Origin of the sequence: Streptomyces sp. NPDC049813 (assembly GCF_044465085.1) — a bacterium.
In the GTDB taxonomy this organism is placed as follows: domain Bacteria; phylum Actinomycetota; class Actinomycetes; order Streptomycetales; family Streptomycetaceae; genus Streptomyces.
In genome coordinates this window covers 57,429-171,030 of sequence record NZ_JBITLI010000011.1, presented here as the reverse complement: position 1 = coordinate 171,030, position 113,602 = coordinate 57,429, and the positions used below count along the sequence as shown (strand labels likewise).

The window sequence follows — 113,602 nt, the reverse complement described above, 5'->3', positions numbered from 1 at the left end:
CTCCTTGCGGGTCGCGTCGATCAGCGCGCGGCCCACCCCCGAGCGCTGCTCGGTGCGGACGACGGCGATGTCCGACAGGTAGGTGACGTAGGAGAAGTCCGAGATGCTGCGGGCGATGCCGATGAGCGCGCCGTCCGCGTCGCGGGCGACCAGTACGAGGTTGGCGCGGCGGACCATCTCCGCCATGCGCGCGGTGTCCTCGACCGGACGGCGCTCGCCGAGGCCCGAGGCGTGGTAGACCCCGAGCACCTCGTCCAGATCGAGGCTGCTGCCCTCGACACGCTCAACTGTCCAGCTCACGGAGGGACTCCAATCGGTTCCGGATGACGTCGTGGTTGACGAGGAAGCGCTCGGGCGTCAGGGGCGGCAGGCTCAGCCCCTGCGCGGCGAGCGAGCCGGCGAAGTGCTCGCCGGTGGCGATCGTACGGTCGGCGGCGGCCTGCACCGACCGGTAGGCGTGCTCGCGTTCGACGCCCTCGGCGAGCAGGTCGGCGAGGACGGCGGAGCTGTGCACGAGGCCGTCGGTGGTGTCGATGTGGGCGCGCATCCGCTCGCCGTGCACGGTGAGCGTCTCCAGGAGCCGGGTCGCGGCCACCGCCTGGAAGTGGCCCACGGAGAGGCTGTCGGGCAGGATCACCCGCTCGACGGACTGGTGGGCGAGGTCGCGCTCGTGCCACATCGCGACGTTCTCCAGCGCCGTGTCCGCGTAGGACCGCAGCAGGCGAGCGAGGCCCACGAGGCGTTCGCTGGTCGTGGGGTTGCGCTTGTGCGGCATGGCGCTGGAGCCCTGGTAGGCGCTGCTGCGTGCCTCCTCGACCTCGCGCACCTCGGTGCGCTGCAACAGCCGCAGCTCCAGGGCGATCTGCTCGACGCAGGCCCCCGAGGTGGCGACGGCCTGGAGCAGCTGGGCGTGCCGGTCGCGGGCGACGACCTGGCTGGGCGCCGGCTCGATGCCCAGGCCGAGGCGGTCGCAGACGTGCCGCTCGACGAACGGGTCGATCAGCGCGTAGGTGCCGACGGAGCCGGAGACGGTGCCGACGGCGACCGCCGCGCGGGCCGCGGTCAGGCGGGCCAGGGAGCGGTCGACGGCGAAGGCGTAGCCGGCGAGCTTGTGCCCGAACGTGGTGGGTTCGGCGTGTACGCCGTGGGTGCGGCCCACCATCGCCGTGTCCCAGTGCTCGACGGCCTTGTCGACCAGGACGCCGCGCAGCCGCTGGGTGGCGGCGATGAGCAGGTCGCTCGCGCGGGCCAGGGTGTGGCCGAGCGCGGTGTCGACGAGGTCGTAGCTGGTCATGCCGAGGTGGACCCAGCGGGCCGAGTCCTCGGGGATGTTCTCGCAGTACGCGGCGAGGAAGGAGAGCACCTCGTGGTCGCGTTCCTTCTCGAACTCGGCGACCCGGGCGGCGAGCGGCACCGGTGCGGCGCGCATGTCCTCGACCGCCTCGCGCGGCACCCGGCCCAGCTGCGCCTGGGCCTCGGAGGCGAGGATCTCGACCCGCACCCAGGTGGCGTAGCGGCTCTGGTCGGCGAAGAGGTCCGCCATCTCGGGCAGTGTGTAGCGAGCAATCATGGAGCAGGCCTTCGTCCGTGGGCGGGTGGGGGCGGGGCGCGGATCGCGGGGGCGCTCAGAACACGCCGAAGTACTCGCGCTGCTCCCACTCCGTGACCCGGCCGGGGGCCGGGGCGGCCTGCACGCACCAGGCCTCGTAGCGGCGCAGTTCGCTCTCCTTGAGCTTGATGAGCGTCGCGGTGAGGGGCTCGCCGAGCAGCTGTGCGGCGCGGCCCGCGCGGAACGCGTCGAGGGAGGCGCGCAGCGACTGCGGCACCGTGTCGTCGCCCGCGTCGGGAGCGGCGGGTCCGGCGGCCCCGGTGAGGCCGTCGAGGCCGGCGAAGAGCTGGCCGGCGATGTTGAGGTAGGGGTTGGCGCAGGGTTCGCCGATGCGGTTCTCGATGTGGGCGCCCGCGCCGCTGCCGACGACGCGGAGCATCGCGGTGCGGTCCTCCACGCTCCAGCCGAGCCGGGTGGGGGCGAGCCCGTGCTCGGCGCCCAGGCGCCGGTAGCCGTTGACGGTGGGCACGGAGAGCAGGCACAGCTCCCGCGCCCAGCCGAGCAGCCCTTCCGCGTACGCCTTGCCGCTGGGCGAGACACCGCCGCTCAGTCCCTCGGCGGCGAACAGGGGGCGGCCGGTGGCGGTCTCCAGGAGCGACTGGTTGAGGTGCCAGCCGCTGGGGTCGGCGGCGTCCAGGCCCGGCTGCGACATGAAGGAGGCGTGGTGGCCCCGCGCGGCGCACCAGCGCTTGGTGACGGTGCGGAACAGCAGCATCGCGTCGGCGGTGTCCAGCGCGGACATCGGGCTGAACGTGGTCTCGATCTGCCCGGGTCCCGACTCGTGCTCCATCGACCGCACGGGCAGCCCGAGCCGGATCAGGTGCAGGGCGAGCGGGTCGGTGACGGGGGCCGCGGTGTCGTAGGCGGCGTCCAGGTTGAACTGGTAGCCGGCGTTGAGGGCGGCGACCCGCGGGGCCTGGCCCTGGAGGCCGAAGCCGTTGCCGGTGTTGCCCGGCGCGTCGTCGAGGCGCCGGGTCAGGTACCACTCGACCTCCAGGCCGAGGACCGGGGTGAGGCCGCGCCGCGCGTAGCGGGCCTCGGTGCGGCGCAGCAGGGCCCGCGCGGAGAGCGGGTGGGGGGTGCCGTCGCGCAGGTACTCGTCGCCGATGACCCAGGCGGTACGGGGTCCCTCGCCGGGCAGCCGCTGGAAGGTGAGCGGGTCGGGGACGAGCACGAAGTTGCCGGCGCCGGCGATCTCGTCGACGCCGATGCCGTGGTCGCCGGTGAAGTCGACGGCGACGGCGTGCCCGGTGTCGAAGACGAAGGGGCCGGGGCTGAAGTTCATCCCGTCGCGCAGCACGGAGCGGAAGGCGCGGCTGGTCAGCGTCTTGGAGCGGGCCAGTCCGTGCGGGTCGGCGAAGACCAGGCGGACGAGGTCGAGCTGGTCGAGGCCGGCCTCGATCTCCTCGGCGGCGCTGGTGCGGGCGTCGTCCCACAGCTGGTGGCGGGCGACGAAGGACGGAGCGCCGGCGCCGCTCTCGGCGACGGGGGACGACCATGACCGGGTGTACATGGCTCAGCTGGTCCTTTCGGCGAGGGAGAGCGCGGCGAGGGAGCGCAGTGCGGTGTCGGGGCGGGGGGCGGCGGCGAGGTCGGCCTCCAGGCGCCGGCCCACCGTGAGGACCAGGTCGTCCGCGCCGACCGGGCCGACGAGCTGGACGCCGGCCGGCAGTCCGGCGCGGGTCAGCCCGGCCGGCAGCGACAGGGCGGGCTGGCCCGTCATGTTGAACGGGTAGGAGGCGGGCGCCCAGTCGAGCCAGAGCAGATCGCGCGGGTCGGCGGCCCAGGACGGGCCGATGGCCGACGCCTCGAACGGCTCGATCGGCACGGTGGCCATGGCGAGCAGGTCGTAGCGGTCCATGACCGAGCGCAGGATGTTGCGCAGGTTCTGGCGCACCTCCTGGGCCCGCATCACGGTGGCGCCGCTGACGGTGCGCCCGTGCCGGACGATCTCCAGGCGGCCGGTGTCGATCCACTCCTCGTCCTCGGGCGCGGTGCCGGCCGCCTCGGTGGCGGCGACGATGTCGACCAGGGCGGGGTAGATGTCGTGGCAGCGCACCTCGATGTCCTCGACGAGGTGCCCCTGGGCGCTCAGGGCGGACCGGGCGCGGTCGGTGGTGCGGCGGATCTCGTCGTCGGTGCCCTCGTACTCGATCCAGCCGATCCGCAGCACCTCGTGGTCGCGCGGCGAGTCCAGGGAGCCGAGGGCGGAGTCCGCGTCGCTGCGGTGCGGGCCGACGATGGCGCGGGCCAGCAGGGCGGCGTCGTCGACGGTGCGGGCGATCGGCCCCTGGTGGGCGAGGCGTTCGGCGCCGTTGGGGAAGTAGGGCACCCGGCCGTACGACGGTTTGTAGCCGACGACGCCGCAGAACGCGGCCGGGATGCGGATCGAGCCGGCCCCGTCGGTGCCGAGCGAGCCGTCGCACAGCCCGGCCGCGACCGCCGCGGCGGCGCCGCCGCTGGAGCCGCCCGCGGTCAGCGCCGGGTCGTAGGGGTTGCGGGTGGGCGGGGCGACACGGCCGACGGTGGAGGCGCTCCAGCCGTACTCGGAGGTGGTGGTCTTGCCGACGACGACGGCGCCCGCGGCCCGCAGCCGGGCCACCGCGGGCGCGTCCTCGTCGGGCCGGTCGTTGGGCAGCAGCGAACCGCGGGTGGTCGGCAGGTCCCGGGTCTGGAGCAGGTCCTTGACGGAGACGGTGACGCCGAGGAGCGGGGTGTTGCGCCAGGCGTCGGCGCCCAGTTCGCGGATGCGCCGGTCGGCCTCCTCGGCGGCGCGCAGCGCCTCGTCACCGGCGACGGCGACGAACGCGCCGAGCACGTCGCGCTGTTCGATGTCCGCGAGGACGGACCGGACGTGCGCCACGACGGAGGTCTCGCCCCGCCGCAGCAGTTCCAGGGTGTGGTGGACGCCGCGGCTGGTCATCGCCGGTTCCCTGCCTTTCTTCTACGGGTCGCTGCGGGCGCCGGACTCAGGCCGCGAAGGGGGTCTCGCCGAGCCGGGCGCCGTCCGCCTGCGCGGGGGTGCCGGTGATGGACTCCCAGTGCCAGCCGGCGTCGAAGGCGGTCACCTCGACGCTCCGGCCGGCCGCGACCATGGCGGCGACCAGGCCGGTGGCGCCCGCGACGAACGCGGAGACCCGGTGCGCGGCGAGCAGGTCCTGCTCGTCGAAGGGGGTGCCCGCGCAGCGCAGCAGCCTGAGGTCCATGAAGCCGTTGAAGCGGCGTCCGTCGACCTCCACGGCCTGCGGGGAGCGGATGGAGAACCGCACCTTGTTGTTGACGTGGCCGTGGTGGTGCTGGTCCGAGTAGAACGCCACGTCGGGGATGGTCGGCGGCACGAAGTGGTCGCGGGCGATCACCTCGGGGACCTTCGGCACGTTCCCGGCGACGAAGTGCCAGGAGTTGTACTGCATCCGCGAGGACATCGCCCAGGCGGTGTCGGCGACGGCGGCGGCCGAGTCCGCGAAGTGCCGGCCGGCCGTGGGCCCGGGCACGACGCAGCAGAAGAAGCGGGTGATGTCCCAGTCGACCAGCTCCGCCCAGCGCTCCTCGCGCAGCGCGGCGATCAGCTCGGGCAGCGACCGCATGCCGCGGCTCATCGCGAAGTCCGCCTCGAAGGCGTGCGCGCAGGCGGCGACGGTCTCGTGGACGAGCGACTCCAGGCCGGTGCCGAACCGCCCGTGCGGCCGGGCGAGCCACTCCGGCGCGGCGGCGGCCGATCGGCCGAGCTCGGCCAGCGTGCTCCCGGTCAGCGGCAGCCGCTCGCGCAGCCGCCCGACCATCGCGTCCTCGCGGGCCCGCGCCCCGTCGCCGGGGGCCTGCGCCACCCGCTCGATCTTGTGCATCAGGGCGCCGTGGATCTCGCGGTACAGCTGGGCGTGCGCACCGGCCCGGGGGCGTACGTCACCGAGTGCGTCGGCCAGTTCGACCAGCGAGGCCAGCGACGGCGAGGCGGCGGCCGGCACGGTCCCGGCGCCGAGCACCCCGTCGTAGAGGCGGCGGACCCGCTCCAGCAGGTACGCGACGTGGTCCAGGGTCAGCTGGGTGCCGTTGGCCTCCTCGATCCGGCCGAACCCCGCGGAGCGGATCAGCAGGGTCAGGCAGACGAGCAGGTGCACGTCGTGGTCCGACCACAGGTCCAGCGGGAGCGACTCCAAGGTACTCAGGGCGCAGTCCGGGTGCCCGGGCCACAGCGTCTTGCCGGTGAGCGTGTTCTGGCCGCGGAAGTTCGTGTACAGCTTCTGGTCCTGGTAGAGCACGAACGGCGCGGTGCGCAGGGCGGCCTCCTTCGCCTGCGCCAGGAGCGCGGCGCGCCCCTCGGGGCCCTGGTCGGCGAGCCAGGCGCGGCAGTCGGCGGCGCTCTCGGCGAACCGGGCGGTGGCCGCGGCCAGTTCGCGCCGGTAGGTGTCGAGCACGGCCTGTGACCACGGCACGCGCAGCACGCCGCTGACCACCGCGCTGTCGGCGAGCGGCCCCTGGGAGGGGACGCGCAGCAGGATGCGACCGCTGTCGGACAGGGCGATCTCGCCGTGGAAGGCGGCCGGCGCACCGTCCTGGGCCGGGTCCTGCGCCGGGGCCTGCGCGGCCGGGGACAGGGTGTCGTCGGTGGGGCCGGTGCGCCAGGTCAGTCCGGCCAGCGCCTTGAGCGCGGCCTCCTCGCGCAGCCCGAGGGCGCGCAGCTGGATGTCGGCGGGCACGTGGCCGTCGAGGGTCAGCAGGGTGTGCAGCGTGGTGGGGAGGTCGTCGGCGGCGACGGCGCTCAGCCAGACCCGCTTGAGCAGGCCGGGGAAGCCGGCGTCCGGTTCGGCGGTGCGGTCCGGCTTGGCGGTGGTGCCGGCCCGGGTGCCGAGCCGGCTGGGCCGGCGGCTCTCGCGTTTGCGCGCGTTGGCGGCGCGGCGGGACTCGCGCCCGGCGGAGCTGGTCACGAGGGGCCTCCAGCGGTCAGTTCGACGTGGTTCCACAGGGCGGGGTCGGTGGGCGTCCAGTCCTCGTCGACGTAGATGCAGTCGACCGGGCACTCCAGGACACAGACGGGGCAGCCGGAGCAGAGTTCCGGGACGATCACGACGTCGAGACCGCGGTCGAAGATGGCGCCGAACTCGGCGGGGCAGCCGCGCAGACACGAGTCGCAGGTGATGCACTCGGACTTCTCGATGCGGCGCGGCGGCTTCTTCCAGGTGTCGGGGCGGCTGCGCTCGGCGATCCGCTGGGCCCGTGCGGACAGCACAGCCGGCGTAGCTTTGATTTCCACGGGCGTGACCTCTTTTGAGTCTGTGACGACCACAACCGGACCTGTCCCGTCGATGCTCGCGGGCGCGTCTCAATCGGCTGCGGAGCGCGGGTTCAGAACCGGTGGAGCCCCCGCGGCGACGGCGGTCCCGCGGCCGCTTTCGGCCAGGTCGAGCAGGAGGGGTTTGACGTCGGTGGCGGCGAGCGGCCCGGTGACGGCGCCGGGGCGCGAGCACAGCAGCAGGGGTCCGTCGTCGGGGCGGGCGGGCAGCAGGCCGTGACTGCCGCGCACCGGGGCCGGGTCGAGCGGCACGACGGCCATCCGGTAGCGCAGGCCGAGCTTCTTGCGGGCCACCGCCGTGGCGGCCCGCACCCGCACGTAGGGGTCCTCGGGGTCGAGGAAGAGCTCCGCCGGGTCGTAGCCGGGCTTGCGGTGGATCTCCACGTGCCGGGCGAAGTCGGGGGCGTCGGCGTCGTCGAGCCAGTAGTAGTACGTGAACCAGGCGTCGGGGTCGGCGAGCGCCACCAGGTCCCCGGCGCGCGGGTGGTCGAGCCCGTGGGCCCGCTTGCCGTCGGCGCCGAGCAGCGAGCCGAGCCCGGGCAGTCCGGCGAGGGCGGCGCGGGTGGCGTCGAGGTCGGCCGGGTCGTGCACGTAGACGTGGGCGATCTGGTGGTCGGCGACGGCGAAGGCGCGGGAGGTCAGCGGGTCGAGGTACTCCATGCCGTCCTGGGTGTGGACCTCCAGGAGTCCGGCGCGGCGCAGCGCCCGGTTGATGTCGACGGGCCGGTCGGCGCGGGTGATGCCGTACTCGGACAGCGCCACGACGGTGCGCCCCTGGGCCCGCGCCTCGTCGAGGAGCGGGGCGAGGGCCGCGTCGAGTGCGGTGGCGGCCCGGTGGGCGCGGGGGTCGTCGGGCCCGAAGCGCTGGAGGTCGTAGTCGAGGTGCGGCAGGTAGGCCAGGGTCAGGTCGGGGGCGCGGGTCGCCATGACGTGGCGGGTCGCGTCGATGATCCAGCGGGAGGAGGCGAGGCCGGCGCCGGGCCCCCAGTAGGAGAACAGCGGGAACGTGCCGAGTTTCTCGGTGAGTTCGTCGTGCAGGGCCGGGGGCCGGGTGTAGCAGTCGGGTTCCTTGCGGCCGTCGGCGTGGTAGACGGGGCGCGGGGTGACGGTCCACTGGACGTCGGCGCCCATCGCGTACCACCAGCAGATGTTGGCGACGGTGTAACCGGGGTGGGTGCGCCGGGCGGCGTCCCAGAGGCGTTCGCCGTCGATCAGCCGGTGGCTCTGGCGCCACAGCAGGACCTCGCCGAGGTCGCGGAAGTACCAGCCGTTGCCGACGACGCCGTGCTCGGCGGGGAGCGTGCCGGTCAGGAAGGTGGCCTGCGCGGAGCAGGTCACGGCGGGCAGTACGGGGGTGAGCGGGGCGCGGCTGCCCGTGCGGCCGAGAGCGGCCAGGTGCGGCATGTGGGCGAGGAGACGGGGGGTGAGGCCGACGACGTCCAGGACGAGGAGCGGGGTGGGGCGGGTGTCGTTCACGGCAGCTCCTTGAGCCCGTGGGCGGTCAACAGGGCGCGGGCGGTGGTGAGTTCGGCGGCGATGCCGTCGGCGAGCTGACCGGCGTCGCGGGGGCGCAGGGCGGGCGGCAGCGCCTGCCAGGTGTACGTCTCCACTTCCAGGTGCCGGGTCAGCGGCCGGGCACCGCCGACGAGGGCGCCGAGGGCCTCGTCGAGCACGGGCAGGGTGGCGGTCAGCGGCGGGCGGGGCGTGGTGTGCAGGGGGACGTGGAAGTGGGCGCGCCAGGGGGTGGTGTCGGGCAGGGGGGTGTCTCGCGGGGTGGCGTCCGGGAGAGCGGTGTCCCGCAGGGTGGCGTTCCGCAGGGCGGGGCCTAGGTCGTCGGTGCCGTGCAGGCCTTCGGCGGTGCGGGCGCGGGTCTGGTGGAGGAAGCGGGGTTCGTCGAAGGCGGCGAGCGCCTCGCGGACCTCGGGCAGGTGCGGGTGTTCGGCGTGCAGAGCCGCGGAGAGCTGCGCCTTGACGACACGCACCCCGGCGGCGTCGAGGGCGGTGAGCGCGGGCCCGGGCCGTTCGAAGGAGGTCGCCATGTGGCAGGTGTCGGCGCAGACGCCGATCCGCGGCTGCCCGAGCGCGGTGAGCGGGGCGAGGGCGTCGGCGGTGGTCTCGATCGTGCAGCCGGGTTCGGGTTCGAGACCGACACGGACGGACCGGCCGGTCAGCTCCTCCAGGGCGTCGAGACGTTCGGCGAGGGTGACGAGGGCGGCGCGGGCGGTGTCGGCGCGCTGCTCGTCGTAGGCGGTGCGCCAGGCGAGCGGCAGGGTCGAGATCGTGCCCTCGGTGACGTCGGCGGGCAGCAGCCGGGTCAGCACGCGGGCGAGGGCGAGGGTGTACGTGAGGCGTTCGGGGTCGGCCCAGTCGGGGCGGTAGACGCGGTACTTGACCTCGGTGGCGCCGAACCCTTCGTAGGGGAAGCCGTTGAGGGTGACGACTTCCAGGCCGCGCCGGTCCAGTACCGCGCGCAAGGACCGCAGTGCTTCTGGGTCGCGGTCCAGGGCGTACGCGACCGGCGCGGCGAGCCACAGCCCGACCCCGAGGCGGTCGACGCCGAGCCGGTGACGGACGGGTTCGCAGTGGTCGCGGAGTTGGGCGAGGACCCCGTCGAGGGTCTCGGCGGGATGCACGTTTGTGCAGTACACGAGGTGGACGGTGGACCCGTCCGGATGCCGGAACCGCACGCCTCACGCTCCCCCACGCAGGATGGAGTTGCCCTCGTGCGTCGCCTCCGGCGGGGCCACCGCGTCGAGCTGGAGACGGCCGCTCAGCCCGTAGAACGCCACCGGATTACGCCACAGCACCCCCTCGACGTCATCCTCCGAGAAACCGGCCGCCAGCATCGCGTCGGCGACCTTACGGGTCTTCAGCGGATCACTCTTGCCCCAGTCCGCGGCCGAGTTGACCAGCACCTTCTCCGGACCGTAGAGGCGAAGGATCTCCACCATCCGGTCCTCGTCCATCTTGGTGTCGGGATAGACGGAGAACCCCAGCCACGCCCCGGCGTCCTTGGCGTCCTTCACCGTCGTCTCGTTCAGGTGGTCGATCAGGACGTGCTCGACGGGCAGCGCCGACTCACGGACGACGTCCAGGGTGCGGCGCAGCCCGGCGAGCTTGTCGCGGTGCGGGGTGTGTACCAGCGCGGGCAGGCCGTGCTCGGCGGCCAGCTGCAGTTGTGTGGCCAGCGCGCTGTCCTCGGCCGGGGTCATCGAGTCGTAGCCGATCTCCCCCACCGCGACCACGTTGTCCTTGGCCAGGTAGCGGGGCAGGGCCTCCAGGACCGGGGTGCAGCGCGGATCGTTGGCCTCCTTCGGGTTCAGCGCGATCGTGCAGTGATGCGCGATGCCGTACTGCGCGGCACGGAACGGCTCCCAGCCCAGCAGCGCATCGAAATAGTCGAAGAAGGACGCGGGCGAGGTACGGGGCTGGCCCAGCCAGAACGCGGGCTCGACCAGGGCACGCACCCCGGCCGCGTACATCGCCTCGTAGTCATCGGTGGTACGCGACGTCATATGGATGTGCGGGTCGAAGATGCGCATCAGGCCTCCTTCTTCGCGGGTGCCGTCCGGGTCAGCACACGGTGCAGGTCCTCGGGGACGGGGCGGCCCGCGGCGGTACGTTCCTGGGCGAAGTCGCGCAACATGCGCGCGAGTTCGGCGTCCGCGTGCGCTCGGTGCTCCAGGTCGGCCACCGCACTTACGGGTACCCCGGTGAACAGGCACTTCAAGACCGCGTGCCGCCAGTCATGCGCCGGCAGATGCGCGGCCGCGTACGGGCCGACGGCCGCCGCCACCAGCGTCGTGTCGTTCGTACGCAGCGCGTCCTCGACCAGCGGCAGGCACTCCGCACCGGTGACCAGGTGCGGCAGCGCGGTCAGAACGGCCCGGCGCTCAGCGGCCGTGCCCTGCGCGTACAGGCGGGACAGGGTCGCCGGCTCGGCGCGAGCCGCGTGCAGCAGCACGACCCGGGTGGTGTCGGCGTGCTCCAGGCCCGCCCTGCGGCCCGCCTCCGCGAACCGCACCTCCCACATCTGCGCGCCCGCGGCCGCCTCGGCCAAGGCCTGGTCCAGCCAGGCGCGGGCGGCCGGGGTGAGCGTGGCGTCGAGGTGGGCGCGGAGTCCGGCGACGGTGGTGGGCCTGGTCATGCGCGCTCTCCTTCGCGTAGCGCCGCCCGCAGGAACTCCAGGGAACGAGCGGCCAGTTCGGGCCCGGCGTGGGAGTGCCGGGGCAGTTCCACCACGGTCAGCCCCCGGTAACCGGTGGCGGCCAGGGCGTCGAGCACCGGCGGGAAGTCGATCTCCCCCTCCCCGAACGGAAGGTGCTCGTGCACGCCCCGGCGCATGTCCTCGATCTGCACGTGCCGCAGCCAGGGCGCCGCCGCCCGCACACAGTCGGCCGGCGACTGCGGCTCCAGGCACTGGCAGTGCCCGATGTCGAGGGTCAGCCCGAGGACGCCGGGGTCGCCGCACAGGTCGCGCAGCCGGTGGAAGTCGGCGAGGCTGCCCACGAGGTGACCGGGCTCGGGTTCGATGGCGAGCGGTACGCCGAGGACGTCGGCGGCGTCCAGGACCGGCAGCAGCGAGACGGCCAGGCGCTTCCAGCCGGTCTCCGCGTCGACGCCGGGCGGCAGGACGCCGCTGAAACAGTGCACGGCGTGCGCGCCCAGGTCGGCGGCGACGCGGACCGCACGCACCAGCAGCCCGACGCGGGCCAGGCGGGCTTCCTCGTCGTCGTCGAGCAGCGTCGGGCCGTGTTTGCGGCGCGGGTCGAGGACGTAGCGGGCGCCGGTCTCCACGGTGGCCGTGAGGTGGTACCGGTCCAGGAGGTGGGCGACGTGCCGGGTGCGTTCCGCGAGGTCCGGGGCGAGGGGGTCGAGATGCATGTGGTCGAGGGTGAGACCGACGCCGTCGTAGCCGAGGTCGGCGAGGAGGGCGAGGGCGTCGTCGAGGCGGAGGTCGGTGAGGCCGTTGGTGCCGTAGCCCCAGCGGGGGGCGGTGGGCGCCGGTGCCGCGCTCATGTCGGGCTCACCTTCCGTTGCCGCGCCCACGTCGGGCTCACCTTCCGTTGCCGCGCCCACGTCGGGCTCACCTTCCGTTGCCGCGCCCACGTCGGGCTCCCCTCGCGGTGCCGCGCTCATGTCGTGCTCACCTTGCGCGCGAGGCGTCCGGCGAGCGGGGCGAGTACGGCGGTCAGCAGCGCGGCGCCCGGCGCACCTGCTCTGGCCAGCAGTGCGCCCTGGAGCGGCAGTACGGCCCGGATGCCGCCGCCGACCGCCCGCTGGGTGAGCGGGGGTGAGGGGTTGAGGGCGGCGTGCGCGAGAGGGCGGGCGAAGGTCGCCGCGTAGGTGGCGGCGAGGGTGGCCGTGAGTACGGGGGCGGGGCCGGTCGTGGCGGGGCCGGGGCGTGCAGCGAGGCCGGTGGTTGCGGGGCCGGTCGCGGCGGGGCCCGGCGTGGCGGAGTCGGCCGTGGTGGGCCGGGCCGGGGTGCGGGTCACGGCCGCCGTCACCGCGCCCGTCACCGCGAGGGCGAGCAGCGGGGCCGCGGTGGCGCCGCCCTCGGCCTCGCGGCGCGAGACCAGGGTGACGGCACAGGTGTGGCAGCCGAGCACGGCCGCCGGGAGCGCCGCGCCGCGCACCGGACCGGCGACGGCGGCGCCGAGCAGCAGGTCGAGGGCGCGGGCGCCCGCCATCGCGGCGGGGCCCGCCGCCGTGTGCTTCGCCTTGAGGTCGTAGGCCCACACCAGGGCGGCCAGCGGGGTGGCGACGGCGAGGGGGCGGCGGCCCGCGCGGGCGGCGAGGGCGAGGCCCGCCGCGGTCAGCGCGCCGGCCGCGGCGAGCGCCGCCCCGGGGCGGATGCGGCCGGAGGGGATCGGGCGGTGCGGGCGGGCCACGGCGTCCTCGTCGCGGTCCGCCCAGTCGTTGAGCGCCATGCCCGCCTCGTACAGGCACAGGGAGGCGCCGACGGCGAGCGCGGTGCGTGCCGTGGGGCGGCCGCCTGCGGCGGCGGCGCCCGCGAGGACGTCGCCGGGCACGGTCAACAGGGCGGGCAGGCGCAGCAGTTCGGCCCAGGCCGCCGCTGTGCCGCGGGGTCGGGCAGCGTTCACCGGTGCGCTCCGAGCCGGGCGCCGAAGGCGAGGAGCGCCTCGTACTGGGCGGCCAGGGCGGGGCTGCCGCCGTCCGGGTCCTTGAAGAAGAAGCCGAGTTCGGGGCGGGGTCCGGTCAGGCCGCGCTCCTGGGCCCGGCTCATCAGCCGCACCAGGTCCAGGACGAGCGGGGCGGCGAGCGCCGAGTCGCACCCCTGCCAGGTGGTCTGCAACGTCATCCGCGTCCCGAGGAACCCGTCGAAGACGATGTGGTCCCAGGCCGTCTTCCAGTCGCCGAGCGCCGGTACGTCGTCGATGTGCACCGTGCCCTCGGGCACCGCGCCCAGGCTGTCGGCGAGGACGCGTTCCTTGCCCGCGTTCTTCGCGGCGGCCGCGGCCGGGTCGGCGAGGGCGGCGCCGTCGCCGCCGCCGAGCAGGTTCGTCCCCGACCAGGCCCGCACCCGCAGCTCCCGCTGGGCGAACATCGGCGCCAGCACGGAACGCAGCAGCGTCTGCCCGGTCTTGCCGTCGCGGCCCGCGTACGGCACACCCGCGGCGCGGGCCTCCGCGGCGAGGCGCGGGTGGTGCAGGCCCGCCGACGGGGTGAAGTTGACGTACGCGCAGCCGGCGCGCAGGGCTGCCGCCGCGTACAGGGAGCTGGGCGGCAGCGTCTCCTCGGCGGGGGCGGGTTCGGTGGAGGCGACGTTGACGACGACGGTGCGGGCGGCGCCGGTGGCGCGGGCGAAGTCCGTGAGGTCCGCGGCGAGCGCGGCGATCGTCTCGTCGGGGGCGCGGTCGTCGTCCCGGGTGATACCGCCGGGCCTGATCCGCTCGTCGGCGGCGGCGAGTTCGGCGTGCGCGGCGGCGGGCAGCCAGTGCGGCAGGACGCCTTGCGCGACGAGTTCCTCGGCCCGCTTGGGCAGCGGGGTGGCGGCGGTGTCGTGGCCGCCGAAGACCAGGGAACCGAGCGGTGGCAGGGCGCCGCCGGCGAACGCGGGGGCCGACGTGACCAGCGCGGTCGGCGGGTGCAGGCCCGCGGCGAGCGCGGCACACCCCGCGACCGTCGTCGTGGCGACCGATCCTCGCGCCCCGATCAGCCACACCCCGGTCGGGGGGTGGGCGGCTGGCGGCTCGGTGGGGTGCGGCACGGGGGCCTCCATCGGTCGGGCGGATTGACGTCCGTCAGGATGCCGATGCGGGGGGCGGGGGCGGGGGGTTCTCCGGCCGGGCTCGATCGGGGGGCGAGCGGGCTCTGACCGGAAGCCCAGCGTCGCCCCTCCGGGGGGGGTGCGGGGCTGACTCGTCCGGCGACCTCACCGGTGACCCCGCCAGGGGCGCGGGGAACTGCGCGCCCAGCCCCCACGGCGCCGCACCCGCCCCCAGGGCCACGGGGCTCCGCCCCGGACCCCGCTCCTCAATCGCCGGAGGGGCTTGATTTGGCCCGAGCACCGGCAAGGCCCGCTTTTCAGGGGCGCGGGGAACTGCGCGACCAGCCACAACGGACCCGCACCCGACACCAATCGCCGGAAGGGCTTGATTTGGCCCGAGCGGTGGCACGCCGACGGCCCCACCGTCGGGGGAAGTCCGGTGGGGCCGCGGGTCAGGGGTGCCCCGGGTGACGCAGGGGCGCGGGGGTCAGGGGCGGACGCGGACCAGTTGGCCGTTGGAGCCCAGGGTGTTGTTGGTGACGTAGATCTGCCCGTGCGGGCCGACCGCGAGGCCCGTGGGGGCGTTCAGCAGCGTGCCGGTGGGGATCTCGGTGGTCTGGCCGGTCGTGACGTCGATCTTCGTCAGGGCGCCGGGCTGCAGCGGCGGCGCGGGCGTGCCCTTGGTGTAGGACAGGGCGAGGAGGTTGCCGTCCGGGGTGACGGCGAGGTCGGCGACGCCGTTCAGGCCGGTCGCCAGGACCTGCGGCGTGCCGCCCGGCGCCACCTTCCAGACGCGGGACAGACCGGGGACGATGGCGCCCAGGTCGCTGAAGTACACCGTGCCGTCGTGGGCCTTGACGATGCCGCTGGGCACGGCCTGGCGGACGACGCCGTTCGGCAGGGTGTTGGTGGGCAGCACGAACGCGGTGGACGTGGTGCCCGAGCCGGACACCCGCAGGACGGAGTTGCCGCCCGCGTCGGTGGCCAGGTAGCCGGAGCCGCTGCGCACGACGCCCCACGGGTTGGAGTTGACGTCGGCGCCGTCCGGGTTCTGGGTGGTCTCGTGGTCGGTGAGGTCGGCGAGGACCTTGCGGTCGCGGGTGCGCAGCAGCGTGCCGAGGTCCCGCGCGTCGGCGCCGAGCGAGGCGCGCAGCGTGTTGGTGCCGTCGCTGCCGAAGGCGTTGAGGACGACGTAGCCGCCGCGCGGGTCCGGCAGGACGTCGTTGGGGCCGGCGGCGACGGACGTCGGGCCCGCGGGGCCGACGGCGACGGACGGCAGGTCGGTGACGACGCGGCCCTTGAAACCGCCGCGGACCTTGTAGACGGACCCCGAGCGGCCGGCGCACAGGGTGCCCGCGGCGCAGGTCGCCGAGCCGTCGCCGGCCTCGGCGACCAGCAGGGTGCCGTCGCCGAGCGCGGTGACGCCGCGCGGGTTCTTCAGACCCGACGCGAGGACCTCCACGGTCGCCTCCGCGGCGGCGTGGGTCCGGGCCGGCGCGGCCTGGGCGGGCACGGCCGCCAGCGGCGCGGCGGCTATCGCGGCCAGACCAGCCGCGAGCGCGGCCTTCGTCCAGGCCTTACGCGAATTCGGCATCTCTCTCCTCCGTCGATCATTACCCCCGTGGTCCGGGGAGCAGATGTGAAATCTGGGTCACCATAAACGAGGAACCGAATGCCTCACGACCTGAGAATTCCGCAGTTGAACGCCTGTGAAAGACAATTGACGGAGCGTCGAGTTCGCCCCCAGGCGCCCTCCAGGGGGCGTCGAGCATTTTCTCTATCGTGGAAGCAATGGTCCCTTCCGGCGGTTGGGACGACCACGCACGCGCTACTGCCCTGGAGGAATCGCATGCCCGAAATGCCGCCCCCGCATGTCGTGAGGGCCCTGGAGAAGGAGCGGGCCGGGCTGCAGCAGAAGGCCCGCGAGCTCGCGCCGCCCCCGTTCGCGCTGCTGGAGCTCGCGATGGGCTCGATGGTGACGCAGGCGATCTACGTCGCCGCCGAACTCAAGTTCGCCGAGGCCCTGGTGGACGGCCCACTGACCCCCGCCGAGCTGGCCGGGAAGGTCGGCGCGCACGAGGAGGCCATCGCCCGCGTGCTGCGGCTCCTGGCGAGCCAGGGGGTGTTCGCGGGCCAGGAGGACGGCACGTACACGCTGACGCCGATGGCCGACGCGCTGCGCGCCGACCACCCGATGTCGATGCGGGACATCGCGGTCCTCATGGGCCACCCCATCCACTGGGAGGACTGGGGTCATTTCCTGGAGTCGGTCCGCACCGGAGAGCCCAGCCTGCCGAAACTGCGCGGCATGGGCGCCTTCGAATACCTGGAGCACAATCCGGAGTACGGCGCGGTGTTCATCAACGGCATGGGCAGCATGTCGAACACCGAGACCTATCCCGTGGCCGGCGCCTATGATTTCTCGCAGTTCGGCACCGTGGTCGACTTCTGCGGCGGCCAGGGCGCCCTGCTCGCCGGAATTCTGCAGAGCGCGCCGGACAGCAAGGGCATCCTCGCCGACCCCCGGGTCGCGAACAACGGCGCCGCCGACTTCCTCGCCGGGCAGGGCGTCGCCGACCGCGTCACCACGCACGACGGCGGCCTCTTCGACCCGGTGGTCACCGGCGGCGACGCGTACGTCCTCAAGCACATCGTGCACGACTGGCCCGAGGACAAGGCGCTGGAGATCCTGCGCAACGTCCGCGCGGCCATGCCGCCGCACGGCAAGCTGCTGCTCGTCGAGATGGTGCCGACCGAGGACAACGAACCGCACTCCGCCAAGCTGGTCGACCTGTGGCTGATGCTGCTCGTCGGCGGCAAGGAGCGCACCGAGTCCCAGTACGCCGACCTGCTCGCGCGGGCCGGCTTCAAGCTGGAGCGCGTCGTGCAGACGGCCGCGGCGGTCTCCGTCATCGAGGCCCTGCCCGTCTGACCCGTCCGCCGCCCCACTCCCCCCCCACTCCCCCCGTTCCCCTACTCCCCCGGCCCCGGCCGCACCCACCAGGTGCGACCGGGGCCCCGGCCTGCGCGCGGCACCATCGGCACGCGACAACCCCGGCCACGGGAAAGCCCCGCGCGGCACGAGCCCGGCACGAAAGACGCCACGGCACCGCGAGGAGCCCCGGGGCAGGCCGTGCCCCGGGGCTCCTTCGGTGGGCGGCGAGTTCAGTCCGCCGGGCCGAACCAGCGCTCCAGCGCCGCCGGCAGGTCCCCCGGCGCCGTACCGGCCGAGGCCGCCCAGGCCACGTGCCCGTCGGGGCGCACCAGCAGCGCCGCGGTGCCGGACAGCGGGTCGGGCTCGTCCCCGTCGGCCGGCTTGACCTGCGCGCTCACCACGTCGACCCGGCCCGCCCAGCCCGCCGCCGCGGACCGCAGCCCCGCGTCGTCGGCCAGGTCGAGCAGGACGCCGCGCCCGGCGTGCAGCAGTTCGGGGGTGCCGCGCTCGCCGGTCGCCTCCGCGAGGAGCCGCGGCGGCAGGCGCAGGCCGAGCAGCGGGTGCCCGGCGTCGCCGACCGCGCCCTCGAAGTCGTAGTGCACGTCGAGGTGGCTGACGATGCCCGCGAGGTGGCGGCGGACCACGTCGTGCTCGATCAGCTCGGTGAACAGCTCGCGCAGCGGCTCGGAGGCCTCCCCGCCGAGGAAGACCAGGCCCTGCGCGCGGGTGTTCATCAGCAGGCGGCGGCCGACCGGGTGGCGCTCGGCGTGGTAGCTGTCGAGGAGTTCGGGGCGGGCCGTGCCGCGGACCACGGAGGCCAGCTTCCAGCCGAGGTTGACCGCGTCCTGGACACCGGTGCTCAGGCCCTGGCCGCCCGCCGGGAGGTGGATGTGCGCGGCGTCGCCGGCCACGAAGACCCGGCCGCGCCGGTACTCGGCGGCCTGGCGGGTGGCGTCGGTGAAGGAGCTGACCCAGGTCGCGCCGCCGCCGTGGATGTCCTCGCCGGTGATGGCCTGCCAGGCGTCGGCGACCTCCGCGTAGTCGACGGTGGCGTCCCGGTCGCTGGCGGGGGTGCCGTGCGGGCAGGCGATGATGCGGCTCACGCCGTCGCCCAGCGGGCCCACCATCACCATGCCGCCCGGCAGCCGCTCCCCGAGGTAGCGCGGGCGCAGCTCGGCGCCGTACACGTCGGCCAGGTACATCTTGCGGGTGGCGGGGGTGCCGGGGAAGTCGAAGCCGGCCGCCTTGCGCACGGTGCTGCGGGAGCCGTCGCAGGCCACCAGGTAGGAGGCGCGCAGGCGTCGCGGCCCGTCGGCGGTGGCGAGCGTCACCTCGACGGCGTCGCCGTCGAGGAAGCCGTCGTCGATGCTCTCGAAGGCCCAGCCGCGCCGGATGTCCGCGCCGAGTTCGCCCGCCCACTCCTCCAGCACTTCCTCGGTACGCCACTGGAGCACGCCCCGGGCGCCGAAGTGGCCGTCGGGCAGCGCCGTGAAGTCGAACTGCACGCCGCCGAAGTGGCCGACCGGCATCGTCTCCAGGGAGCCCCACCGGGGCAGCAGCCCGCGCTGGTCGAAGACCTCCATGGTGCGGGCGGTGAAGCCCAGGCCGCGTGACTGGTGGGTGGGTTCGGTCAGCTTCTCGACGACCACGACGCGGGCGCCGCCCAGGCGCAGCTCGCCGGCGAGCATCAGGCCCGTCGGACCGGCGCCGACGACGATGACGTCGGTGTCCACCGCTGTGTCGGTCCCTTGCATGGGTTCACCTCTCTGAGAAATGGCTCGTCATGTTCCGCGGTGGGGGGCGGCGCGCCGGAGCGGGTCCGGCGATCAGTGGGAGGGGCCGAACCAGCGCTCCAGCGCGGCGTCGAGCCCGGTGTCGTCGGTGCCCGCCCAGGCCACGTGGCCGTCGGGGCGGACCAGCACGCGTCCCACGCCGTGCAGGGCGCTGTCCTCGTGCGGGGTCGCGGCGACGGTGGTCACCCGGTCCGCCCAGCCCTCGGCGCCGCCGGGGCGCGCGGCGCCCGCCCGCAGGTCGAGCAGCAGCCCGCGCCCGCCGCGCAGCAGCTGGGTGGTGGTGACGGTGCGGTCGTCGCCGAGCAGCACGGTGTCCGGCAGCCGCGGCCCCACCAGCGGGTGGACCGCCGCCTTGGCGCCGTCGCCGTCGCCGGTCATGGGGTAGCGCACGTCCAGGCCGCTGATCATGCCGGCGAGCCGGGCCCGCACGTCGTCCAGGGCGATCAGTTCGGCCAGCGCGGTGCGCAGAGGCTCCACGTCGGGGGCGCCGAGCAGCATCAGCGCCTGGGCCCGGATGTTGCCGAGCACCCGGCGGCCGACCGCGTGCCGCTCGTCGTGGTAGGTGTCCACCAGCGCGCGCGGGGCGGCGCCGCGGACGTGCAGGGCGAGCTTCCAGCCGAGGTTGAAGGCGTCCTGGAGCCCGAGGTTGAGGGCCTGGCCGCCGATCGGCATCTGCCGGTGCGCGGCGTCCCCGGCGAACAGGATGCGGCCGTGCCGGTACTGGGTCAGCTGCCGGGAGGCGTCCCCGAAGGAGTTGACCCACAGCGGGGTGCCGCCGCTGATGTCCTCGCCGGTCACCCGCTTCCAGACGGTCGCGATCTCCTCGAACTGCGCGCTGCCGCGGCGCGGTCCGGCCTGCGAGCCGAACTCGTGGACCATCACCCGGGTGACCCCGTCGGGGCGGCGCGCGGCGATCGCCAGACCGTGCTCCAGGCGCTGGAAACGGCGGTCGGGGATGTCGATGCCGTCCACGTCGGCCCGCAGCAGCTCGCGGCCGGCGTCCGTGCCGGGGAAGCGGGCCTCGGTCAGGGACCGTACGGTGCTGTCCTCGCCGTCGCACGCGACCAGGTAGCGGCTGCGCAGCCGCAGGACGCCGTCGCGGCCCAGGGCCACGACGTCGACGCCCTGGCCGGTGTCGGCGACCGCCGACACCTCGTGGCCGCACCGGATGTCGGTGCCCATGGCGATGGCCCACTCCTCCAGCACCGCCTCCGTCTTGACCTGCGGCACCTTCCACTGGCCCGGGTAGGGCCCCGGCAGGGTGAGGTCGAGGGGGATGCCGCCGAAATGGCCGCGCGGTTCGTTCGGCGGCGTGCCGAGGTCGGGCAGCAGCCCGCGGCTGTCCAGGATCTCCATGGTGCGGGCGTGCAGGGTGGAGGCCCGGGACTCGTTGGTGGGCGCCCGGCGCTTTTCCAGGACGACCACGTCGGCGCCGCCGAGGGCCAGTTCACCGGCGAGCATCAGCCCGACGGGACCGGCCCCGACGACGACGACGTCGGCCTCCACGCGGTCCGCTGTCATCGCCTCAGACCTTCAGCTGCTCGGCGTGGGCCTTGGCGTACGACAGGGTGGCGCTGCTGTTGGTGGACAGCGCGGTGTGCACGTAGGCGCGGGCGTCCGCCACGGTGGCGTCCTCGCCCAGGATGCGGGCGATGTTGGCGGTGTTGAGGGTGACGGTGTGCTGCGAGGAGGCGACGGTGGCGCCGTCGGTCTCCTCGAAGGTCCACTCGCCGGTGTGCAGCGTCATCAGCGCGGGCAGCGTGACCTGCTTGTAGGCGATCTTGTGGTCGGGGAAGACGACCCGGTAGGACTTGGTGGTGTGGGTGGAGCCGTCCTTGGCGCGGGTGTCCATCTCCAGTTCCTGGAGCCCGGGGGTGTCCTCGGTGAGGCGGACGGTCGCCACGTGCGGCAGCCGCTCGGCCCACAGGTCCGCCTGGTTGACGAAGTCGAAGGCGTCCTTGGCGCTGCCGGCGATGGTCACGCTGTCGACGAAGGAGAAGGTCAGCTCCTCGGCGTCGGAGGCGTGCACCCGCTCGACGTTCTCCTTGAGCGCGGCCAGCTCCGAGGTGCTGTTCTTGTCCACGGCCCGCTCGATCCACAGCAGGTCGTGCGGGTCGTCGCCGATGGCGCTGTAGTCGTGCAGCAGCCGGACCCGGGACTCGTCCGCGCCGAGCGGCTCGATGATCCAGGTGCCGCCCATGTGCTGCACGGGCGGCGCCGAGACCTCCTGGCGGAAGGTGATGCGCAGGCCCTCCTTGTCGAGGGTGCGCAGCGACGCCCAGTTCTTGGGCTCGCCGTTGGCGGTCGCCCAGATCCGGATGCGCTCGCGGTCGCCGTCCGCCTCGACCTGGTCGACGTGGATGGTGGGCGGGAAGATGCGCGGCCAGTTGGTCACGTCGGCGAGCAGTTCGTACACCGCGGCCGCGGGGGCGCCGATGGTGATCTCGTGCTCGACCTCACGGGTGGTCATGAGGTTCTCCTCCTGATGTCGGGTGCGGGCCACGGGTGTGGTGCGGGGGCGGGCTCAGAAGTTGCCGAGGCCGCCGCAGACGTTGAGGGCCTGCGAGGTGATCGAGGCGGCCGTGTCGGAGGCCAGGTAGCCGACGAGACCGGCCACCTCCTCGGGCGTGGAGTAGCGGCCGAGCGGGATCTTGGCCTGGAACTTCTCCAGGATGGCGTCCTGGGTGGTGTCGTAGGCGGCCGCGTAGCCGTCCCGCACCCGCTGCGCCATCGGCGTCTCGACGTAGCCCGGGCAGACCGCGTTGACGGTGATGCCGGTGGGCGCCAGCTCGTTGCCGAGGGCCTTGGTGAAGCCGACGACGCCGTGCTTGGAGGCGGAGTAGGGGGCGCCGAGCACGACGCCCTGCTTGCCCGCGGTCGAGGCGATGTTGATGATGCGCCCGCGGTCCTTGCCGCGCATGCCGCCGGTGGTGAGGGCGGCGCGGGTGACCCGGAAGACGCTGTTGAGGTTGGTCTCGACGACGTCCAGCCACAGCTCGTCGGTGATGTCGGCGGTGGGGCCGCCGCCGGACCGGCCGGCGTTGTTGACCAGGACGTCCACGGTGCCGAAGCGGTCGACGGCGCCCTGGACGAACGCCTCGATGGAGGCGGTGTCGCGCACGTCGAGGACGGTGCCGTCGACGTCGAGGCCCTCGTCCTGGAGCTGCTTGACGGTGGCCGCGACGTTCTCGGCGTTGCGGGCCCCGATGAAGACCTGGTGGCCGGTGGAGGCGAGCAGCCGGGCCGAGGCCAGGCCGATCCCGCTGGTGGCGCCGGTGACCAGCGCGACCCGGGGGGTGGTGTTCTGCGTCATGCCGGGCTCCTTCAGGCTGCGGTGGCGGGCACCAGCTGGGCGTTGACGACCTCGATGAAGGCGCGCGGGGTGGTGGCCTCGCCGACCGCCTCCTCGTCGAGGGATATGCCGTACTCGCGCTCGATGAGGCTGCCGGTCTCCAGCAGGGCCAGGGACTCGTAGCCGATGACGTCGAACTCGGTGTCGAGGATGTCGGCGTCGAGGTCCACGCCCTCGGCGACGCCGGCGGCCTCGCGCAGGGTGCGCTTGAGGTCATCGATGGTGAACAGCTTGGCGCTCATGGGTGGTTCCTTTCGTGGGTGAGGGTCGTCGGGGTCAGTGCGCGGCGCGCACGACCATGGCGGAGTTGAACCCGCCGTGGCCGCGGGCCAGGACCAGCGCGGTGCGCACGTCGGCCCGGCGGGGCTCGCCGAGGACGAGGTCCAGCGGGTAGTCGGTGCACGGTTCGACGTGCACGGTGGGCGGGATGACGCCGTCGCGCATCGACAGGAACGCCGCCGCGAGGTCGAGCGGCGCGGCGCCCGAGTAGAGCCGTCCCGTCATCGTCTTGGGCACGGTGACGGGCACCCCGTGGTCGCCGAAGACCGCGCCGATGGCGAGCGCCTCGGCGAGGTCGGCGGCCGGGTCGCCGGCGCCGTCGGCGAAGACGACGTCCACGTCGGCGGCGTCGGCCCCGGCGTCGGCGAGCGCGATCTCGATGGCCTTGCGCAGCCCGGGTTCGCGGCCGCTGCCCGGCCGCGGGTCGATGGTCGAGCCGTAGCCGGCGATCTCGCCGTAGACGCGGGCGCCGCGGGCGCGGGCCGCTCCGGCCTCCTCGGTGATGAGGATGGCGCCGCCCTCGCCGGGCACGTAGCCGCGGGCGTCGCGGTCGAAGGGCAGGTAGGCGCGGTCGGGTTCGTCGCTCGTGGAGAGCTTGCCGGTGGACAGCTGGGCGACCCAGCCCCAGGGGCAGACGGAGGCGTCGACGGCGCCGGTGACGATCAGCGGCGTGCCCTTGCGGATGGCGCGGCGGGCCTGCGCCACGGCGTCGAGACCGCCGGCGCCCTCGCTGACGACGACCCCGGAGGGGCCCTTCATGCCGTTGCGGATGGAGATCTGGCCGCTGTTGACGGCGTAGAACCAGGCGAAGGACTGGTACGCGCTGACGTACTGGCTGCCCCGGCTCCACAGGCTCTGCAACTCGCCCTGGCCGAACTCGAAGCCGCCCGCCGCCGACGCGGTGATGACGCCCATGTCGAACTCGGGCAGCTCCTTGGGATCGGCACCGGCGTCCGCGAGGGCCCAGTCGGTGGCCACGAGGGCGAGCCGGGTGACCCGGTCGGTCTGCGGCAGCAGCCGGCTGGGCAGGTGCTCCTCCGCTTCAAAGCCCGGCACCTCGCCCGCCAGGCGCGCGGGGTAGGAGGAGGGGTCGAAGCGGGTGATGCGGCCGATGCCGTGCTTGCCGCCGAGGGTCGCCGACCAGTAGGCGCCGGTCCCCAGTCCGTTGGGCGCGGTCACGCCCAGGCCCGTCACCACCACGGAGGCGGTCATACGAGGCTCCTCTCCGGTCGCGCCAGCACCATCGCGGACTGGAACCCGCCGAAGCCGCTGCCGACGGTCAGCACGACGTCGACCAGCTGGTCGCGGGCGTCGCGCGGTACGTAGTCCAGGTCGCACTCGGGGTCCGGCTCGGTCAGGTTGGCCGTCGGCGGGACCACGTCGTACTCCATGGCCAGCGCCGACGCGGCGATCTCGATGGAGCCGATGGCGCCGAGCGAGTGCCCGACCATCGACTTGATGGAGCTGACCGGCGTGCGGTACGCGTGGTCGCCGAGGCTCAGCTTGAAGGCGGCCGTCTCGTGCCGGTCGTTCTGCTTGGTGCCCGAACCGTGCGCGTTGACGTAGTCCACCGCGTCCGGGTTGAGCCGGGCCTCGTCCAGGGCGAGGTTGATCGCCTCGGACATCTCCGCGCCGTCGGGGCGCAGCCCCGTCATGTGGTACGCGTTGGAGCGCGTCGCGTATCCGGCGATCTCGGCGTAGATGTGCGCGCCGCGCTGCTTGGCGCTCTCGTACTCCTCCAGGACGAAGAAGGCGGCGCCCTCGCCGAGCACGAACCCGTTGCGGGTCTTGTCGAAGGGGCGGGAGGCGCACTGCGGGTCGTCGTGGCGCGGGGTCGTCGCCTTGATCGCGTCGAAGCAGGCCATGGTGATGGGCGAGATCGGCGCGTCGGAGGAGCCCGCGATGACGACGTCGGCCGAGCCCTCGCGGACCAGCTCGACGGCGTAACCGACCGAGTCGATGCCCGAGGTGCAGCCGGTGGAGACGACGCTGGAGGGGCCCTCGCCGCCGACCGCCCAGGCCACTTCGGCGGCGAAGGAGCTGGGCACCATGTAGTCGTAGAGGTGCGGGACGGCGTAGGCGTGGTTGACGAGGTCGAGCCGGCCGCCGTCGCTGACGACCCGGTACTCCTCGTCCAGGCCCATGGTGGCGCCGACCGCGGAGCCGACGGTGACGCCGACGCGGTGCGGGTCGATGGCGGAGATGTCGATGCCGCTGTCGGCGACGGCGGCCCGCGAGGCGACGACGGCGAACTGCGCGGCCCGGTCCAGGCGGCGCACCTCCTGAGGGCTGAGCCCGTGCGCGTACGGGTCGAAGTCGGCCTCGGCGGCCACCCGGGAGCGGAAGGGGCTGGGGTCGAAGAAGGTGATGCCGCGCGTCGCGGTGCGGCCGTTGCTGAGCAGGTCCCAGAAGTTCTCCCGGCCGACCCCGCCCGGAGCGATCACCTCGATGCCGGTGATGACGACACGTCGACGGCTCACGCCGAGGCCTCCCAGTCGTAGAAGCGCTTGGCCATGGCGTCGGCGGGCGAGCGCCAGGTCGCCGGGTCGTAGGCCTCGATGAACGGCTTGAGGTCCTGGCTGATGCCGACGAAGCGGGGGTCGGTCTTGGCCGACTCGATCAGCTCGCCGCCGTTGTCCTCGTCGAAGTCCTGGAGGTGGAAGTACAGGCCCCGGTAGGAGAAGAGCTGGCGGCGGCGGGTCCCCATGCGGTGGGGCATGTCGGTCGCGTCGAACTCCGTGAAGAGCTTGGCCACGTCGGTGCTCGATGCGGCTGCCATCCGGGCGACTATCAGCGTGCTGTGCATAGGTGTGACTCCTCGGCAGATGCGTGGGAGAGGTCGCGCGCCGGGCGGGGGCTGCGCGGCGGCCCTGCGGGGCCACCGCTGTCGACGGTGCGGCTTGTTCTTAGCGGCTCGCACGGGCGGCGCCTGAGTCCCGCCTGAGCGGCTGTCGTGACGGGCGGCCGGGCGGCTGGCAGCGCAGTTCCGTGGAAGCCCGGCCCGTACGAAGGGGCCGGGCTTCCACGGAACTCGGGTCGGGCGGTGGGACATGTGGGTGCGCCGGGGGGCGGCGCACCCGCGGCCTCACTCGTCGCCGGCGGCCCGCGTCAGCACGACCTCGTAGGTGTTGGAGTCGACGTCCAGGGCGACGGCGTCGATGCGGGCCTGGGCCTTCTTGCGGCCCTCCGGCCACTTCTCCTCGGCCAGCGCGACGTGGCCGTCGTAGATCTCCTTGTTCTCCCACTGCTGGTAGGAGACGACGAAGGAGCCGTCCAGGCCGCGGGCGCGCAGGCCCTTGAGGACGATGTGGCCGCGGAAGCCGGGGGCGTCCTGCATGCCGGCCTGGCCCGGGCCGAGCGCGTCGATCAGCTCGTCCTGGTTGCTCGCGTCGACCTTGTAGATGGTGATGACGGTGTAGTTGCCGCGCTTGGGGCAGATCGTCAGGTCGGTGTTGGGGCCCTCGCTGGTGAGGGTCCAGACGACCTCGTTCTGCAGCAGCCGGATCGAGGTGGTGATCTCGCCGAAGACCGGCAGCGTGCGGTGCTTGAACTCCTCGCCCGCGTACCGCTTCTCCAGGTCCTCGCCGCTGCGCCACTGGATGAAGTTGGCCGTGCCCGGGCTCTCGACGCCGGCGTGGACCGTGGAGGACATCCAGCCCTCGTAGGTCGCCGCGTTGACGATCTTCGTCATCTCCTGGATCAGGGAGTCCTGCTTCTCGGGCGCGTCGGTGGTGAAGAGGTTGAGGACGGTGAGGTGCTTGGCGTCGACGGAGACGGTGGGCATGGTTTTCCTTCGCTTCCTGTTTGAGGTACGGGGTGGGGCTGCGGCTCGCCTCAGGCGGCGGGGCCGAACCAGCGGGTGAGGGCGGCTCGCAGGCCGTCCGCGCCCGCGCCGGTGGGGGCGACCCAGGCGACGTAGCCGTCGGGGCGCACGAGGATGCCGTCGACGGGGACGTCGCAGTCGAACTCGGCGGCGACCACGTCGATCCGGTCGCGCCAGCCGGCGGCGCTCTCCCGCAGGCCGCCGCCCAGGTCGAGCAGGACGGCGCGGCCGGAGTGGAGCAGGCCGGTGCTGGAGACCTTCTCGCCGTCGACGACCAGCTCCCGCTCCGGCAGCCGCCGGCCGAGCAGCGGGTGGTCCTCGCCGCCGACGTCGTGGCGGATGTCGAGGCCGGTGACCATGCCCGCGAGGTGGCGGCGGACCGACTCGTGGCCCTGGACCAGTTCGCCGAAGAGCTCGCGCATCGGGGCGACCTCGTCGCCGCCCAGGTAGAGGGTGCGCTGGGCGAGGGTGTTCATCAGGATGCGGGCGCCGGCCGGGTGGCGCTCGGAGTGGTAGGTGTCGAGCAACCCCTCGGGCGCCTGCCCCTTGACCTCAAGGGCCAGCTTCCAGCCGAGGTTGACGGCGTCCTGCACGCCCGCGCTCATCCCCTGCGCGCCGATCGGCAGGTGGATGTGGGCGGCGTCGCCGGCCACCAGGACGCGGCCCGCGCGGTAGCTGACGGCCTGCCGGCTGACGTCGGTGGTGGACGACACCCACAGCGGCACCGCCCCGGTGAGGTCGTCGCCGGACAGCCGCTGGAACGCCTCGGCGACCTCCTCGAAGGTGATCGGGTCGGGGCTCTTGCGCAGCGGCTCGGCGCGGTCGTAGTAGATGATGCGGCTGCGGTCGGGACCGAGCGGCATCACCATGACCAGGCCGCCGGGGACGCTCTCGCCGCTGAAGCGCGGGCGCAGCCGGACCCCGGAGATGTCCGCGAAGCGCAGCTCGATGGTGGGCGCGGTGCCGGGGAAGTCGATGCCGGCGGCGGTGCGCACGACGCTGCGGCCGCCGTCGCAGCCCACCACGTACCGGGCGCGCAGCGGCGCGGCGGCGTCCTTGACCAGGACGCTCACCCCGTCGTCGTCCTGCTCCACCCCGGTGACCTCGGCGCCGCGGCGTATCTCGGCGCCCAGCTCCCGGGCCCAGCCGCCGAGGACGCCCTCGGTGCGGGCCTGCGGGATGCCGCGGGCGCCGAACGAGCCGCCCTCGATGATCTGGTAGTCGAGCGGCACGCCGCCGAAGTGCCCCACCGGAATGGTCCCGACCTCGCCGAACCGGCCGAGGAGGCCGCGCTGGTCGAATTCCTCGATGGTGCGCGCCGAGAAACCGAGGGCGCGGGACTGCTGAATGGGCTCGGCGAGCCTGTCAAGGACGAGCACCGAGACTCCGCCCAGCCTCAGTTCGCCCGCGAGCATCAGTCCGGTGGGACCGGCTCCCACCACGATGACGTCGGCGTCATAGATGTTCATATGCCCTCTTCCCACTGGTGTTCCGCCAGTATCGAGAGGGCGCCCGACCGCAGTAAATAGCATTCAGTACAGGTCTTCCGCACGGAATGGCAAGAATACGACGGCCATGTCAGATCTTTGTCAGAACTCTTGCCACGCGAAGCCCGGGGCGCGCCATTCTCAAGTATGACTTCCACTCATCTCGCGCCCGAATCCGGGACCGGAATCGAGAATTCTGCCGTGGTCCGTGCCGGCATCGCCGATCTGCTGTCGCGCTATTTCGTCACGCTCGACGACGAGGAGCTGGACGACGCCTGGGCGCGGAGCCTGTTCACGCGGGACGCGGCCGTCGTCTTCCCCATGAGTGAACACGTGGGCGCCGAGGGGATGGCGGAGTACCACGCGGCGGCGCTGTCGGCGTTCGCCGTCACGCAGCACCACGGCAGCCGGGCGGTCGTGGAGCAGGACGGGGGCCGGGCCACCCTGCGGGCCAACCTGATCTCCACGCACGTGCACCACGCGCACCACGCGCAGCCCGTGGGCGAGCTGCCGCCGCTCTTCACGACCGGCACGTTCGTGGACGGCGAGGCGCGTCACACCGAGGCCGGCTGGCGCCTGTCGCGGCTCTCGTTCCGCCTGCTGTGGGCGCAGGGTTCGCCGCCGCCGAAGGCCTGAGCCGCCCGGCGCGGCCGCGCCCGGCCGCCCTGCTCAGACGTTGAGGCTCAGCACCCGCTCGACCGCGATCTCGATGACGACGCGGTCGGCGGGGGCGGGCGGCGCCGACCAGTAGCGCTTGGCGTACAGCTGGGCGCCGAGGGCGACCCGGGCGGGGTCGGTGACGACGGTGGCGGTGCCTTCGAGGGTGGTCCAGGCGAAGCCGTCCACCTGGCACAGGGCGACCCGGCCGCCCGGCGCGGCCAGCAGGTTGCGGGCCTTGCGGGAGGCGGCGGTGGTCAGCACCCGCGCGAGCCCGGACGACGCCTGCCACGTGAAGCGCACCGGCGCCACGTGCAGGGTCCCGTCGGGCCTGACCGTGGTGAAGGCCGCGACGTGGTTCGCGTCGTTCAGAAAGGTCTCGACCGCGCCGGACACCGCCGGGGCGGCCTTCTTCTGCTGCGGCAGCGACATCGGTGTGCATCCTCACGTCCGGGGGCGCGACCCGGGCGGCAGCCGTACGGGCGCGGTCCCGGCAGCATCGCACCGCCTTCTCGCGGGGGCCTCGAGCCGGGCTCGGGACCCCCGCGAGCGGGCGGTGCGGGCGTGTGCGTACGGGTGCGGTTCTCCGGGTGCGGGCGTACGGGCCGGGCGCGGCGCTCAGTCGATGCCGCGCACGATGGCGGGCTCGTCCTCGTCGTCGTTCTCGTCGGCCCCGGCCAGGCGCAGCGGCGGCGCTCCCACCGGGACCAGCCCGAACACCGCCATGTCGATCTCCCGGAACCCGATCCGCCGCAAGATGTCCGCGCGTTCCTGCATGGGGCGCCCCCTCGTGGTCGATCCGTGGTTGATCTCTCCAGCGTGTCAACGAACGCTCGGGACCCGGTCGACGCGCTGTCGAGCCCGGGCGGAGGCGGCGGGCCCGGGGGCCGGGGCGCGGGCGGGCCTCATCCGCCGGGCGGTGGGCCGACGCGGGGTGCCGGGTCCGCGCCGAGCACGGCCAGCACCTCGGCGACGGTCTCCGTCCCGCCCAGGGAGGGCAGCCGGCGCAGCAGCCGGCAGCACTGGGCGAGCAGCAGCCGCGCGTCGTCGTCGGTGATCCGGGACCGGTCGTGCAGCGCGGCCAGCGTCAGCGAGCCGTCCCGGGCGTGCCGGGCCAGCAGGGCGACGGACAGCAGGGTGTGCGCGCCGGTGGAGTGCGGGGCGCCGAACCGGACCCCGGCCTCGGCGAGCGCGGCCCGCAGGTCCGGCCGGGGGCGGGCGCCAGCCTCCACCGAGACGACGCTGTCCGGCAGGACGGCGTCGGCGGCCTCGCTCCACTCGCTGATCTGCGCGGTGGACAGCCACTCGTAGGCGGCCAGGTCCAGGGCCTGGTCGCGCAGGGTCGCGAACAGGTGCGCCACCGGGTCCCCGGGGTCCACGCGCACGGCGGCGGGCAGACAGGTGCGCACCGGCCCCACCAGCCGCTCCGCCGCGTCCAGGGCGATGCCGCGCCCCGAGACGGTGACCCCGAAGCGGACGGCGGCGGCGCCGCTGACGTCCGCGGCGCGGTACAGCAGCAGCGCCCACACGGCGTGCAGCACGCTCGACTCGGGCAGCGCCTGGCCCGCGGCCCACTGCCGCAGCCGGTCGGCCTGCTGGGTGCTCAGCCGGGTCTCGGCCCGGCCGCAGCCGCCGTGCGCGGGGCGGGGTCCTGGCCGGCCGGGAAGGACTGCGGCCGGGCCCGCGGGCAGCGTCCGGCCGAAGAACTCGCGGGCCGCCGCGGTGTCCTGCTCGGTGCGCCAGCGGGTCCAGTCGCGCAGGTCGGGACGGCGTTCGCCGCCGGGCAGGGTGCCGTCGGCGAGGTAGGCGCGGCCGAACTCGTCGAGCAGGACGAAGACGCTCCAGGCGTCCAGGAGCCCGTGGTGGAAGGTGAGCAGGACCCGGCTGCTGACCGGTCCTTCGACGACGGTGACGCGCAGCGGGCAGGGCCGGGTCACGTCGAAGCCGCGCAGCCGGTCGGCGGCGAGCAGGTCGTCCCAGTCGACGGTGCCGGCGCGGTGCCGGACGACCTCGACGCGGGCCTGGGCGCTGAAGACGACGCGGGGCAGCGGCTCGCCCTCGAAGGCGGCGCGCAGCACGGACTCCCGGTCGGCGACGGAGTGCCACGCGGCGGTGAACCGCTCCAGGTCCAGGGCGCCGTGCCAGCTCCACCAGACCTGCTCGACGTGGCGCCCGCTGTGCCGGTCGCCCTGCGCGTCGAGCAGGACGGCGCGCTGCTGCGCGGGCACGGGCACCAGGGGCGGCGGGACGCGTGGGGACGTCGCGGGGCTCCGGCCGGCGCGGATCCGCGCACGGCGGCGGCTCTGCCTCGCCATGGCTCGGTCCCTCCTCGGAGTCGGGCCCGGGGAGCGGCGGACCCGGGGCGCGTGGCTCCCGGGCCCATCCTGCAGGGGCCCGCCGACACGGGACTGACACCGCCCTGACGCGGCTCGACGCCGCCTCGCGGGGGCGTGGGCGGCGGCCGGAGCGTCAGGTCGTGGGCTCGGGCGGGGAACCGGGGGCCGGCTGCGCGACCTGGGTCATCACCGACAGGAAGCCGGGGTCGAGCATGGTGCCCACCGAGGTGTCGCCCGCCGTGGAGAGCCCGGCGTCGTGGCAGGCGGCGCTGAGCAGGTAGCGGTCCAGGACCGAGTGGGTGGCGAAGCCCCATTCGCCGCGGCTGGCCGCGCTGCCGTCGGGGGCGAGCAGGGTGCCGCCGCGGCTGAAACCGAACTCCCGGAAGCCCAGGCGCAGCCCCTGGCCGAGCGCCTTGCTGTAGGCCTCCTTCAGCGTCCACAGCCGCAGGGTCCGCTCGGTGCGTTCCCGCGCGCCGAGCCCGGCCAGCTCCGCGGCCTCGGCGGGGGTGAGGATGCGGCTCTCCAGCAGGTCCAGGCGGACGAACCGGTCGGCGAACTCGATGTCCACGCCGATCCGGCCGGTGCGGCTGATCCCGACCGCGATCACGTCACCGGTGTGGGTCAGGCTCAGGTCGATCTGGTCGAGGCCGCGCAGGTAGGGCCGGCCGCCCAGCCGGTAGGCGAGGTCGAGGTGGTCGGGCGCGGTGTCCAGGGCCGCGCCCGCGGTGTGCTTGATGAGCAGCCGGGCCGCGGCGAACCGGTGCCGCACCGCCGGGTCGGGGGTGCGGCGGTAGCGGTCCCAGTCCTGGCCGAGCAGCTCGCGCAGCCGCGGGTGGGTGAGCACGCTGGGCAGCCATTCGCTCCAGGTCGTGTACACCAGCGCGTTGCCCAGGTGCGCCAGGTTCTCGCGGACCCCCTTCCAGGGCCCGGCCGGCCGTGGCACGTGCAGGGGTGGAGCACATCTCACCCGGTCCATGTCGTCGTCTCCCGCGTTCTCGTCCGTCCCGACCTGCGGGCGGCCGCCCAATGGCCGGCCGCCCCGCGCTCCCGGCGCCCCTCGTGTCCCTAACCCGCGACCGGCGTCCCGTACAGGTCGAGGCTGAGGCCCTCGCGGCAGCGGCCGAGCACCTCGTCCAGGACGGCTCCCTGTGCCTCGGCCGGGAGCTCCGGTACGGGGGCGCCGAGCCGGCGGGCGATCCGGCTCAGGGCCAGTACCGCCCAGGCCGGGTCCGCCAGGAAGGAGTCCGCGCCCGCCTGGCCCTCGTACACTCCGGCGCACGCGGCCGCCGCCATGACCAGGGCGTAGCGGTCGACGAGGGCGCAGGCCACCGGGTCGAAGGTGGTGCCGGGTGCGGTGGGCAGGGCGGCGCAGCGGGTGCGCAGGGTGCGCAGTTCCGCGACGAAGGTGTCGGTGAGCGCGGCGAGGGCGGCGTGCAGCGGCCCGGCGGAGCGCCGCTGCGCCAGCCGCTCCGCCGCGCCCACCAGCGTCGCCGTCAGCAGGTCGTCGGTGCCGGCGTGGGCGAGCCGGCGCGGGTCGAACGGCGGCAGCGGCCCGCCGGGCAGGAACAGCTCCGGGGGCGGTTCGGCGCCGCGGAACCAGGTGGTGCGGGCCAGGGCGGGCAGCTGCGGCACGAGCACGGCCTGGCAGACGGCCGTACCGGAGTGCCCGAGGCCGGCGACGGGCAGGTCCCGGGCCAGTTTCTGGAAGCTGCCGTAGAGCGGGCCGCGGTCGTAGCCGCGGGCGCCGAGGACGGTGCTCAGCTCCTCCAGGTCCTCGCGCAGCAGGTCCGGCATGGTGTACTTCACGGCCGCCGCGAGCAGGTAGGCCTGCTGGGGCAGCAGGCTCAGGGCGCGCAGGCCGGTGACGGCCATGGCGTCGCAGGCCAGCAGGTCCGCGAAGACCCCGGCCAGGGTCCGGTGCCAGCGCCGGGCGGGCCGCCCGCCCGCCCGGCCCTCGGTCGCCGCCCGCGCGGCCTGGCGCAGCACGCTGCCGACGGCGGCCAGCACCGTGCCCGGGATCAGGCAGTGGCTGATCTGGAAGCTGCGCAGGGCCAGCGAGACGCCCTCGCCCAGCCGCCCGACCAGGGCGTCGGCGCCCAGCGGCACCGCGTCGAACTCGATCCCGGTGAACCGGGCGCCGCGCATGCCGGGCGTCTCCACCCGCGCTCCCCTGCGCACCGTGCCGGCCGCGGCCGGCCCCGGGCCGAGCAGCAGCACCGAGTGGCTGTCCGGACCGGCCTGGGCGGACGTACGGGCGTAGGCGACGAAGGTGTCGGTGCGGTCGGCGTTGATGACGGCGTCCTTGCGGCCGTTCAGCAGGAAGCCGCCGCCGGGGGCGGGGGTGGCGCGCAGTTCGTTGCGCAGGATCGCGTTGGCGTGCGCGACCTCGCGGTGCACGATCGAGACGCGGCCGCCGGCGAGCAGTCCGCGGGCCAGGGTGCGGCGCTGCGCGTCGTCGCCCGCGGTCCACACCGAGGAGGCGGCGAAGAGCGAGGTGATGCCGAAGCCGTAGCCGAGGGCCAGGTCGCGGCGGAAGACGGGGCGCAGTACGCGGGCCAGGCGTTCCAGGTCGGTGAGGCCGCCGCCGAGGTCGTGCGGGACGAACTCGGCGGCGAGCCCGGCGTCCGCAAGCAGCGCCTCGGTGACCTCGGCGACGGCGCGGTCCTCGTCGGCCCGCAGCAGCGCCTGGTAGCCGTGCGGGTTGGCCGCCTCGAAGGGGTCGCCGAGGGCCGCCTCCAGCGCGGCGGCGCGGGCGGGCTCCGCGCCCGGGGGCGCCCCGGGCCCGGCGCCCGTCGCGCCCGCGAGGACGGCGGTCACAGGACCCGCACCGCGCGGGCGGCGAACCGCTCCGCGTGGGTCAGGACCAGCAGCGAGGCGCGGCCGAGTTCGTCGCGGACGTACTGGGCGGCGTCCTCCAGGGTGGCGCCCGGGCCCAGCACGTCGGTGACCCTGTCCTGGTGGAGCAGCACGTCGTGCCGGGCGCTGAGGGTGACGCCGCTCTCGTCGGGGACGACGGACCACTCGCCGGTGTGCGCCGTCATCAGGCCCGCGGCCCTGGTCTGCTTGTAGACGAGGCGGCCCGCGGCGGGGAAGCAGATCCGCACCGACTCGGTGCGGTGGGCGGTGCCGTCGGCGGTGAAGCTGTCCATCGTCATCGTCTGCACGCCCGGGGTGCTCTCCGTGACGTGCAGCCCGCGCACGTGCGGCAGCCGTACGGGCCAGTCCTCGGCCCGGTAGAGGAAGTCGAAGGCCACCTCGGCGGGGCCCTTGAACCGCACGCTGTTCTCGAAGGACAGCACCAGTTCGTCCAGGCCCGCCCACTGCTCGCCGAGCCAGGCGAGCCGCTCCAGCTGCGCCTTGCTGTTGGCGCGGGTGACCTGTTCGGCCCAGGCCACGTGGGCGGGCAGGTCGTCGGTGACGGTGAAGGTGTGCTCCAGCGTCACGCGGCAGCGGTCGCCCAGCGGCCGCACCGTCCACACGCCGGTCATCGACTCCACCGGCGCGGCGGTCAGTTCCTGGCGGAACTCCACGCGCCGCCGCCCCACGTCCAGGTCGCGGTGGGTGATCCAGGAGGTGATCCGGTCGCCCGCCATGGCCCACAGCCGCAGCCGCTCGTGGGTGCCGTCGAAGTCGAGCTGTTCGACGTGGAGGCAGGGCTGGACGAACAGCGGCCACCGGGTGGCGTCCGCGATGAGTCCGTACAGCACGCCGGCGGGGGCCGCCGCCGTCACCTCCGAAACCACGCGGTGCTCTCGCGTACGAGCCATGCTCACGCCCCTTCCTCGTCCGAAGCGGCACACAGCGCGGCCCGGTCCGTCCCGTTCGCAGGGTTGTGGCCGCTCTTGTCCGCCGGGCTGCCGATCGTGTCCGGAAACACTCGGGATCGGCACGGGCCGCGCTCGGGCGCCGCTGGAGCGCCCCGCCCCCGCTCCGGGCCCCAGCCGGGCTCCGCCGGTCCTCGTCCGTTCCTCCGGCGCGCGCTCGCACGGTCGTGGCGACGTGAGCACGCGGGAACGGAAAACGGGAGCGGGACGGGGTGACGGCGGTGTCGGTGACGGTGGACGACGGATTCATCCCGCAGTGGTGCGTGAGCAGCCTGTGGTCCGGGCTGACCGCGGCGGGGCTGCTGCCCGGGGTCGGGGGCCTGGGCACGGAGACGGGGGTTCCGGGGGACGCGGGCGCGGCGCGGGACACGGGCGCGGGCTCCGCGACCGGCCCGGGCTCCGTGACGACGACGAGGGTGCCGGCCGTGACCGACGCGCCCCAGGTCAGAACCCGGCGGCTGCCGGCGGCGTGAGCGGGTCGAGCGGGTCGGGCCGCTCCGGGCGGTCCCGCCGGTTCAGGCGGTCCGGGCAGTCGGGCTGCTCGGGCCGCGCCGGGCGGTCCCGCGCGGTGAGCCGGTCCAGGCGCCCGGCGCTGTCCTGCCGGTCGAGCCGGTCCAGGCTGTCCCGCATGGCCGACCGGTCCAAGCGCCCGGCGCTGTCCTGCCGGTCGAGCCGGTCCAGGCTGTCCCGCATGACCGGCCGGTCCAAGCGCCCGACGCTGTCCTGCCGGTCGAGCCGGTCCAGGCGGCCGCGTAGTTCCCGCTGCTCCTGGGTGAGCCGCTCCACCTCGCCGCGCAGCCGGCCGATCTCCTCCCGCAGCAGCCGCACCTCCCCACCCCCGTCCCGGGTCCCGGGCCCGGCACCGGCACCGGCACCCGCGCCGGACCCGGCGGGCTCCTGGCGGCCCAGGATCGCCTCGCGGGCGCGGCGCAGGGCGGGGCCGGGGCCGATGCCCAGGTCCTGGGCGAGCCGGTGCTCCGCGCGCTCGTACGTGGCCAGGGCCTCGGCCTGCCGCCCGCACCGGTACAGGGCGGTGACCAGCAACTCGTAGAACCGCTCCCGCAGGGGATGCGCGGCGGTCAGTTCGGCGAGTTCGGCGGCGATCCGGCGGTCCTCGCCCACGCTCAGGCACGCCTCGTACAGCGCCTCCAGCGCGCCGAGCCGGCCCTCCTCCAGCAGCGCGGCCTCGGCCGTGCACAGGGCGCCGCGCCCGGCGCCCTCCAGTGCGGCGCCGCGCCACAGGGCCAGGGCGCGACGCAGCACGTCGGCCGAGCGGGCCGGTTCGGCGGGGCCCAGGGCCCGCCCCTCGGCGGCCAGCTCCGCGAAGCGGCGGGCGTCCGTGCCGGCCCGGCCCAGGTGCAGGGCGTACCCGGTGGGCCGGGTCACGAGCCATTCGTGGTGCGCCTCGCCCGAGCCGGGCGCGGGGACCGGGAGCAGCCGGCGCAGCCGGGCGACATGGGCCTGGAGGGCGTTGGCGGCGTTGGCCGGGGGGTGCTCGCCCCACAGCTCGTCGACGAGGCGGTCCTGGGGCACGACGTGGCCCGCGCGCACCACGAGCGCGCCGAACAGGGCCCGCTGCTTGGCGCCCGTGGGGACGATGCGCAGATCGGCGGCGGCGTCGTAGATCTGCATCGGCCCCAGAATCCGGAACTCCATCTCGTCCTCGCCCCAGAGAAATTCGAAGATCTCGCGAATGTTAGTCGCCGCCCGCGAGGACTCCGCAATTCCCGAGCCGGCCCCCTCGTTCTCTCCAGCCGCGCTCCAGGGAAATACGGGCCGGGTGCGCGGGCCCCGAAGTCGTCGCGGGAGAACACTGGAGCCCCACTAGAACGCGGGTCGCATTTCCCTTAATGGAGCCAATAGTCCCTCTCGCAACCATCTCACCAGGGTGACATCACCGCGAAAGACAAGACAGTATCTGAACGCTCGACACCGCTCTGAACCGATGGCCTGAAAGAAACGGTACGGAGGAAACAATGATCATAAAACTGCTGGGTGCGCTGCATGCGGAAGTGAACGGAATCTCGATCGTTCCGACCGCGGGCAAGCCCCGCCAGATCCTCGCCCTGCTCTCCCTGTACCCGGGCCGGGTCGTCCCGGTACCGACGCTGATGGAAGAGGTCTGGGGCACCAATCTGCCGCAGAGTTCGCTGACCACCCTGCAGACCTACATCCTCCAACTGCGCCGCATGCTCGGCACCGCGATGGGCCCGGACGTCCCCGGCGCGGCCAAGGACGTGCTCGCCACCCGGTACGGCGGCTACCTCCTGCAGATCCCGGCCGAGGCCGTCGACGTGTTCCGCTACGAGCGGCTGGTGGCCGACGGGCGGCAGGCCTTCGAGGACGGCGAGGACCTGCGCGCGGCGTCGCTGCTGCGCGAGGCGCTCGACCTGTGGGAGGGCCCCGCCCTGGTGGACGTGCGGGTCGGGCCGATCCTGGACATCGAGGTGATGCGCCTGGAGCAGAGCCGGCTGGTCGCCCGGGAGCGCCGGATCGACGCGGACCTGCGCCTGGGCCGGCACGTCGAACTCATCGCGGAACTGACCGATCTGGTCGCCCGTCACCCGCAGCACGAGGGGCTGCACTCGCAGGCCATGGTCGCGCTCTACCGCTCGGGCCGGCAGGCGGGCGCCCTGGACGTCTACCGCCGGCTGCGCCAGCGCCTCATCGACGACCTCGGGGTCGAGCCGTCCCCGCAGCTCCAGCGCATGCACCAGGCGATGCTCGCCGTCGACCCGCGCCTGGACGTCACCGCGGGCCCGCGCCGGTCCTCGACCTTCGACCTGTACGCGGCATAAGAGCCGGCCGGGTCCTGAGGACTGAGCGGGACGGGGCTGTCCTGAGGATCCTGCCGTGGTCATGGGCGCCGGGCGCGGGCCCGGAGTCCGGGTCGAGCGGCGCACGAGCGGCGGCGGTCAGGCTCCGGGGAGCAGACGCGCATGCCAGGTGCGCCGCCGGGTCCCGCGGGGCCGCGGGCCGGTGCCCGGCGTGCCGCACCACCTACAGGAGGGTGTCGGATGGCTTCCCGGACGGAGGTCGTGAGCGCGGGGCCGGGGCGGATCACGCTGCACTGCCTGGCGCACGCGGGGGCGGGCGTCACGAGCTACCGGCGCTGGCCCGATCTGGTGGACCCGCGCGTCGACGTGCTCGCCCACCCGCTGCCGGGCCGGGACAGCCGGCGGCGCGAACCCCGGGTCACCGACCGCGAGCAGCTGCTCGCCGATCTGCTCCCGAAGCTGCTGGCCACCGCGGACCAGGGCCCGTACGCCCTGTACGGGCACAGCCTGGGCGCGCTCGTCGCCTATACGCTCACCCGCGCGCTGGCCGCCGCGGGCGCGCCGGCCCCGCTCTTCCTCGCGGTCGGCGCCTGCCTGCCGCCGCACGTGGCGACCGAGCTGGTCGCGGCCGCGGAGCTGCCCGAGGAGGAGCTGCTGCCCTACCTGGACCAGCTGGGTTCGGTGCCGCGCGGGCAGAGCGCCTCCCCCGGCGGACTGTGGCGGCGCAGCGTCCTGCCGGTGCTCCGGGACGACCTGCGGCTGGCCGCCTCCTTGCGCGCCGCCGCCCTCGACCCCGCGCTCGGCGGCCCGGTGCGCTGCCCGGTCCTGGTCTTCGGGGGCCGCGACGACCCGCTGGCCGCGCCGGAGGCGCTGCGGCACTGGCAGCAGTGGGCCGCGGGCCCGATCGTGCGGCACACCGTCGCCGGGGACCATTTCTTCGCGGGCTCGCGCGAACTGCCCGCCCTGGTCGGGCGCGCCTGCGTGGAGCACGCGGTGGCCGGGCCGGCGAGGAGCGCCCGGTGAAGCGCGTACTGATCACCGGCGTGGGCGTCGTGGCGCCCGGCGCCGTGGGCACCACCGCCTTCTGGGAGCTGCTGACGGCGGGCCGCACCGCGACGCGCCGCATCACCCTCTTCGACGCGACCCACCACCGCTCCCGGATCGCCGCCGAGGTCGACTTCGATCCGGCGGCGCACGGCTTCACCGCCGACGACACCGAACGCCTCGACAGGGCCGCCCAGTTCGCCCTGGTCGGCGCGCGCGAGGCGATCGCCGACAGCGGGTTCGCCGGCGCCGTCGATCCGCTGCGCCTGGGGGTGAGCCTGGGGACCGCGGTCGGCTGCACCACCAACCTGGCCACCCAGTACGCGCTGCTCAGCGACTGCGGCAAGGACTGGGCGGTGGACCACGCCCTCGCGTCCGCGTCCCTCTACGACTACCTGGTGCCCAGCTCGCTGGCGGCGACGGTGGCCCGGGACTGCGGCGCGCAGGGGTCGGTCGCGCTGGTCTCCAGCGGCTGCACGTCCGGCCTGGACGCCATCGGGCACGGCGCGGAGTTACTGCGGGAGGGCGGCGCCGACATCGTCGTCGCCGGGGCGACGGAGGCCCCGATCTCCCCGATCACCATGGCGAGCTTCGACCGGCTGCGCATCACCAGCCCCCGCAACGACGAACCGGGCACCGCCTCGCGCCCCTTCGACCGCACCCGCGACGGGTTCGTGCTCGGCGAGGGCGCGGCCTTCGTGGTCCTGGAGAAGTTCGAGCACGCGCGCCGCCGCGGCGCCCGCGCCTACGCGGAGCTCGCCGGTTTCGCCGGGCACAGCAGCGCCCACCACATGACGGGGCTGCGCCCGGGCGGCCCGGAGATGGCGCACGCGATCCGCGTCGCGCTGGACGCCGCCCGGCTGAACCCGGTCGACGTCGACTACATCAGCGCGCACGGCGCCGGGACCCGGCAGAACGACCGGCACGAGACCCACGCGTTCAAGGCGGGCCTGGGCGAGCACGCCCGCCGCGTCCCGATCAGCTCCATCAAGTCGATGATCGGGCACGCCCTGGGCGCGGCCGGGGCGCTGGACGTGGTGGCCGGGGCGCTGGCGATCCAGCACGACACGATCCCGCCGACCGCCAATCTGCACCAGCCCGACCCGACCTGCGACCTCGACTACACGCCGCTGTTCGCGCGCCCGCACCGCACCGGCACGGTCCTCACCGTCGCCAGCGGGTTCGGCGGCTTCCACAGCGCGACCGTGCTGGCCCGGCCCCGGCTGAAGGAGGCCGCGTGAGCCCCGCGGGCACCCCGGCGGGCCCGCGCCGCTCCGTCGTCACCGGCATCGGGGTCGCCGCGCCCAACGGGCTGGGCGCCGCGGCCTGGTGGCGGGCGACGCTGGCGGGCCGCGGCGGTCTCGGCCCGCTGACCCGGTTCGACGCGTCCGGCTATCCGGTGCGGATCGCGGGCGAGCTGCCCGGTTTTGTCGACGAGGAGCACGTGCCGAGCCGGCTGCTGCCCGCCACGGACCGGGTCGCGCGCATCGCGCTGGCCGTGGCGAAGGAGGCGCTGGGCGACTCGGGGGCCGATCCGGGCGCGCTGGCCGAGTACGGCGCCGGGGTGGTCACCGCGAGTTCGGCGGGCGGCACGGAGTTCGGCCAGCGGGGGCTCGCGGCGCTGTGGGCCGAGGGCGCCCAGCGCGTCAGCACGTACCACCCGGTGGCCTGCTTCCACGCGGCGGGCACCGCGCAGATCTCCATCCGGCACGCGCTGCGCGGACCGGGCTCGGCCGTCGTCAGCGAGCAGGCGGGCGGCATCGACGCGCTGGCCCGCTCCCGGCGGTGGATCCGCGAGGGCGCGGAGCTCGTGGTGACCGGCGGGGTCGACTCGACGCTGTCGCCGTGGGCCTGGGCGGCCCATCTGGCCGACGGGCGCCTGAGCACGGTCGCCGACCCCGAGCGGGCCTACCTCCCCTTCGACCGCGACGCGTGCGGGCACGCGGTCGGTGAGGGCGGGGCGCTGCTGGTGGTGGAGGAGGAGGCGGCGGCCGCGCGCCGCGGGGCCGTCGGCTACGGCCGGGTCGCGGGCTGCGCGGCGACGTTCGACGGGGCGGGGGTGCCCCGGCTGCGGGAGGCGGCCGAACTCGCGCTCGCGGACGCCGGGTTGGGGGCGGACCGGATCGGTGCGGTGTTCGCGGACGGCGCCGGTCTGCGGGCGGCCGACGACGCGGAGGCCGCCGCGCTGTGTGCGCTGTTCGGCCCGTACGGGGTGCCGGTCACGGCGCCCAAGTCGATGACGGGACGGCTGGGCGCGGGCGGTTCGTCGCTGGATCTGGCCGCGGCGCTGTTCTCGCTGCGGGACCGGGTCGTGCCGCCCACCACCGGCACCCGGCGGCTCCCGGCGGAGTACCGCCTCGACCTCGTCACCGGCGCGCCGCGTGAACTGCCGGACCTGCGGGCGGTGTTGGTACTGGCGCGCGGCCGGGGCGGCTTCAACTCGGCGGCGGTGGTGACGGCGGTGCCGAAACCCGCGTGAGGGCCCGCGCGGCGGGGCCGGGTGGGGGCATGTCCGGGCGGGTTCACGGCCGGGCGGGGTCACGGCCGGGCGGGGGCCCTTACTGGGCGGAGGCCCTTACTGGGCGGAGGCCCTTACTGGTCGGGGTCCTTGCCGGTCATGGCCGGTCCTTCGGTCCGGTTCGGGACACGGCGCGGCCGGGGCCCCCAAGGACCCCGGCCGCGCCGTGCGAAACTTTCTGGCTCAGCGCGCCCGCCCGACGAGCTGCTCGCTGCCGGGCGCGGCCGCGGCGGGCGCCGCGGGCGTCAGAGCGTCCGGGCGGGCCATCAGGATGGAGCGCTGGAGGCGGCTGAGCGGCGCCGAGGGTTCCAGGCCCAGCTCGGAGACGAGGGTGGCGCGCAGCCGCTGGTAGACGCTGAGGGCCTCGCCGCGCCGCCCGGAGCGGTGCAGGGCCAGCATGAACTGGCCGTGCAGGCTCTCGTGCATCTGGTGCCGGCTGACGAGGACGGTCAACTCCGGCAGCAGCTCGCGGTGGCGGCCGAGGGAGAGGTCGGCGTCGATGCGCTGGGCGAGCGCGCACAGCCGGGACTCCTCCAGGCGCCGGATCTCCATGTCGATCTGGTTCCCGGCGCGGATGTCGGTGAGGGCGGCGCCCTTCCACAGGGAGAGGGCGTCCGCGAGCCGGCGGGCCGCGCCGCTGTAGTCCTCGGCGTCCATGGCCCGGTAGCCGATGCCGGCGCGCCGCTCGAACTCCCGGTAGTCGACCGGGCCGCCGCGGGTCTCCAGGCGGTACCCGGCGGGGACGGTGGCGAGGATGTCCTTGGCGGTGCACCGCTCGCTCTCACCGGCGGCCAGCGCGATGCCGATCAGCTCGCGCAGCTGCAGGATGTACGTCTGCAACGTGGTGCGGGCGCTGCGCGGCGGGTTCTCGCCCCACAGTTCGTCGACCAGCGCGGCCACCGGGACCACCTGGTCCGCGTGGAGGGCCAGCAGCCCCAGGACCTGCCGCGGCTTGGGAGCCGTCGGTACGACCGATATCCCGTTCTCGCGCACGGACAGCGCGCCCAGCACTTCGACGTCCACGTTCGCCCCCATCTGTGGTGCCGGGCCAGAGCCGGTCCGACCGTCCAATAAAAAAACAGCGCGGTCGGTTTGTCAATCCTCGACTGGGTCCATAGCGTTCCCGATGCCGCCCTTCAGCCACGGCGACCGTGGGTCCGGCGGGATGCCGGTGCCGCGCGAACCGGGCGCTCCGGCGGTGTTGAGCTGGGATTTGGCGCGAGGAGCCGCCAGCACGGACGGTCGGATCTCCGCCACCGCGGGCGGTCCGGCCCGCAGGAAAAATCAGCTGTCCCTGTCGCCAGGAAGGCGACGGTGACATGAATCCCGGGCAAAAACAGACCGCAGGGTCGGTACGGATGCGGCGACCGGTGCCCGGGGCCGACGGCCACGCGGAAACCGGGCTGCTGGGCACGCGGTACGGGGCCCGACACCGTGGAGCGGCGCGACGCGGTACGGGGCCGGACCCCGTGGAGCGGCGCGACGCCGCACAGGGCCCGCCACCGTGAGGCGGCCCGACACCGTGAGGCGGCCCGACACGGGGAGGCGGCCCGACACCGTGAGGCGGCCCGACACGGGGAGGCGGCCCGACACCGTGAGGCGGCCCGACACGGGGAGGCGGCCCGACACCGTCGCACAGATCGACGCCATGAAGTCGCCCGGCGCCGTAAGGCGGCCCGGCGCCGTAAGGCGGCCCGGCGCCGCTGGGCAGCCCGGGCCCACGAGAGGGCCTCCGTGCGCGGGGTGTCACCCCGGCCCCGCCGAGCGCCTGCCCCGGCGGAGCCGCTAGTGGGGGACGGTGCACCCCGCGGCCTCGAGCGCGGCGCCCTGCGCCGACTCCGCGAGGTTGGGCAGCAGGAGCAGCCAGAACTGGGTGAGCGTGGCGCGCGAGAGCCAGGACAGGTCCGTCGAGCCCAGCGCCTCGAAGCCCACGGTCGCGGCGACCACCGCCGCCGTGGCCGCGGCCGGGGTGACCCCGGCCCGCAGCTCCCCGCCCGCCGCCGCCCGGCGCAGCGCGTCCTGCACCCAGGCGTGCCACAGGGCCCGTACGTCCGTGTGCGAGGTCCGGGAGACGTCGCTGCTGAGGCCGAACCCGGCGCGCAGCACCGCGCCCTCGCGCAGCCGCCCGCCGACGACGTGCGTCACGTCGACGAGGTGCTGCAACTCCCCCGCCCCGGCCCGGGCCTCCCGCGCCCCGATCTCGCGCAGTTCCTGTGCGGCCGACTCCTCCACCGCGTCCGCGAGCGCCGCCTTGCTGGCGAAGTGGAAGTGCAGCGCCCCGCTGCTCACGCCCGCCCGCGTGCTGATCGCCGCGAGCGACGCGCCGGTGAACCCGTCCCGGACGAAGACCTCCGCCGCCGACCGGATCAGTGTCTCCCGGGTCCGTGCCGCACGTTCCTGCTTGACCATCAACTACTCCGTCACTGCGGTGGATTGCCGTGCTTGCGCGACGGCACGTCGGCGTGCTTGGTGCGCAGCATGGCGAGCGAGCGGCTGAGCACCTCACGGGTCTCGGCGGGGTCGATCACGTCGTCGACCAGGCCGCGCTCGGCCGCGTAGTAGGGGTGCATCAGCTCGGCCTTGTACTCCTTGACCATCTGCTCCCGCATCGCCTCCGGGTCGTCCGCGGCGGCGATCTGGCGGCGGAAGATGACGTTGGCGGCGCCCTCGGCGCCCATCACGGCGATCTCGTTCGTGGGCCAGGCGTAGGTGAGGTCGGCGCCGATGGACTGCGAGTCCATGACGATGTAGGCGCCGCCGTAGGCCTTGCGCAGGATGAGCGAGATGCGCGGCACGGTGGCGTTGCAGTAGGCGTAGAGCAGCTTGGCGCCGTGGCGGATGATGCCGCCGTGCTCCTGGTCGACGCCCGGCAGGAAGCCCGGCACGTCCAGGAGGGTGAGCAGCGGGATGTTGAAGGCGTCGCAGAGCTGCACGAAGCGCGCGGCCTTCTCGCTCGCCTCGATGTCCAGGACGCCGGCGAGCGCCTGCGGCTGGTTGGCGACGATGCCGACGACCTGGCCGTTGACCCGGGCCAGGGCGCAGATGATGTTGCGCGCCCAGCGCTCGTGGACCTCCAGGAACTCCCCGTCGTCGACCAGTTCCTCGATGACCTTGGTCATGTCGTACGGGCGGTTGCCGTCGGCCGGGACCAGGTCGAGCAGGACGTCGGAGCGCCGGGTCTGCGGGTCCGTGCACGGGACGCAGGGCGGGTACTCGCGGTTGTTCTGCGGGAGCATCGACAGGAGGTAGCGGACCTCGGCGAGGCAGGTCTCCTCGTCGTCGTAAGCGAAGTGCGCGACGCCGCTGGTCTCGGCGTGCACGTCCGCGCCGCCCAGCCCGTTCTGCGTGATCTCCTCACCCGTGACCGCCTTGACGACGTCCGGACCGGTGATGAACATCTGCGAGGTGTCACGGACCATGAACACGAAGTCGGTCAGCGCCGGGCTGTAGGCCGCGCCGCCCGCGCACGGGCCCAGCATCACGCTGATCTGCGGGATGACACCCGAGGCCTTCGTGTTGCGCTGGAAGATGCCGCCGTACCCGGCCAGCGCCGAGACACCCTCCTGGATGCGGGCGCCCGCACCGTCGTTCAGCGACACCAGCGGCGCACCCGCCGCGATGGCCATGTCCATGATCTTGTGGATCTTCGTCGCGTGAGCCTCGCCCAGCGCGCCGCCGAAGATCCGGAAGTCGTGCGCGTAGACGAAGACCGTCCGGCCCTCCACCGTGCCCCAGCCGGTGATCACACCGTCCGTGTACGGCTTCTTCGCCTCCAGACCGAACCCGGTCGCCCGGTGCCGGCGCAACTGCTCGACCTCCTTGAACGACCCCCCGTCCAGGAGCAGTTCGATGCGCTCGCGCGCCGTCAGCTTGCCTTTGGCGTGCTGGGCCTCGGTCGCCTTGTCGCTGGGTCCGCGCAGGGCCTCGCCCCGCACCATCTCCAGCTCCGCCGCCCTCTCCCGGGCTCCGGACGCGTCCATGCGGACCCGGGGCATGTCATTCACAACGGTCACGGCGTATCCCTCCCTCGGGTGCGGCGAAAACGATGTTGCCCCACAGTAACAAACCGCCTGGATGGTTTGTATACGCAGGTCACGCCGCACGCTTTGAATCAGCCACGGACGAACGATCTGTCGGGTCAACGCCAGTGGTAGGGGGACCGGTAGGTCCCGGCCGGGCGCTCCGGACTCCACTGCGGGACCTGCGGCCGTCCGCTGTCCTCGCCGTCGGCGGCACGCGCCGCCAGAGCGGAGAGGAGCACGACGGTGACCGCGGCCAGCTCCTCGCGGCTCGCGCTGCCGCGCTCCACCCGCAGGACCGACTCTGCGCTGCTCATATCCGGACTCCCTCCGCTTCTGCGACGTGCCGCCACCGTCCGGCACGGCACTTGAGAACCGCTCCGGAGGGGCTGGAGGAACCGTCCTGGCCGGCTCCGGCGCGACGGGCCCCGCGCGAGGGTGTCGCCCCGGGGGCCCGAGCCGGGCTCGACGCGGCCGCGAGCGGCGGTGGAGCGCGCCGGGCGCGGGAACCGGCCAGTTCTTACGGAGTCCGAGCTTCCGAATCCCGTGCATACGGAGGCTCGGATACCGCTAGAAACAAAACCGGTTGGTAGGTATCTTCGGCAGCAAGCCGATGCGAATACCCTGCATCCCGCTTTTCAATCCAGGGGGAACCATGTCTGTGCACACGGTCAGCGGCACGTCATCCGCCCACACGACGACGCACACAGCGCCCCACACGATGCGCGCCGCGTCGCCGGCCCAGCTCGGCGCCTTCCTGAACCTCCCACTGACGACGACCGTTCCCAAGGAGTTCGTCCACCGGGTCAGCGTCGCCGAGGTGTTCCTCACCGGCTGGGCCCGCCAGGAGGACGACCGGTTCCTGGTGACCGGCCAATGGCCGCGCGTGCACTCCTTCTTCACCCCGGTGGACGGCCGGCACGACCCCCTGCTCGCCGCCGAGACCCTGCGCCAGGCGGGGATGCTCGTCGCCCACGCCGAGTTCGGCATACCGCTCGGCCACCGGTTCCTGATGTGGGACCTCGCGCTCTCGGTCGACCCGGCGCAGCTGACGGTCGGCGCCGCACCGGCCACCATCGAGATCGAGGTCAGCTGCCGGGACGTCAAGCGCCGCCGGGACGTGGTGACCGGGTTCCGGTGCGACGTCGTCATCCGGCGCGACGGGCGGACGGCGGCCACCGGGAGCAGCTCCTTCACCTCCATGACCCCGTCGGTCTACGGGCGGTTGCGCGGCGAGCGCGAGCGGGACCCGCGGATCCTGCCGCTCACCGCCCCCACGGCGCCGCAGACGGTCGGCCGCACCTCGCCGATGGACGTCGTCCTCTCCCCCGTCGGGCGCCCGGACGTCTGGCAGCTGCGCGTGGACACCCGCCACCCCGTCCTCTTCGAGCACCCCGTCGACCACGTGCCGGGCATGGCCCTGCTGGAGGCCGCCCGGCAGGCCGCCTCCGCGCACCTGGGACGCTCCTGCCAGCTGCTCGCCATCACCAGCGAGTTCGAGAACTACGCCGAGCTCGACGCGCCCTGCCTGATCGGGATCGAGCCGGCCCCGGGCCCGGCCACCCCCGGCCAGGAGAGGCTGCTGGTCACCTGCCGCCAGAACGACCGCTCCGTCTTCCGCGCCACCGTGACGGTGGCCGGGCCGGAGTCCTGAGGCCCCCCCTGCCGGGGACGCGGACCGGCCGCCAAGTGCCGGACGCCGGGCCCGTCCGGCCAGGACCGGCCGCCAAATGCCGGGCGCCGGACCCGTCCGGCCAGGACACGCCGCCAAGTGCCGGCCGCCAGGTGCCGGGCGCCGATCCTGGCCGCCAGGCGCCGGACGCCGGGCCCGTCCGGCCAGGACCGGGCGCCAGGTGCCCATCCCGTGCCGCCAAGTGCCGGACGCCGGACCCGTCCGGCCAGGACCGGGCGCCGCGGGCCGGTCGCCGGGCCGCCCGGAGCGGCGGGAACCGGTCAGGCGGGGGGCGGCGCGCTCGCGTCCGCCGCGAACTCCGCGAGGTGGTCGCGCGCCCAGTCCGTGAAGGGGCGCGGCTCGTGCCCGGTCAGTTCCCGGACCGCCCCGCTCACCCCCGTCTTGGCTCCCGCCTGCTGGCGCCGCGCGCTCGCCAGCAGGGCCTCCGCGACGGCCGCCGGGTAGCGGCGCCGCCAGGCCGCGCCGGCCGCGTCCAGGGTCAGCTCCTCGTGGCGCAACGGGCGGCGGAGCAGCCGCCCGAGGTCGGCGGTCTGCTCGACCGCGGTGACCGCCCGCGGTCCGGACAGCACGTACGACCGCCCGGCATGCCCCTCCTGCGTCAGGAGCCGCACCACGCACGCGGCCACGTCCCGCGGGTCGACGCAGGAGTTGGCGGAGGTCCCGAAGAGGGTGCGCACCACCCCTTCCGCGCGCACGGACGGCGCCCACGACAGCGCGTGCGACATGAACGAGCGCGGCCGCACCAGCGTCCACGCCAGCCCCGAGTCGCGCAGCAAGGCTTCCGTGCCGCGCTGCCACGCGGTGACGGCGTCGGCGGCCCCCGCGTCCAGGACGGCCGCGGCGGAGAGCTTCACGATGCGGCGCACCCCGGCGGTCCGGGCCGCCGCCACGAAGTTCGCGTCGTCGTCCGAGCCCGGCCGGACGGTCACCAGGAACGCCACGCGCACGCCGGTCAGGGGCCCCGCCAGCGAGGCCGGGTCGCCGTAGTCCCCCGCCACCACCTCACCGCCCCCGGGCAGCGGGCCCATCCGGGCGGGGTCGCGGACGAGCACCCGGACCGCGGCTCCCCGCGGAAGCCGGGCGACCACTTCGCGGCCGATCGTGCCGGTGGCTCCGGTGACGAGGATCATGGCGCGCTCCTATGCGTCCTGCCCCTGACTCGGGGCGGGGCGCTGGCCGAACGGCCGCAGCGGGCCGTAGAGTATACGAACTGGACGGTTTTTTTATCGGGGTCGCGGGTAGCCGGGCCATACGAAAAAAGGGGGGCTGAACGTGCCGGAGCCGAAGCAGGAGCGCGCGGTCCGCACTCGCCAGGCCATCCTCACGGCGGCGGCCGAGGTCTTCGAGGAGCGCGGATTCCGGGCGGCGACGATCAACGAGATCCTCACGTCCGCCAAGGTCACCAAGGGTGCCCTGTATTTCCACTTCAGCTCCAAGGAGGAGCTGGCCCAGGGCGTACTGGGCGGCCAGGACCTGCAGTCGGACGTGCCCGTGCGGGCGTGCAAGACGCAGGAGCTGGTCGACACGACGATGCTGCACGCCTACCGGCTGCAGACCGACCCCATGGTCCGGGCCGGGGTCCGTCTGACGCTCGACCAGCGGGCCTCGAGCCTGGACCGCACCGGCCCCTTCCGGCGCTGGGGCGAGATCGCGGGCGACCTGCTCGGCAAGGCGCAGGCGCAGGGCGAGCTGCTGCCGCACGTCGTGCCGGCCGAGACCGCCGAGGTGATGGTGGGCGCCTTCGCCGGCGTGCAGGCCATGTCGCAGGCCGTCTGCGACTACCAGGACCTCCAGCAGCGCGTCTCCGCGCTGCTGCGCCACCTGCTGCCGAGCGTGGTGCTCTCCTCGGTCCTCACCTCGGTCGACCTGACGGACCGGCGGGGCGAGAGGGTCTTCCGTGAGAGCCGGCAGCACGACGCGGTCCCGGCGTCCGTCAGCTGACGGACGCCGCGTGGACGCCGGGCGAGCGGCGCGCCGGCCGGCCCCCGAAGTACGTGGCCAGCGCCGCCTCCAGCCCGCCGCCTCCCGGCCCCCACGCGATGTACCCGTCGGGCCGCACCAGCAGCGCGCTCGGCAGGTCGGGCACCTGGGTGTGCACGACGCGGCGCAGCACCCCGTCCCACTCCCGGGCGCGCTTGAGGTGGCGGCTGCCGGAGCGGGTGCACAGCAGCAGGAGCCGGCCGTCGCGCAGCAGCGTGATCACGTCGGTGGCGCCCTGCGCGGTGATCAGGGACCTGTTCTGCAGGAACCGCCCCTCCCACGGTGAGGGCCGCCCGGTGCGGGCGGGCAGCACCGTGTCCTGGGCGCTGACCATCGCGCCGAGCAGCCCGCTCTCCGGGCTGCCGGGCAGCAGCTGGGCGAACAGGCGGCGCAGCGGGTCGAGTTCGGGCCCGGGCCGCATCAGGGTGAGCTGGGCGCGGGTGTTGTCGATGACGCCCCGGGCGGCGGGCCTGCGCTCCTGGTCGTAGGTGTCGAGCAGGTCGTCCCCGGCGCCGCCGCGGGCCACGAGCCCGAGCTTCCAGCCGAGGTTGAGGGCGTCCAGCAGGCCGGTGCTCAGGCCCTGGCCGCCGATCGGGAAGTGCACGTGGGCGGCGTCGCCGACCAGGAAGACGCGGCCCGAGCGGTAGGAGCGGGCCAGCCGGGAGAAGTCGCTGAAGCGGTCCAGCCAGCGCGGGGCGTCCATGGCGATGTCGCGCCCGGCGATCCAGGCCACCTCGCGGCGCAGCTCGGCCAGGGTCAGCGGGGTCCGCCGGTCGCCGTGCGGGCTCTCGCAGTTGAGGGTGCGCAGGTGGACGCCGCCGTCCGGGTCGGGCTTGAGCACGATCCAGCCGCGCGGGGTGCGGGTCCACCCCGCCTCCAGGGCGTCCGGACGTTCGAGCCGGACGTAGCCGGCCATCGCCGAGACGGTCGCCGGGTAGGTCCGGGAGGCGATGCCCGCCAGCTCCCGGACGGTGCTGCGGGCGCCGTCGGCGCCCACGAGGTAGTCGGCCTCGCAGTCGAAGGGGCCCGCAGGACCCTCGACGGTGACCCGCACCCGGGCGGGCCCGGTGCGCAGCCGCGTCATCCGGTGGCCGCGCAGCACCTCGGCCCCCGCGGCCCGCGCCCGCTGCTCGAAGACCCGCTCCAGTTCGGCCTGCGCGCACTTCAGGATCGGTTCGGGTTCGGTCGCGGGCGCGGTGATGGAAAGGCCCGGGATCCCGGCGAAGTGGAAGGGGGCCCGGGCCGTCGCGTGCTGGGCCGCCGGCTCGAAGGCCCGCTGGTCGAGATGGCCGCGCCGGACGAGCGACTGCACCGTCCTGGCGTGCAGCGTCGTCGCCTTGGGCCGCTGCTCCACGTCGGTGCGCGCCTCGACGAGCAGCGTGGCGACCCCCTGTTGTGCCAGGTCCGCCGCGAGCAGCAGTCCGACGGGCCCCCCGCCCACGATCACTACCTGCGCACGCCTCATCCAGGCCTCCCCCGACCTTGACCACAGCTTGGTAAGTCCCCTGCCACCTGCGGACCGTCCCCGGCGTGTCCGGCCTCGGGGCCGGCATGGGGTGGGGGGAGGGACGGTTCCGTGCAGGACGTGCGGCCCGACGCGGAGCGACCGGTCCGGCCTGAAATATACCGGGTGCCCGGTTCTTTGCAAGGGTCGCACCGTTCCTTCACACGGATCTGCACCAACAGACTTCGTGCGTCCACCGAGTGGCTCTCGAGCGCCCTGTGCTTCAGTCGGCTGGCCCTGTCCGAAAACAGCCCACGCCGTTCCGGGGCCGTCACCGAGGAGACTCTCATGCCCACGCGACGAACCGTGATCAGAACAGCCATCGCGGCAGCCGGCAGCAGCGCGTTCACCGCGGGAGCCCTCACGCCGGTGCTGCTGCGCCGCTCGGAACCGGCCACCGCCCAGGCGCTCGTCAGCACGGCCACCGCGGCCAAGTTCACCACGCCGATGCCGATCCCGCCGGTCCTCAGCCCGTACTCCACGGCCGGCGGGATCGACAAGTACCGCATCACGACCAAGGCCGCGCAGGCGGAGATCGTGCCCGGTCTGATGTCCGACGTGCTCACTTACGGCGGTCACTTCCCCGGCCCCGTCATCAAGGCCCGCTCCAACCGGCCGGTGCACGTGACGCACATCAACAAGAGCTCCATGGCCACCTCGGCCCACCTGCACGGCGCCTCGGTCACCCAGGCCAACGACGGCTCCCCGATGGACCCCGTCGAGCCCGGCACGTCGCGCACGTACAAGTACCCCAACAAGCAGTCGCACGCCTCGCTGTGGTTCCACGACCACGTGCACCACATGGAGTCCGAGCACGTCTACCGCGGCCTGTCGGGGCACTACCTGCTCACCGACGACGTCGAGCAGGCGCTGCCCCTGCCCAAGGGCGCGTACGACATACCCATATCGCTGCGCGACGCCGACATCGACGCGACCGGGCAGCTGATCTACACCATGCTCGACTTCCCGCACCGCACCACCCTGCTCGCCAACGGCAGGGCGTACCCGTACGTCCAGGTCGCGGCCCGCAAGTACCGCTTCCGGCTGCTGAACAGCTCCAACCTGCGCTTCCTGACGCTGCGGCTGGCCGACGGCGGGGAGATCGTGCAGATCGGCTCCGACGGCGGCCTGCTCCCCAAGCCCTTCCCGACCGACACCGTCTCGCTCTCCCCCGCCGAACGCGCCGACATCGTCATCGACTTCTCCCGCTACCCGGTCGGCACCCAGCTGGTCCTGGAGAACACCCTGCTCAACGGCGGCCCGGCCGACGGGCTCGGGCAGGTGCTGCGCTTCGACGTCGTGCGCACCGCAAGCGACCCCAGCTCCGTGCCCGCGACCCTGCGCACCCTGCCGCCGCTGCCCCAGCCCACCGCGGAGCGCACCGTGGTCCTGGAGCTGGAGGAGACCGGGCTGCCGGACGCCAAGGGGACGATCAACGGCAAGGTCTACGACCCCGACCGGATCGACACCCTGATCCGCCACGGCGCCAGCGAGGTCTGGACGGTCACCAACCCCAACCGGTTCTCGCCGCACAACCTCCACCTGCACCTCGTCCAGTTCCGTGTCCTGGAACGCGACGGGCAGCCGCCGAGCCCCGCGGAGTCGGGGCTGAAGGACACCGTCGCCGTGCTGCCGGGCGAGACGGTGAAGATCCAGGCCACGTTCGACACGTACAAGGGCGTGTACCTCTACCACTGCCATCTGCTCGACCACTCGGCGATGGGGATGATGGCCCAGTACAAGGTGGCCTGAGAGGCCGTGTCGCACCCCGCCCGCGAGCCGGCCGGGAGCGTTCCTGTCCTGGGACCCGAGCGACTCTCGAGCACGCTGCCGGACCGTGGCGGCCAGTGAGCTACCCAGGAGGGTCACGGTGATGGCGGTGCGACGCGTGCAGCTCTACGACACCACTTTGCGGGACGGCACCCAGCAGGAGGGCATGGTGCTGACGGTGCAGGACAAACTCGCCGTCGCGCGCCGGCTCGACGCCCTCGGCGTCGCCTTCATCGAGGGCGGCTGGCCGGGCGCCGTCCCCAAGGACACCGAGTTCTTCCAGCGCGCCCGTACCGAACTGGAGCTGGAGAACGCCCAGTTGGCGGCCTTCGGCGCGACCCGCAGGCCCGGCGGCGTGGCCGCCACCGACCCCCAGCTCCAGGCCCTGCTCGCGTCGGGCGCGCCGGTGATCACCGTCGTCGCCAAGACCGACGTCCGGCACGTGGAGCGGGCGCTGCGCACCTCGCTCGCCGAGAACCTGGCCATGATCTCCAGCACGGTGCGCCACCTCGTGCACGCGGGCCGGCGCGTGTTCGTCGACGCCGAGCACTACTTCGACGGCCACCGGGTCAACCGCGCCTACGCCCACGAATGCGTGCGCGCCGCGGCCGAGGCGGGCGCCGACGCCGTCGTGCTGTGCGACACCAACGGCGGCTCGCTCCCCGACCAGGTGCACGCGGTCGTCGCCGACACCCTCGCGCAGACCGGCGCCCCGCTCGGCATCCACTGCCACGACGACACCGGCTGCGCCGTCGCCAACAGCCTCGCCGCCGTCGACGCGGGCGCCGTGCACGTCCAGGGCACCGCCCACGGCTACGGGGAGCGGTGCGGCAACGCCAACCTGTTCACCCTCGCCGCCGACCTCGTCCTCAAGCGGGACGTCACGGTGCTGCCCGTCCCGCGGCTTGCCGGGATGGCCGACACGGCCCGCGCCATCAGCGAGCTGACCGGCCACCCCGTGCGCCGCGCCGACCCCTACGTCGGCACCTCCGCCTTCACCCACAAGGCGGGCCTGCACGCCTCCGCGCTGCGGGTGGACCCCGATCTGTACCAGCACATCGACCCGGCCGTCGTCGGCAACCGGATGCGCACCCTCGTCTCCGACATGGGCGGCCGTTCCTCCGTGGAGCTCAAGGCCCGCGAGCTCGGCTACACGGTGGCGGCCGGTTCGGAGTCCGTGGCCCGCGCCTCGGCGCGCGTCAAGGAACTGGAGAACAAGGGCTACAGCTTCGAGTCCGCCGACGCCTCCTTCGAACTGCTCCTGCGCGACGTGCTGTTCGGGGACGGCGCCGACCGGCAGCCGTTCACCGTCGAGTCCTGGCGCGTCACCGTCGAGCAGTGCTCGGGGGACGCCGTCACCGAGGCCTGCGTGCGGCTGCGGGTGCCCGGCGGCGCGCCGGTGGTCGCCGTCGGCGAGGGCAGCGGCCCGGTCAACGCCCTGGACCGGGCGCTGCACCAGGCCCTCGACACCCTCTTCCCGGCGCTGGCCGGACTGGAGCTGACGGACTACCAGGTCCGCATCCCCACCGGCGAGCGGGGCAGCGGCGCCCCCGCCCGGGTGCTGGCCACCTTCGTCGACGGCCGGCGGCGCTGGAGCACCGTCGGCGTCGACGAGAACCTGACCACCGCCTCCTGGCACGCGCTGCTCGACGCGTTCCGCTACACCCTGCGCGACAGCACGGGACCGGTCCTCTCCCCCGCCCAGGACCGCCGCGCCGAGCCCGCGCTCTTCCCCTCCGGCGGCTGACGCACCGGCGCCGGTCCACAGGGAGCCTCGAACTCCGCTCGACGAGGGCTCGGCCGCGCCCCCGCCCCGCGACGGCGCACCGCATGATGCAACGACAACGCACCGGAAGGGCGGACGGGTTGAGCGGGCAGAGACCGGACATGGGCCAGGCGGACGGCGCGGGCCACGCCGTGGTGATCGGCTCCGGCACCGCCGGGCTCACCGCGGCCCGGGCCCTGTCCCGCTCCCTGGACCGGGTCACCGTGATCGAGCGCGGCCGGCTGCCCCGCGGCACCGAACGCCGCCGCGACGTCCCCCAGGCCCGGCACACCCACACCCTCATGCCGGCCGCCGAGGCGGGCCTGGAGCGCCTCTTCCCCGGCATCGGCCGCGAGCTGACCGCCGCGGGCGCCGTCCGGGTGCGGATGGCCGCGGACATGCTGGTCCTCGGCCCCGCGGGCTGGCTGCCGCGCCAGGACGCGGGCACGTCGCTGCTGAGCGCCGGCCGCGACCTGATCGACGCGGCGCTGCGCGACCGGCTGCGCGCCGACCCCAAGGTGACCTTCCTGCACGAGCACGAGGTGGTGGCGCTGCGGCCCGGCCGCCACTCCACGGTGACCGGGGTGTGGGCCCGCGCCCGCTCCCGGCGGGAGCCCGGCGGCCTCGGGCCCCGGCGGCTGCTGCCCGCGGAGTTCGTGGTGGACGCCTCGGGCGCCGCCTCCGCCGCCCCGCGCTGGCTGGCCGAACTCGGCTACGACGCACCCGGCGAGACGGTCGTGGAGTCCGGCGCCTCCTACGCCTCGACGCTCCTCGCCCCGCCCGTCGGCCACGTCGCGACCTGGAAGAGCCTGCTGTTCCTCGCGGCCCCGGACACCCCGCTCCAGGGCCAGCTGCACCCCGTCGAGGGCGGCCGCTGGTCGGTGTCGCTGCGCTGCGGCCCCGGCGCCCGCCTCCCCACCGACCACGAGGGTCTCGTCCGCGCCACGGCCGCGCTGCGCCACCCCCTGCTGCACGACGTGCTCGCCACCGCGACCCCGCTCGGCCCCGTCTACACCTGCACCCGCACGCAGAACCGCTGGCGCCACTACGAGCGGCTGCGGCGCTGGCCCGACCAGTTCCTGGTGCTCGGCGACGCGCTCGCCACCCTCGACCCGGCGCACGGGCAGGGCATGACGCTCGCCGTCGAGAGCGCGCTCGTCCTGGACCACCTGCTGGGCAGCCACGGCACCGTGGTGGGCCTCAGCTACCGGCTGCGCCGCGCCCTGGCCCACCAGGTGGGAGCCACCTGGCGGCTGAGCACCCGCAACGTCCGCCTGACGGCCGGGGACGACCCGGACGCGGGCGGCCCGCCGGGGCTGCGCACCCGGCTCGCCCGGCGCTCCGCCGCCCGCATCGAGGCCGCGGCCACCTCCGACGCGGACGCGGCGACGATGCTGCTCGACCAGTTGCAGGCGCTCGCGCCGCGCGGGCCGCTGGGGCCCCGGGCACTGTGGGCGGCGGCCCGCGCCCGGGTCCGTACGCCGGTCCCGCAGCCGGTGCCCGTCACGCCGCTCACCGCGCGGAGCCGGCCTCGCTACGCTGCCAATTCGCTTGAGAACCAGTGGAGTTGGAGAGGCAATTCCGCTTGAGTGGTGTTGTCCGGCCCGCTTCCGCGCCGATAGCGTGCGCGACATGAGCATCACCGACGAAGCGCCGCCCAGCGAGCGCAGCGCCCCTCCGCGCGGCGAACGCATGGCGGACTGGGCGGACGGACGACTCGGGATATACAAATGGGGAGGGCTGGTCCGCAAGGTATTTCCCGAGCACTGGTCCTTCATGTTCGGGGAGATCGCGCTCTACAGCCTCATCATTCTGATCCTCACCGGGGTCTATCTCACGCTGTTCTTCAATCCGAGCATGGGCGAGACCGTCTACCACGGTCCGTACGAGCCCCTGCAGGGCGTGCAGATGTCGGAGGCCTACGCCTCCACGGTCAAGATCAGCTTCGAGGTACGCGGCGGCCTGTTCATCCGCCAGCTGCACCACTGGTCCGCGCTGATCATGATCGCGGCGACGATGGCGCACACGCTGCGGCACCTGCTGACCGGCTCGTTCCGCAAGCCGCGCGAGCTGAACTGGCTGGTCGGCGTCGTGATGCTGCTCCTGCTGACCCTGGAGGGCTTCCTCGGCTACTCCCTCCCCGACGACCTGCTGTCGGGCACCGGTCTGCGGATCGCCGAGGGGGTCACGCTGGCCATCCCGGTCGTCGGCACGTACCTGACGATGTTCCTGTTCGGCGGCGAGTTCCCCGGCACGGACGTCATCCCCCGCTTCTACGGCCTGCACATCCTGCTGATCCCGGGCATCCTGGTGGCCCTCGTCACCGTCCACCTGATCCTGGTCTTCTACCACAAGCACACCCAGTTCCGCGGTCCCGGCCGGACCGAGAAGAACGTGGTCGGCGAGCCCTTCGTACCGAACTACATGGCCAAGGCGGGCGGGTTCTTCTTCCTGGTCAGCGGGGTGCTGGCGCTGCTGGCCGGCCTCGCCCAGATCAACCCGGTGTGGGTGTTCGGCCCCTACCGGCCCGACCAGATCTCCCAGGGTTCCCAGCCCGACTGGTACATGGGCTTCCTGGAAGGCGCCCTGCGGGCCTTCCCCGCCTGGGAGTTCACGATCAGCGGCCACACCGTGAACATGGGGGTCCTGATACCGGCCCTGGTGCTGCCCATGCTGCTGCTGGGCGTGGTCGCGATGTGGCCGTTCCTGGAGTCCTGGCTCACCGGGGACACCCGCGAGCACCACCTGCTGGACCGGCCGCGCGAGCAGGCCACGCGCACCGCGTTCGTCTGCTCCCTGGTCGCCTTCTACCTCGTGCTCTTCTTCGGCGGCGCCAACGACATCCTGGCCGAACGCTTCCACCTGTCGCTGAACACGATCACCTGGGTGATCCGGATCGGGATCTTCCTCGTCCCGGCGCTGACCTACGCGGTCACCAAGCGGATCTGCCTGGGCCTGCAGCGGCGCGACCGCGACAAGCTGCTGCACGGCCGCGAGACGGGACGCATCAAGCGGCTGCCGCACGGCGAGTTCGTCGAGGTGCACGAACGCCTGGACCGCAAGCGGGAGTACACGCTGCTGTCCCGCGAGAGCGCGCGGCCGCTGCCGGGGCCCGAGCCGGACCACGACGGGGTGCCCGACCCCAGCGGCCGCGGCGCGGTGCTGCGCCACCGGCTCAGCCGCTGGCTGCACGCCGACCAGATCGCCCTGCCCACCCCGGACGAGCTGCGCGCGGCGCAGGAGCACCTCGCCCACGGCACCGACGGGCACGGCGCCGGCCCGGCCCTGTCCACCAACGGCCACGGCCCGCACGCCGTCTCCGCCAACGGCAACGGCGCGCGTCCGGCCGTCCCCGCCCAGGGACAGGCGGACACCGGCGACGACGCGCCGGACACGGGGGCCCGCTCCGGGCGTCCGCGCGCGTGACGGCGCGCGGCGACGGCTGACGGCGGGCGCCGGGGCGGCGCGCCGACGGACGGCCGGGCGGGGCACTTCCGGCGGCCCCGCCCGGCCCCGCTTGTCTCCGGCTCCCCGGCCGCCCCCGCCCGGCCCCTGGTGACCACCCGCTGCGTCCCTGCTGTCTCCTCTGTCTCCCCTGTCCCACCCGAGCCGTCGAAGGGACTCCACATGCCCGAGCACCCACGGCACCGGGACACGGCGGACGACGACGGCGACGGCGGCGGCGGCGGCGTGCCGGCCATCACCGCCGCCCGGCCCGGCCTCACCCAGAACGTCCGCGGCCGCCAGCGCCGTTACGTACAGGCGATGCTGGTGCGCACCGTCTGCTTCGTCGTCATGGTCGCCGTCTGGGACCGGTGGCCCGTACTCGGGCTGTGCGCCCTCGCCGGCGGGATCGGCATCCCCTACGTCGCCGTCGTCGCCGCCCAGGCCGAGTGGCGCCAGGGCCGCGGCCCCCGGCCCGCCCTCGCGCCGCTCCCCGCCGCGCCCGCGGCCGGAGCGGCGCTGGAGCCGACGCTGATCCTGCCGCCCGAACAGCGCACCACACGCTGAATTCCCGCGGGAACGCGCCCTTTTCCAGGACCGCCGCTGGGGCGCTCCTCGAGTGGCCCCTGAGCGCATTCGAAGGCCCTTGCATGCCCTTTCCCGCTGGTTCAGCATGGGCGGGCCTTCTCATTTTTTTCCGCGGAATTGTTTTCCGGCACCGGATTTCCCGAGCAAGGAACTGGAGCCATGACCGGCATACCCCCCATTCCCGCGTATCCCCTGCCCGCCGAGGCCGAACTGCCCGCGCCCGTGGCGCAGTGGACCGCCGATCCCGACCGCGCGGTCCTCCTCGTCCACGACATGCAGCGGTACTTCCTCGCCCCCTTCGCCGACCACATGCGCGGCCAACTGGTGCGCAACGCCGCCCTGTTGCGCGACCGCTGCGCTGCGCTGCGCGTCCCGGTCGCCTACACGGCGCAGCCCGGCGGCATGACCGCCGCCGAGCGCGGCCTGCTCCAGGACTTCTGGGGACCGGGGATGCGCACCGCGCCGGCCGACCGCGAGGTCGCCGACGAGCTGCGCCCGGCCGCCGACGACTGGCGGTTCACCAAGTGGCGCTACAGCGCCTTCTGCCGCACCGACCTGCTGAAGCGGATGCGGGACGCGGGCCGCGACCAGCTGATCCTGTGCGGCGTCTACGCGCACGTGGGCGTGGTCGCCACCGCCGTCGAGGCGTTCTCCCACGACATCGAGCCCTTCCTCGTCGCGGACGCCACCGCCGACTTCTCCCAGGAGCACCACCGCCGGGCCCTGGCGTACGCGGCAACGTGCTGCGCCCGCGTCGTCGCCGTCAAGGAAGTGTTCGCATGACGCGCCGCGCGGAGCACCCGCCCGCACCCGCGCCGGACGGCGACGACCTGCTGGCGCGGGCGCTGTCCGGCGCGTGCGGCCCCTACGCCCTGCTGCACCGGCCGCACGCGCCGGGCCCGGCCGCCGTGGAGGTCCTGACCGGCCCGGTGCTGCTCCCCGCGACCCTCGCCGACCTGCCGCTACCCCCAAATCAGGGACCCGGCGCCCGGCACGAGGTGCTGGTGGTGCTGCCCTACCGGCAGCTCGCCGAGCGCGGCTTCGCCTGCGCCGACGACGGCACACCCCTGGTGGCGATGACCGTCACCGGCCACCAGAGGCTCCCGCTGCGCGAGGCGCTGGCCCGCATCCCGGACGTGGCGACCCCGCTGGCGGGCGGCGCCTTCGACGTCGACGACGCCGCGTACGAGGCGGTGGTGGAGCGCGTCGTACGGGAGATGATCGGCACCGGGGAGGGCGCCAACCTCGTCGTCAAGCGCACCTTCGTCGCCGACATCACCGACTACGGCCCGGCCAGCGCCCCCGCCCTCTTCCGCCGCCTCCTGGAACGCGAGAGCGGCGCCCACTGGACGTTCCTGATCCACACCGGCACCCGCACCCTGGTGGGCGCCTCCCCCGAGCGGCACGTCAGCCTCCAGGGCGGCACCGCGGTGATGAACCCCATCAGCGGCACCTACCGCTATCCGCCCTCGGGGCCGACGCTGGCGGGCGTGATGGAGTTCCTCGGCGACCGCAAGGAGACCGAGGAGCTCTACATGGTCCTCGACGAGGAGCTGAAGATGATGGCCCGGATCTGCCCGCAGGGCGGCCGGGTGGTGGGCCCCCGCCTCAAGGAGATGGCGAAGGTCGCGCACACCGAGTACTTCATCGAGGGGCGCACCGACCGCGACGTCCGCGACGTCCTGCGCGAGACGATGTTCGCGCCGACCGTCACCGGCAGCCCGCTGGAGAGCGCCTGCCGGGCCATCCGGCGCTACGAGCCCGGGGGCCGCGGCTACTACAGCGGCGCCGCCGCCCTCATCGGCCGGGACGAGGCGGGCGCGCGGGTCATGGACTCCGCGATCCTCATCCGCACCGCCGACATCAGCCCGCGCGGGCGCCTGGGCATCGCCGTCGGCGCCACCGTCGTGCGCCACTCCGACCCCGCGGCCGAGGCGGCCGAGACCCGGGCCAAGGCGGCCGGCGTCGTCGCCGCCCTGGACGGCGGGGCCCCGGAGCGGTTCGCGCAGCATCCGAGCGTGCGCCGGGCGCTGCTGCGGCGCAACGACGCGCTGGCCGCGTTCTGGCTCTCCGGCACCGAGTCCCGGACCTCGCTGCTGTCGCCGCTGGCCGGGCGGAGCGTCCTGGTCGTGGACGCCGAGGACACCTTCACCTCGATGATCGACCAGCAGCTGCGCTCCCTGGGGCTGTGCGTGACGGTGCGCCGCTACGACGAGCCGTACGCCTTCGACCGCCACGACCTGGTCGTCCTCGGGCCGGGCCCCGGCGACCCGGGCGATGCCGGCCACCCCAAGATCCGCCGGCTGCGGACCGCGGTCGACACCCTGCTGGCCACCCGGCGGCCGTTCTTCGCGGTCTGCCTCAGCCACCAGGTCCTGGGGCTGCGGCTCGGCCTGCCGCTGCGCCGCAAGGAGGTGCCCAACCAGGGGGTGCAGCAGGCCGTCGACCTCTTCGGCACCCCCGAACGCGTCGGTTTCTACAACACGTTCGCCCTGCTCTGCGAGGACGACGCGTTCGTCGCCGACGGCGTGGGCCCGGTCCGGGTCAGCCGGGCCCCGGGCACCGGGGAGGTGCACGCGCTGCGCGGCCCCGGCTTCGCCTCGCAGCAGTTCCACGCCGAGTCCGTGCTGACCCAGGACGGCCCCCGCATCGTCGCGGAGGCCCTCACCGGTCTGCTCACCCCCGTCCGTGCCGCGGACCTGTCCCTGCGGTCCTAGGGAGAAGCGATGCACAAGTACGTCGTCGTCGACGCCTTCGCGCGGCGCCCCCTGACCGGCAACCCGGTGGCGGTGTTCTTCGGCGCCGACGACCTGGACGGGGACCGGATGCAGGCCGTCGCGGCGGAGCTGCACCTGTCGGAGAGCACCTTCCTGCTGCGGCCCCGCAGCCCGGACACCGACGCCTACGTGCGCATCTTCACGCCCGTCAACGAACTGCCCTTCGCCGGGCACCCGTTGCTCGGCACCGCCGTCGCGCTCGGCCTGCGCACCGGAGCGAGCGCGCTGCGCCTGGAGACCGCGATGGGCACCGTCCCCTTCACGCTGCGGGCCGGGGACGGCGCGCCCGGGGTCCTGTGGGCGGGCATGCGCCAGCCGGTGCCGGTGTGGGAGCCGTTCGACCGTACGGCGGAGCTGCTCGCGGCGCTCGGCATCGCCGGCTCCACCCTGCCGGTGGAGATCTACCGCAACGGGCCGCGGCACGTCCTCGTCGGCCTGGAGAGCGTGGCGGCGCTGGCGGGGCTCGCCCCCGACCACCGGGCGCTGGCCGCCTTCCCCGACATGGCGGTCAACTGCTATGCCGGGGCGGGCACGTCGTGGCGCAACCGGATGTTCTCCCCGGCGTACGGGGTCGTGGAGGACGCCGCCACCGGGTCCGCCGCCGGGCCCCTCGCCATCCACCTCGCCCGGCACGGCCCGGCCGCGTACGGGCGGCGGATCGAGATCGTGCAGGGCACGGAGATCGGCCGCCCCTCCCCCATGGCCGCCCTGGTCCACGGCGACGGCGACCGGGTCGACTCGGTCGAGGTGTCGGGCCACGGCGTCGTCGCGCTCGAAGGAGTCCTGCATGTCTGACATCGCTGACGCGCACCGCTCACCGCTGCCGCACGGCACCGCCCGGTCCGAGTCGCTGACCGGCACCGTCGACGTGGACTTCCCCGAGTTCCTCGCCCCGCCGCCGGAGCCGATGCCGCTGCTGACGGCGTGGCTCGCGGCCTGCGACGCGCAGGGGGTGCGGGAGCCGCGGGCGCTGGCCCTCGCCACGGCGGACGCCCGGGGCCGCACTTCCTCGCGCGTGGTGGTCCTCACGTCGGTGACGGTGGCGGGCCTGGTCTTCACCAGCCACGCCGACAGCCGCAAGGGCCGCGACCTGGCCGCCGTTCCGTGGGCCTCGGGGGTGCTGTACTGGCGCGAGACGAGCCGGCAGGTCACGGTGGCGGGCCCGGTGCGCCGGCTGCCCGACGCGGATGCCGGGGCCCTGTGGGACGCGCGGCCCGTCTTCACGCACGCCATGAGCACGCTCTCCCGGCAGAGCCGCCCGCTGCGCGACCTCACCCACGTCGACGAACTGCGCGCCCGGGCCCGCGCGTTGGGCGACGAGGCGCGCCCGCTGCCCCGCCCGTCCGCCTACACCGCCTACCGGCTGGAGCCCGCGGTCGTGGAGTTCTGGTCGAACGGCACGGACCGGCTGCACGAGCGCCTGCGGTACGAGCGGGCCGGCGACCCCGCCACGGGCCCGTGGACGGCGAGCCGGCTCCAGCCGTAGCGGGGGGCGGCCGGTACCAGGCGTGCCTACCGGCGTACCGGCCTACCGGCCTACCGGCCTACGAGCTGAAGCCGCGCGCCGGCGCCGCGGCCCCCGCCCGTGCCCCGCGCGGGCTGCTCACTCCGCGAGGACGGCCTCCATCACCGAGGCGTGCGGTGAGGGTTCCAGGACGCGTTCGACGCGGAAGCCCGCCTCGGTGAGGAGCGCCTCGTACTCGGCGCGGGTGCGGCCCCGGCCGTTGAGGACGGTCATCATCAGCATGTCGATCGTCTTGCCGGGGTGCGGCTCGTTGCCCGCCGGGATCATCGCGTTGACGGCGAGGAGCCGCCCGTGCGCGGGCATGGCCGCGCGGCACGTACGCAGGATGCGCACGCACCGCTCGTCCGGCCAGCTGGCCAGCACGTGCTTGACGAGGTAGACGTCGGCACCGGCCGGTACCGAGGTGAAGAAGTCGCCCGCCTCCACCGTCCAGCGGCCCGCGGTCCCGGGCTCGTCGAGGAGGTGCCCGGACACCACGCTCTCCAGGTCGAAGAGGGTGCCGGTGAGGTGCGGGTGGCGCCGCAGCACGGCGCGGAGCAGGCCGCCGCGGCCGCCGCCCACGTCGACGGCGGTCCTGGCCGAGGAGAGGTCGAGGGCGTCGACGACGTCGTTGCTCAGCGTCTCGGAGAACGCCGCCATGCTGGAGTTGAAGGCCCGGCCCAGCTCGGGGTCGGCGGCGACGTGGTCGTAGAACGGCAGCCCGTACAGGCTCTCGAAGGCCGTGGTGCCGGTGCGGACCGCGTCGTGCAGGTGGCCCGCCGAGTTCCAGAAGACGGCCTCGCCGCGCACCATGATGTAGTCGCGCAGCGACCGCTCGACCCCGGCGCACAGCGGGCGGGCGAGCGGCGTGAGGTGGAAGAGGTGCTCCTCGTCCTCGCGGAAGACGCCCTTCGTGGCGAGGAAGCGCAGCAGCCGGTACAGGTAGGGGCCGTCGGCGCCGACGTCCGCCGCGAGCTCGTCCGCGCCGCGGGGGCCGTCGAGCAGCCGGTCCGCGACGCCGAACCGGGCGGCGGTGTGCAGCGCCGCGGAGTACACGTAGCCCAGCGCGAGGTCGAGCAGCTCGCCCGTCGTCTCCTGGGTGGAATCCGTGGGTCCGGCCGGGGCCGGGGCGGCGGGGGCCGTGGGGCGGGCGGCTGCCATGGTGCGGTTCCCTTCCTCGTGGCCGCGGGCCGCGCGGCCCGCGGGAGCACGTCGGTGCCCGGGGCCCAGCATGCGGGCGCCGCGTCGGGTCCAGCTCGAGGACTGCGTGAGGGCGGCCCCACCCGGCCCCGAGGCGGCGCGGCGAGACTCGGACGGCCGGCCACGGCCCGGCCGGTCACGGCCCGGAACACGCTGCTGGGGGAGATCATGACCGACCGCACCGCCGAGCAAGGCTTCCGTGACGCCGCCGAGTTGCGGCGCAAGAACCGCGCGACCGTCGAGAAGTACCTGGCGGACACCAAGGGCCCGGCCCGGCTGCGCCGGCACGAGCTGTTCGTCGAGGAGGGCAGCGGCGGGCTGTGGACCAACGACACCGGGGCGCCGATCGTCATCCGGGGCCGGGACCGGCTGGGCGAGCACGGCGTCTGGTCGCTGGAGTGCTTCCCGGACTGGGAGTGGTACAACATCCAGGTCTTCGAGACGCAGGACCCGGACTTCTTCTGGGTCGAGTGCGACGGCCGCGGCACGATCCGCTTCCCGGGCTACCCCGAGGGCCCCTACGAGAACCACTTCCTGCACTCGTTCCAGCTCGACGACGGACGCATCGTGCAGAACCGCGAGTTCATGAACCCCTTCGAGCAGCTGCGCGCGCTCGGCATCGAGGTGCCGGCCGTCCGGCGCGAGGGCATCCCCACCTGACCGGCGCCCCCGCACGCGCCGCACCTGCCGCGCCGCTGCCCGCGCACCCCTCCCCCGTACCCCTGCCGTCCCGAGGAGAAGACCCCGATGGTCACCCGCCGCCATGCGCTCGCCGCAGGAATAGCCTCCGCGTCCGTGGGGGTGACCGGGGCGTCCCTGGTGCCCCTGCTCACCGCCCGCGGCGCCGAGGCGGCCGCCGCCGAGGCCCCGGCCGCCGCGGCGGCCGCCATCGAACTGTTCAAGGTGCCGCTGCCGCTGATCCCCGTGGCGCGCCCGCTGTCGACCGCCGGCGGCGTGGACACGTACGAGGTGACCACGCAGCGCTCAACGGCGGAGATCGTGCCGGGTGTCCGCACCGACGTGCTCACCTACGACGGCCGGTTCCCGGGCGCCACCATCAAGGCGCGGACGAACCGGCCCGTGGTCGTCATCCAGCGCAACGGGCTCGACGTGCCCATCTCCCGCCACCTGCACGGCGCCTCGGTCCCCGAGGACAGCGACGGCGGCCCCATGGACACGATCGAGCCGGGCGGCGTCCGCGTGTACCGCTACCCGAACCGGCAGCCGCACGCCTCCCTCTGGTACCACGACCACGCCCACCACGTGGAGTCGGAGAACGTCTACCGCGGGCTGCACGGCAGCTACCTGATCAGCGACCCCGTCGAGGACGCGCTGCCGCTGCCCAAGGGCGCGTACGACGTCCTGATCGAGCTGCGCGACGCGAACATCGACGCGTCCGGGCAGCTCGTCTACGCGATGGGCGACCGCACCCGCAACACCCTCCTGGCCAACGGCGTGCCCTACCCGTACCTGGAGGTGGCGGCCCGGAAGTACCGGTTCCGCTTCGCCAACACGTCGAACATGCGCTTCTTCGAGCTGCGGCTCGCCGACGGCGGCGAGCTGATCCAGATCGGTTCGGACGGCGGTCTGCTGCCGCGCCCGAACCCGACCCCGTCGGTCTACCTGTCCTCGGGCGAGCGGGCGGACGTCGTCATCGACTTCTCCCGGTATCCGGTCGGCACCCAGCTGGTCCTGGTGAACACCGGCGGGCGCGGGCCGGTCGAGCAGGTCGGGCAGGTGCTGCGGTTCGACGTGACGCGCACGGCCGACGATCCCAGCTCGGTGCCGTCCGTGCTGCGGGCGCTGCCGCCGCTACCCGCGCCCACCGCCACCCGCTCGGTGGTGATGCGGATGGACGAGGACGGCAGCGCCACCGCGCAGGCGTACCTGGACGAGAAGGTCTACGACCACGCCCGCGTCGACCAGGTCGTCCGCTACGGTGCCAGCGAGGTCTGGACCGTCACCAACGCCAATGTGAAGGCGGCCCACAACTTCCACATGCACCTGGTGCAGTTCCGGGTGCTGGAGCGCAACGGGCAGGCGCCCCCGGCCTCCGAGTCCGGCCTCAAGGACACGGTGGTACTCCAGCCCGGGGAGACGGTCAAGCTCCAGGCGACCTTCGACAGCTACCGCGGCGCGTACGTCTACCACTGTCACATGCTGGACCACTCGGCGATGGGCATGATGGCCACGATGAAGATCCGCTGACCACCACGCCCCTCCCCCGCTCCCCCGGCCTCCCGGCCTCCCGGCTAGGCGTCCCGGCGCCCCGGCAGGTACTGGTCGAGGACGACCGCGAGGAACTTGGTGTGGTCCGGCAGCCCGGACTCCCGCACCAGCCCGTCGATGATCGCCCGCTGCGCGCGGGTCGGCTTGTACTGCAGTTGTACGGGGCCGAGCCCGCGCAGGTCGGTGTCGTCGGGCTTGACCGTGACGGCGAACAGCTTGGACTGGAACTTGGGCGCCCGCCGGGCCTCCTCGACGACCTGCGGCAGCCCCTTCTCCGCGGCGGCCTCCACGGCCATCAGCACGATCTGGGTGTGCGTGATGTCGTGCTGCTTGCGGAACTTGCGAAAGCGCGTGGCGACGTTCTGCGACACGTAGAAGCCGACGGGCTTGGCGGTGTCCGCGTCGTCGAGCGGCTCGGGCTCCTGGGCGGCTTCGCGGGCCGGCTGCGGGATCACGGTCGCCGCGGCCGCCGGAGCGGGCATCGGGGTGACCGGGGCGACGGGCGCCGACTGCGCGGGGGCCGGGGTGGCCCAGCCGGCGAGCGCGCTCGTCGAGCGGCCCCCGCCGCCCGCGCCGCCGCTGAACAGATTGCCGACGCCTTCGTCGGACATGCTCTGCTCGGTGTCCTCGTCCGTCTGCTTCTTTCCCTTGGGCGGGGTCATGCGGCCGCGTCCTTCCTCAGTTCGAGCGCGCGAGCGAACATCTCTTCGGTGAATCCTTCGTAGTCGGCGGCCAGTCCGTCGACAGTCTCCGGCACGGACCGGTCACCGTCCCCCCGCCGGTCGGCCAACTCCTGCACCAGCAGCCCTCGTTTGCGCACGAGCCGGGCGACCGACTCGGTGTGCCCGATGAGGTGCTTGAACATGTGGGCGTCCTCGCCGAGCACCTTGTGCACCTGCCGCCGCACGTCGGCGTGGATACCGGTGTACGTGCGCCCGGTGTCGAAGAGCAGCACCCCCAGCAGCTCCAGGTGCGGATTGAGCTGGCTGACGAAACGCACGTAGGAGAACTCCAGGCCGATCTGGGCCAGGCCGTCCTCCGCTCCCCCGTCGCTCTTGACCGGGATGACCAGCCAGCGCGCGGCCGACAGGGCGAGCCGCTGCAGCGACGGGTTCTCCGGCGGGGTGTCGAGAATGATGATCTGGTACTCGTGCGCGATCGGCAGCAGGCACATCAGCAGCCGCAGGTACGCGTGCGGGCCTTCCTTGGCGAGCAGCGTGTGGAAGAAGATGCCGAACTCGTCACCGAGGGCCGGGCCGCCGATGACGACGTCCAGGTTCTCCCGGACGCCTCGCTGGGGCCGCAGGGCGGTGCCGGTGCGCAGCGCGTCGAGGAGCGCCGCTCCCCCGTCGTTCCACTCGGCCCGCTTGTAGCCGAGCTCGCGGGCGATGTTGCCCTGGGCGTTGCAGTCGATGATGAGGGTCCGCAGTCCGCTGCGTGCCGCCTTGCCCGCCGCGTTGGCCGAGACCGACGACTTGCCGACCCCGCCCTTGCCGTTGCCGAACATGAAGATGTGCGACAGCGAGGCCCAGGGGATCTGGGGTGGGTGCGACTGGCTGTCAGGTGCCGCGAAGGGACTGGACATGGATCCTCTCAGTCTGGTTCAGACCCGAAGACGGGTGGAGATATGCCCGTTTTGGGCGTGCTTGCCGGGCCAAAACTTCTCTCAGAACGATTCTGCGCTCCGAAGCGGCCGACCCTGATGCCGAGTACCCCCCGAAGCCCCCTTCCGGAGACCGCCGACCCCCTCGATGACCTCAATGTGGCAGGTCGACGAGGGTTTTGCTGTTTGCAGCCAAGCTTGCTGCTCTGCGTGAGTCTCCCCTTGCCCCCCTCTGGGTGAGCAAGCGTGAAGGACGGCTTCTGCCTATATGGAACTCCCGGTGACGACCTCACCTGACGCTCCCACAGAAACAGCCACCTCCGGCGAAGTTGCGACGCAAAGCGCTGCACACGCTACCAGGGTGATCACCGCACCGGTACAGCAACACGCGGGCGTATCGGCCTGCAGGTCAAGATGCGGGTGGGCTTGGAGGCCAGACGGCTTGCCTGGCGTTGAACCAACTACCGCTTTGGTCGCGTGGCTTGCGGGTCGATTGATGGGCTGACGGGCTGGTCGGCTATCACTGAGGGGTACGGGTGGGCGGATGTGCGGTTGCACGGACCGCTGTACGGACGGGGTGATGGCTGTGCCGACTTGTGGGCGTCCAGGGGGGTGGATGCGGGTGCCTGCCAGCTATTCGGTGTACCCGTCTACAACTCGGCTGATCAGCTGGGCTGTCGGCAGGCGGGTCGAGCGGCTTACTGGGCTGGGGGTCCGCTCCTGCACTCACCCTCAGGTCGCCAGTGGGGCTGACGGGCGGGTGGACGATCAGGGCAGCACACGGACTGGGAGGCCGCTGAGCAGAGCCGCTTGGTACGGGATGAGTATGCTGGTGCACCCACAGACAGACGTGCGAGCGTACGGGCTCATCCACTCGTGGACCTGGATGCCTGCTGACAATTCTAGTAGCGGTCGGGCGGGCATACGGGCCACCCACCTGACTACCACCTCTGTTGCAAGGCCTGCTGACTAGCCGCCAGGGAGGCTCACCGGCATGTTGATCTACACCCCTGTGACCGGAGCTGTAGCCGCCCCGACCGACGTGCTGATCCGTAGGTCCACCGGGTGACAGGCAGCCATACTCATAGGCGGACCGGCAAGCCAGCAGACCGCTGAACCGATCTCGTGACCAACAGGGAACTACACGCGCAGACAGCTTAAGCGGTGCGCATCGATATGCACCGGCATTCCCATCCACGTGCCTGTCAGTACCTCTGCCCACGAGCGGACGTGCTCGGTGACTGGCACCCGGACGTGCAACTTGACCGGCACTCAGGCAGTACCCGCTGCATGCATCTCCGTGCGCGCCCCAACCGGAACAGCAGTCGCAGTCACGCCCTGAACACCCATCAACTACCCGCCCTCGCTCACCGCAGGCCGCATCACCAACACGCGGGCACGTACCGAGGTGCAGCACAGCACCCGTACGCATGCTTGCGCGCAAGCTTGCTCCCATGTTTGCAGTGATGTTTGTTTCCCCAGGTCAGAGGGTGTTTTTCAGCGTCAGAACACCTTCACTGTACGCAGCACATCGGCGGATCGGAAACAGTCCCGGCCGGGGTTTCGTCGCCTCACGATCGGCGATCATGTCAGCTTGCCCGAGCACCCGCGAACCTCTCCGCTGTACTCCTGGTGTGGGGGAGTGGCAGCGCACTACACCTGCTCTCGGCTTGAGGGGCCACAAGAGCAGTTCGCGTGTTCCACAAACGCGCAGCTCAAGGAATCCATCCCGGCCCCCAACCGCCTGCCCGCAGGGGCCACCCCACCACCTCGTTCAGTCCGACCGCCTGTCACTGACGCGGAAGGCATCGCCCGTACAGTCCCACCCCGAGAATCCACGCCCTCCTCAGTCGACCTCCGCGAGGTCCAGGGGACCTCGCCCGCCACCTCCGCCCACTTCTTCCCTCTGCGAGGAACGGTCCTGGACAGAACCCAGCCGAGACGCACCGCCACCGGCACAGACTCAGGCGGCCCGCCCAACACCTCATCCCGCCGCTGCGGCTCCAGGGAGTGGGGGAATGGCGACCGCACTCACCTGACCCGGACCGGACCGAAACGCCCTCCGCCGCCCCCACTCCCGACCCACCCCGGCCGACATCCAGAAGCCACGACCTGCTCCACCCGAACGACCACCAGCAGCCAGGCTTCTTGGCCCACGCACCCACCCTTGATCACCGCCTCGACCGGCCCCGCTGCCTCCCCATGCACCCGCACCGCCCCTGAACTCGGCCACCCCGATCACTCATCACCCCGCCGACCCGCACCCCACTCGCACGCCGACCAGACACGACTACGAACCCACCCCGCCTCGCGCCGAGCCGCTCCAACCCGGCACACCACCGCCACCCGGCCACCCCCACGCCTCTCCACACAGCAGCACGACAACAGCCCGCCCCCGAACACCCTCCGCCCCCACCGAGGCCCCGCCTCACCCGGCCGCGCTCCCCCACCCAACTCTCCGTCGACGCAGCCGCACGGCCCCCCGCCCACGCCTCCGCCCCCGCACCACCCGGTCCCGTCACCCATCCCGGCCCCCACCACTCACCCCCGAACCCACCGCCCACACCGCACCGCCCCGGGCCTCTCCGCAGCACCCCCGCGGTCCCGAGCCCCCCGCACCTCCTCGCCGTCAGCAGACCGTCACACCGCCCCGCACACACCCCCCGGCCGCGCGACGACCCACCCCCACCCCACCGAATCCGCCAGGCGCCCACACCCGCACCTCACCCACCGACCCAGCACCCGACGCCCGCGGCCCCGCTCCACCCGAGCCCGTTCAAGACCGGCCGCCGGAATCTCGCGCGCACCCCGCCACGGCCCTCTGAGGCCCCCTCAGCCCTGCTTTCGGCAGCCATCACCACCACCGCCCCCACCTCGCCCCGGCCCAGCACCAGGCACCCGACTCCCCAGCCGCCCTACCGACTCATCCCCGCGGGGGAGCGGCCCCTCTCCAGCCCCACACCGCCACCGAAACGGCTGCCACCGCCACCGGCCCCCGTCAGGACCGCACCACCCAGAACCCCCAGGTCACACCCCGGAACCCGGCCGGCGGCCCCTCACCCCGGGTTCCGCCCCGCGCTCTCAGAGCCTCTGAGAGAAGTCATTGAGATTTCAACCACTAGGGCGCCCCCAGCTCATGGGCCCCCAAGGTCCGAGGGGCGGAGGGTCCCCGAGATCCAGATCCGCTCCCGGCCCGGACGAGCCCCACTCCGGCCTCCCTAGAACCGAGGCAGCCCGCTCGCACCCGCCCGCCCCTTCGGTCCCGTACGCCCCCACAGCCGCCCCACCACAAGAACGCCCAGCTCAGCGCCGCCCACCACCCACCGGCCCGGCCGCCGGCCTCGGGGGCACGGGACCGACGGGACCGAGCCCCCTTGTTCGTGCCGTGTGTGTGCGTGTATGTGCACGCGCGTACTTCTGGCACTACCCCTACGCGTACTGGACTCATAAGGAAGACCTTCAGTCCCGTCAGTCCCGTGCCGGACGCCGGCACCCGCCCTGACCTGCCCGTTTCCTACGGGACTGAGCACGGGACCGAAGCGGGACCGCCCCGAACCGGGCCCCGCCGGACCTCCCGCCCCAAGCGGGGAAGCCCGCCCTCCGACCCCGCCGCCCACCCCTGTCCCGGCCCCGGTTCCCGCGCTGCCAGAACCCCACTGCGGGACTGACGGGACTCAAGAACCTCGACAGAGCAAAAGCCCCCTCGCGTATCAGAACGTGTGCGCTAGTCTCAGGCCCGCAATATCCGATTCTCAGTCCCTTCAGTCCCGCAGTGCCGCGGGACGCCTCCGGCACCGGAGGTCCGTCGTGGACCGAACAGGTGGGGACGACCGACGCTGGATCTGGACAAGGACGATCAGTGGCGCGCCAGCTTGCCGCAAGCTCAAGCCCCCCGTCGGGGGCCGTGGATCCCGTCGCTGTCGCCCGCTGGTGCGCACGGGCCGGCTGGCCGGTCCATCCGCTCGCCCCGCGGCAGAAGACGCCCGCGGCCAACTGCGAGGAATGCAGGGGGAGCGCGCACGCCCCGGCCGGGTGTCCCTGCATCCCCGCGGGGCGCTGGTGCCACGGCTTCCACGCCGCGACGACCTCCCTGGAGCGGATCGACGCCTGGTGGGGGAGCCAGCCGCGGCTTGGCGTGGGGGTCTCGTGCGGCCCGGCCGACCTCGTCGTGATCGACGTCGACGCGCACGCCGCCGAAGTACCCGACCGCTCCCGCCTCCTGCCGGGCATCCCCATCGCCCCCCAGATCGACCTCAGCGGGCTCGCGACGGGCTTCGACACCCTCGCCCTCCTCGCGGCCCTGCGCGGGCGGCAGAGCCCCGCTGAGGACCAGGAGACGCTGCGCGTGCGGACCCCGTCGGGCGGCCTGCACGTCTGGTACCGCAATCCGCACCCCCGGGTGCGCTACCGCTCGTCCACCGGTTCCGGGGTGCGCACCGCGCTGGCCTGGCAGGTCGACGTACGGTCCGACAACGGCTACATCATCGCGCCCGCCACCCGCACCACCGCCGGGACCTACGAGCCGGTGGGCACGGTGCGCACCCCGGCCCCGCTGCCGCAGTGGCTCGCCGCCGAACTCGTGCGCACCGGACACGTCCCCGCGCCCGCCGCCCCGGCCGCCGCTCCGCCGCCGCTGCCCGCCGCCCGCCGCAGACGCGCTCCCAAGGCCGCCACCCGGGTCATCGAACCGCTCCTGGACGACGTGGCCCGGTGCGCGGCCGTCGCCGAGGGCGCGGGCTTCACCGAGAAGCTCAACCGGGCCGCCTACACCGCGGGCGGCCTCGTCCAGGGCGGGCACCTCGCCGTGGACGAGGTGAAGGAACTGCTGCTCGACACCGCCCGGCTGGCCCGCCCGCACCAGGAGCGACGCAACCTGAACATCATCGAATCCGCGCTGTCCGCAGGCGCGCAGCGCCCGTTCCACCCTCAAGGACGTTCATGAGCCGGGCCGGTCACCGTGGGTTCGACGCCGTCGCCGCCGCGGAGCAGATCCAGCAGCAGAGCCTCGACCTGGACCTGCCGGGCCGGCCCGCGCCGCTGCCCGCCCCGCGGCCGGGGGAGCGGCCCGCGCCCGGTGAGGAAACGTTCCGCTCGGGGCTGCTCCCCGAGGAGCTGACCGACCGCGCCAACGCTAAGCTCTTCGCCCGCCTCTACGGCGACCGGTTCCGGCACGTGGAGGGGCTCGGCTGGTACAGCTGGGAGCAGTACCGCTGGAAGCGCACCGGCGGCGAGAAGACGGCGCTGTGGGCCGCGGGCGACATGGCCGAGCAGATGCCCGGCACGGACCCGCGCGGCGTCTTCAGCTCCCGCGAACTGGCCCAGCACCGCAGGCGCACCCAGTCCACCGCCGGGATGAAGGCGCTGCTGCACCAGGCGAGGGCGGCGCCCAGCCTGAGCCTCGACCCGGACGTCCTGGACGGGGACATCTACGCCCTGTGCACCCCGGCCGGGGTCGTCGACCTGCGGACCGGCGGGCTGCACAAGCCGGACCCGCTCACCGACATGCACTCGCGCGCCACCACGGTGGCCCCGCAGCCGATGCCGATCCCGCGCTGGGAGAGCTTCCTGCGCGACACCTTCGGCGCCGACGAGAAGGGCCTGGAGACCACTCGCTTCCTGCACGTCCTGCTCGGCTACTCGATCACCGGTGACGTCGGCGCGCAGGTGCTGCCCTTCCTCTACGGCTCCGGCGCCAACGGCAAGTCCGTGCTGCTCGACGTGATGACCCAGATCCTCGGCGACTACGCCAACGCGGCCCCGCCCGGGTTCCTCATGGAGAAGGGCAAGTTCACCGAGCACTCCACCGAGCTGACCGAGCTGCACGGCCGCCGCATCGTGGTCTGCTCCGAGCTGAAGCCCAACGACAAGTTCAACGAGGCCCGCGTCAAGCTCCTGACCGGCGGCGACAAGATCACCGCCCGCCGGATGCGCCAGGACTTCTTCAGCTTCACCCCCACTCACAAGCTCTGGCTGCTGGGCAACCACCGCCCCGAAGTGGGCACCGGCGGCCACGCGTTCTGGCGCCGGATGCGGCTGATCCCCTTCGACCGGGTCGTGCCGAACGAGCGGAAGATCGACAACCTCGCGGTGGAGCTGGTCCGCGACGAGGGCCCCGGCATCCTGCACTGGCTCATCGAGGGCGCACGCCGCTATCTGACGACCCGGGACCCGCTCCAGGGCCCGGCGTCCGTCCGGCTCGCCACAGCCGCGTACGAGACCACCGAGGACCACATCGGACGCTTCATCGGCGAGTGCTGCACCAAGGGGGCGTCGGGCGCGCCCGACCCGGAACTGCGCGTCGAACAGAAGCTGCTGTACGAGACGTACTGCCGCTGGTGCGCCGACGAGAGCATCCGCGCCGCCTCCAGCCGCGCCTTCGCCAGCCGCATCCGCCAGGACCTCGGGCTCTCCTCTCCCGCCGAGATGATCAAGAACAACGACCGGAAGCTGTACCCGGGCCTCGCGCTGCTGCCCGAGGTCCGGCACGCGCCGGCCGCCGCCCCGGGCCAAAAGGAGCGCCGGTGAGGTCGCGGAAGTGTCATGGGCGGCGGGGACCGCTGCCCGTACGATGGCCACGGCGACCGCAGGGCACGCCGTTCACGGGGGCAGACAACCGCCGGTGTGACCGCCACTTGTGTGCGGCCGGAGCTGATCAGGAGGGTCTGCGGCCATGAGCTCGATGCTGCAGGACAGCCAACTCGCCCACGAAGAGGCCGTGGTGTGGCTGGAGAGCACGGAGCACCTCGACTACGTCCGCCAGGCCCTCGACAAGTCGACCCGGCGCCGCGGCAAGCCCCGCTACGAGCGCGACGGCCGCATGGTCGGCTACGCCAACCTGCTGGCCGACGCCGACAACGACCCGGACAGCGGCCTGTTCGAGCGCCGCACGTTCTTCCTGCTCCCGCACGACAGGCCAAACGATCCTGCAGGGCCCTACGAGGTGGGTGCCCCCGGGGAGGCCGTGGACCCGCGCACCGTCGCACCCGGCCGCGTGGGCCTGAAGACGCCGCGCTCGCAGCGGGGGAGCGCGGCCAAGGCCGTCGCGTCCTGACCGGAACAACCGTCGGCCGACCGGCCGTCGGCTCGCGTCCCGGCGGACGGGCGCAGGGACCGAAGCCCGAGGGACCGAGGGGGCAGGGTCTGAAGCCCTTTCGGTCCCTCTTCGGTCCCTGTTAAGAAACCCCAGGTCAGACCCCTTCTCGACCCCCGATCAGGGACTGAAGGGACTCAACTCGCTAATTATAACGCTTACTAGATATATGTGGTTCACACGCGCCCGCGTATGAACAGTCATATGAACACACATGTTTCTGTGTAGCTCATAATTAGCGAGTTCAGTCCCTTCAGTCCCTGATTCGCCGTCCGCACCGCTGTGACCTGGGCTTTTGTGGAGGGACTGAGAAAGGGACCGTCCCTGCTCCGTCCCTGCCTTTCAGTCCCTGACCCGGTCCGGTCACCCCCCTAAACTGCCCTCAACACCCGTGAAGCCGCGGCTAGTCGGGCAATCAGTGACACAAGTGCCCAAGAGGTGCGTATAGCGACAGGTGGGCGCCGAGGGACCCAAGGGACTGGGGAGCGGCTAGTGCGGCGCGCGCCCTCAGGGTGCAGCGCGCCCCCGCGGGGAACCCCTAGACTCTTTTCGAAACACAGTCCCTTCGGTCCCTGAGGAAGCGTCACGGGCCTGCCTGAGCAGGTCTTCCTCAGAGGCCGGCGCCGAAGAAAAGGACCCGCGTGCCGCGCTCCGGTGAGTTCCCCGCGCCCGCTCCGCAGGCCCGCCGTCAAGGACGTCCATGACCAGCGCCGAGAACCCGCCGCCGTTCGACGCGCACGCCGCCGCCCAGCAGATGCTCGACATGCAGCTGCCCGACGCGCCGGGAGCCCGTCCCGCGCCCGCGGGCGGCCTGCTGCCCGCCCAGGGCGGCACGGCGTCCGCCCAGAGCGCGCCGGGCGCCGCGGGCCTGCTCCCGCGCTCGCTCTCCGACCGCGGCAACGCCCGGCTCTTCGTGCAGCTCTACCGCGATCAGTTCCGGCACGTGGAGGGGCTCGGCTGGTTCGCCTGGGACGGCTACCGCTGGAAGCGCACCGGCGGCGAGAAGGCCGCCCTGTGGGCGGCAGGGGAAATGGCCGAGGACCTCGCCGACACCGACCCCAGCGGCCACTTCCAGGGGCGCGAACTGCGCCTGCACAAGCGGCGCACCCTGTCGACCACCGGCATGAAGGCGCTCCTCACCCAAGCCAAGGCCTCGCCCGACCTCTCCGTGGACCCCGACACGCTCGACGGCGACCCGTACGCGCTGTGCACCCCCGGCGGCATCGTCGACCTGCACACGGGCGCGCTGCGCAAACCGGACCCCACCCGCGACTTCCACTCCCGCGCCACCAGCGTCGCCCCGCAGGCCATGGAGACCCCGCGCTGGCACCGCTTCCTGGCCGACACCTTCGGCGAGGACGCCGAGGGCCGCGAGATGATCGACTTCCTGCACCTGCTGCTCGGGTACTCGATCACCGGTGACGTCGGCGCGCAGGTGCTGCCCTTCCTGCACGGGGAGGGCAAGAACGGCAAGTCCGTCCTGCTGGACACGATGATCCAGGTCCTCGGCGACTACGCGGACGCGGCGCCGCCCGGCTTCCTGATGGACCGCGGCGCCTTCTCCGAGCACTCCACCGAGCTGACCGAGCTGCACGGGCGCCGCCTGGTGGTGTGCAGCGAGCTGAAGCCCAACGACAAGTTCGACGAGGCCCGGGTGCGCCTGCTCACCGGCGGCGACAAGATCAAGGCCCGCCGGATGCGGCAGGACTACTTCAGCTTCACCCCCACCCACCACCTGTGGCTGCTGGGCAACCACCGCCCCGAGGTCTCCACCGGCGGCTTCGCCTTCTGGCGCCGTATCCGCCTGCTGCCCTTCGAGCGTGTGGTCCCCGACGAGCGGAAGATCGACAACCTCGCCTTCGAGCTGGTCCGCGACGAAGGCCCCGGCATCCTGCACTGGCTCATCGAGGGCGCACGCCGCTATCTGAGGACCCGGGACCCGCTGGAGGGCCCCGGACGCGTCCGGCTCGCCACGACGGCTTACGCGACCACTGAGGACCACATCGGGCGCTTCCTCACCGAGTGCTGCACCCGCACCTACGGGGCGGGCGACACCGACCTGCGCGTCGAGCAGGGCCTGCTGTACACGCAGTACAGCTCCTGGTGCCACGCCGGTGAGGGCATCCGGCCCGCCACCGCCCGCGTCTTCGCCACCCGCGTTCGTCAGGAACTCGGCCTGGCCTCACCGAACGACATGATCAAATCCAACGGCCGCAAGTACTACCCCAACCTCGCCCTGACGGTGGCCGAATGACCCCCGTCCGCGGCGGGGACCGGCCGCCGCTGCCCCCGCCCGCCGGGCCGTCCTACCATGGAGGGCGGGCGGCGCCGCCGGATCCGTCCACGGCGGCCGGGCCGCCGACGAACGTCCGCACCGAGCATCCGCGCCGGGACCGCCCGTGCCGGCCGACCAAGGAGGGGCCGCAGCCATGAGTTCGCTGCTGACCGAAGGCGACCTCGCCCACGAAGACACCGTGGTGTGGCTGGAGGACCCCGAGGGGCTCGACTACGTCCGCCAGACCCTCGACAAGACGAAGCGGCGGGGCACCAAGCCGCCCTACCTGCGCGACGGCCGCATGGTCGGCTACGTCCGGCTCGACGACACCGCCGAACCGGACCCCGACAGCGGCCTGTACAAGCGCCGCGTCTTCTTCCTGCTCCCGCACGACCGCGACAGCCTGCCGCACGGCCTCTACCAGGAGGGCGCCCCCGGCGAGGCCGTCGACCCGCGGACCATCGAGCCCAGGAAGCCCGGCAACAAGACCGACCGCTCCCAGCGCGGCCCCGGCGTGACCACCACCGCCTGAGCGCGGGCGGGAAGCAGCCCGCCCGAAAGGAACGGCAGCAGAAAATACCGGCGTCGGAAAAAGGAGACCGGTGAGGGCCGCGGGGCCGCAACAGGCGTTCCGGCCGCGGCCGTTGGGTTCCGCTCAGCGCTTCGAGGCCAGGTCCAGGGTCCACCAGGGGCCGCCGGAGCCGCCCGCCCTGCCGACCCCCGCGTGGGTGAAGCGGCAGGTGAGGATGAGCTCGCGGTGCGAGGGGCTGTCCATCCACAGCCGCACGACGCTCCCCGCCGAACCGACGCCGTCAGCGATGGCCTCGCCCGCGTAGGCGGGCCGGTACCCGGCGGCGCGCATCCGCTCCATCGGGCTGCTGCCGTCCCGCCCGGCATGCACCAGGCGGCCGCTGTCCGCCATCTCCGCGCTGTGCGCCTGCGCGGCCCGGTTGAGCGGGGACCGCAGCCGCACCGGATGGCAACCCGCCGCCGCGCGCTCCGCGTTGACCGCGGCGACGACATCGGCCGCGGTACCGCCCGCCCGGGCCGCGTGGGCCCCCGGCACGGCCGCCACCGACAGTGCGCACGCCGCGAAGAACGCCGCCAAGTACCTGCTCCGGAGCGATGAGAACACGGTCGTCCCACTTTCTCTGTCTCTGCGCGCGACGGGGCGGCATTTCCCGCCCCGGCCTGAGGGCAGGGCGAACAGGGTGAGCCATGCCCCCGTCCCTTTCGTCTCATTTCTTTCAGCCTGGAGGATTTTCATGCCGCCGCAACTCCGCCGACTCGCACTGGTCTCGCTTGCGGCCCTCGCCCTCCCGGTGCCGGCCCCGCATCCCCGGCGCCGCGGCGAAGGGGCGCAGGTGCACCAGCACCGTCGGGCCCGCGCAGATTGAGGCGGTCTGTGTCGCGGACTCCACTCGCGTCCGCAACTGCCGGTATTCCGCCGGGAATCCGAGGACCTGTACGTGATCGCCGGTGGACTGTGCGGCCCTGGGAGCTGCGGACCGTGACGTGCGACACGATGGGGTGGCTGCCGTGTGTCGCTTGCAGCCCGAAGGCGGTGACGGCGGCCGCTCAGGTCAACCGGTGTGCCGCTGCGGGCGCTGGCCGCCGAACACGTCGTCCGCGCACTGGAACGCGACGCCGAGGCGGCTGCCGAAGTCCCGCAGCACGGCGACCCGTTCGGCGTCCGCGCCCGCCAGTGCGCCGCCCAGCGCGAAGGCGCACCCCATCAGCGAGCCGGTCTTGCCCGCCACCAGCTGCCGCAGGGGCCGAGCGGCCGCCCCCGGAATGCGGGGCCCGATCCGTGTCAACGGGCGGCGACCGGGCATGGCGCGTACATCGGCACGGAGTTCATCCCCACAGCCGCGCCGCGGCCCCGCCCCGGCCCCGTCGCGAAGACGTACAGACGCAGGGCGAGGAAGCGGCCGGTGCCCGCGAGGCCGGAGGCGCCGAGGTAGACGAGCTGTTCGGTCAGGGCGGTGGGGGAGGCCTGCACCTGGTGCAGGACGAGGACGGCGGCGCTGGTCACCAGGTAGGCGGCGCTCGCCGAGCCCGCCGACTGCCAGTGCTGCCGCCACCCGGCGCGTCGGCCCGTGGCGAAGGTGAAGCGGGCGTGGAGCTCGGTGCACAGCAGAGTGGAGGCGACCGTGACGACCGCGTTGGCGATGGCCCAGGGCAGGGCCAGCGCCACCGCGGCCACGGCGAGTCCGGACAGGACGCCGACGCCGCCGCCGAAAAGGACGAAGCGCAGGAAGGAGGCGAGCGGCCCGGGACCGGCGGGCGCCGCCGGGGCGGTGGCCGGTGAGTGCGGCGACTTCATGGGGGCGTCCTTCCGGTCGATTCGAGGCGGCTCGTCCAGCCCATCGGAAACGGCTCGGAAACCGGTCGTGCCCGGGTGGTGCGCGGGTGGTGTGCGGCTGGTGCGCCACCGGGACCTCGTTCTTTCCGATGACGTGAACGCTACGTTGCGTTCATAAAATAGGCAACGTATTTATCGGCCTGCAGAGCCGAAATGCCAGCTCACAACGGTGAAATCATTGCAATGGCTCTCTGTCTAACGCAACGCACCGCCGCAATCGCTCATTGCAATGTCGCGCTCTCCGCGCCCACGGGCCGCCGCATCCTCGGCCCCGGGGGGCCTGCGGTGCGCCGACGGGGTCCTCGCCGCCGCGGGCGGCCGCGCGCCCGTCGGGGTGGAAAGGGACGGCGTGGCGGAGGCGAGTGGGGGCGGGCCGGGGCATACATGGCGGGTGATCGGTCGGCCGCGGCCGCGTCCTGGCGTGCTTTCGCGGGCTGAGGACAGGGGGGAGGGAGCAGGGGCGTGTGTCGAGCGGAAGAGACGGGCCGGGGCGGCGGACGCCCGGCGGGTGTCCGCGAGGCGTGGGTGCGCGGCAGGCGATCGGGGGCCGGGGCGTGGCGGGTGGGGCAGGAGGGCACAGCGTGTCCTCCTGCTAAAGAGGGCGCCGCCGCCATCTCCGCGCTGAGCTGCACAGACGGGTGCGGGCACCACGATCCGCCGAACTGGCACCCAGTTCGTACGAACTCCCACCACGTCCACAGGATCTGGGCACCCGGTTCCCAGGATCGTGGTACCCCGTTCCCAGGAACTGACTAGATTGACGTCACGTTCATGAGGAAAGGCCGTACCAGCGGGATCTCGGACCGGTCCGCTCATCGACGCCGGGTCGAGCGACACGCCCCCCAGGCGTACTTGATGGACTCAGTGCTCATGTACGTTAAGTTCATCTGGTCGGCCTCAGGGCCGGTACTCATGCACGCCGAGGCAACGCCCAGCCATGGAGGGCCTGTTGGGAGCAGCACGCAGACTGGTCGACGCCGACACCGGCGAGGCCGTGCCTTATGCGCCCTATGCCTTCTCCGGCGGCCACACCCAGGTGGACAAGGCCCGGGTGGAGGCGATCACCGAGAGCAAGGACTTCACCCCGAGCCAGAAGTTCCTGGTGCTGTGGTGGATCGGTGTCTCGCCCGAAGGCATGGCCCCGCTCCGGGCGACCGGCGCGGACATCGCGAAGCGGGTCGGGATGACCGCCGACGCGGTGGGAAAGATCAACCGAAAGCTGCTCAAGCGGCGGATCCTGATCGAGCGCGGACGGATCGGCAACTACAGGCTGTACCGGATCAGCCCGTACATTGCCTTTCACGGGACCGGGATCGAGCAGCGGGAGGCGATCAAGTCGTGCAACCCGCCGGAGATCCCCGGATTCCAGAACATGACCCCTGCGCGGTGGGAGGCCCAGTGAACAACGACGAGAAGCAGAAGCTCCTTGACGTCCTCCATCGCACCTCGGGCATGACCGCCAACCAGCGCCTGGTCGTCATGCTCTACGCGATGCACCCCACCGACCGGGCCGGGGCGGTGATCGAGACGGGTGCCAACCTCGCCAAGCTCGTCGGCATGTCCCCGACGGTCTTCTCGCGCACCCGCCGCCAGGTCGTCGAGGCCGGCTGGCTGGAGGAGTCCGAGCGCCTGGCCCACATCAGCTACTACCGGCTCAGCCCGAAGAGCACCGGCGCGCACGTCGTCGTGCCGCTGCGCCGGGCCACCTGAGGGCGGCCGCCGGGCGAGAGGCGGTTCCGCCGAGCGCGGCTCATGTACGTGAGGTCGATGAGGACGGTCCAGGAGGCCGTCCTCATCGACCTCACGTACATGAGGGAACGGTTCTGTAAGGGCGTCCGGGCGGACGCGGGAAGCCGGGCGCGGGGGCGCGCCCCTTAATTACAACCATCCAGTTGGATGTATCGCCGCTGCGATCGGGATCTCCGATAGCAGCGGCGTTCTGCTGTTGAGGCGCACGTGAGGCGCATCCGTGCGCCCCTAGAAAACCAACTAGATGGTTGCTATAGGACGCCAGGACAGCTACCTTCTCCGGCAGGAAGCCCGGTGGGCTCCGACAGCGCCACGGGTTCGCGCGCAGGCACACCACCACGTTCTTCGGTCGTCGTCGAGAGGGGTTACACCATGGGGGCTCCAGCGATCCTGGCGGAGCACGTCTACCGCGAGGAACTGGCGAGGCTCGGCGCCGAGGACGGCCGAGTGGTGTGCGTGGAGGCTCTGCCCAGTGGTGCCAGACACCCTTTCGAGACGGCTCACCCGGACCGCTTCTTCCAGCTGAACAGCGTCGAGAGCGCCATGGTCAGCATGGTCGAGGGGCTGCTCACCGCCGGGTTCCGGGTCTTCGTGTGCGGGCTGGGGGACGGCATCGGCGCCGCCCGGCCGCCCCGGCCGGCCCTCGCCCATCTGCGGGCGGGCGCCTCGGTCGTGGTGCCGGACGACCCGGTCGACCCGGCCCCGCTGTTACGTATGCCGCGCGTACGGATCGCGGCGCCCAGCGGCGTCGAGGAGATCAGGGCGGTGGTGCGCGGCGCGGCGCGCTCGGGGCGGCCCCACCACATCCGTATCGGCCGCGGAGCCCCCGTCGACGTGGCGGCCGGCTGGACCGACTCCGGCGACGGGGAGATCCCTTCGGTCCTGTGGGACCTCCCCGGGGGCACGGGACGGCACCCGGCGCCGGGGAGCTGTCTGATCTCGGTCGGCGAGGAGGGGACCCGGCTCGCGTGGGCGGCCCGGGCGCGCGGGGCGGGGCTCGCCCACGCCCATCTGGTCTACCTCGACGACGGGCATCTGGTCGCCGCGGCGGGTGAACTGGCCAGGCGCCACGACCGGTTCGTGGTGCTCGGCGGCTACCGGGGGCCCGCCGGAGTGGGCGAGCGGCTGCGCCGGCTGATGCCCGGCTGCCTCGTCCGCGAGGTGACGCCGGGCGGCGACCCGGCCGCCGACGCCGCTCTGGTGCTCCGGGCGGCCGAGGGGCCCTGGCGGTGAGCGGGCCGCACCGGCCGCGCCCGGCCGCCAGGTCAGCCGGCCGCCGGCGGCTCCAGGAGCTCGGAGCGGGCCAGGAGGTAGGCGAGATGGGCCCGGCTGCGGCTGCCCACCAGGTCCGAGGCCTTCTTGATGTGGTGGGAGACGGTCCGGCTGCTGATGCCGAGCCGCTTTCCTATCCCCGCGTCCGTGTGGCCCTCGACCATGAGCTGGAGGACGGCCCGGCGGGTCTCCTCCGTCAGCAGCGGGGGCCGGTGGTCCTGGCTCACGGTGACCGGCTCGGCGCGCCGCCAGGCGTGGTCGAAGGCCCGGACCAGGAAGTGGATGAGTGCCGGGTGCTCCACGGCGAGCGCGGTCGTCTGCGGGTCGTAGCGGGGATCGGGGACGAAGGCGATGGAGCGGTCGTAGACGATGAACCGGTCGGGGATCTCGTCCAGCGTCCGCACCTGGGCACCGGCGCTCGTCACCCGCTCGATGTAGGCGAGCGTCGGGCCGTGCGCGCGCACCGAGTGCTGGTACAGCGTGCGCTGCCGCACGCCCCGCTTGTTCAGGCGCAGCGTGCGGGGGAGGGTCTTGCTCAGGGCGTCGGGGTCGCGGGGGCCGCCGGGGTGGGCGGTCAGCAGCTCCTCGCGGCAGGCCTCCGAGGCCCGTTCGAGCGCCGCGTAGACGACGTCCGCACCGTGCAGCAGCCGCACCGACGCCGCGGAGGCGCGCTGCTGGGTGCGGTACACGTCCTCCGCCGCGGACAGCGCGTCGTAGATGCCCGCCACCGTGTGCTGCTGGGTGAGGATGGCCCGCTCCAGCGGCCGGGTCAGGTCATGGGAGGCGATGTCGGGCGGCACGGCGACCCAGTGGCTGCCGGGCTCGTCCTGGCGCCGCAGCAGGCCCAGCTCGATCAGGCACTCCGGGACGTCCTCGCCCTCCAGGCCCTCGGCGAGGGCCCGGCGGTAGGAATCCAGCCCGCGTTCGCACAGAGGTACGACGTTGGGTTGTGGCCTTATGTCCGGATCCCTGCACACTTTTCCCCCCTGCGGTTTCCTGCACTGCGCGATCCCGAGCCTACCTCTCCCCCGATTCCAGCCTTTTACGAGTCATGCTGTTTGAGGCGGAAGGGCGTGGCGCCCTTTCGGCCGAACGGGAGGCTTGGAAATGCAGAGGAAGTTGATGTCCGAAATACCGGATCGCCGGGCGTCGGCGGCCCGCGCGCAGTCCGAGGACGAGAACTGGGGCGTCCTTCCGGAATAGAGCGCCGAACGAGCGGATCAGCAACTGGAATACGACACATCATTCATATTCGCGGGGGGCAGTGGGCGTGAGTCGTGGCGAGGAAACAGTAGGCATCATTCTGGCCGGCGGCAGAGGCGAGCGGGCCAAGCCGATCACTCTCAAGTCCGCGGACTACATCCGGAGCAAGGCGCTCATCCCGTTCGTCGGACGGCGGCTCGTCGAGTGGATGACGGAGGCCTGCCGTGCGCAGGGGGTACGCCGGTTCTACGTGGTGACCCACGGCCTGGAGAACCGCAACCAGATCAAGCTCCTGCTGGGCCACGGCGAGCGCTTCGGCGTCGACGTCACCTACTCGCGCTCGCGGTTCGACCGGTACAACGTGGGCTCGGCCGGTGCCACGCTGCACAACCTGGAGCAGTGGGACCTGCAGGGCCGCGCGCTGGTACTGCCCGTCGACTCGCTCTTCGACTTCGACCTCGCGGCGATGGAGGCGACCCACCGCGCCGAGGGCGCCGTGGTCACGGTCGCCTCCGTGGCCCGCACCGCCTCCGAGATCGCCGGCAAGTACGGCGTCATGCGCACCGACGGACGCGGCCTGGTCCAGGGCTTCGTGGAGAAACCCGGCATCGGCGAACTGGCCACGCTCTTCCCGCGCACGGCCGACGACCCGGCGGCGACGCTCGCGACCAACGCCGGGATGTACCTGGTGGACTGCGCCCGCCTGCGCATGCTCGCCCGCGAGCCGGAGCTCTTCCGCCGCTCCCACCAGCGCCTCGACTGGGGCGGCGACCTCCTGCCCCACCTCGTCGCACGAGGCGTACCGGTGGCGACCCACACCATCGGACGCCTCGGCGACATGGGCAACGTGCCCGACTACCTGGAGACCGTCCAGCTCGTGCTCGACGGTGCGTACGAGCAGATGAACCGGCTGATGAGCGCCCCCGACCGGACCGACCCGCGCTGCTGGATCCACGCGAGCAGCCTGCAGACGAAGGACGACGTCACCGGCAGCACGCTGGCGCAGAAGATCGAGGACGGCTCGGTCGTCATCGGCCAGGGCGTGCGGATCGGCCGCGACGTCGAGATCGGGCCCGGAGTGCGCCTGGAGCACACGGACGTCGGCGACGGAGCCGAGATCCGTGAGGGTGCGAGCCTCGCCCGGTCCGCCGTGGGGGAGTCCGCGGTGGTCGGCGGCTGGGCCGAGATCACCGACACCTACATAGGCCCCATGGCCCAGGTGCTCTCCGAGCGCCTGCGGCCCCTGCGCCTCGAGCAGTTCTCGGCGATCGGCGACGGCGCCGTGCTCTGGCCGGGATCACGTTTCTGCGGGGTCACCGTCTACCCCCGCCTGCGGGTACCGGCGCTGGCCGGCGTCCCCGCCCAGACCGAGCTCAGGCACGCCGACGACATCCTGCGCTGGGTGTGACGGCGCCCTTCCCTGGAGGCCACCATGAACAGCCCCATTGCAGTCATCGGCGGGGCGGGCCGGACCGGCGTGCTCATCACGCGCCGGCTGATCGAGCAGGGCCACCGCGTCCGCGTGGTCAGCCGCGACCCGCAGCGGGCCGTGCTGCCGATCGGCGTGGACCGGCGCCGCGCCGACGTGCGCTACACCGACGCCCTGGGCCCGGCCCTCGGCGACTGCTCCGGCATCGTCTTCACCGTCGAGCCCGGCACCGCCGACACGGGCCCGCACAGCCCCGAGACCACGGTCTACGACGGCGTGCGCAACGTGCTCGCCGCCGCCGTCGACGGCGGCAGGCGCCCGCACATCGTCCTGGTCAGCCAGATCTACGTGACCCGCCGCGAGCACCCGATGAACTCCTACGGCCGGCTGCTCGACTGGCGGCTGCGCGGCGAGGAGGAGGTACGCGCCAGCGGCCTGCCCTACACCGTCGTACGGCCCAGCTGGCTGACGGACGGCGACGTCGCGGGGGCCCGGGTACGCCTGGAACAGCACGACCGCGGCGACGGCTGGGTGTCGCGGAAGGCGCTCGCGGAGGCGTGCGTGCAGTCCCTGCGCCAGCCGGCCGCGGGCGGCACGACCTTCGAGCTGTTCAACGAACCGGGCCAGGAGCCCACCGACTGGGCCCCGCTCTTCGGCCGGCTGGTCCCGGACCGCACCTTCGCGCATCCGGGAGCGCTCCACTGACGCACGCCTGAGCACCCCCCACGCCTGCCGGTACGCCCCCGGCACCGGCACCCACGCACCCCGGTTCCAGCCATCCCTGTGCAGCGCCGTCGCGGGCCCGCTTCCGGCACGCGGCCATGAGGTCTGCCCGAGAACGCGGCGGGCCCCGGTTCCCGCAGCCCGGATCCGTGCCCCACCGGAATGTGGCTCACGTAATTGACGGAGAGGGGAGAACAGTGTCCGCAGAAGACCGGCAGACGCTTCCCGAAAACATTTCACCGAACGAATTCGCTGAGGTTCTCTCTGCGCTGCGCTCCATTCCGCGAAGCGACCAGCGGCGCTGGGCCGAGGTGTATGTGCGCGGGCTTCTCGCGGTCACCGGGAAGAAGACGATGCGCGCCCTCGCCAATGGCGCGGGCAGCGGCGCCGAGCAGAGCCTGTACCAATTCATCAGCAAGTCGCCCTGGGACGCCGACCGGGTCCGCGGCGACCTGGCACGGCTGCTCACGGAACGCGCGCAGCCCCGCGCCTGGGTGGTCCAGCCGCTCGTCATCGCCAAGGTCGGCCGGCACTCCGTCGGCGTCGAGCGGCAGTGGGTCGCCCAGGCCGGACGGATCGTCAACTGCCAGCAGGCGATGAGCGTCTGGTTCGCCGGGGAGCGGGGGAGCTGCCCGGTGGAGTGGCAGCTGGCCCTGCCGGAGTGCTGGACCGACGAGGAGGACAGGCGCCGCCGCGCCTCCATCCCCACCGAGGTCGGCTCGTGCCCGCCCGAGCAGTGCGCCGTCGACTCGGTGGGCAGGATGGCCCGGGAGTGGGGGCTGCGCGGCCGGCCGGTCGTGATGGACCTGCGTCAGGCGCCGCCGCAGCCGATCTGCGCGGACCTGGTGGCCCGCCAGATCCCCTTCGTCGTCCGGGTCGACCCGGCCGGAATCACCCCGGTGCCGCCCGTCGCGAAGGCCGCACCGGGCGGGCCCGCCGACCGGGCCGGGGACTGGGTGGGCTCGGCCGGGCTGCTCTCCGCCCTGCACAAGCAGCGGATGCCGGTGGAGTGGTTCGACCACACGGCGGGCAGCATGCGCGCCACCTCGGTCGGCGCCGCCCGCATCGCCCTGCGCGGCAGCCCGCCCGCGCCCGGCCGGCCGGGCCGCCTGGACCTCGTCCTGCTGGCCGCCTGGGCGGACCCGGGCCGGCGCTCCCCGAGCGAGTTCTGGCTGACCAACCTCGCCCAGGCGCAGCTCGGCACCGTGTACCGCACCGCCATGCTCGCGCGGCGGGTGGAGCGCGATCTGGCGGAGGTCAGCGACGGCCTGGGCATCCGCGACTTCGAGGGCCGCTCGTACCGGGGCTGGCACCACCACATGACGATGGTGTCGCTGGCCCACGCGGCCACCCTGCTCTCGCCGCCCCCGGCGGCACAACCGCTCGCGCCGCCGGGCCGGGTCGTGCTCGTCCCCTCCCGCGACGAGGACGCCACGAAGGTGAGTGCCGCATGACCGGGACCGGAGGGCACACCGTCCTGCCCCGGCACGAAGGGCTGCGCGCCGGTGAACTGGACGCGGTGACCGGGCAGTTGTGTGCGCTGCTGCCGCGGTGGCTGCCCGGCAGGCGCTGGTACGCGGGCAAGGACCACACGCTGACCGAGGTCCGGCCCCTCCTCGCGGAGATCGTCGTCCCCGGCTCGCCCGCGCTGGTGCAGACCGTGATCCGCACCGACGACGACGCCTGCTACCAGCTCCTCGTCGGGGTCGCGCCCGGCCGCCCCGGGACCCGTCCCGGGGTGAGCGCCGACGCTGTCATCGGCACCGCCCGCACGGCGGACGGACAGCGGCTGACCCTCTACGAGGCGAGCGGCGACCCCGGGCTGCTCTCCGCGCTCCTGGAGCGCTTCGCCGCGGCCGAGCCGTGCGGGGCGCTCGCCTTCCACCGGGTCGGCGGGGCGGCGGTCCCGGCAGGGCTGCGCGCCCGGCCGCTCACCGGCGAGCAGTCCAACACGTCGGTGGCCTTCGGCGACCGGCTGATGCTCAAGGTGCTGCGCCGCATCATGCCGGGCGCCAACACCGAACTGGAGATGCTGACCGCGCTGGAGCGGGCCGGCGACGTGCCGAGCGCGGCGCCGCTGGCCTGGGCGCAGTGCGCAGGGTGGCAGGACGCGCAGCCGGCCACCCTGTGCATCCTCCAGGAGTTCGTGCCCGCACGTGGGGACGGCTGGTCGCTGGCCACCCAGGAGGCCGAGGCGTGCGTCCGCGGCACGTGCGACGCCGTCGCACCCCTCGGCGGGTTCTCGGCCGACGCGTTCGCCCTGGGGGAGGCGACGGCCCAGGTGCACCGGGCACTCGCCCAGCAGCTGGAGACCCGGCCGCTGACCGTGCCGGAAGCCGTGGAGCTGACCGACACCCTGCTGGCCCGGCTCGACGACGCGCTCGTCGAGGTGCCCGACCTCACTCCGTACGCGCGGGGACTGCAGAGCGCGTACCAGGACCTGCGCGAAGTGGTCCGGCGCGGCAACCCGCTGGTGATCCAGCGCATCCACGGCGACCTCCACCTGGGCCAGGTGCTGCGGGCACCGGACGGCTGGGTCCTGATCGACTTCGAGGGGGAGCCGGGGCACCCCTTCGCGGAACGCCGCCGTCCGCAGCCGGCGGTCCGCGACGTCGCCGCGATGCTGCGCTCCTTCGACTACGCGGCGCACCACGCCCTCGGCGAGATCCTCGGCGGTCCGCCCGGGGAGCGGACCCGCGACGACGCGCGCGCCACGCGCCTGTCACGCCGGGCCTCCGCGTGGGCCGTCCACAACAGGCGGGCGTTCTGCTCGGGTTACACCGCGGCCGGTGGCCACGACCCGCGCGCGAATCCTGTGCTGCTGCGCGCGTTCGAGGCCGACAAGGCGGTGTACGAGGCGCTCTACGAAGCCCGTAACCGGCCCGGCTGGCTGCCCATCCCGCTCGCCGCGGTGCGCCGTCTCGCGCACGGCAGCCGGTTCGTGGGCTGACGCGGTGGCCACCGGCACGCAGGCCGCGCAGGCCGTACCGGAAGCACAGGACGCGCACGACGCGCAGGACGAGCACGACGCGCAGGAGACGCAGGACGTGCGCGACGTGGACGCGGCGGTGGTCGGAGGCGGCCCGGCGGGTCTGTCCGCCGCTCTCCAACTGGCGCGCTACGGACGCCGGGTGCTGGTCCTGGACACCGGACGGGGCCGCTCGACCCACCACCAGACCAACCGCAACTACCTCGGGTTCCCCGACGGCATCGCCACCACGGAGCTGCGCGCCCTCGGCCGGCGCCAGCTCGCCCACTACCCGCACGTCCGCTTCGCGGCGCACCGCGTGACGGGGATCCTGGGCGACGCGCGCCGCGGCTTCACGGTGCAGGCACAGGGCCATGTCTGGTGGGCCAGGACGGTGGTCCTCGCCACCGGTGTGCTCGACCACTTCCCGCACTTCCCCGGCTGGCAGGAGTACGTGGGCCGGTCGATGTTCTGGTGCATCGCCTGCGACGGCTACGAGAACCGCGGGCGCCGCGTCCTCGTCGTGGGGCACACCGACGCGGCCGCGGGCGAGGCCATGCAGCTGCACGGCCTCACCGACCGGGTCCTGCTGCTCACCAACAGCCGCCGGGACGACATCAGCGAGCGCTACAGACGCCGGCTGGCCGCGGCCGGCGTACCGGTGGTGCACGACCGCATCAAGGCGGCCGAGGGCGCGGACGGCATGCTGTCGGCCATCGTGACGCGCGGCGGTGCGCGCCTGCCGCTGGACGCCCTGTTCTCCCTCCAGGGGGCCACCCCGGAGACGGCCGTGGCCCGTGCCCTGGGCGTCCGGCTCACCGCGCAGGGCTATGTCGAGGTCGACACCGAGCAGCACACGTCGGTGCCCGGCGTGTACGCGGCGGGAGATCTCACGGCGGTCCATTCCCATCAGGTCTCGGCGGCGGTGCAGGAAGGCGCACAAGCCGCCTCCGCCGCCAACTACTTCCTTTATCCGCCGGAGTTGCGGGCGGACTGACGGCCGGCCAGGAGCAACGGCGACAGTTCAGGAAGTCGATTTCCCTTCTTTGCCGCACGAGAGCGCCGCCGCACATGCTGTATGAGCCCGTCCAAAGGAGATTCAGATGATCCACCAGTTCATTCTGGCGGCACCCAAGCCGGGTATGACCGCACAGGAATTCCAGGACTACTGGGTAAATGTGCATGCGGTGCAGTACGCATCGAAGATTCCGCAGATCCGTAAGTACATGGTCGACACGGTGGTGGACATCGAGGGGAACCTCGGCGAGCCGGCCCTGCCCCATCAGGGCATCGCCGAGATCTTCCTGGCCAACGGCGAGGAGCAGCTGGCCTCGCTGCAGACCGAGGAGTTCCTCCAGGGCGCCCGCCTGGACGAGCCCAACTGGGCCGCGTTCTGGCAGACCATCGTCGTCGACACCACCGCGCACGAGATCGTCGCCGGCCCGCCGCTGGCCAAGGGGCAGGAGTGGGTCAAGCTCACCGTGCTGCAGAAGCGGCGCCCGGGCCTGGCCCTGGACGACTACCGCAAGCAGTCCCTCGACGCCTACGCCTCCGTCGTCACCGGCACGCCCGGGCTGCGCCGGTACCTGCACGCCCACACCGTGGACGGCGCCTACGTCTTCGGCGAGGCGGCCTTCGACAGCGTCGAGCAGCTGTGGTTCGACGACGTCGACGCCCTTCAGCAGGCGCTGCGCTCGCCCTACTTCACCGAGCAGGTGAAGGCCGCGCGCGACGAGATCGCCGACGAGAAGTACGTCTTCTCGCTCGCCGCCAAGGAGAACTGGATCATCGGCCCGCAGGCCCGCTGATCCCCCCGATCCGGTGGCTGAGGCGCCGCCCCCTTCCGTCGCGGCGCCCGGCCACCCGTCCCGAACCGATGACCGAAGGAGTCGGCGTGCCCAGGAAGAACGCCAAGAAGATCCTCGTGATCCTGTCCGAGTACGGCTACTGGGGCGAGGAGCTCGTCGGCCCCCTGCACCACTTCGACCAGCGGGGCTACGAGGTGCAGTTCGCCACCCCGACGGGCAGGCGCGCGCACGCGCTGCCGCCGTCGATGGACCCCGCCTACGTCGACCCGCCGCTCGGCCGCTCGGTCACCAGCGAGGAGGTCGCCAAGCTCACCCAGGAGGTCGACGCCTCCACCCGGCTCGACGACCCGATCGACATCTCCCGCTGGATCCCCGAGCGCCCCTACACGGCCGACGACGACTACCTGCGCAAGCTGGAGGCCTACCACCGGGCGGTCGACGTGGTGGCGCAGGAGCTCGACGACTACGACGCGCTGCTCATCGTCGGCGGCTCGGGCCCGGTCGTGGACCTCGCCAACAACGAGCGGGTGCACCAGCTCATCCTGTCCTTCCTGCGCGCCGACAAGCCGATCGCGGCCGAGTGCTACGGCGTCGCGCCGCTGGCCTTCGCCCGCGACTGGGAGGACCGCAGGTCGATCATCTGGGGCAAGCACGTCACGGGCCACTGCAAGGAGTACGACTACAAGGACGGCACCGGATTCCTCGGCACCGACTTCGTGATCGGCCCGCCGCCGTATCCGCTGGAGTACATCCTGCGTGACGCCACCGGACCCGAGGGCCGCTACATCGGGAACTTCGGCAAGGAGACCTCGGTGATCGTGGACTACCCGTTCATCACGGGGCGTTCGACACCGGACTCCTATCTGACCGGAGAAAAGGTCGTCGAGGTTCTCGAGGACGGCCTGCGTCGCTTCGGCTGGTAATTCCCGGCAACGAATCGAGAGATCGAGAGAAGGCAGACATGGCCAGGCAGGGCAATGCGGCGATCATCGAGCAGTTCATCGCCGACGGAATTCCCTTCATGTTCGGCAACCCAGGAACGGTCGAGCAGGGATTCCTGGACGCGCTGGAGGACTATGACGACCTCCGGTACATCCTGACCCTGCAGGAGACCGTCGCGGCCGGCATCGCGGACGGCTACGCCCGCGCCACCGGCCGGCCCGCGCTCCTGCAACTGCACAGCGGAGTCGGCCTGGGCAATGCCATCGGCATGCTGTACCAGGCCAAGCGCGGCCACTCGCCGATCCTGACGATCGCGGGTGAGTCGGGCGTGCGGTACGAGTCCATGGACGCCCAGATGGCGGCCGACCTGGTCGCCATGGCGAAGCCCGTGACCAAGTACGCGACGCGGGTGACCGATCCGCGCTCGGTGCTGCGGGTGCTGCGCCGGGCGATGAAGACGGCGATGACGCCTCCGATGGGCCCGGTCTTCGTGGCGCTTCCTCTCGATGTGCTCGACGCCCTCAACACCGAGCAGATCGTGCCGACCTCCGCTCCGGCCACCCGCAGCGTCCCCGCCGACGGTCTCGTGGCGCAGGCGGCGCGGCTGCTGACCGGAGCCGAGAGGCCGCTCGTCCTGGTGGGCGACGGCGTCTCGGCCTCCGGGGCCCAGGACGAACTGGTGCGGGTGGCCGAGCAGTTGGGGGCCGACGTCTACGGCGTCAACTACTCCGAGGTGAACCTGGACGCCACGCACCCGCTGTACCGCGGCGACCTCGGCCACATGTTCGGCGCCGTCAGCACGGCCGCGGTCAGGGACGCCGACGCGGTCCTGATCGTCGGCACGTACACCTTCCCCGAGGTCTTCCCCGACACCGGCGACCCGTTCCGCCCGGACGCCCGGATCGTCCACATCGACCTCGACGACTACGAGATCGCCAAGAACCACCCGGTCACGCTCGGCCTGGTCGCCGACCCCAGGGAGACGCTGGCCGCGCTCGCCACGCACCTGGAGAGCGCGCTGTCCGACCTCGACCGGGCCGCCGCGGCCGAGCGGCTGCGCACCCGGCGCGCGGAGCGGCCCGCCCCGGTCGCCGACGACGGCTCGCTGCTCCACGCCTTCCTGCGCGAGCTGGCCGGCCAGGTACCCGAGGACGTGATGGTCTTCGACGAGGCGCTGACCGCCTCCGGCGCGCTCGCCGCCCACCTCCCGGGCCGCCGGCCGGGCCACTGGTTCGCCACCCGCGGCGGCTCGCTCGGCGTCGGCATCCCCGGGGCGATGGGAATCAAGCTGGCCCACCCGGACAAGACCGTCATCGGCTTCACGGGCGACGGTGGCTCCATGTACACGTTCCAGGCGCTGTACACGGCCGTACGGCACGGCATCGGCGCCAAGTTCGTCGTCTGCAACAACCAGAGCTACAAGCTGCTCGACCACAACATCGAGCAGTACTGGCGGGAGCGGGACGTCACCCCGCACGCCTACCCGACGCCGTTCGACCTCTCCCGCCCCGAGCTGGGCTTCGCCCGGATCGCGGAGGGGTTCGGCGTCGAGGCGCTGCGGGTCGACGACCACAGCCAGGTCGTCGACGCGGTCAAGCGGATGCTCGCGGACGACAAGCCGTTTCTCATCGACCTGCGCACCACCGAAGGGGGAGACCGTGGCTGACGTACCGTCCCGGGACGGGGTGCTCAGCGGGCAGAAGATCGCGATCCTGACGGAGAGCGACTTCTACGAGCCCGAGATCGCCTACTACCAGCGCCGGTTCGCCGAGGAAGGGGCGCGGGTCGACTTCGTCACCCGGATGTGGGGCAGCAAGTCGATCACCTTCACCGGCCACGAGCACCGCGCCCCGCTGACCGTCACCCGCAGCCTGGAGGAGCTGGACGACCGCCGGCTGCGCGAGTACAGCGCCCTGATCGTGCCCTCCGGCATGGTCGCCGACCGGCTGCGCTACACCGAGGACATCGAGCGGCTCGCCCCCGCCACGGACCTGCTGCGCCGGGCCTTCGCCCGGTCGGGCGTGGTCAAGGGGATCATCTGCCACGGCATGTGGCTCGCCTCGTCGATCCCCTACGTCGTGCGCGGCCGCAAGGTGGTCTGCCACAACAACCTGCTGGGCGACGTGCGCAACATGGGCGCCAACTACGTCGACCAGGACGTCGTCGTCGACGGGGACCTGGTGACGGCCCGCACCGGCGACCACTGCCACCTGTTCGCCCGGACCATCATCGACGAACTCGTACTGCGAGGGGTGTGACCGCGATGTCAGACATGCCAGCACGTCCCAGGACCGTCGACTTCACCTTCTCGGACACCGTCGCGGGACGGGTGTCGGGCTTCGACCGCCAGGCCCGCGTGTTCACGCTGGTCACCGCCGACGGCCGGTCCTTCGACATCGCCCTCGACGGCGATCCCAGCGCGGAACTGCTGCACAACCTGGGCGAGCCCTACCAGGACGCCTCGGGCCACGTCGACGAACTCCTCACGCCGGGCGCGTTCGTCCTCGCCCACGGCATCTTCTACCCGCACCGCGAGAGCCTGCGCTTCGAGGCCAAGCGGCTGATCTTCGTGGGGCGCGACCCGCAGGACTTCCGCTTCGAGGAGGCCGGCTGGTGGGTCCGGCAGATCGAGGAGATAGCCGGCTTCTACCGCAAGGCGCAGTTCGGCGACGGCCCCGTCGACTTCGCGGAGTACCGCACCGAGATCCGGCTCGGCGGCGACAAGACCGCCAGCCACGTCCAGGAGACGGACACCATCTCGCGGCTGGTCTACGGCATGGCCTCCGCCTTCCTGCTCACCGGCGAGGACGAGTACCTGGAGGTCGCCGAGCGCGGCACCGAGTACCTGCGCGAGCACATGCGGTTCGTCGACACCGACGAGAACGTCGTGTACTGGTACCACGGCCTCAAGGTCGACGGGGACGTCGAGACGAAGCTGTTCACGTCCGAGTTCTCCGACGACTACGACGCGCTGCCCGCCTACGAGCAGATCTACGCGCTGGCCGGCCCCGTGCAGACCTACCGGATCACCGGCGACCCGCGGATCAAGGCGGACGCCGACGCCACCATCCGGCTCTTCGACCGGTTCTACCTGGACCCGCAGGAGGGCGGCTACTTCTCGCACATCGACCCGATCCTGCTCAGCCCCGACCACGCCTCGCTCGGCCCCAACCGGGCCCGCAAGAACTGGAACTCGGTGGGCGACCACGCGCCCGCCTACCTGATCAACCTGTACCTGGCGACCGGCGAGCGGCGCTACGCCGACATGCTGGAGTACACGTTCGACACGATCGTCGAGCGCTTCCCGGACGACAAGCACAGCCCCTTCGTGCAGGAACGTTTCCACCGGGACTGGTCGCACGACACCACGCACGGGTGGCAGCAGGACCGCGCGGTCGTCGGGCACAACCTGAAGATCGCCTGGAACCTGATGCGGATGAACGCCCTGCGCCCCAAGGACGCCTATCTGCAGACGGCGCTCTCGCTCGGCGAGAGCATGCCCGAGATCGGCAGCGACCGGCAGCGGGGCGGCTGGTACGACGTGGTGGAACGGGTCAAGGCGGACGGCGAGGAGCGGTTCCGCTTCGCCTGGCACGACCGCAAGGCGTGGTGGCAGCAGGAGCAGGCGATCCTCGCCTATCTGATCCTGCACGGCTCCACCGGGCGCGCGGACTTCCGCACCGAGGCGCGGGACGCCCAGTCCTTCTACAACGCGTTCTTCCTCGATCACGACGAGGGCGCCGTCTACTTCAACACCATGGCCAACGGCCTGCCCTACCTGCTCGGCGTGGAACGCCTCAAGGGCAGCCACTCGATGTCGATGTACCACTCGGCCGAGCTGTGCTACCTGGCGGCGGTCTACAACAACCTGCTGGTCAACCGCAAGCCGATGGACTTCTGGTTCAAGCCGGAGCCCGCCCGGCTCCCGGACCGCATCCTGCGCGTCTCCCCCGACCTGCTGCCGGCCGGCTCGGTGCGCATCGCGGCCGTGGAGATCGACGGCGAGGAGCACACCGACTTCCAGGCCCAGGCCCTGACCGTACGGCTGCCCGACACCCAGGGCCGGGTCAAGGTCAAGGTCCGCCTGGAGCCCAACTCCCGTACGGAGGTGACGGGATGACCGTCAAAGTCAGTGCCCGCACGGTCGCGGGAGCCACGGTCGTCGCCCTGGAGGGCGAGATCAACTCCACCACCTCCGGCGGCCTGCAGTCACAGCTGCTGCCGCTGATCGGGCAGGGCGCCGTGGTCCTGATCGACCTCACGGGGATCTCCTACATCTCCAGTGCCGGGCTGCGCACCCTGCTGATCGTGCACCGCCACGCCCAGCAGCTGGCCGCCGAGATCACCCTGGTCGGTCTCTCCGAGGAGGTCTCGTTCGTCATGTCCGCCACGGGCTTCCTGGACTTCTTCAAGATCGCCGAGGATCTCGCCGCCGAGCTGGAACGGGCGGGCTGATGACCACCCAGGACGTCCGCGAGCGCATCGACGCCTTCCCCACGCACCGGATCGGCCCCTACCGCGTCCGGGCGGGCCGGCCCCTGCCCTACGGCGCCACCCCGGTGCCCGGCGGGATCAACTTCTCCGTCTACTCCGACGGCGCCACCGCGATGAGCCTCGTGCTCTTCGAGCGCGGCGCCGCCCGGCCCGCCGCCGAACTGGAGTTCCCCCCGGAGTTCCGCACCGGCAGCGTGTACGCCATGACGGTCTTCGGGCTCGACGCGGAGAACCTGGAGTACGGGTTCCGCGCGCAGGGCCCCTTCGACCCGGGACGCGGCGACCGCTTCGACGCGGGCAAGGTGCTCAGCGACCCCTACGCGCGGCTGATCTCCGGCCGCGAGGTGTGGGGGCGCGAGCCGGACTGGGAGAACGTCTACCACTACCGCGCCCAGGTGCTGGAGGACGACTTCGACTGGGGCGGCGACCGGCCGCTGAACATCCCCGCCGAGGACCTCGTGATCTACGAGACCCACGTGCGCGGCTTCACCCGGCACGCCTCGTCGAAGGTGTCGGCGCCGGGCACCTACGCGGGCCTGCGGGAGAAGATCCCCTACCTGCGCGAGCTGGGCGTCAACTGCCTGGAGCTGCTGCCCGTCTTCGAGTTCGACGAGCTGGACAACCCGCGCACCGACCCGGCGACCGGCGAGCGGCTGTACAACTACTGGGGCTACAACACCGTCTCGTTCTTCGCCCCCAAGGCCGGCTACGCCGCCACCGGCGCGTTCGGCATGCAGGCCGACGAGTTCAAGACGCTGGTCAGGGACGTCCACAAGGCCGGGATCGAGGTCGTCCTCGACGTGGTCTTCAACCACACGGCCGAGGGCAACGAACAGGGCCCGACCATCTCCTTCCGCGGCCTGGACAACGCCACGTACTACATGCTCACGCCGGGCGGGGAGTACTACAACTTCAGCGGCACCGGCAACACCGTCAACTGCAACCACCCCGTGGTCCGCGACTTCGTCCTGTCCTGCCTGCGGCACTGGGTCTCCGAGTACCACATCGACGGCTTCCGCTTCGACCTCGCGGCCATCCTCGACCGCGCCCCGGACGGCACCCCGCTGCCCAACCCGCCGCTGCTCGAACAGCTCGCGCACGACCCGATCCTGCGGCACACGAAGCTGATCGCCGAGGCGTGGGACGCCGCCGGGCTCTACCAGGTCGGCAACTTCCCCAACTACGGCCGCTGGTCGGAGTGGAACGGCAAGTACCGCGACACCGTCCGTCGCTTCGTCAAGGGCGAGCCCGGCCTGGTCGGTGAACTGGCGACCCGGATGGCCGGCTCGCCCGACCTCTACCAGGGCCGCACCTCCTCCGCGTCGGTCAACTTCATCACCGCCCACGACGGATTCACCCTGGCCGACCTCGTCTCGTACAACGACAAGCACAACGAGGCCAACGGCGAGGGCAACAACGACGGCGCCAACGACAACAACAGCTGGAACTGCGGCGAGGAGGGTCCCAGCGACTCCCCGCACGTGCGTGAGCTGCGGACCCGGCAGATGAAGAACCTGCTGACCATCCTGCTCACCAGCCAGGGCATCCCGATGATGCTGGCGGGCGACGAGGTCGGCCGCACCCAGCACGGCAACAACAACACCTACTGCCAGGACAACGAACTCTCCTGGTTCGACTGGTCCCTCGTCGAGACCAACGCCGACCTGCTGCGCTTCACCCGGGCGCTGATCGCCTTCCGGCACGCCCACCCGGTGCTGCGCTCCAGCGACCACCCGACCGGCACGGACCGGGTCGGCAGCGGCTTCCCCGACGTCAGCTGGCACGGGGTGCGGGCCTGGGCCCCGGACTGGGCCGACCACGGCCGGGTGCTCGCGATGATGCGGTGCGGCAGCCACGCCAAGGGCGGCAGCGTCCACGACGAGCACGTGTACGTCGCGGTGAACGCCCACTGGGAGGGGCACGACCTGGAGCTGCCCGCCCTGCCCGACGGGCAGCGCTGGCACCTCTTCGCCGACACGGGCACCGCCGTCCACCCGCTCGGCGCCGAGCCGCAGCTCCAGCACCCCGGGCGCTACCACCTGGGGTCCCACTCCGCGGTCGTCCTCGTGGGGCGTGCCGCCCCGCGACCCACCGCATGACGCAGAAGGAGAACCACCATGGCTTTCGACGTGCGGCTCAGGATGAACGACAAGGTCGCCACCATCGAGCTGGAGGGCGAGCTGGACGCCTCGACGGCGGGTGAGTTCCACGCCACGGTCGGCCGGGCGGCCGGCGCCGGCGCCGTCGAACTGGTCATCCGCGCCGAGCAGCTGGGCTACCTCTCCAGCGCGGGCCTGCGCTCCCTGGTCTTCGCCCGCCAGAAGATGGGCGACGGGGTGCGCATCGCCGTCGTCGGCGCCTCCGACCCGGTGGCGCGGACCATCCGGCTCGCCGGGTTCGACCACAGCATCGATCTCGTGGACGCCTGAAGGGACCGACCGAGATGACGTTCGACTTCGAGACCGGCACGGCCGGCGGGGCCGCGGGCGTCGCGCAGGCGCCCGGGTGCGGTGACGCGCGGGCCCTGTGTGTGCCCGCGACGATCGAATCGCTGGAGCCGGTGGCGGGCTTCGTCCTCGGTCTGGGCGAGCGGGCCCGGCTGCCGGAGAGCTCGCTGTACCGGCTGCGCCTGGCCGCCGACGAGCTGGCCACCAACATCGTCCTGCACGGCTACCACGGCGAGCCGGGCTCGATCACCGTCGACGGCGGCATCGACCCCGGCCAGGTCTGGGTCCGCTTCCAGGACGACGCCCCGGCCTTCGACCCCCGCCAGGGCATGCGCGAGCCCGCGCGCGACGTGCCGCTCGAAGAACGGCAGATCGGTGGCCTGGGCGTTTTCCTGGCGTTCACAGCGGTGGACGTCTTCGAGTACGAGCTGGTCGCGGGGCGCAACGTGAGCACCCTGGTGATGCGCCGGCCGGCGGCGGAGTAGACGAGGCGGAGATGGCGCAGACGAGAGTGCTGATACTCGATGAGCGGCGGGCCGTGCCGGCGGGGCTCTCCAGGGCGCTGGACGCCGTGGGGGCCGAGGCACACATCTGTACCCCGGGCGAGGTCCTGGCCGCCTCGCCCGGCCGGATGCCCGCCGTGACCGCCCTGCTCGCCAGCGCGACGCTGTCGCCGCACACCGTCAAGTCGGTGGCCAGGCGGCTGGCGGACGAGGGCCAGCAGCCCGCCGTGGTGGCGTACGCGGAGCGCGATCTGCACCTCCTCGACGGCCATGTGCGCGCGGGCTCGGACTACCTGCTCCCGCCGTTCCACCCCGTCCTGGTGGAGGCGCGGCTGCGGGACTGCCATCAGCACGCCGAACTCAACCGGAACATGGAGGAGGTCGCCGCCCACGCCGAACTCCTCAGCTACGAGCGGGAACTGGAGATAGGGCGGGAGATCCAGCTGGGCTTCCTGCCGGACTCGCTGCCCAGCCCGGACGGCTGGGACATCCGGGTGCGCTTCCGTCCCGCGCGGACCGTCGCCGGGGACTTCTACGACGTCTTCGAACTGGTCAACCGGCGCCGCCTCGCCCTCGTCGTCGCCGACGTGTGCGACAAGGGCGTCGGCGCCGCCCTGTTCATGGCGCTCATCCGCTCCCTGCTGCGGCACACCGCGGAACAGAGCGGCCTGCAGAACCTCATCGCGGCGGACCTCATGGGCGAGGCCGAGCACACCAGGGCCATCCCCGTCGTCGGCGCGACGCCGCTGCTCAACGCGGTCGTCGGCACCAACAGCTACCTGACCCGCAACCACATCAAGCAGGGCTACTTCGCCACCATGTTCTTCGGCGTCCTGGACCCGCTGACCGGCAACCTCGTCTACATCAACGGCGGGCACAACCCGCCGGTCCTGGTGAGCGGCAGCGGCGCCGAGCCGGTGCTGCTCCAGCCGACCGGGCCGGTCGTCGGCGTCATGCCCGACTGCACCTTCTCCCTGGGCTACACGCAGATCAGTCCCGGGGACACGCTCTTCATCTACACGGACGGGGTCACCGAGGCCCGGTCGCAGAGCGGCCGCTTCTTCGGCGAGGACCTCCTCGTCGAGCAGCTGACCGAGGCCTCCGTGCGCGGCGAGGAACTGCTCGACCACATGGACGGCGCGCTCAGCGCCTTCGTCGGCCAGGCCGAACAGTCCGACGACATCACGATGCTGGCCGTGCACTGGCAGGCGCCGGCCGGAGCCGCCGACTGAGCGCGCACCGGCCGGACCGCCGTCCCCCACAGACCGTCAGGTGGAGAACATGTCGCAGATCATCACCGTGCACTCCTACCGGGGAGGCACCGGCAAATCCAGCACGACCGCCAACCTCGGGCTGCTGCTGGCCTCCTCGGACCTGCGGGTCGCTCTGGTGGACACCGACATCCAGACGCCGGCGCTGGACGTGATGTTCGGCGACGTGACGCTCCCCGCGCGGCACTCGCTCACCGACTACCTCATCGGCCGCTGCGAGATCGAGGACGCGGCGTACGCCGTCGACCAGAGCGTCGGCCACGACGGCTTCTTCCTGGTCCCGGCGAGGAGCCAGGGCACCGGGGTCAACGAGATCATGGGCCGCGGCTACGACGTCGGGCTGCTGCGCGAGGGCTTCGACCGGCTCATCGACACCCTCGCCCTCGACGTGCTGCTCCTGGACACCCACGCCGGGTTCAACAACGAGACCGTGACCGCGATGGCGAGTTCGGACGCGCTCGTCGTCGTGACCCGGGCCGACCGCCTCGACCTGGCCGGTGCCCGGGAGACCACGGCCCTGGCGAGCCGGCTCGGGTTCGGCGCCCTGAGCATCGCCGTGAACATGGCCCCCGACGGCGCCGTCGACGAGCGGCTGCTCGGCGAGGTGGAGAGCGCCTACGACACCCGCGTCACCACGGTCCTGCCGTACGCACCCGAGATGGTGCGGCTCGCCGGGGAGCGGGTCTTCTCCACCGCCTACCCGCACCACCCGCTGGTCTCCGGCTACCGCCGGATCATCTCCGAGGTCAGCAACGGCACCACCGCGATCCGACGCTGATCCGGCCGCCGGCCGGCCAGCAGCCCGCACCACGTCAGGAGTGACGAACCCCATGGAGGGCAAGCCCATGCAGCGCGACGCGACGCGCCCGGCCGCCGAAGCACGTGTGGGCCGCATCCCCATCGTGGACGTGGCGCCACAGATCGACGACGGAGCCGGCGGACGCACCCCTGCCCGCGCCGTCCCCGGCGAGGAGTTCGCCGTCTCGGCCACCGTCTTCCGCGAGGGGCACGACGTGGTCGGCGCGGGAGTCGTGCTCACCGACCCCCGCGGCCGGGAGAGCGCCCTCGTCCCGATGCGCCTGCTCGCCCCGGGCACGGACCGCTACACCGCGTGGGTCGGCGCCACCGCGGAGGGCGACTGGACCTACCGGGTGGAGGCCTGGACCGACCCCTGGGCGACCTGGCGGCACACCGCCGAGATCAAGGTGCCGGCCGGGATCGACACCGAACTGGTGCTGGCGGAGGGTGCGTTGCTCCTCCAGGAGGCCGCGGGCACGGTCCCGGCGGGCGAGGCGGCGCGGCTCACCGAAGCGGCCGGGCTGCTCACCGACCGGCGCCTCGACGCGCACGAGCGGCTCGCCGCCGCGACCGCGGGCGCCGTGACCGACCTGCTCACCACGCACCCGCCGCGCAGACTGCTCACCCGCTCGCCGGAGCTGCCGCTGCGCGTGGACCGGGAACGAGCCCTGTACGGCGCGTGGTACGAGTTCTTCCCCCGGTCCGAGGGCGCCGAGCCCGCCCGCCTGCGCGACGGTGTCCTCGAGCCCCCGCGGCCGGGCACCCTGCGCACCGCGGCCAAGCGCCTGGAGGCCGTCGCGGACATGGGCTTCGACGTGGTCTACCTCCCGCCGGTCCACCCGATCGGCACCACCCACCGCAAGGGAGCGGGCAACACGCTCGAAGCGGGCCCGCACGACCCCGGCTCCCCCTGGGCGATCGGCTCGGCCGACGGCGGCCACGACGCCGTCCACCCCGAGCTGGGCACGATCGAGGACTTCGACCACTTCGTGGCGCGCGCCGGCGAACTGGGCCTCGAGGTCGCCCTCGACCTCGCCCTGCAGTGCTCGCCGGACCACCCCTGGGTCACCGAGCACCCCGAGTGGTTCGCCCACCGCCCCGACGGCTCGATCGCCTACGCCGAGAACCCGCCGAAGAAGTACCAGGACATCTACCCCCTCGACTTCGACACCGACCCGGACGGACTGCACACCGAGGTCCTGCGCGTGCTGCGGCACTGGATGGACCACGGCGTACGGATCTTCCGCGTCGACAACCCGCACACCAAGCCCGTCGCCTTCTGGGAGCGGCTGATCGGCGCGGTGCGCGAGAGCGACCCCGACGTGCTCTTCCTCGCCGAGGCCTTCACCCGCCCGGCCATGCTGCACGCCCTGGCACGGGTGGGCTTCCACCAGTCGTACACCTACTTCACCTGGCGCAACTCCAAGGAGGAGGTGGAGGGCTACCTCGCCGAACTGGCCGGTCTCGGCGGCGAGGAGAGCGCCGCCTACCTGCGGCCCAACCTCTTCGTGAACACCCCGGACATCCTCAACGCCTACCTCCAGTACGGCGGGCGGGCGGCCTTCGCCGTGCGGGCCGTGCTCGCGGCGACGGCCGGCCCCGCGTGGGGGATGTACGCCGGGTACGAGCTGTACGAGAACGTGCCGATGGGGCCCGGCAGCGAGGAGTACCTGGACTCCGAGAAGTACCAGCTGCGCCCCCGCGACTGGGCCGGCGCGCTGAGCGCAGGCGACTCCCTGGCCCCGCTGATCCGGGCGCTCAACGACGTCCGGCGGGCCCACCCGGCCCTGCGCCGGCTGCGCAACCTGCGCTTCCACCGCACCGACAACGACGCGGTGACCTGCTTCTCCAAACGGTCCGCGACGGGCGACTGGGTCCTGGTGGTGCTCAACCTCGATCCGCACGAGACGCGCGAGGCGACGGTCACCCTCGACCTGCCGGCCCTCGGCGTCGAACGCTCGGAGACCTTCACGGTGCGCGACGCCCTGTCGGGCGAGACCTACCGCTGGGGCCGCGACAACTACGTACGCCTCGACCCCCGGCACCGGGTGGCCCACATACTCACGGACGGGACCTCGCAGTCGTGACCACCGCACAGCGCCCCTCGGCCCTGCCCGCCACCCAGCTCAAGCGGCTCACCACGGGTGAGCTCAGCGATCCGCACGCGCTGCTCGGTCCGCACCCCACCGCCGAGGGGGTGACCGTGCGGGTGCTGCGGCCGCTCGCCGACCAGGTGTGGCTGACCGCACCCGCCGGCGAGCCGCTGACGGAGCTCGCGCACGAGGGCGAGGGCGTCTTCGTGGGCCGCCTGCCGGGCACGGCCGTGCCCGACTACCGGGTCCGCGTCCGCTACGGGAGCACCCTGCACGACCAGGACGACCCCTACCGCTTCCTGCCGACCCTCGGCGAACTCGACCTGCACCTGATCCGCGAGGGCCGGCACGAGCAGCTGTGGCGGGTGCTCGGGGCCCGGGTGTGCGCGCACGAGTCGGGCTGGGGCCCGGTGGCCGGTGTGGCCTTCGCGGTCTGGGCGCCGAACGCCCGCGCCGTGCGCCTGGTCGGCGACTTCAACCACTGGGACGGCCGGGCCCACCCGATGCGCTCGCTCGGCGCCTGCGGGGTGTGGGAGCTGTTCGTCCCCGGCGTCGGGGAAGGCTGCCGGTACAAGTACGAGATCGCCACCCCGGACGGCCGCTGGATCCAGAAGGCGGACCCCCTGGCCACCTCGGCGGAGGTGGCGCCCGGCACGGCCTCCCGCGTCTTCCGCTCCCGCCACACCTGGAGCGACGACGCCTGGATGGCCCGGCGCGGCGAACGCCCCGTGGACCGCTCCGCCATGAGCGTCTACGAGGTGCACCCGGCGTCCTGGCGGCCCGGCCTCGACTACCGCGGTCTCGCCGCCGAACTGCCCGCCTACGTCAAGGCGCTGGGCTTCACCCACGTCGAGTTCATGCCGGTGGCGCAGCACCCCTTCGGCGGCTCGTGGGGCTACCAGGTCTCCTCCTACTACGCCCCGGCGGCGGGCCTGGGCACCCCCGACGACTTCCGGGCCCTGGTCGACGCGCTGCACCGGGCCGGGATCGGCGTCATCGTCGACTGGGTCCCGGCCCACTTCCCCAAGGACGACTGGGCCCTGGCCCGCTTCGACGGCACCGCGCTGTACGAGCACCCGGACCCGCGGCGCGGCGAACACCCCGACTGGGGGACCCTCGTCTTCGACCACGGCCGGGCCGAGGTGCGCAACTTCCTCGTCGCCAACGCGGTGTACTGGTGCGAGGAGTTCCACGTCGACGGCCTGCGCGTCGACGCGGTGGCCTCCATGCTCTACCTGGACTACTCGCGCCCCGAGGGCGGCTGGCTGCCGAACGTGTACGGCGGCCGCGAGAACCTGGAGGCGGTGGAGTTCCTCCAGGAGGTGAACGCCACGGTGCCCCGGCGCTGCCCCGGAGCGGTGACCATCGCCGAGGAGTCCACGGCCTGGGACGGCGTCACCCGCCGCACCGACCTCGGCGGTCTCGGCTTCGCCCTGAAGTGGAACATGGGCTGGATGCACGACTCGCTGTCGTACATGGCCCAGGACCCGGTGCACCGCCAGTACCACCACCACGCCATGACGTTCCCGATGGTGTACGCCTACGCGGAGCACCACACCCTGCCGATCAGCCACGACGAGGTGGTGCACGGCAAGGGGTCGCTGCTGACGAAGATGCCCGGCGACCGCTGGCAGCAGCTCGCCAACCTCCGTGCCTACCTCGCCTTCATGTGGGCCTTCCCCGGCAAGCAACTCCTTTTCATGGGACAGGAGTTCGCCCAGGACACCGAGTGGTCCCACGAACGCGGCCCGGACTGGTCCCTGCTGCGGCACGGCGCCCACGCGGCCGTGCGCGACCTGGTGCGCGACCTCAACCGCGGCTATCTCGCCGATCCCGCGCTGTGGAGCCTCGACAGTGACCCGGCGGGCTTCTGCTGGATCGACGCGGACGCCGCCGAGGAGAACGTCTACTCCTTCGTGCGCCGTGGCGAGGGCGGCGAGTCACTGGTCTGCGTCTTCAACTTCCAGCCCACGGTCCGCCGGGACTTCTGCCTGGCCATGCCCGAGGCCGGCGACTACAGCGAGGTGCTCACCACGGACGCGGCACGCTACGGCGGCTCCGGGGTCACCAACCCCGGGCCCGTGCGCGCCGTCCCCGAACCCCACCAGGGCCTGCCGGCCCGCGCGCGGGTGACCCTGCCGCCGCTGGGCGGCGTGTGGTTCCGCAAGCAATGACGCGGCTCACCCAAGGAGACACGATGCCCGCTCCCCGCCTGAGGACCACCCCGTTGCCCGGTATCGGGGTGCAGTACGAGCTCACGACCCGCCGGCACGACACCCTGTCGGTGATCGCCCACCGGGACACCAAACGCACGCTGAACGTGCACCACGACGACGACCCGGACTCCTGCGGCCTGTCCCTGCAACTGACCGGCGCCGAGGCACTCTCCCTCGCCGACGCCCTGCTGCCCGGCCGCAACAGCCCGAACCTGCTGCACACCAGCGACTTCGGGCTGCTGGCCGAGCAGATCACCATCACCGGCACCTCGTACTGGAACGGGCGCACCCTGGGGGAGACGCGGATGCGCACCGACACCGGCGCCTCCATCGTCGCCGTCATGCGCCGCTCCCACGCCGTCCCCTCGCCCGGCCCCGAGTTCCGGCTGCACGGAGGCGACGTCGTGATCGTCATCGGCACCCGGGAGGGCGTGGACGGCGCCCACGAGATCCTCGAACGGGGCTGATCACGTGCACTCCGCGGTCTTCCTGATCGAGTTCGGCGCCATCGTCCTGGCCCTCGGCCTGCTCGGCCGGTTCGCCGTGCGCTGCCGCTTCTCGCCGATCCCGCTCTACCTGATGGCAGGGCTGCTGTTCGGCGCGGGCGGCATCGTCCCGCTGGGCGGCAGCGAGGAGTTCATCGAGGTCGGCGCCGAGATCGGGGTCGTGCTGCTGCTCCTGATGCTGGGCCTGGAGTACACGGCCGCCGACCTGGTCGGCCACCTCAAGACCCACGCCCCGGCGGGCGGGGTCGACTTCCTGCTCAACGCGGTCCCCGGCGCCGCCGCGGCGCTGCTGCTCGGCTGGGGCCCGGTGGCCGCCGTGGTCCTCGCCGGCGTCACCTGGGTCTCCTCCTCCGGGGTCATCGCGAAGGTCCTCGGCGACCTGGGACGGCTCGGCAACCGGGAGAGCCCGGTCATCCTCAGCATCCTCGTGCTCGAGGACCTGGCGATGGCCCTGTACCTGCCGATCCTGACCGCGGTGCTGGCCGGCTCCGGCCTGCTGGCGGGCAGCCTCACGCTGGCCGTCGCCCTGGCCGCCGTCGGTCTCGTGCTGCTCGCCGCGGTGCGCTACGGGCGGGTCATCTCCCGTTTCCTTGCCAGCGACGACCCCGAGAAGCTGCTGCTCGTGGTCCTCGGCACCACGCTCCTCGTGGCGGGGATCGCCCAGCGTCTGCAGGTCTCGGCGGCGGTGGGCGCCTTTCTGGTCGGCATCGCGCTGTCCGGCGAGGTCGCCGAGCACACCCACCACGTGCTGATGCCGCTACGGGATCTGTTCGCCGCCGTGTTCTTCGTCTTCTTCGGCCTGAACACCGACCCCGCCACCATCCCGCCCGTGTTGTTGCCGGCCCTCGTGCTGGTTGTGGTGACGGCGGCGACCAAGGTGGCCACGGGCTACTGGGCGGCGCGGCGGGCCGGGATCGGTACGCGGGGCAGGTGGCGGGCCGGCGGTGCGCTGGTCGCACGCGGCGAGTTCTCCATCGTGATCGCGGGGCTCGCGGTCTCCTCCGGAATGGACCCCGCCCTCGGCTCTTTCGCCACGGCCTACGTGCTCCTGCTGGTCGTCCTCGGACCGCCGGCGGCCCGGTTCATGGAACCGCTGGCGCAGCGGTTGACGGCGCTGTCCGGCAGCCGGCGCGCCGCACCGATGCCCCTGGAACCGCAGGTCCGCATCGCTGAGGAGAGCGCGCCGCGCCGGTGAGTCCCGTCATCGGGCAGCGGGCAGGCCACCCGGTCCGGGTGGCCTGCCCGCCGACGGTGCCGCGTCAGCCGTGCAGCGCCGTCCCGTCCTCCGCGCCGTCCTGCGCCGCCTCCGGGAAACGCAGGGCGAGCACGAGCAGCGCCGTCAGCACACAGACGGCGGCGGCGGCCAGATAACCGGCGTGAAAGCCGGCGAGCCGCCCCCCTGTCCCGTCACCGCTGTCGGCAGCCGTGGCGACGGCGACCAGGACCGCCACGCCGACGCTGCTGCCCACCTGCTGCGCGGTCACGTTCACCGCACCCGCGACACCGTGCCGGTGCGCGGGCAGGCCTTCCAGGGTGGCGGACGTCATCGCCCCGAACCCGATGCCCTGGCCCACGCTCATGACCGCGATCCCGGGCAGCATGTTCACCCCGTACGAGCCGTCCTGCGGCGTCAGCGCCCACAGGGCGACCCCGGCGCCGATCAGTACGAGACTCGCCGCCATGAGCCGCTTGTAGTGGGCGGGGGTGATGAACCGCCCCGTGACATGCGAGCTGACGATCACGATGAGCCCCATGGGGACCACCGCGAGGGACGACTGGAACGGTGAGTAGCCAAGCACGTCCTGCATGTACAGCGGCGCGAAGAAGAGCAGCCCGCTCACGCCCGTGTAGTACGCCGCGCCCGTCATCGTCGCGGCCTTGACCGGGTTGCTGCGGAAGATCTGCAACGGCAGCAGCGGGTCTCGCGCCCGCAGTTCACGCAGAACGAAACCGGCCAGCGCGGTGAGCGCCAGGACCAGGGCCAGCACCGTCTGCGCCTGTGCCCAGCCGTGATCGCTGCCGCTGGTGACGCCGTACACGAGGAACGCCAGGCCCACGGTGACCAGGAGCGCCCCGGGCAGGTCCAGCGAGCTGCGCTGCGGGGTGCTTGCGGGCAGCAACAGCCGTACCGGAACGAGCACCAGCGCGCTCGCCACGACACTGACGACGAAGACCGAGCGCCACCCGAACAGATCGGTGAGCACGCCACCGGCGATGAGACCGGCGCTGAAACTGCTCGCCCCCGTCGCCGCGTACACCGCCAGGGCCCGGTTGCGCCGGGGGCCCGCCGGGAAGATCTGGCTGAGCATGGCCAGCGACGCCGGGCCGGACAGCGCGGCTCCCACACCCTGCAGCGCGCGGGCGGCGATCAGCACGGGCAGGGCCGGCGCGAGGGCGGCCGCCAACGACGCCACGGCGAACAGTGCCACCCCCAGCGCGAAGATCCGGCGGCGTCCGATGATGTCGGCCGCCCGGCCACCGAGCAGCAGGACACCTGCGAAGGTGATGGCGTACGCGGTCATGGCCCACTGGAGCGTGCTGCCCGAGGCGTCGAAGCGTGCGCCGATCGCCGGCAGCGCGGAGTTGATGACGGCCACACCGCTCACGTCGAGCGCGAGGGCGGCGGAGAGCAGGACCAGCGCGCCTCGGTGCCGACCTTCGCGGTTGTCCGGTGGCACGGCGTCAGGGTCCGCGGACGCCGCACCGGGAGACGAGGGTCCGGTGCGGGCGGATGGGTCAAGTGCCATGGGGTTCCTCGGCTTTCTGTGTCCATGTCGAGGGGGAGGACACGGTGGGGCGGTCGAGCGGCGTCACTGAGTCAACGGCGCGACCACGAGTGAGGGCATTGCGAGATGGCCCGGCCGCGCGGCGACGTAGGCGATCACATCGGCGACCTCCGCGGGGCGCAGGGCCCGGTGCTCGGTGTGCAGACGGTCGACCACGTCCTGCGGCAGGTGTCGGCCGACGTCGGTGGAGGCCAGTCCCGGCCGCAGGTCGGTGACCCTGATGCGGTGCTCCAGCAGTTCCGCGCGGAGCGTCGTGGAGATCGCGCTCACAGCGGCTTTGGAGGCGTTGTACACGGCATAGCCAGGGGCGAACATCGTGGTGCCCGCGATGGACGACACGTTGACGATGTCCGTCGTGCGTCCGGCGGCGGAGGCCGAGACCAGCGCCGGGAGAAACGCCGCGGTGGTGTTCAGGACACCGAGGACGTTGGTGTCCAGCATGTCCCGCCACTGGTCGAACCGGCGGTCCGCCAGTGGTGAGGCGTGCATGACCCCCGCGTTGTTGACCAACAGATCGGGGGTGCCCAGCTCCTGGCCGGTGCGGCGGGCGGCGTCGGCGAGGTCCTCGGCGGCCGTCACATCGCCGACCAGGGCCAGCGCGACGCCGCCCGCGGCGGTGATCTCCTTGGCGACGGCCTCGACCGCACTCTGTCGGCGGGCCAGCAGGGCGACCGCGGCGCCGTCTTGCGCCAGGCGGTGGGCGACCGCGGCGCCGATGCCGCCGGAGGCGCCGGTGATGACGGCGACCCGGCCGTCGAGCGGCGCCGAACGCCCCTCGCTGTCCGGGACTGCCGATGAGGGGTGAGAGGACATGGTGCTCCGATCTGGGGTCGGCCGTAGGGAGGGACGGAAACGGGTGGCCGAAGGACCCGTATGAGCGGGTCCTTCGGCCACCCGGGTCAGCGGTGGGCGGAGACGGTGCGTCAGCTCTCCCGGGCGAGCTCCAGGGCCAAGGGGTGCCCGGCACCGAAGGTCGCGACGGCGATGTCGTGGGGCGACTTGCCGTCGTGGCCGCGCAGATCGGTGCGGGCACCGGCGGCTATCAGCACGCGTGCGCAATCCTCGTAGCCGTGCCACAGCGCGTCGTGCAGGGGCGCGTAGCCGTTGGTCGCGCCCTGGTGGTCCAGGTCGATCCCCGGGGCCCGGACGAGCAGGCCGGTGATGTCGGCGTGGCCGTTGTAGACCGCCTTGTGCAGCGGTACCGCACCGAAGGTCGGTTCGACGGCGTTCACGTCGGCGCCGGCCGCGAGCAACTCGCTCACGATGTCCGTGTGGCCGTCCCGGCTGGCGACCAGCAGGGGGGTATGGGCGTCGTTGAATCCGTTGACGACCGGGAAGCGACGGTCCACCTGCGCCCCGCCGCGCAACTCCGCCCGGACGGCGGTGAGATCGCCCCGCGTGACCGCGGCCATGAGCCGCTGCTCGGCCGCTTCCGACTCGTCGTGCGCGGTCCGTTCTTTCAGCAGCCGCTCGGCTTCCAGCAACTGCTCCTTGCCGCGCGTGTTGACGTTCAGCTCGTACTCGAAGTGCTCGCGCATCGAGAAGCCGTAGTGGGTGGAGAGCCCCAGGCCCGCCCCCGCGTCGAGCAGATGGCCCACGACAGCGGGCCACTTGTACCAGAGCGCGTCCATCAGCGGGGTGTGTCCGGTGGTCGCGGCGACCGCGTCCACGAACGCACCCGCCTCCACCAGCACCCGTACGGTTTCCAGGTCACCACCCTGGACAGCCTTGTGGAGGGCGGTGGCGCCCGCGCGGCTGTCGGTGGTGAACACGTCGGCGCCGGCCGCGATCAGCTCGCGCACGATCCCGGAGGCACCGATCCCGGCGGCCGCCTGCAAGGTCGTCAGACCCGAGCCGGGGTCCCGGCGGTCGGGGTCGGCCCCGTCGCCGAGGAGCCGCCGCACCGCGGGACCGTCCTGGCGCTCGACCGCCGACAGCAGCCGCTCGTCGAGGTCCGCCTTGAACGCGGCGACCTCACCTGCGGGATCGAAGTAGACCTTCCAGCGAACGATCTGCCCCTGCTCGTCGAGTTCGAGACGGTGGCTGTCCTCGATCTCGAAGGGCACCTTCGTCCGCGTGTGGAAGGCCTTCGTGAAGACGCGCGCGTACGCCACCGCCCCCTCGGCCACGAGCTCGCGCAGCTCGTACTCGACGACCTGCGTCGTCTCGCCCCGGACGCGGAACGCTTCGGCGACCGCGTCGCGGCCGACATGCTCGCCCAGGTAGTCGATGACCGAGTTCCATTCGTCCTTCGGCAGTTCGAAGACGACGGCGGGCGAGAGCGTGGTCAGGACGTGGTCGAAGTCGCCCCGGCCGATCGCCGCGAACCACTCCTCCAGCACCTTACGGGTGCGCTGTGTGTCCATGTCTGCGGTGCCTCCGTGATGTGTGGGTGCCTCAGGCCAGGCGCTGCGACACGGGCGCCAGGCGGAAGGCGTGGTGGAAGAAGGTGTCGGCGCCCGCCTGGTCCTGGGCGAAGTTGGTGGCTTCGACGACTCGGCCGTCCGCGATGCGCCAGAGCAGGACCCAGGTCATGTCGATGTCGTGGCCGTCGCCGAGTTCGCTCCACCCCCGGTGCACGTCGACCACGTGGTGGTCGTCGGCACCGAAGTAGATGCGGTCCGCCTTGAAGCCGGCGCTGCCGAGCCGGTCGAAGAAGGCGATCACCTCGTCGACGCCCTCATGGGTGCCGGCCAGCGGGTGCCTGCCCGGGATGTGCCACCGCACGTCGGGCGCGAGGATCTCCTTGCGCATGGTCTCCAGGTCGTACGCGGCGTAGGTCTCGAAGAACCGGTCGACCAGGGCCATGTTCTGCTCTGCCGCCGACGGGGAAGCCTCAGTGGTCATCAGTGCTCTCGCTTTCGCGGGGAGAAGGGAGAAGAAACGGGAGGAGAAGGGGGCTGGTCAGGGGTCGCGGGGGAGGGGGAGACAGGAGGGGCCGGGCGCGGCGCCCGAGGGGGCCGTCAGCGGGTCGTGCCGATGAGTCCGCCCGAGGGGTGCGCCCGCTCCGGCTCCTGCGGCGGCGTCCGCGCAGCGGAGCCGGCCGGGGGCGGTACGGTCAGGAAGCGTGTGGCCCATACCACCGGGAGCGCGACGACCAGGGCGATCATGGCGACCAGGGGTACGTCGTCCGCGCCGTGCGCGGAGAGCGCCCAGCCGCCCAGCGCGGCTCCCAGCGCGATGCCGGCATTGGCCGCCGACGCCCCCAGCGTGGCCGCGAGGTCCCGGCCCTCACCGGCCAGGGAGATCACCCGCAGTTGGAGGGAGGGCGTCACGCCGAAGCCCACCAGACCCCAGACGGCGAGGATGAGACCGGCCAGGACGGCGTTGTCGCCGAACACATAGAGGGCACCCAGCGCGGCGATCAGCACAAGGTTGCCGATCAGCAGGGTGCGGGAGGCGTTCCGGTCGGCGAACCGGCCGCCGCCGAAGGTGCCGACGGCACTGCAGACACCGAAGATCAACAGGAAGGCGCTGACGGCCCCGGCCGGAATGCCGGTGACGTCCTCCACGTACGGCGTCAGATAGGTGAAGGCGACGAACTGGGACCCCATCAGCAGCAGATAGGCCGCCAGCATGGCCAGCACACGGGGTGCGAAGGCGTGGCGGGCCTGGGCACTCAGGTTCTCGGTGCTCGGACCGCTCGCACGGGGAACGGTGAGCACCACGGTCGCCAGGGCGAGCACGCCCAGCCCGATGACACAGAGGAACGTCACCTGCCAGCCGAGGCTCTGCCCGACCAGGGTCCCGACCGGGACACCGAGCACGGTGGCCACGGAGATGCCGCCGAAGACCAGGCTCACGGCTTGGCCGCGGCGGTCCGCCGGAACCAGGCCGGTGGCCACGGAGGTGGCGGCGCCGACGAACAGTCCGTGCAGCGCGCCGCAGAGGGCCCGCGCGGCGAACAACAACCCGAAGACGCCGCTGAGGACGGCGACGACGTTGCCCGCGACGAAAACGGTGAGCGCCAGCAGGAGGACGGTGCGCCGTGACAGTCGCATGGTCAGCGCGGTCAGGAGCGGCCCGCCCACGGCGATGCCGAGCGCGTAGGCGGTGACGAGGAGACCGGCAGTCCCGGCGGAGACCTCGAGGTCGTCGGCGATCAGGTTCAGCACGCCGACGACGACGAGCTCGGCGGTCCCGACGACGAAGGAGCCGAGGCCGAGGGCGGCGAGTGCGAACCGGCTGCCGGGCCGGCCGCCCGGCGTTGCGAGGTCACTCATGGTAGGCGTCCTTGGTTGGGAGGAGGGGCGGGCGGTTCATCAGGCGTATGCGAGGTCGAGCTGCCCGATGAGACCGGCCCGCTCGGTGAACTCGTAGGTGGCCCGGAAGCCGTCGCCGCTCTCCCCCTTGTGTGCGAAGCGCAGGAGCAGCGTGGTGCCGCCCCGCTTCGGGGTGGTGTCCAGCACCGTCAGCCGGCCGCCGATGACTTCGTCGGCGGCCCACGCCCGGATCGCGTCGCGGCCGCGGAATGTCCGGCCGGGCTCATGGAGGACGGCGTCCTCGTGGAAGGCGGCGGCGAGAGCGTCGACGTCCTCGGCTGCCACGGCGTCGACGTAGCGCTGTGCCACCGGGTTCTTCGCGGAGCTGCCCGGTTCGCCCACGGCCCGCTGCACCGTCGCGGCCGGTGCCGTGACCGACGCCCGCGAGGACGCGGGCTCGTTGTCGGCCCCCGAGCAGCCGGTGAGCAGCAGGGCCGCCGACGCCAGCGAAAGGATGATGCGGCGCATGTGTCTTCTCCCGGAGGTGTGGGGATACGCGAACGGGTGGCGTCGGGCCTCAGACCTTGTAGCGCTGCTTGACGTCGTCGGCGAAACCGACGTAATCGCGCAGGGGCCAGACCTTTTCGAATTCCAGGTACTCGCGCATCGGCAGCCGGCCGAGAGCGGTTCGGTCGAGTTCCTCGGCATCCGGAGAGTCGATGATGGCTATGACGCGCTTTTGTGCCGCGACTTTCCAGATGCCGACGCAGAAGCCCGAGTCGACGGTTTCCTGCGCGTGCTCGGCCTCGTCCTGCTCCAGCTCCCACAGCTCGTCGAGCGAAATGCGGCCCTCGTGGTTCCACTTCATCTGGACGTAGAAAAGCACGGGAACTCCCTGGGGTCGGTGGAAGGTTCGCCGGGATCGGTCCGATGCGGCGATTACCGAACATCATGAGAGAAGGCCGCAAGCGGTACCAAAAAGGAGCCCTCTACTATCTGAACTCCGAGGACAGGCTCACCAGTCGATCCGGCGGCGGTTGCGGAAGAAGCCGCCCGTGGGTCCGGAGTCGGGCAGCCGCGCGAGCCAGGCCACGGTGTCGGCGCCGTCCTCGACGCTGGTCGGGGCGGCGCTCCCGCCCATGTCGGTGCGGACCCAGCCGGGACAGACGGCGTTGACCTTGACCGTGTCGGGCACTGCGGCGGCGACCACCAGGGTCAGGGCGTTGAGCGCCGCTTTCGAGATCCCGTAGGCGGCGGGTGAGGGCACGCTGTCGGTGAGGGCGCCGCCCCCCGAGGAGACGTTCACGACGCGGCCGAAGCCGCGCCGCACCATCGCGGGCACGAAGGCCTGACACAGGTGGAAGGCGCCCATCAGGTGGACGTCGAGGGCCTCGCGCAGCGTTTTCTCGTCGAGGGAGAAGAACCCGGTGG

Annotated in this window: 101 protein-coding genes (2 of these 101 only partly in view); 49 read left to right on the top strand and 52 right to left on the bottom strand. The window is 73.1% G+C overall.

Annotated features, from left to right (window positions below; genetic code table 11):
* The 14 genes from ACIBW6_RS22810 to ACIBW6_RS22745 form a co-directional block, all read right to left on the bottom strand.
* Positions 1–300: the 5' portion of a GNAT family N-acetyltransferase gene (locus ACIBW6_RS22810; protein ID WP_399062382.1), read on the bottom strand. It extends 105 nt beyond the left edge of the window; the window shows 300 of its 405 coding nt (coding positions 1–300); it begins with the start codon at positions 298–300; its stop codon lies off the left edge, out of view.
* Positions 284–1,570, bottom strand: coding sequence for an adenylosuccinate lyase (purB, locus tag ACIBW6_RS22805; protein ID WP_399062380.1), 1,287 nt, complete (start codon positions 1,568–1,570; stop codon positions 284–286). Before purB ends, ACIBW6_RS22810 begins: the two co-directional genes overlap by 17 nt.
* Before the next feature lie 55 nt (positions 1,571–1,625).
* On the bottom strand, positions 1,626–3,122 hold the full coding sequence (locus tag ACIBW6_RS22800) for a glutamine synthetase family protein (RefSeq protein ID WP_399062378.1): 1,497 nt from the start codon (positions 3,120–3,122) through the stop codon (positions 1,626–1,628).
* Between the two features lie 3 nt (positions 3,123–3,125).
* Positions 3,126–4,532 carry an amidase gene (locus tag ACIBW6_RS22795; protein ID WP_399062376.1) on the bottom strand — a complete coding sequence of 469 codons (1,407 nt, stop codon included), beginning with the start codon at positions 4,530–4,532 and terminating at the stop codon, positions 3,126–3,128.
* A gap of 46 nt (positions 4,533–4,578) precedes the next feature.
* Positions 4,579–6,534 (bottom strand): hypothetical protein, encoded by a 1,956-nt coding sequence (locus tag ACIBW6_RS22790; RefSeq protein WP_399062374.1) that lies wholly within the window; start codon positions 6,532–6,534, stop codon positions 4,579–4,581.
* On the bottom strand, positions 6,531–6,860 hold the full coding sequence (locus ACIBW6_RS22785) for an ATP-binding protein (RefSeq protein ID WP_399062372.1): 330 nt from the start codon (positions 6,858–6,860) through the stop codon (positions 6,531–6,533). Before ACIBW6_RS22785 ends, ACIBW6_RS22790 begins: the two co-directional genes overlap by 4 nt.
* Positions 6,861–6,929: 69 nt before the next feature.
* The gene (locus ACIBW6_RS22780) at positions 6,930–8,375 is read right to left on the bottom strand and encodes a nucleotide pyrophosphatase/phosphodiesterase family protein (protein ID WP_399062370.1); all 1,446 of its coding nucleotides are present in this window, start codon (positions 8,373–8,375) and stop codon (positions 6,930–6,932) included.
* Positions 8,372–9,586 (bottom strand): metabolite traffic protein EboE, encoded by a 1,215-nt coding sequence (gene eboE / locus ACIBW6_RS22775; protein ID WP_399062368.1) that lies wholly within the window; start codon positions 9,584–9,586, stop codon positions 8,372–8,374. The genes ACIBW6_RS22780 and eboE overlap by 4 nt, the downstream gene beginning before the upstream one ends.
* Positions 9,587–9,589: 3 nt before the next feature.
* Entirely contained in the window at positions 9,590–10,441 is an 852-nt protein-coding gene (locus tag ACIBW6_RS22770) for a TatD family hydrolase (RefSeq protein WP_399062366.1), read from the bottom strand.
* Positions 10,441–11,046, bottom strand: a complete 606-nt coding sequence (locus tag ACIBW6_RS22765; protein WP_399062364.1) for an EboA domain-containing protein — start codon at positions 11,044–11,046, stop codon at positions 10,441–10,443. The genes ACIBW6_RS22770 and ACIBW6_RS22765 overlap by 1 nt, the downstream gene beginning before the upstream one ends.
* On the bottom strand, positions 11,043–11,918 hold the full coding sequence (locus ACIBW6_RS22760) for a sugar phosphate isomerase/epimerase family protein (RefSeq protein WP_399062362.1): 876 nt from the start codon (positions 11,916–11,918) through the stop codon (positions 11,043–11,045). Before ACIBW6_RS22760 ends, ACIBW6_RS22765 begins: the two co-directional genes overlap by 4 nt.
* Before the next feature lie 116 nt (positions 11,919–12,034).
* On the bottom strand, positions 12,035–13,003 hold the full coding sequence (locus tag ACIBW6_RS22755; protein WP_399062360.1) for an SCO3242 family prenyltransferase: 969 nt from the start codon (positions 13,001–13,003) through the stop codon (positions 12,035–12,037).
* Positions 13,000–14,142, bottom strand: coding sequence for an inositol-3-phosphate synthase (locus tag ACIBW6_RS22750; protein WP_399062358.1), 1,143 nt, complete (start codon positions 14,140–14,142; stop codon positions 13,000–13,002). Before ACIBW6_RS22750 ends, ACIBW6_RS22755 begins: the two co-directional genes overlap by 4 nt.
* 475 nt (positions 14,143–14,617) lie before the next feature.
* The gene (locus tag ACIBW6_RS22745; protein ID WP_399062356.1) at positions 14,618–15,724 is read right to left on the bottom strand and encodes a ScyD/ScyE family protein; all 1,107 of its coding nucleotides are present in this window, start codon (positions 15,722–15,724) and stop codon (positions 14,618–14,620) included.
* A 255-nt stretch (positions 15,725–15,979) separates the two neighbouring features.
* On the opposite strand from ACIBW6_RS22745, the gene ACIBW6_RS22740 reads away from it, so the two are divergent.
* On the top strand, positions 15,980–17,062 hold the full coding sequence (locus tag ACIBW6_RS22740; RefSeq protein ID WP_399062354.1) for a methyltransferase: 1,083 nt from the start codon (positions 15,980–15,982) through the stop codon (positions 17,060–17,062).
* Between the two features lie 233 nt (positions 17,063–17,295).
* Here the strand turns inward: ACIBW6_RS22740 and ACIBW6_RS22735 are convergent, their stop codons facing one another.
* The 10 genes from ACIBW6_RS22735 to ACIBW6_RS22690 all read right to left on the bottom strand — a co-directional run bounded on the left by ACIBW6_RS22735 (position 17,296) and on the right by ACIBW6_RS22690 (position 27,781).
* Positions 17,296–18,819, bottom strand: a complete 1,524-nt coding sequence (locus ACIBW6_RS22735; RefSeq protein ID WP_399062352.1) for an FAD-dependent monooxygenase — start codon at positions 18,817–18,819, stop codon at positions 17,296–17,298.
* Positions 18,820–18,891: 72 nt separating this feature from the next.
* Complete coding sequence (locus ACIBW6_RS22730) at positions 18,892–20,379, bottom strand: FAD-dependent oxidoreductase (protein WP_399062351.1); 1,488 nt, start codon at positions 20,377–20,379, stop codon at positions 18,892–18,894.
* A gap of 4 nt (positions 20,380–20,383) precedes the next feature.
* A complete protein-coding gene (locus ACIBW6_RS22725; protein ID WP_399062349.1) occupies positions 20,384–21,328 on the bottom strand; it encodes an aromatase/cyclase in 945 nt (314 codons plus the stop codon).
* A gap of 54 nt (positions 21,329–21,382) precedes the next feature.
* Complete coding sequence (gene fabG / locus ACIBW6_RS22720) at positions 21,383–22,171, bottom strand: 3-oxoacyl-ACP reductase FabG (protein WP_399062348.1); 789 nt, start codon at positions 22,169–22,171, stop codon at positions 21,383–21,385.
* An 11-nt stretch (positions 22,172–22,182) separates the two neighbouring features.
* Positions 22,183–22,452, bottom strand: a complete 270-nt coding sequence (locus tag ACIBW6_RS22715) for an acyl carrier protein (protein ID WP_399062346.1) — start codon at positions 22,450–22,452, stop codon at positions 22,183–22,185.
* 34 nt (positions 22,453–22,486) lie between these two features.
* Complete coding sequence (locus tag ACIBW6_RS22710; protein WP_399062344.1) at positions 22,487–23,701, bottom strand: ketosynthase chain-length factor; 1,215 nt, start codon at positions 23,699–23,701, stop codon at positions 22,487–22,489.
* Positions 23,698–24,969, bottom strand: a complete 1,272-nt coding sequence (locus ACIBW6_RS22705; RefSeq protein WP_399062342.1) for a beta-ketoacyl-[acyl-carrier-protein] synthase family protein — start codon at positions 24,967–24,969, stop codon at positions 23,698–23,700. The genes ACIBW6_RS22710 and ACIBW6_RS22705 overlap by 4 nt, the downstream gene beginning before the upstream one ends.
* Complete coding sequence (locus ACIBW6_RS22700; protein ID WP_399062339.1) at positions 24,966–25,295, bottom strand: TcmI family type II polyketide cyclase; 330 nt, start codon at positions 25,293–25,295, stop codon at positions 24,966–24,968. The genes ACIBW6_RS22705 and ACIBW6_RS22700 overlap by 4 nt, the downstream gene beginning before the upstream one ends.
* A gap of 279 nt (positions 25,296–25,574) precedes the next feature.
* Positions 25,575–26,273, bottom strand: coding sequence for an antibiotic biosynthesis monooxygenase family protein (locus ACIBW6_RS22695; protein WP_399062337.1), 699 nt, complete (start codon positions 26,271–26,273; stop codon positions 25,575–25,577).
* A 50-nt stretch (positions 26,274–26,323) separates the two neighbouring features.
* Positions 26,324–27,781, bottom strand: a complete 1,458-nt coding sequence (locus ACIBW6_RS22690) for an FAD-dependent monooxygenase (RefSeq protein WP_399062335.1) — start codon at positions 27,779–27,781, stop codon at positions 26,324–26,326.
* A gap of 219 nt (positions 27,782–28,000) precedes the next feature.
* Here ACIBW6_RS22690 and ACIBW6_RS22685 point away from each other — a divergent pair, with 219 nt between their 5' ends.
* Complete coding sequence (locus ACIBW6_RS22685) at positions 28,001–28,435, top strand: nuclear transport factor 2 family protein (RefSeq protein WP_399062333.1); 435 nt, start codon at positions 28,001–28,003, stop codon at positions 28,433–28,435.
* A 33-nt stretch (positions 28,436–28,468) separates the two neighbouring features.
* Here ACIBW6_RS22685 and ACIBW6_RS22680 read toward each other — a convergent pair whose 3' ends face one another.
* From ACIBW6_RS22680 to ACIBW6_RS22655, 6 genes are all read right to left on the bottom strand, one after another.
* Positions 28,469–28,888, bottom strand: coding sequence for a pyridoxamine 5'-phosphate oxidase family protein (locus tag ACIBW6_RS22680; protein WP_399062331.1), 420 nt, complete (start codon positions 28,886–28,888; stop codon positions 28,469–28,471).
* Positions 28,889–29,074: 186 nt separating this feature from the next.
* A complete protein-coding gene (locus ACIBW6_RS22675; RefSeq protein WP_399062329.1) occupies positions 29,075–29,233 on the bottom strand; it encodes a hypothetical protein in 159 nt (52 codons plus the stop codon).
* A gap of 128 nt (positions 29,234–29,361) precedes the next feature.
* Complete coding sequence (locus tag ACIBW6_RS22670; protein WP_399062327.1) at positions 29,362–30,771, bottom strand: condensation domain-containing protein; 1,410 nt, start codon at positions 30,769–30,771, stop codon at positions 29,362–29,364.
* Positions 30,772–30,925: 154 nt separating this feature from the next.
* Positions 30,926–31,768 (bottom strand): 4'-phosphopantetheinyl transferase family protein, encoded by an 843-nt coding sequence (locus ACIBW6_RS22665; RefSeq protein WP_399062325.1) that lies wholly within the window; start codon positions 31,766–31,768, stop codon positions 30,926–30,928.
* 89 nt (positions 31,769–31,857) lie between these two features.
* A complete protein-coding gene (locus ACIBW6_RS22660) occupies positions 31,858–33,609 on the bottom strand; it encodes an acyl-CoA dehydrogenase (RefSeq protein ID WP_399062323.1) in 1,752 nt (583 codons plus the stop codon).
* Positions 33,606–34,559, bottom strand: coding sequence for an aromatase/cyclase (locus tag ACIBW6_RS22655; protein ID WP_399062321.1), 954 nt, complete (start codon positions 34,557–34,559; stop codon positions 33,606–33,608). The genes ACIBW6_RS22660 and ACIBW6_RS22655 overlap by 4 nt, the downstream gene beginning before the upstream one ends.
* 269 nt (positions 34,560–34,828) lie before the next feature.
* Here ACIBW6_RS22655 and ACIBW6_RS22650 point away from each other — a divergent pair, with 269 nt between their 5' ends.
* Positions 34,829–35,089 (top strand): hypothetical protein, encoded by a 261-nt coding sequence (locus ACIBW6_RS22650; RefSeq protein WP_399062319.1) that lies wholly within the window; start codon positions 34,829–34,831, stop codon positions 35,087–35,089.
* Here ACIBW6_RS22650 and ACIBW6_RS22645 read toward each other — a convergent pair.
* The gene (locus ACIBW6_RS22645) at positions 35,061–36,248 is read right to left on the bottom strand and encodes a BTAD domain-containing putative transcriptional regulator (RefSeq protein WP_399062317.1); all 1,188 of its coding nucleotides are present in this window, start codon (positions 36,246–36,248) and stop codon (positions 35,061–35,063) included. The genes ACIBW6_RS22650 and ACIBW6_RS22645 overlap by 29 nt on opposite strands.
* Positions 36,249–36,592: 344 nt before the next feature.
* On the opposite strand from ACIBW6_RS22645, the gene ACIBW6_RS22640 reads away from it, so the two are divergent.
* From ACIBW6_RS22640 to ACIBW6_RS22625, 4 genes are all read left to right on the top strand, one after another.
* Positions 36,593–37,414 carry a BTAD domain-containing putative transcriptional regulator gene (locus ACIBW6_RS22640; protein ID WP_399062315.1) on the top strand — a complete coding sequence of 274 codons (822 nt, stop codon included), beginning with the start codon at positions 36,593–36,595 and terminating at the stop codon, positions 37,412–37,414.
* A 219-nt stretch (positions 37,415–37,633) separates the two neighbouring features.
* A complete protein-coding gene (locus tag ACIBW6_RS22635; protein WP_399062313.1) occupies positions 37,634–38,416 on the top strand; it encodes a thioesterase II family protein in 783 nt (260 codons plus the stop codon).
* On the top strand, positions 38,413–39,678 hold the full coding sequence (locus ACIBW6_RS22630; protein ID WP_399062310.1) for a beta-ketoacyl-[acyl-carrier-protein] synthase family protein: 1,266 nt from the start codon (positions 38,413–38,415) through the stop codon (positions 39,676–39,678). Before ACIBW6_RS22635 ends, ACIBW6_RS22630 begins: the two co-directional genes overlap by 4 nt.
* Complete coding sequence (locus ACIBW6_RS22625) at positions 39,675–40,916, top strand: beta-ketoacyl synthase N-terminal-like domain-containing protein (protein WP_399062307.1); 1,242 nt, start codon at positions 39,675–39,677, stop codon at positions 40,914–40,916. The genes ACIBW6_RS22630 and ACIBW6_RS22625 overlap by 4 nt, the downstream gene beginning before the upstream one ends.
* Before the next feature lie 222 nt (positions 40,917–41,138).
* Here the strand turns inward: ACIBW6_RS22625 and ACIBW6_RS22620 are convergent, their stop codons facing one another.
* The 4 genes from ACIBW6_RS22620 to ACIBW6_RS22605 all read right to left on the bottom strand — a co-directional run bounded on the left by ACIBW6_RS22620 (position 41,139) and on the right by ACIBW6_RS22605 (position 45,291).
* Positions 41,139–41,978, bottom strand: a complete 840-nt coding sequence (locus ACIBW6_RS22620) for a BTAD domain-containing putative transcriptional regulator (protein WP_399062306.1) — start codon at positions 41,976–41,978, stop codon at positions 41,139–41,141.
* Between the two features lie 762 nt (positions 41,979–42,740).
* Positions 42,741–43,364, bottom strand: a complete 624-nt coding sequence (locus tag ACIBW6_RS22615) for a ScbR family autoregulator-binding transcription factor (protein ID WP_399062304.1) — start codon at positions 43,362–43,364, stop codon at positions 42,741–42,743.
* 11 nt (positions 43,365–43,375) lie between these two features.
* Positions 43,376–44,935, bottom strand: a complete 1,560-nt coding sequence (locus tag ACIBW6_RS22610) for an acyl-CoA carboxylase subunit beta (protein ID WP_399062601.1) — start codon at positions 44,933–44,935, stop codon at positions 43,376–43,378.
* A gap of 158 nt (positions 44,936–45,093) precedes the next feature.
* Entirely contained in the window at positions 45,094–45,291 is a 198-nt protein-coding gene (locus ACIBW6_RS22605; RefSeq protein WP_399062302.1) for an acyl-CoA carboxylase epsilon subunit, read from the bottom strand.
* 338 nt (positions 45,292–45,629) lie between these two features.
* On the opposite strand from ACIBW6_RS22605, the gene ACIBW6_RS22600 reads away from it, so the two are divergent.
* Positions 45,630–46,628, top strand: coding sequence for a ScbA/BarX family gamma-butyrolactone biosynthesis protein (locus tag ACIBW6_RS22600; protein ID WP_399062300.1), 999 nt, complete (start codon positions 45,630–45,632; stop codon positions 46,626–46,628).
* A 299-nt stretch (positions 46,629–46,927) separates the two neighbouring features.
* Here the strand turns inward: ACIBW6_RS22600 and ACIBW6_RS22595 are convergent, their stop codons facing one another.
* Positions 46,928–47,797 (bottom strand): NAD(P)H-binding protein, encoded by an 870-nt coding sequence (locus ACIBW6_RS22595; protein WP_399062299.1) that lies wholly within the window; start codon positions 47,795–47,797, stop codon positions 46,928–46,930.
* A 142-nt stretch (positions 47,798–47,939) separates the two neighbouring features.
* Between ACIBW6_RS22595 and ACIBW6_RS22590 the strand changes: the two genes are divergently transcribed.
* Positions 47,940–48,608, top strand: coding sequence for a ScbR family autoregulator-binding transcription factor (locus ACIBW6_RS22590; protein WP_399062298.1), 669 nt, complete (start codon positions 47,940–47,942; stop codon positions 48,606–48,608).
* Here ACIBW6_RS22590 and ACIBW6_RS22585 read toward each other — a convergent pair.
* Positions 48,601–50,112 (bottom strand): FAD-dependent monooxygenase, encoded by a 1,512-nt coding sequence (locus ACIBW6_RS22585; RefSeq protein WP_399062296.1) that lies wholly within the window; start codon positions 50,110–50,112, stop codon positions 48,601–48,603. The genes ACIBW6_RS22590 and ACIBW6_RS22585 overlap by 8 nt on opposite strands.
* Positions 50,113–50,439: 327 nt before the next feature.
* Between ACIBW6_RS22585 and ACIBW6_RS22580 the strand changes: the two genes are divergently transcribed.
* The 9 genes from ACIBW6_RS22580 (at position 50,440) to phzG (ending at position 61,981) form a co-directional block, all read left to right on the top strand.
* Positions 50,440–51,903, top strand: a complete 1,464-nt coding sequence (locus ACIBW6_RS22580) for a multicopper oxidase family protein (RefSeq protein WP_399062295.1) — start codon at positions 50,440–50,442, stop codon at positions 51,901–51,903.
* Between the two features lie 121 nt (positions 51,904–52,024).
* Positions 52,025–53,668, top strand: a complete 1,644-nt coding sequence (gene cimA / locus ACIBW6_RS22575) for a citramalate synthase (RefSeq protein WP_399062293.1) — start codon at positions 52,025–52,027, stop codon at positions 53,666–53,668.
* Positions 53,669–53,808: 140 nt separating this feature from the next.
* On the top strand, positions 53,809–55,275 hold the full coding sequence (locus ACIBW6_RS22570) for an FAD-dependent oxidoreductase (RefSeq protein ID WP_399062291.1): 1,467 nt from the start codon (positions 53,809–53,811) through the stop codon (positions 55,273–55,275).
* Between the two features lie 43 nt (positions 55,276–55,318).
* Complete coding sequence (locus ACIBW6_RS22565) at positions 55,319–57,112, top strand: cytochrome bc complex cytochrome b subunit (RefSeq protein WP_399062289.1); 1,794 nt, start codon at positions 55,319–55,321, stop codon at positions 57,110–57,112.
* Between the two features lie 201 nt (positions 57,113–57,313).
* Positions 57,314–57,697: a DUF3099 domain-containing protein gene (locus tag ACIBW6_RS22560; protein WP_399062288.1), complete on the top strand. Its 384-nt coding sequence runs from the start codon at positions 57,314–57,316 to the stop codon at positions 57,695–57,697.
* Between the two features lie 180 nt (positions 57,698–57,877).
* Positions 57,878–58,501 carry an isochorismatase family protein gene (locus ACIBW6_RS22555; RefSeq protein WP_399062286.1) on the top strand — a complete coding sequence of 208 codons (624 nt, stop codon included), beginning with the start codon at positions 57,878–57,880 and terminating at the stop codon, positions 58,499–58,501.
* Positions 58,498–60,435, top strand: a complete 1,938-nt coding sequence (locus ACIBW6_RS22550) for a chorismate-binding protein (protein WP_399062283.1) — start codon at positions 58,498–58,500, stop codon at positions 60,433–60,435. The genes ACIBW6_RS22555 and ACIBW6_RS22550 overlap by 4 nt, the downstream gene beginning before the upstream one ends.
* Positions 60,436–60,444: 9 nt before the next feature.
* Complete coding sequence (locus ACIBW6_RS22545) at positions 60,445–61,290, top strand: PhzF family phenazine biosynthesis isomerase (RefSeq protein WP_399062281.1); 846 nt, start codon at positions 60,445–60,447, stop codon at positions 61,288–61,290.
* Positions 61,283–61,981, top strand: coding sequence for a phenazine biosynthesis FMN-dependent oxidase PhzG (gene phzG / locus ACIBW6_RS22540; RefSeq protein ID WP_399062279.1), 699 nt, complete (start codon positions 61,283–61,285; stop codon positions 61,979–61,981). Before ACIBW6_RS22545 ends, phzG begins: the two co-directional genes overlap by 8 nt.
* A gap of 117 nt (positions 61,982–62,098) precedes the next feature.
* Here the strand turns inward: phzG and ACIBW6_RS22535 are convergent, their stop codons facing one another.
* Complete coding sequence (locus ACIBW6_RS22535) at positions 62,099–63,160, bottom strand: methyltransferase (protein WP_399062277.1); 1,062 nt, start codon at positions 63,158–63,160, stop codon at positions 62,099–62,101.
* 207 nt (positions 63,161–63,367) lie between these two features.
* On the opposite strand from ACIBW6_RS22535, the gene ACIBW6_RS22530 reads away from it, so the two are divergent.
* Together ACIBW6_RS22530 and ACIBW6_RS22525 are read left to right on the top strand one after the other, a co-directional pair.
* Positions 63,368–63,859, top strand: coding sequence for a PhzA/PhzB family protein (locus ACIBW6_RS22530; RefSeq protein WP_399062275.1), 492 nt, complete (start codon positions 63,368–63,370; stop codon positions 63,857–63,859).
* Between the two features lie 87 nt (positions 63,860–63,946).
* On the top strand, positions 63,947–65,407 hold the full coding sequence (locus ACIBW6_RS22525) for a multicopper oxidase family protein (protein ID WP_399062274.1): 1,461 nt from the start codon (positions 63,947–63,949) through the stop codon (positions 65,405–65,407).
* Positions 65,408–65,451: 44 nt separating this feature from the next.
* On the opposite strand, the gene ACIBW6_RS22520 is transcribed toward ACIBW6_RS22525, so the two are convergent.
* On the bottom strand, positions 65,452–66,090 hold the full coding sequence (locus tag ACIBW6_RS22520) for a hypothetical protein (protein ID WP_399062273.1): 639 nt from the start codon (positions 66,088–66,090) through the stop codon (positions 65,452–65,454).
* A complete protein-coding gene (locus tag ACIBW6_RS22515; RefSeq protein ID WP_399062271.1) occupies positions 66,087–67,013 on the bottom strand; it encodes a ParA family protein in 927 nt (308 codons plus the stop codon). The genes ACIBW6_RS22520 and ACIBW6_RS22515 overlap by 4 nt, the downstream gene beginning before the upstream one ends.
* Before the next feature lie 3,922 nt (positions 67,014–70,935).
* On the opposite strand from ACIBW6_RS22515, the gene ACIBW6_RS22510 reads away from it, so the two are divergent.
* The 5 genes from ACIBW6_RS22510 to ACIBW6_RS22490 all read left to right on the top strand — a co-directional run bounded on the left by ACIBW6_RS22510 (position 70,936) and on the right by ACIBW6_RS22490 (position 76,928).
* Positions 70,936–71,973 (top strand): bifunctional DNA primase/polymerase, encoded by a 1,038-nt coding sequence (locus ACIBW6_RS22510; protein ID WP_399062269.1) that lies wholly within the window; start codon positions 70,936–70,938, stop codon positions 71,971–71,973.
* Positions 71,970–73,556: a phage/plasmid primase, P4 family gene (locus ACIBW6_RS22505; protein ID WP_399062268.1), complete on the top strand. Its 1,587-nt coding sequence runs from the start codon at positions 71,970–71,972 to the stop codon at positions 73,554–73,556. The genes ACIBW6_RS22510 and ACIBW6_RS22505 overlap by 4 nt, the downstream gene beginning before the upstream one ends.
* Before the next feature lie 145 nt (positions 73,557–73,701).
* Positions 73,702–74,082: a DUF6009 family protein gene (locus ACIBW6_RS22500; protein ID WP_399062266.1), complete on the top strand. Its 381-nt coding sequence runs from the start codon at positions 73,702–73,704 to the stop codon at positions 74,080–74,082.
* A 739-nt stretch (positions 74,083–74,821) separates the two neighbouring features.
* On the top strand, positions 74,822–76,375 hold the full coding sequence (locus ACIBW6_RS22495) for a phage/plasmid primase, P4 family (protein ID WP_399062264.1): 1,554 nt from the start codon (positions 74,822–74,824) through the stop codon (positions 76,373–76,375).
* A gap of 175 nt (positions 76,376–76,550) precedes the next feature.
* Positions 76,551–76,928 (top strand): DUF6009 family protein, encoded by a 378-nt coding sequence (locus ACIBW6_RS22490; RefSeq protein ID WP_399062262.1) that lies wholly within the window; start codon positions 76,551–76,553, stop codon positions 76,926–76,928.
* A 123-nt stretch (positions 76,929–77,051) separates the two neighbouring features.
* Here the strand turns inward: ACIBW6_RS22490 and ACIBW6_RS22485 are convergent, their stop codons facing one another.
* From ACIBW6_RS22485 to ACIBW6_RS22475, 3 genes are all read right to left on the bottom strand, one after another.
* On the bottom strand, positions 77,052–77,531 hold the full coding sequence (locus tag ACIBW6_RS22485; protein WP_399062260.1) for a CAP domain-containing protein: 480 nt from the start codon (positions 77,529–77,531) through the stop codon (positions 77,052–77,054).
* Positions 77,532–77,979: 448 nt separating this feature from the next.
* Positions 77,980–78,231, bottom strand: coding sequence for a polyprenyl synthetase family protein (locus tag ACIBW6_RS22480; RefSeq protein ID WP_399062258.1), 252 nt, complete (start codon positions 78,229–78,231; stop codon positions 77,980–77,982).
* On the bottom strand, positions 78,210–78,722 hold the full coding sequence (locus ACIBW6_RS22475; protein WP_399062256.1) for a GtrA family protein: 513 nt from the start codon (positions 78,720–78,722) through the stop codon (positions 78,210–78,212). The genes ACIBW6_RS22480 and ACIBW6_RS22475 overlap by 22 nt, the downstream gene beginning before the upstream one ends.
* A 230-nt stretch (positions 78,723–78,952) precedes the next feature.
* Here ACIBW6_RS22475 and ACIBW6_RS22470 point away from each other — a divergent pair, with 230 nt between their 5' ends.
* From ACIBW6_RS22470 to ACIBW6_RS22455, 4 genes are all read left to right on the top strand, one after another.
* A complete protein-coding gene (locus ACIBW6_RS22470; protein ID WP_399062599.1) occupies positions 78,953–79,156 on the top strand; it encodes a DUF4224 domain-containing protein in 204 nt (67 codons plus the stop codon).
* 554 nt (positions 79,157–79,710) lie between these two features.
* A complete protein-coding gene (locus ACIBW6_RS22465) occupies positions 79,711–80,163 on the top strand; it encodes a MarR family transcriptional regulator (RefSeq protein WP_399062254.1) in 453 nt (150 codons plus the stop codon).
* A complete protein-coding gene (locus ACIBW6_RS22460) occupies positions 80,160–80,471 on the top strand; it encodes a replication initiation protein, RepL2 (RefSeq protein WP_399062252.1) in 312 nt (103 codons plus the stop codon). Before ACIBW6_RS22465 ends, ACIBW6_RS22460 begins: the two co-directional genes overlap by 4 nt.
* Positions 80,472–80,882: 411 nt before the next feature.
* On the top strand, positions 80,883–81,743 hold the full coding sequence (locus ACIBW6_RS22455; protein ID WP_399062250.1) for a transketolase: 861 nt from the start codon (positions 80,883–80,885) through the stop codon (positions 81,741–81,743).
* A 32-nt stretch (positions 81,744–81,775) separates the two neighbouring features.
* Here the strand turns inward: ACIBW6_RS22455 and ACIBW6_RS22450 are convergent, their stop codons facing one another.
* Positions 81,776–82,759: a LuxR C-terminal-related transcriptional regulator gene (locus ACIBW6_RS22450; RefSeq protein WP_399062248.1), complete on the bottom strand. Its 984-nt coding sequence runs from the start codon at positions 82,757–82,759 to the stop codon at positions 81,776–81,778.
* Positions 82,760–83,052: 293 nt separating this feature from the next.
* Between ACIBW6_RS22450 and ACIBW6_RS22445 the strand changes: the two genes are divergently transcribed.
* The 20 genes from ACIBW6_RS22445 to ACIBW6_RS22350 all read left to right on the top strand — a co-directional run bounded on the left by ACIBW6_RS22445 (position 83,053) and on the right by ACIBW6_RS22350 (position 106,378).
* A complete protein-coding gene (locus ACIBW6_RS22445; RefSeq protein ID WP_399062246.1) occupies positions 83,053–84,393 on the top strand; it encodes a sugar phosphate nucleotidyltransferase in 1,341 nt (446 codons plus the stop codon).
* Between the two features lie 24 nt (positions 84,394–84,417).
* Entirely contained in the window at positions 84,418–85,119 is a 702-nt protein-coding gene (locus ACIBW6_RS22440) for an SDR family oxidoreductase (RefSeq protein WP_399062244.1), read from the top strand.
* Between the two features lie 116 nt (positions 85,120–85,235).
* The gene (locus ACIBW6_RS22435; RefSeq protein WP_399062242.1) at positions 85,236–86,591 is read left to right on the top strand and encodes an IS701 family transposase; all 1,356 of its coding nucleotides are present in this window, start codon (positions 85,236–85,238) and stop codon (positions 86,589–86,591) included.
* Entirely contained in the window at positions 86,588–88,087 is a 1,500-nt protein-coding gene (locus ACIBW6_RS22430; protein ID WP_399062240.1) for a maltokinase, read from the top strand. The genes ACIBW6_RS22435 and ACIBW6_RS22430 overlap by 4 nt, the downstream gene beginning before the upstream one ends.
* Before the next feature lie 4 nt (positions 88,088–88,091).
* The gene (locus ACIBW6_RS22425; RefSeq protein WP_399062238.1) at positions 88,092–89,102 is read left to right on the top strand and encodes an NAD(P)/FAD-dependent oxidoreductase; all 1,011 of its coding nucleotides are present in this window, start codon (positions 88,092–88,094) and stop codon (positions 89,100–89,102) included.
* A 106-nt stretch (positions 89,103–89,208) separates the two neighbouring features.
* Positions 89,209–89,913 carry an EthD domain-containing protein gene (locus tag ACIBW6_RS22420; protein WP_399062236.1) on the top strand — a complete coding sequence of 235 codons (705 nt, stop codon included), beginning with the start codon at positions 89,209–89,211 and terminating at the stop codon, positions 89,911–89,913.
* Between the two features lie 86 nt (positions 89,914–89,999).
* Entirely contained in the window at positions 90,000–90,836 is an 837-nt protein-coding gene (locus ACIBW6_RS22415) for a type 1 glutamine amidotransferase domain-containing protein (protein WP_399062234.1), read from the top strand.
* Between the two features lie 38 nt (positions 90,837–90,874).
* Positions 90,875–92,521, top strand: coding sequence for a thiamine pyrophosphate-binding protein (locus ACIBW6_RS22410; RefSeq protein WP_399062232.1), 1,647 nt, complete (start codon positions 90,875–90,877; stop codon positions 92,519–92,521).
* The gene (locus ACIBW6_RS22405; protein WP_399062230.1) at positions 92,514–93,113 is read left to right on the top strand and encodes a DJ-1/PfpI family protein; all 600 of its coding nucleotides are present in this window, start codon (positions 92,514–92,516) and stop codon (positions 93,111–93,113) included. The genes ACIBW6_RS22410 and ACIBW6_RS22405 overlap by 8 nt, the downstream gene beginning before the upstream one ends.
* 14 nt (positions 93,114–93,127) lie before the next feature.
* Positions 93,128–94,975: an AGE family epimerase/isomerase gene (locus ACIBW6_RS22400; RefSeq protein ID WP_399062228.1), complete on the top strand. Its 1,848-nt coding sequence runs from the start codon at positions 93,128–93,130 to the stop codon at positions 94,973–94,975.
* Positions 94,972–95,310: an STAS domain-containing protein gene (locus tag ACIBW6_RS22395; RefSeq protein WP_399062226.1), complete on the top strand. Its 339-nt coding sequence runs from the start codon at positions 94,972–94,974 to the stop codon at positions 95,308–95,310. The genes ACIBW6_RS22400 and ACIBW6_RS22395 overlap by 4 nt, the downstream gene beginning before the upstream one ends.
* On the top strand, positions 95,310–97,448 hold the full coding sequence (gene glgX, locus ACIBW6_RS22390; protein ID WP_399062224.1) for a glycogen debranching protein GlgX: 2,139 nt from the start codon (positions 95,310–95,312) through the stop codon (positions 97,446–97,448). Before ACIBW6_RS22395 ends, glgX begins: the two co-directional genes overlap by 1 nt.
* Before the next feature lie 18 nt (positions 97,449–97,466).
* Positions 97,467–97,778, top strand: a complete 312-nt coding sequence (locus tag ACIBW6_RS22385) for an anti-sigma factor antagonist (protein ID WP_399062222.1) — start codon at positions 97,467–97,469, stop codon at positions 97,776–97,778.
* A 14-nt stretch (positions 97,779–97,792) separates the two neighbouring features.
* Positions 97,793–98,281 carry an ATP-binding protein gene (locus tag ACIBW6_RS22380; RefSeq protein WP_399062220.1) on the top strand — a complete coding sequence of 163 codons (489 nt, stop codon included), beginning with the start codon at positions 97,793–97,795 and terminating at the stop codon, positions 98,279–98,281.
* Between the two features lie 11 nt (positions 98,282–98,292).
* Positions 98,293–99,531 carry a PP2C family protein-serine/threonine phosphatase gene (locus ACIBW6_RS22375; RefSeq protein WP_399062218.1) on the top strand — a complete coding sequence of 413 codons (1,239 nt, stop codon included), beginning with the start codon at positions 98,293–98,295 and terminating at the stop codon, positions 99,529–99,531.
* 49 nt (positions 99,532–99,580) lie between these two features.
* Entirely contained in the window at positions 99,581–100,348 is a 768-nt protein-coding gene (locus tag ACIBW6_RS22370) for a MinD/ParA family protein (RefSeq protein WP_399062216.1), read from the top strand.
* Between the two features lie 52 nt (positions 100,349–100,400).
* The gene (locus ACIBW6_RS22365; protein WP_399062214.1) at positions 100,401–102,455 is read left to right on the top strand and encodes a maltotransferase domain-containing protein; all 2,055 of its coding nucleotides are present in this window, start codon (positions 100,401–100,403) and stop codon (positions 102,453–102,455) included.
* On the top strand, positions 102,374–104,635 hold the full coding sequence (glgB, locus tag ACIBW6_RS22360) for a 1,4-alpha-glucan branching protein GlgB (RefSeq protein WP_399062597.1): 2,262 nt from the start codon (positions 102,374–102,376) through the stop codon (positions 104,633–104,635). The genes ACIBW6_RS22365 and glgB overlap by 82 nt, the downstream gene beginning before the upstream one ends.
* Positions 104,636–104,658: 23 nt before the next feature.
* Entirely contained in the window at positions 104,659–105,144 is a 486-nt protein-coding gene (locus tag ACIBW6_RS22355; protein WP_399062212.1) for a cation:proton antiporter regulatory subunit, read from the top strand.
* A 4-nt stretch (positions 105,145–105,148) separates the two neighbouring features.
* The gene (locus ACIBW6_RS22350) at positions 105,149–106,378 is read left to right on the top strand and encodes a cation:proton antiporter (RefSeq protein ID WP_399062210.1); all 1,230 of its coding nucleotides are present in this window, start codon (positions 105,149–105,151) and stop codon (positions 106,376–106,378) included.
* A gap of 64 nt (positions 106,379–106,442) precedes the next feature.
* On the opposite strand, the gene ACIBW6_RS22345 is transcribed toward ACIBW6_RS22350, so the two are convergent.
* From ACIBW6_RS22345 to ACIBW6_RS22310, 8 genes are all read right to left on the bottom strand, one after another.
* Positions 106,443–107,861, bottom strand: a complete 1,419-nt coding sequence (locus ACIBW6_RS22345) for an MFS transporter (RefSeq protein ID WP_399062209.1) — start codon at positions 107,859–107,861, stop codon at positions 106,443–106,445.
* A 132-nt stretch (positions 107,862–107,993) separates the two neighbouring features.
* Positions 107,994–108,782 carry an SDR family oxidoreductase gene (locus ACIBW6_RS22340; RefSeq protein ID WP_399062208.1) on the bottom strand — a complete coding sequence of 263 codons (789 nt, stop codon included), beginning with the start codon at positions 108,780–108,782 and terminating at the stop codon, positions 107,994–107,996.
* 110 nt (positions 108,783–108,892) lie between these two features.
* Entirely contained in the window at positions 108,893–110,335 is a 1,443-nt protein-coding gene (locus ACIBW6_RS22335; protein ID WP_399062207.1) for an ankyrin repeat domain-containing protein, read from the bottom strand.
* Positions 110,336–110,366: 31 nt separating this feature from the next.
* On the bottom strand, positions 110,367–110,816 hold the full coding sequence (locus ACIBW6_RS22330; protein WP_399062206.1) for a nuclear transport factor 2 family protein: 450 nt from the start codon (positions 110,814–110,816) through the stop codon (positions 110,367–110,369).
* A gap of 116 nt (positions 110,817–110,932) precedes the next feature.
* Complete coding sequence (locus ACIBW6_RS22325) at positions 110,933–112,192, bottom strand: MFS transporter (protein ID WP_399062204.1); 1,260 nt, start codon at positions 112,190–112,192, stop codon at positions 110,933–110,935.
* Between the two features lie 39 nt (positions 112,193–112,231).
* Positions 112,232–112,699 carry a nuclear transport factor 2 family protein gene (locus tag ACIBW6_RS22320; protein ID WP_399062202.1) on the bottom strand — a complete coding sequence of 156 codons (468 nt, stop codon included), beginning with the start codon at positions 112,697–112,699 and terminating at the stop codon, positions 112,232–112,234.
* A gap of 49 nt (positions 112,700–112,748) precedes the next feature.
* A complete protein-coding gene (locus tag ACIBW6_RS22315) occupies positions 112,749–113,057 on the bottom strand; it encodes a muconolactone Delta-isomerase family protein (protein ID WP_362498847.1) in 309 nt (102 codons plus the stop codon).
* 129 nt (positions 113,058–113,186) lie between these two features.
* Positions 113,187–113,602, bottom strand: partial view of an SDR family NAD(P)-dependent oxidoreductase gene (locus tag ACIBW6_RS22310; protein WP_399062200.1) — the 3' portion only. Its footprint extends 280 nt past the window's final position; 416 of the gene's 696 nt are visible here — the last part of the coding sequence; the start codon falls outside the window, past its right edge; its stop codon occupies positions 113,187–113,189.

What these genes read in the sequence shown, in the direction of transcription:
- phzG (WP_399062279.1), top strand. Translation starts at nt 61,283, where the DNA reads ATGTCTGACATCGCTGACGCGCACCGCTCACCGCTGCCGCACGGCACC.
- ACIBW6_RS22585 (WP_399062296.1), bottom strand. Translation starts at nt 50,112, where the DNA reads ATGAGGCGTGCGCAGGTAGTGATCGTGGGCGGGGGGCCCGTCGGACTG.
- ACIBW6_RS22570 (WP_399062291.1), top strand. Translation starts at nt 53,809, where the DNA reads ATGGGCCAGGCGGACGGCGCGGGCCACGCCGTGGTGATCGGCTCCGGC.
- ACIBW6_RS22725 (WP_399062349.1), bottom strand. Translation starts at nt 21,328, where the DNA reads ATGACCACCCGTGAGGTCGAGCACGAGATCACCATCGGCGCCCCCGCG.
- ACIBW6_RS22675 (WP_399062329.1), bottom strand. Translation starts at nt 29,233, where the DNA reads ATGCAGGAACGCGCGGACATCTTGCGGCGGATCGGGTTCCGGGAGATC.
- ACIBW6_RS22700 (WP_399062339.1), bottom strand. Translation starts at nt 25,295, where the DNA reads ATGCACAGCACGCTGATAGTCGCCCGGATGGCAGCCGCATCGAGCACC.
- ACIBW6_RS22800 (WP_399062378.1), bottom strand. Translation starts at nt 3,122, where the DNA reads ATGTACACCCGGTCATGGTCGTCCCCCGTCGCCGAGAGCGGCGCCGGC.
- ACIBW6_RS22795 (WP_399062376.1), bottom strand. Translation starts at nt 4,532, where the DNA reads ATGACCAGCCGCGGCGTCCACCACACCCTGGAACTGCTGCGGCGGGGC.
- ACIBW6_RS22765 (WP_399062364.1), bottom strand. Translation starts at nt 11,046, where the DNA reads ATGACCAGGCCCACCACCGTCGCCGGACTCCGCGCCCACCTCGACGCC.
- ACIBW6_RS22430 (WP_399062240.1), top strand. Translation starts at nt 86,588, where the DNA reads ATGACCGGGACCGGAGGGCACACCGTCCTGCCCCGGCACGAAGGGCTG.
- ACIBW6_RS22355 (WP_399062212.1), top strand. Translation starts at nt 104,659, where the DNA reads ATGCCCGCTCCCCGCCTGAGGACCACCCCGTTGCCCGGTATCGGGGTG.
- ACIBW6_RS22695 (WP_399062337.1), bottom strand. Translation starts at nt 26,273, where the DNA reads ATGCCCACCGTCTCCGTCGACGCCAAGCACCTCACCGTCCTCAACCTC.
- ACIBW6_RS22565 (WP_399062289.1), top strand. Translation starts at nt 55,319, where the DNA reads ATGAGCATCACCGACGAAGCGCCGCCCAGCGAGCGCAGCGCCCCTCCG.
- ACIBW6_RS22330 (WP_399062206.1), bottom strand. Translation starts at nt 110,816, where the DNA reads ATGACCACTGAGGCTTCCCCGTCGGCGGCAGAGCAGAACATGGCCCTG.
- ACIBW6_RS22335 (WP_399062207.1), bottom strand. Translation starts at nt 110,335, where the DNA reads ATGGACACACAGCGCACCCGTAAGGTGCTGGAGGAGTGGTTCGCGGCG.
- ACIBW6_RS22440 (WP_399062244.1), top strand. Translation starts at nt 84,418, where the DNA reads ATGAACAGCCCCATTGCAGTCATCGGCGGGGCGGGCCGGACCGGCGTG.
- ACIBW6_RS22455 (WP_399062250.1), top strand. Translation starts at nt 80,883, where the DNA reads ATGGGGGCTCCAGCGATCCTGGCGGAGCACGTCTACCGCGAGGAACTG.
- ACIBW6_RS22735 (WP_399062352.1), bottom strand. Translation starts at nt 18,819, where the DNA reads ATGCAAGGGACCGACACAGCGGTGGACACCGACGTCATCGTCGTCGGC.
- ACIBW6_RS22475 (WP_399062256.1), bottom strand. Translation starts at nt 78,722, where the DNA reads ATGAAGTCGCCGCACTCACCGGCCACCGCCCCGGCGGCGCCCGCCGGT.
- fabG (WP_399062348.1), bottom strand. Translation starts at nt 22,171, where the DNA reads ATGACGCAGAACACCACCCCCCGGGTCGCGCTGGTCACCGGCGCCACC.
- ACIBW6_RS22605 (WP_399062302.1), bottom strand. Translation starts at nt 45,291, where the DNA reads ATGAGCAGCGCAGAGTCGGTCCTGCGGGTGGAGCGCGGCAGCGCGAGC.
- ACIBW6_RS22365 (WP_399062214.1), top strand. Translation starts at nt 100,401, where the DNA reads ATGGAGGGCAAGCCCATGCAGCGCGACGCGACGCGCCCGGCCGCCGAA.
- ACIBW6_RS22560 (WP_399062288.1), top strand. Translation starts at nt 57,314, where the DNA reads ATGCCCGAGCACCCACGGCACCGGGACACGGCGGACGACGACGGCGAC.
- ACIBW6_RS22520 (WP_399062273.1), bottom strand. Translation starts at nt 66,090, where the DNA reads ATGACCCCGCCCAAGGGAAAGAAGCAGACGGACGAGGACACCGAGCAG.
- ACIBW6_RS22545 (WP_399062281.1), top strand. Translation starts at nt 60,445, where the DNA reads ATGCACAAGTACGTCGTCGTCGACGCCTTCGCGCGGCGCCCCCTGACC.
- ACIBW6_RS22655 (WP_399062321.1), bottom strand. Translation starts at nt 34,559, where the DNA reads ATGGCTCGTACGCGAGAGCACCGCGTGGTTTCGGAGGTGACGGCGGCG.
- ACIBW6_RS22500 (WP_399062266.1), top strand. Translation starts at nt 73,702, where the DNA reads ATGAGCTCGATGCTGCAGGACAGCCAACTCGCCCACGAAGAGGCCGTG.
- ACIBW6_RS22320 (WP_399062202.1), bottom strand. Translation starts at nt 112,699, where the DNA reads ATGCGCCGCATCATCCTTTCGCTGGCGTCGGCGGCCCTGCTGCTCACC.
- ACIBW6_RS22635 (WP_399062313.1), top strand. Translation starts at nt 37,634, where the DNA reads ATGGCTTCCCGGACGGAGGTCGTGAGCGCGGGGCCGGGGCGGATCACG.
- ACIBW6_RS22340 (WP_399062208.1), bottom strand. Translation starts at nt 108,782, where the DNA reads ATGTCCTCTCACCCCTCATCGGCAGTCCCGGACAGCGAGGGGCGTTCG.
- ACIBW6_RS22615 (WP_399062304.1), bottom strand. Translation starts at nt 43,364, where the DNA reads ATGGTCAAGCAGGAACGTGCGGCACGGACCCGGGAGACACTGATCCGG.
- ACIBW6_RS22745 (WP_399062356.1), bottom strand. Translation starts at nt 15,724, where the DNA reads ATGCCGAATTCGCGTAAGGCCTGGACGAAGGCCGCGCTCGCGGCTGGT.
- ACIBW6_RS22665 (WP_399062325.1), bottom strand. Translation starts at nt 31,768, where the DNA reads ATGGACCGGGTGAGATGTGCTCCACCCCTGCACGTGCCACGGCCGGCC.
- ACIBW6_RS22715 (WP_399062346.1), bottom strand. Translation starts at nt 22,452, where the DNA reads ATGAGCGCCAAGCTGTTCACCATCGATGACCTCAAGCGCACCCTGCGC.
- ACIBW6_RS22600 (WP_399062300.1), top strand. Translation starts at nt 45,630, where the DNA reads ATGTCTGTGCACACGGTCAGCGGCACGTCATCCGCCCACACGACGACG.
- ACIBW6_RS22480 (WP_399062258.1), bottom strand. Translation starts at nt 78,231, where the DNA reads ATGCCCGGTCGCCGCCCGTTGACACGGATCGGGCCCCGCATTCCGGGG.
- ACIBW6_RS22550 (WP_399062283.1), top strand. Translation starts at nt 58,498, where the DNA reads ATGACGCGCCGCGCGGAGCACCCGCCCGCACCCGCGCCGGACGGCGAC.
- ACIBW6_RS22640 (WP_399062315.1), top strand. Translation starts at nt 36,593, where the DNA reads ATGATCATAAAACTGCTGGGTGCGCTGCATGCGGAAGTGAACGGAATC.
- ACIBW6_RS22515 (WP_399062271.1), bottom strand. Translation starts at nt 67,013, where the DNA reads ATGTCCAGTCCCTTCGCGGCACCTGACAGCCAGTCGCACCCACCCCAG.
- ACIBW6_RS22680 (WP_399062331.1), bottom strand. Translation starts at nt 28,888, where the DNA reads ATGTCGCTGCCGCAGCAGAAGAAGGCCGCCCCGGCGGTGTCCGGCGCG.
- ACIBW6_RS22410 (WP_399062232.1), top strand. Translation starts at nt 90,875, where the DNA reads ATGGCCAGGCAGGGCAATGCGGCGATCATCGAGCAGTTCATCGCCGAC.
- ACIBW6_RS22495 (WP_399062264.1), top strand. Translation starts at nt 74,822, where the DNA reads ATGACCAGCGCCGAGAACCCGCCGCCGTTCGACGCGCACGCCGCCGCC.
- ACIBW6_RS22670 (WP_399062327.1), bottom strand. Translation starts at nt 30,771, where the DNA reads ATGGCGAGGCAGAGCCGCCGCCGTGCGCGGATCCGCGCCGGCCGGAGC.
- glgX (WP_399062224.1), top strand. Translation starts at nt 95,310, where the DNA reads ATGACCACCCAGGACGTCCGCGAGCGCATCGACGCCTTCCCCACGCAC.
- ACIBW6_RS22505 (WP_399062268.1), top strand. Translation starts at nt 71,970, where the DNA reads ATGAGCCGGGCCGGTCACCGTGGGTTCGACGCCGTCGCCGCCGCGGAG.
- ACIBW6_RS22435 (WP_399062242.1), top strand. Translation starts at nt 85,236, where the DNA reads ATGAGGTCTGCCCGAGAACGCGGCGGGCCCCGGTTCCCGCAGCCCGGA.
- ACIBW6_RS22760 (WP_399062362.1), bottom strand. Translation starts at nt 11,918, where the DNA reads ATGAGCGCGGCACCGGCGCCCACCGCCCCCCGCTGGGGCTACGGCACC.
- ACIBW6_RS22645 (WP_399062317.1), bottom strand. Translation starts at nt 36,248, where the DNA reads ATGCAGATCTACGACGCCGCCGCCGATCTGCGCATCGTCCCCACGGGC.
- ACIBW6_RS22710 (WP_399062344.1), bottom strand. Translation starts at nt 23,701, where the DNA reads ATGACCGCCTCCGTGGTGGTGACGGGCCTGGGCGTGACCGCGCCCAAC.
- ACIBW6_RS22750 (WP_399062358.1), bottom strand. Translation starts at nt 14,142, where the DNA reads ATGGAGGCCCCCGTGCCGCACCCCACCGAGCCGCCAGCCGCCCACCCC.
- ACIBW6_RS22490 (WP_399062262.1), top strand. Translation starts at nt 76,551, where the DNA reads ATGAGTTCGCTGCTGACCGAAGGCGACCTCGCCCACGAAGACACCGTG.
- ACIBW6_RS22325 (WP_399062204.1), bottom strand. Translation starts at nt 112,192, where the DNA reads ATGAGTGACCTCGCAACGCCGGGCGGCCGGCCCGGCAGCCGGTTCGCA.
- purB (WP_399062380.1), bottom strand. Translation starts at nt 1,570, where the DNA reads ATGATTGCTCGCTACACACTGCCCGAGATGGCGGACCTCTTCGCCGAC.
- ACIBW6_RS22610 (WP_399062601.1), bottom strand. Translation starts at nt 44,935, where the DNA reads ATGGACGCGTCCGGAGCCCGGGAGAGGGCGGCGGAGCTGGAGATGGTG.
- ACIBW6_RS22555 (WP_399062286.1), top strand. Translation starts at nt 57,878, where the DNA reads ATGACCGGCATACCCCCCATTCCCGCGTATCCCCTGCCCGCCGAGGCC.
- ACIBW6_RS22690 (WP_399062335.1), bottom strand. Translation starts at nt 27,781, where the DNA reads ATGAACATCTATGACGCCGACGTCATCGTGGTGGGAGCCGGTCCCACC.
- ACIBW6_RS22730 (WP_399062351.1), bottom strand. Translation starts at nt 20,379, where the DNA reads ATGACAGCGGACCGCGTGGAGGCCGACGTCGTCGTCGTCGGGGCCGGT.
- ACIBW6_RS22370 (WP_399062216.1), top strand. Translation starts at nt 99,581, where the DNA reads ATGTCGCAGATCATCACCGTGCACTCCTACCGGGGAGGCACCGGCAAA.
- ACIBW6_RS22535 (WP_399062277.1), bottom strand. Translation starts at nt 63,160, where the DNA reads ATGGCAGCCGCCCGCCCCACGGCCCCCGCCGCCCCGGCCCCGGCCGGA.
- ACIBW6_RS22420 (WP_399062236.1), top strand. Translation starts at nt 89,209, where the DNA reads ATGATCCACCAGTTCATTCTGGCGGCACCCAAGCCGGGTATGACCGCA.
- ACIBW6_RS22580 (WP_399062295.1), top strand. Translation starts at nt 50,440, where the DNA reads ATGCCCACGCGACGAACCGTGATCAGAACAGCCATCGCGGCAGCCGGC.
- ACIBW6_RS22385 (WP_399062222.1), top strand. Translation starts at nt 97,467, where the DNA reads ATGGCTTTCGACGTGCGGCTCAGGATGAACGACAAGGTCGCCACCATC.
- cimA (WP_399062293.1), top strand. Translation starts at nt 52,025, where the DNA reads ATGGCGGTGCGACGCGTGCAGCTCTACGACACCACTTTGCGGGACGGC.
- ACIBW6_RS22380 (WP_399062220.1), top strand. Translation starts at nt 97,793, where the DNA reads ATGACGTTCGACTTCGAGACCGGCACGGCCGGCGGGGCCGCGGGCGTC.
- ACIBW6_RS22395 (WP_399062226.1), top strand. Translation starts at nt 94,972, where the DNA reads ATGACCGTCAAAGTCAGTGCCCGCACGGTCGCGGGAGCCACGGTCGTC.
- ACIBW6_RS22530 (WP_399062275.1), top strand. Translation starts at nt 63,368, where the DNA reads ATGACCGACCGCACCGCCGAGCAAGGCTTCCGTGACGCCGCCGAGTTG.
- ACIBW6_RS22740 (WP_399062354.1), top strand. Translation starts at nt 15,980, where the DNA reads ATGCCCGAAATGCCGCCCCCGCATGTCGTGAGGGCCCTGGAGAAGGAG.
- ACIBW6_RS22375 (WP_399062218.1), top strand. Translation starts at nt 98,293, where the DNA reads ATGGCGCAGACGAGAGTGCTGATACTCGATGAGCGGCGGGCCGTGCCG.
- ACIBW6_RS22400 (WP_399062228.1), top strand. Translation starts at nt 93,128, where the DNA reads ATGCCAGCACGTCCCAGGACCGTCGACTTCACCTTCTCGGACACCGTC.
- ACIBW6_RS22770 (WP_399062366.1), bottom strand. Translation starts at nt 10,441, where the DNA reads ATGCGCATCTTCGACCCGCACATCCATATGACGTCGCGTACCACCGAT.
- ACIBW6_RS22595 (WP_399062299.1), bottom strand. Translation starts at nt 47,797, where the DNA reads ATGATCCTCGTCACCGGAGCCACCGGCACGATCGGCCGCGAAGTGGTC.
- ACIBW6_RS22525 (WP_399062274.1), top strand. Translation starts at nt 63,947, where the DNA reads ATGGTCACCCGCCGCCATGCGCTCGCCGCAGGAATAGCCTCCGCGTCC.